Source organism: Planotetraspora phitsanulokensis, assembly GCF_016863295.1.
Taxonomy (GTDB): Bacteria; Actinomycetota; Actinomycetes; order Streptosporangiales; family Streptosporangiaceae; genus Planotetraspora; species Planotetraspora phitsanulokensis.
On record NZ_BOOP01000003.1, the window covers coordinates 227906 to 338635 of the forward strand.

A 110730-nucleotide genomic window follows, 5' to 3' on the forward strand; every position below is an offset into this window, starting at 1 on the left:
TCATCACCGGGTGCGGACGATGGACAAGTTCATTCAGCTCGTCGCCGCCGCCGAAGCCGTCGGCATCGCACCCGCGTGGGTCGAGCGCCACTACAGGGGCAGGCCCGTTCGATTCGTCCCGGTCAGCGATGTGGAGAGCCCCACCGTCGCCCTCGCCTGGCGCGAGGGCGAGGACGCGTTCCCGGCGGTCGTCCGAATGCGGGCCGCCGCACGGGCCGCACTGGGCCCGTCCAACGACCTGCGGCCCGTCGAGCATCAGAGCGCCTAGATGAGTGATTCCAAGGGATAGACACCGGTTGGTGACCAGTCGGCGTGGCCGGTGGCGGAACCAGGGAAGGGGTGTCCAGAGGCAGCGCTGCCAGGGCCCTGTCGCGGTCACCGTCGGGCGTCGGGCCGTAGCTTCCATTTGAGCGGACGGAATCTGCCCTGCGGACTTGACCTTGACGCTGCGTCAACCCTCCATCCTGGCTGTCATGAGCATCCCTCCGGCAACCAATCAGGCCCAGGGACCTGCGATCCACGTGCAGGGCCTGGAGAAGTCGTACAAGGAGCTGCGGGTGCTGCGCGGCGTGGACTTCGACGTGGCGCGCGGCAGCATCTTCGCCCTGCTCGGCTCCAACGGGGCGGGCAAGACCACGGTCGTGAAAATCCTGTCCACACTGCTCAAGGCCGACGCGGGGACCGCCAGCGTCAACGGCTTCGACGTCGCCACGCAACCGGCGGACGTACGGGAGTCCATCAGCCTCACCGGACAGTTCGCCGCCGTCGACGAGATCCTCAGCGGTCGGGAGAACCTCGTGCTGGTCGCCCGGTTACGGCACCTCAAGAATCCGGGCACGATCGCCGACGACCTGCTCGAGCGTTTCTCGCTGACCGAGGCGGGTGCGCGGAAGGTATCGACGTATTCGGGGGGCATGCGCCGCCGCCTCGACATCGCGATGAGCCTCATCGGGAATCCGCCGGTCATCTTCCTCGACGAGCCGACGACCGGGCTCGACCCCCAGGCGCGCATCGAGGTGTGGCAGGCCGTCAAGGAGCTCGCCGAGGGCGGCACGACCGTGCTGCTCACGACTCAGTACCTGGACGAGGCCGAACAGCTCGCCGACCGGATCGCGATCCTGCACGAGGGCCGGATCATCGTGAACGGCACCCTGGCCAAGCTCAAGCAGCTGCTCCCGCCCGCCAAGGTCGAATACGTCGAGAAGCAGCCGACCCTCGAAGACGTCTTCCTCACGCTCGTCGGTGCCGGCGGCAAGGACGGCGACGCCGACAAGGGCAGCCACGACCACAAGACGACGTCGAACAAGAAGTAAGGAACGACAATGGCCACGCATTTCTTGGGCGACACCGCCGTCCTGCTGGGACGATCCCTGCGCCACATCACGCGCAGCGTGGACACCATCATCACGACCACGATCACGCCGATCGCCATGATGCTGCTGTTCGTCTACGTGTTAGGCGGCGCGATCGACACCGGGTCGGTCTCGTATGTGAACTACCTGCTGCCCGGCATTCTGCTCATCACGATCGCCTCGGGCATCGCCTACACCGCGTTGCGGCTGTTCCTGGACATGAAGGGCGGCATCTTCGAGCGGTTCCAGTCCATGCCGATCGCCCGCTCGTCGGTGCTGTGGGCGCACGTGCTGACCTCGCTGGTCGCCAATGCGATCTCGCTCGTGGTCGTCGTGCTCGTCGCTCTGCTCATGGGCTTCCGCTCGGGCGCCGGAGTGCTGGCCTGGCTCGCGGTCGCCGGCATCCTCATCCTGTTCACCCTGGCCTTGACGTGGATCGCCGTGATCCCCGGCCTGACCGCGAAGAGCGTGGACGGGGCGGGCGGGTTCGCCTACCCGCTCATCTTCCTGCCGTTCATCAGCTCGGCCTTCGTGCCCACCGACACCATGCCCGGCCCGGTCCGCGCCTTCGCCGACAACCAGCCGGTCACCTCCATCGTCAACGCCGTCCGCGCCCTGTTCGCCCAGCAGCCGGTCGGCACCGACATCTGGACCGCCCTCGCCTGGTGCGTCGGCATCCTCATCGTCGCCTATATCTTCGCCAACAACGCATACCGTCGAAGGATCTCCTGAGCCGGCGTCAACCGGGTAGGCGAGTCGAGGGCAGGATCAAAGCATGCTGACGATCGGTCAACTGGCGGCGTATGCCGGCGTCACGGTGCGGGCGGTGCGGCACTATCACCAGATCGGACTACTGCCCGAGCCTGAGCGGGATGCCTCGGGTTACCGGCGGTACGGCGCAGCGGCAGTCGTGTCCCTCATCAAGATCCGCACCCTGGCCAACGCCGGCGTGCCGCTGTCTCAGATCGGTCTGATGCTCGAAGCCGACGCGTCGACCTTCGCCGAAGCGGTCCAGAGGATCGACAGCCACCTGCGCGGCGAGATCGAACGGCTTGAGACCAGCCGCAAGCAGATCGCACAGCTCGCTGCCGGGGACAGTCTGGCGCTCCCGCCGGAGGTGATCTTCTATCTCGACCGGCTTCGGGAGATCGGGGCGTCAGAGCGGATGGTGGAGGGTGAGCGGGACGGGTGGATCCTGGTTGCGGCTCGCTGGCCCGATCACATCCGCGATGTCATGCCCTGGAAACTCGCGCAGCTCGATGATCCGCAAGTCGTTCGGCTCTATCGGGTCCTGTCGGAGCTCTTGGAATCGGAGCTCTTGGAAAGCGACGCGGGCGACGACCCGCGGGTGGAGGAAGCCGTCGACATCATGGTGGGCATGGCCGAGCAGGCGTACACCTCCGGCGAGATGGACCGCGGCGAGGTGGTGCGCGACGATCTGGCGTTCGACCTTCTGGACGCACTTACCGTCGAGTCCGACCCGCGGGCGGAGCGGCTGCTGGACATGTTGCGCGAGCGTGGCTGGAGCCGTTGGACCCGGCTGGCGGAACCGACCGACTAACCGCCGGGCGTCGTTTCACACCTGGATACAGGCTGGTCGGGCGCGGTCGGGGCTCATCTCGTCGTTTCGCGGAGCACGAACTTGTTCGCGCCGGTCTGCTCGAGATGCAGGACCGCGACGGAACCACTGCTGGAGACACCGTTATACGAGTCCGCCACACAGTTGACGAACGGAATGAAACTTCGCATGGCGGCGAGGGCTCGCTGCGCGTTCCATACCTTCTTCATTTTCCTGGCGAAGACGGCGACGCCCACGACGTAGGCGTAGGAGGCTGCGGCCGTGCTCCATTTGCTGCGAAGAACCTTGACGTTGCCCGCCGTCTCGGCGAAGTGGTCCACGACGGCCCGTGCCGAGTCGTAACTCGCGGAAAGCCAATGGGATGCGTCGCTCCGCCGTCCGAGAAGGAGGTAGACCACCCCCAGATGCATCTCGACCACCGCGCGATCCTGTATCGACGCGGCGAGGCCGTGCGCGTCGATGAACTTGTCACGAGCCTGCTGAAGATGCCGGTTGTAGTCCGGATCCGACGACGTGATCCGGCCGGCCTCTTTGAGATGGATCTGAGCGGCCCGGAAGGGACCCTCGAGAATGAGCGTCACCTTCCGGTCGATCGAGGCCAGCATCGCGACCTGGGCGCCGCCCGTTCCCAGTAACGCCTCGAGGATGCGCACCCCGGAGGCGGCGCCGGGTACCTGGGCGACCTCGAGCCCGAAGGTGGCCACCGCCCTGCTCAGTGCGAACCATGATTCGAGCTCGGATCCGGTCTCGGATGTGGTGAACGGCAGCCGGGAGGCGTCATCGGGCCCCGACTTCTGCTGAGCCCATTGCGCGAATCTCGCCAGCCGTCCGTCGATCCAGTCTCCGGCGCCCTGACTCGAGGGGCCGTCCGGCGGTTGCGCATTCATGGGCCTCTTCTTTCCGCGCCGGCCCGACGCCGAAGGGCGACCGGAAGTTCTATCCACCGATAAATGGCCAATCAGCATCATCCCGATACAGGTAGATCATGAATACCTATTTCACTGAATGAACATCGGCGATTGACTCATTGTCACCTGTTTCCTTCGCGTAGCCCGCGCGAAGGAAACGGCCGCAGAGCGGAGGGCGAACGGCGCTCGCCCTCCGCGCGGGCCGCTCAGGCGATCGGGAGGGCCAGGCGCTCGTTGACGGGCTCGACCAGGGCCGTCCGGTTGGTGAGGACGACCCAGGTCTGGCCGCCCTGACCGACGCGCCCCGGTCTGATGATCAGGGACGCGGAGAAGCCCGAGCCGGCGCCGGGCTGCCCGGCGACGTCCTTGGGCAGCATGAGCATCCAGCCGAGGCCCGCCTGGCCGCCGAGGCGGTCCCGCTCGGCCTGCGGCCGAAGCGCCTCGCGGACGAGCGCGTCGGGCAGCAGCGAGGACCAGGCGAGCCCGAAGCGGACGAGGTCGGCCGCCGTGGTCCACAGACCGCCCGCAGCCGGCAGGATCGAGACCTGCGTCGGTACCCGCTCGAACATGCCCTCGTCGGTGAGGCGGTGGCCGGTGGCCGCTCCGGTGACCGGACCGCTGCGCGGGAACCACGAATCGCTCATCCCGAGGGGTTCGAGCACCATGCGGGTGGCCGCCTCCTCGTAACGCGATTCGGTGACGTCGGCGATCAGCTGCCCGAGCAGCGCGTACCCGCCGTTGCCGTAGGCGAACGCGCCACGCGGCCCGCCGCACGCCGCGACCGGCCCGGTGACCGAGGCCAGGTCGGGGACGCGGTCGGCGAACATCGACGCGGGACTGTCGACGCCGCCGGTATGGGACAGCAGCTCCCGGACGGTGACGCCGTCGTCGGCGAGCCGGATGGTGCGCAGGTACGCGTTCGCGGGCTCGTCGAGCCGTACGCGCCCGTCCGCGACCAGCCGCAGAACGGCGATCGAGGTGACCAGCTTGGTGACCGAGTACGCGGGAAACCGGTGGTCGGGCAGCAGCACGTCATCGTCGTCCAGGCTCGCCCAGCCGCGTGCGGTCACCCACACCGAGCCGTCATCGGCCGCGCCGGCCACGATGAGGCCGACCAGGCCCAGCTCGGCGAACGAATCCGCGGCCACCGCGGCGGCCTCCTCGGGCACCGGACCGGAGGTGCGCGTCGCCGGTGCCGCCACACGGGGGTCCTTGACCTTCGTCTCCAGCAGATACAACCGCAGACTGCGCAGCCGGTGCGGCGGGCCGGCCTCGGTCGCCGCCTCGATGCGCAGGTCGGCGGCCCTCGCGCGCAGGCTCAGCGGCTCGGCTCGTACGTCGGCGAGGTCCTCGCGCAGCCGCTCGGCCACCGCGCCGAGCAGGCCGGTCAGCGTGTCCGGCGGCACGAGGCTCAGGTAGTGGTCGTCGAAGTGCCGGCGCAGTTCCTCCTCACCGGGTGGCGCCCATTCCGGGGTGCCGGCCGCCGCGAAGCGGGACATGATCCACCGCACCTGCGTGAGGGCGTGACTCGCCGGAGCCGCGGCCTCGATGTGTTCCTTGAGAGCGGCCCAGCTCGGCAGCCCGTGCTCGCGGGCGATGGCCAACTGGGCCTGGTGAAGCGTTGCGAACTCCCCCGCGGAGAGGCGGCGTTTCGCCTCGAGCTTCAGGTACCGGAGACTGGGCCGGTCGGGGAGCGCACGCGACTGATCGGACAAGGCAGTCCTTCCCTCGTCGCCCGCGGGTCCGCGACATCGGGCAGGAAAAGACATGCCGTCGAATTGCTTGGCGAAAACCGGTGAGCTTGCAGCTCTGCCCGCGGACCCAGAGGCGGCCGGGAAACCGCCGCCCACCAACCTACCGCGTCACCCTGGTGACCTGCGAACCCTTTTCTCCCGTTTGGCACCCAGTGGGAAGTCGCGATCCGCGAAGATCACGACTTGCCGCTGGAGTCCTGGCCCGAGTCGTTTCCTCGCCGCCACCTCTCCAGGTCCGCCACGAGGCGGGCCTGATTGCCTTCGTCGATCCTGCCGCCCTGGATCTCCACCGAGACGACACCCTCGAGCTGGAGGAGAGCAGGCCGCACAGTGACCTCGGAGCAGACGGGGCGGTAGGTGCACCCGGTGCACATGCCGGTGTACCTGACCTCGACATTGCCCTGGTCGTCGACGCCGGCGAGCTCGACGCCGCCGCGGTGGACGGACATCATCCGGCCCACGGATCGGACCCGACGCTCGACCGCGTCGCGATCGACGCCTTCGCCGCCCATCAGATCCCGCCGCTCACCCGCGACGCCGGCTCGCCGAGGGCCCTGAGCTCGGCCTTCTTGGCCTCGACGTCGACGTCGAACAGGCGGGCCATGGTGAGGCCGAGGATCTTCTCCTTGTCGGAGCGGGTGATCTGCGGGTATCCGTAGCCCTGACGCAGGTCGTCCGGGATCTCCAGATTGACGAAGTCCTCGAGGAACGGAGCCGGCGCACCCGTCATCGCGGCCTCCGAGCCCCACATCAGCTTGTCGGATCCGACCTCCATGAGAAGGCGCCCCAGCTGCTCCTGCACCCGGCGCGGCGCGACCTTGTAGAAGCTCAGGACACCGGACAGGGCGAGGTAGACGTTCGGGAACCGGGACGCGATCGAGACGACCTCGTCGAAGTACGGCAGCGCGAGGTGGTGGATCACGAACTTCGCGTCGGGGAAGTCCCGGGCCGGCCTCTGGAGGTCGACCGGCCGCAGGACGTCGACGTCCCACATCCCGAACGGGAGGCCCTTGTGGAACTGGAGCACGTCGACGCCCAGGTTCAGCGCCTGCTCGTAGAGCGGGTAGGCGAGCTCTCGGTCGTCACAGCGCCACGACTTGTCGATGTGACCGTTGTAGAACTTGAACGAGCGTGCGCCGAGCTCCTCCTTCTGGCGGATCATCTCGACCTTCGCTCCGTGCAGACCATGGTGGATCGGGTCCACGCCGCCCGAGAGCAACACCCTCTCCGGGTATGCCGAGGCGAAGGCGTGCTGTGCCTCGATGGAGGAGAAGGAGTCCTGGAACCAGTCCCACACCGGGACCGCGCAGGCCATCGCCATGTCGACCGGCGACTGGACGAACTCCATCTCGTACATCTGCTCGGTCGTGAACTTCGTCTCCCAGTCGAAGTCGCCGGCGAACTGCCCCATCTGCGGCTCGTACTTCATGGAGTCCATCGCCACGCGCCAGCCGTACAGCATCGGCTCCATCTCCCGCAGTTCCCTGCGCTGGTTCGCGGGTGAGAAGTCGTATACGTGACAGACGCAGTCGAAGACGAACATGTCGCCGATCATGGGGGACTCCCTTTTCGTGCTGAGGCGAATCGCCTCACGGGACGGGCTGCCTTTCCAACGTAGGAGTCCGGAGATCGGGGCATCCAATAGCGATTCCGCGCGGCCCGACTGACTTTCGTTATGACCGGCTGACTTTCGTTGTGACAGGCCGGATTCAGCCGCGGCCACGTGCGTCAGCCGGCCGGAGAGATCCGCCCTCTGCGCAGGACATGATCCGCGAACGCACGCGCCCTCCGCCGCGTCGTCATCGTCCGGAGTCCCGGACCAGGAGTGCGGCCTGAACGCGGTTCGAGCAGCCGAGCTTGGACAGAATCCGGCTCACGTAGGTCTTGATCGTCGTCTCGCTCATGCGGAGCCGCCGGCCGATCTCGGCGTTGGACATGCCCTCCGCCACCAGGCTCACGACCTCCGATTCGCGGGATGTCAGCGTGGCGAGCCGCTCCGCCGCCTCCCGCCGGACCAGGGCCTGCACGGGCGTGACCATGCCGAGCACCGTCCGGGTCACCCCGGGCGACAGATAGGCGTCACCGGCGTGCGCCGCCCGGACGGCGCGGATCAACTCTTCGGGACCGCAGTTCTTGAGGACGAACCCGGCCGCGCCGTTCTGCAGGGCACGCAGCACGTTCGCCTCCTCACCGAACGCCGTGAGCACGACGGTCCGCGCCGCGGGCAACTGAAGGCGCAACTCCTCCATCGCGTCCAGCCCGTTGAGGATCGGCATGTTGACGTCGATCAACGCCACGTCGACGCGGTGTCTGACCGCCTGGTCCACGGCCGCCCTGCCGTTCGCCGCCTCGGCGACGACCTCGATGTCGTCCGCCGATTCCAGCACGGTGCGGATTCCGGCCGTGATCAGAGGTTCGTCGTCGGCGACGAGCACGCGGATCATCTCATCCCACCCCCAACAGCATGCTCGCGGGCACGGCCACGAACATCAGCACCGCGATGGCGGCGCCGAGTGCGACCGTACGGATTCTCACGCGCGCGGGAAGGGGATCGTCTCCTGCGGGGTCTTCGGGGACGGCCACGGGGACCATTGCGAAGAGCCGGAATCGGCCCTCCGACATGCCGTGATCGAGCAGCCCACCGGCCGATCCGACCCGCTCGGCCAGCCCGGCCAGGCCGTGCCCGCCCCCGGCAGCGCTCTCAGGGATCGCGGGGAGGGGATTGACGAGCGTGAGCAGCAGCGCGTCCGCCTCCCACGCGGCGATCACAGTGACCGGCCGCTCCGGGGCGTGCTTGACCGCGTTGGTCAGTCCCTCCTCCACCACCCGGTAGGCGGCACGCCCGGCCGCCGCCGACAAGGCGTGAGGCTCCCCCTGCCACCGCAGAGTCACCGGCACACCGGCCTCCTGAAACTCCGCGACGAGCGCGTCGATCGCGTCCGCCCCGGGTGAACGTCCGGACGTCTCCGCGTCGCCACGTAACGCGCCGACCAGGTCGTACAGCTCGTCCATAGCGCCGCGTACGGCTCCCGCCAGCTGCCGGACGGCCTGCCGTTGCTCGGTCGGCATCGGCGAGACCTCGAGGGCGGCCGCCTGCACCGACGCCAGGCTCAGCCGGTGGCCGAGAGAATCATGCATGTCGCGGGCGATCCGCAACCGCTCGCCCAGCCGTTCCCGCTCCGCCACGAGCTCCCGCTGAATCTGGAGATGCCTGTTGTGCCGGGCGAGCATCGTCAGCATCCGGTCGTGCTGCGCGAGATAGCGGCCCGCCAGCAACGGCAGCGCGACGAAGACGACGTACGTCGAGACGATACGGGAGAACGACGTCGGGTCCGCCGCCCGCACGGCGAGCTGAACGGCGAGGCCGCCGAGTGCCGCACCGGCGATCACGGCCGTGCCCCGCCGGGAGGCGGAGTGCCGTCCTGCCTGGTAGGCGGCCCAAAGAAGCAGGGCGTACGCTCCCCCTGCCGGCGTGGCCATCGTGATCGCGGCCACGAAGCCGGCGGCCGGCGCCCGATACCGCAGTGCGACCACTGCCGTGGCCGCCGCCGCGTACGCCGGCACACCCCAGATCGGCACGCCGCCCGGGTGCCCGGCCGCCCACAACGCGGTGTCCACCACGACCACGATCGCGGCGAGAAGGTGTCCTCGCACGATGCGCATGCTCACGTCCTCCACCGTCGTGTCCACTTTGGTCGGCGGCAATCGACGACTTTCGAGGACTGCCCGCGACCTGCCCGGTTACTAGCGTGGCCCAGGTGATCGAAGTACGGAACCTCAGCAAGAGGTACGGCGACAAGGTAGCGGTCGACGGCCTGTCCTTCACGGTCCGGCCGGGCCGGGTGACCGGCTTCCTCGGGCCCAACGGCGCCGGCAAGACCACCACCATGCGAATGATGCTGGACCTGGACCGCCCCACCACGGGCCAGGTGCTCATCGACGGCAGCCGCTATCGGCGCCTGGCCGAACCTCTGCGGCGGGTGGGGGCGCTGCTGGATGCGAATGCCGTCCACGGCGGGCGCAGCGCGCACGACCACCTGCTGTGGCTGGCGCAGAGCAACCGCATCCCCAGCACTCGTGTGCGCGAGGTCCTGGAGCTGACCGGGCTGGAGAGCGTGGCCGGGAGACGGGCCGGCGGCTTCTCCCTCGGAATGGCTCAGCGGCTCGGCATCGCGGCGGCCCTGCTCGGGGATCCGCCCGTGCTGCTCCTCGACGAGCCGGTCAACGGGCTCGACCCCGAAGGCGTCCTCTGGATCCGGACTCTGATGAAGGGACTGGCCGCGGAGGGTCGCACCGTGTTCGTGTCCAGTCATCTGATGAGCGAGACGGCGCTCGCGGCGGAGCACCTCATCGTGATCGGACGTGGCCGGCTGCTGGCCGACACCACTGTGCGGGATCTCGTCGAGGCCGACCCGCGCTCGTACGTGCGCATCCGCACGCCCGAGCCGGAACGCATGCACACGGCCCTCACCCACAGCGGAATCCGCGTCCGGGAGGCGCCCGACGGCGCTCTGGAGGTGTACGGGACGGAGACCGGGAAGATCGGCGAACTGGCCGCCGCGGCCGGGCTGGCGGTCCACGAGGCCAGCGCACAACCGGTCTCGCTGGAGGAGGCGTTCATGCGGCTCACCGAGGATGTCGTGGACCATCGTGCGGGAGGGCGGCGGTGATCGTCACGTCCCTGAGACCGGCCTTCGTGTCCGAGCTGACCAAGATCCGGACTGTGCGGTCGACGGCCTGGACGTTGCTGTTGACCCTGCTGGTCTGCGCCGGCCTCGCCTACCTCGTCGGGGCGAGCTTCCGCGGTGCCACGCGCCGGGAGAACTTCGACCCGCTCTTCGCGACCTTCTACAGCCTCACGCTGGGCCAGCTCCCCCTTGTGGTGTTCGGCGTGCTCGTCGTCGGCGCCGAGTACAGCTCGGGAACGATTCGCGCCTCGCTCACCGCGGTGCCCCGGCGCGGCCTGTACTTCGCCGGCAAGGTGCTCGCCTGCGCACTTCCCGCCTTCTGCGTCTCGCTCCTGACCGTGCCGGCCACCTTCTTCTCGGCACAGGCGGGGCTGGGCCCGTACGGGACATCCCTCGACTCGGACGTGGCGGCGGCCGCCGTCGGCGCCTGCCTCAACCTGACGCTGATCTGCGTGTTCGCCATGGGAGTCGCGGCGATGTTGCGCAACACCACACTCACCCTGGCGATCCTGCTGCCCGTGTTCTTCCTCGGGTCGCAGGGGCTCGGCAACATCCCGGGCCTCAGGACGGTCACCCAGTACCTGCCGGACCAGGTCGGCATGGTCGTCATGCATCTCGCCGGACCGCAGGGGGACCCGCGCTGGGCCCGCGACTACGGCCCGTGGACCGGACTCGGCCTCCTCGCACTCTGGGCCTCCATTGCCCTCGTCGGCGGCTTCCTCGTCCTGCGCCGCCGGGACGCCTGACCTCGGCACGCGGCCGGTGCGAGGCCCGGGCGAGGTCGCGGTCGCGCGAACGGCGACCGCGACCTCACCCGGCACAGCGACGGGGACCTCGTGCCGATGACGCCGGCGGTGTCCCGAGACTGTCGTCCCCGAGATCCGGTCAGAAGCCGACAACCTGCCGGATCAGGATGATGTGGATGCGGCCGGGCTGTTCCTGGTGGATCTCGAGGATCTTGCCGATGCTGCTGTGCTGGCCGTAGACGGCCTGCGCCCGGGCGTCCTCCAGCTTCAGGCTGTGCAGGTGGATCCGCTCGTGAGCGGCCTCCAGCGTGGGGACCAGCTTCTGCGCTCCCACGACGAAGATCACGTTGGCGGCGCCCCACGCGTAAGCCGCGAGCTGGCTGCCGGAGAGCGACGCGATGGCGAGCGTTCCGTCACGCGTGACGGCGTGCACACTGCCCAGGGCGTAATCGGCCTGGCCGGCGATCACCTTCATCTCCTGCGCCTGGGTCTGGAAGTCCAGCGCCATCATCTTGTTGCGCGCCGACTCGTACGGACCGTCGGCGTTGACCGCGTCCTCGATGCCGACCTCCTTCAGCGTCACCGAGGTGTTGGTCATCACGGACGAGCCGTGCGGGATGCGTGCCAACGCCGCACGCCGGGCGGCGTCGAGATCGTCGACGACCTCCACGCTGAACCCGTGCTCTTCCAGCGCGACCACCGTCGCCGAGAGCGTCGCATCGTCGGGCAGCGTCGTGAAGCGCTCCGAGGTGTCAATCGTGGTCATGAGTTTCTCCTTGTCAGCGATACCGCGGCCACAGACGGCCGGGATGTCGGCGCCCCTGCTCCACGCAAGAGGCGCCGAGCCGCGAACGGCGTAAGCGGACTTTACCCCGTTTAACTGGCCGACGATAGGGTGGGATGCGTGAAACAGCCCGACGTGTCGTGGGGAGCACCGCGCCCGGAACGCGCCGACGCCGCACGCAACCGGCAGCACCTGATCGCCACCGCCCGCGAGATGCTCGCCGAACTCGGCCCGGACCGGCTCACCATGGACGCCCTCGCCGAACGCTCAGGGCTCGGCAAGGGCACCGTGTTCCGCCGCTTCGGCACCCGCGCCGGAATCTTCGGGGCTCTCCTGGACGACGGCGAACGCGCCTTCCAGGAGCAGGTGCTCTGCGGCCCGCCCCCGCTGGGTCCGAGCGCCCCGCCGCTGGACCGGCTGGTCGCCTACGGTCAGGCCCGGGTGCGCTTCCTCATGGAGCACCAGGTAATCGCCCGGGCCGCTCTCGACGGACGCCAGCCCATCCCCGCCGGATCCCAGTCGCCGCTGTCGCACACCCACATCCGGATGCTTCTCGGTCAGATCGACCTCGGCCCGGCCGACCTGGACCTCCTCGCCATCCAGCTCACCGCCGCCCTCGACGGCCCCCTGCTGCTCTACCTGTCGGCCGCCACCCTCACCCAGTCGCCCCAGCGCTTCGAACAGCAGCTCAGCGACAGCTGGCAAGACCTCGTACGACGCGTCTGCCGGCCCTGACGGCCCCGACGGCGACGGGCATCGGCTCAGCGAGCCCGGTCCAGGGCGCAGTCCCCGCATTTCCGGGCACCGGGCACGCGGTAGTACAGGCAGCAACTGCGGCGCCGGAACCTGAGGTCCGGTCCCGTGACGACGCCGGTGCCGCGCAGATCCCCGGTGTCGAGCAGGCTCCTCGCCAGCGGGCCGGCGTCGCGTCCCCGGACGGGACGGGCACGGAGGATCTCACGTGCCGCCTCCGCCAGGGCGGACGCCGCGTTGCCGTACAGGAGCCTGGGGGCGACCTTGACGCGCAACCCGGCGGCGAGCCGCGCCAGATGCTCGGTCATGACCAGTCGGTAGATCTCCGAGATCGGCGCCTCACCAGGGGGCGCCGTCCATCCGCGAGGTTCCGGCAACCTCAGTCCCGGCCCGTCCGCCTCCTGCTGGAGATCGCCGAGGTCGAGGAGTACGCCGTGCAGGACCAGGCAGCCGAGCACGGGAGACCACAGGCGGGCGGCGTGGCCGAGTTGGACGATGGAGGCGGCGATCCGCGGCTCGCGTGTGCCGTAGCGGGCCGTGCGCTCCGACACCAGATGCGCCAGCCCTTCCGCGTAGGCGTCGGTGACAGGCCGCCACGCGCCACCGGTCTCACCCGCGGCGACCGAGAAGAAGGATCCCAGGGCGGCGATGTCGGTCAGTGCGGCGGCGACGGTCGCGCGGGGCGCGGGCGGCAGTGGCGTCACCTCGGCGTCCCCTCGTCCGCGTCCGGCAGGGCGGACCGGCCGAACGGCATGACGCTGATCTGCGGGATCCCCGTGCGGGGGTCGCTGGTCACGTCCGCGGCCACCCGGTAGACCTCCTCCAGCAGCGCGGGAGTGAGCACCGTCGCGGGCGGGCCGGTCGCGACGACACGGCCGGCGTCCAGCACGCAGATCCGATCGCTGAACGCCGCGGCCAGGTTCAGGTCGTGCAGCGCGATGATCGCCGTCACGCCGAGCCGTCGCACCTGCCGGAGCGCGTCGAGCTGATGGCGCAGATCGAGGTGGTTGGTCGGCTCGTCCAGCACCATGGTTCCGGTCCGCTGCGCCAGGGCACGGGCGATCAGCACACGCTGCTTCTCTCCCCCGGACAGCCGGTCGAACGGGGCCTCGGCGAGATCGGCGACGTCCAGGGACGCCAGGGCGTCCATGATGATGCGCCTGTCCTCGGCGTCGTCGCCCTGGAAGGCCCGCTTGTAGGGAGTCCGGCCCATGGCGGTCACGTCGTACACCGTCAGGTCGAACTCGCCGGGTGTCTCCTGCAGGACGGCGGCCAGCCGCCGCGCCACGTGCCTGCCCGGCATGCGCCAGACGTCCTCGTCGTCGAGCAGCACGCGTCCGGACGTCGGCCGCAGGGCGCGGTAGACGGTGCGCAACAGGGTGGACTTGCCCGCCCCGTTGGGCCCGACGAGTGCGAGGACCTCGCCGGGTTCGACATGGAAGGTGACGTCGTGCACCAGCGCGCGGCCGCCGGCCACGACGCTGACCTTCTCGGCCCGCAGGCGCGCGGGCGCGCCGGCGGTGGTCAACGGGCCGCCCTCCGGCGCATCAGCCAGAGGAAGCAGGGTCCTCCGACCAGGGCGGTCAGGATGCCGATCGGGATCTCCTCGGGTGCGATGACGCTGCGGGCGGCGAGGTCGGCGGCGATCAGGAAGGCGGCGCCCAGCAACGCGACCGCCGGGAGCGCGCGGCGGTGGTCCGCCCCGACCAGGAGGCGCACCACGTGCGGCATCATGAGCCCGACGAACCCGATCGAGCCGCTGACGGCCACGATCGCCCCGATGACGAGGGCGACGAGCACGAACAGCGCCGCGCGGAAGCGGTGGACGTTCAGGCCCAGGGACGCGGCGGCCTCCTCTCCCGCCAGCAGCAGGTTGAGCGGCCGGCTCACGGCGAGCAGCGAGGCCGTCCCCAGCAGGACCGCCCCCGCGGGAATCCACACCAGGTCCCAGGTGGTGCCGGCGAGGCCGCCGAGCATCCATCTGAGCGCCGACTCGGTCTTGCGGGGATCGCCGGAGGTGACGATGAGATAGCTCGCGATCGCCGACAGCACCTCCCCCGTGGCGACTCCGGACAGGACCAGCCTGACCGTGGTCATCCGCCCGCCGGTGCGGGCGAGGAAGTAGACGAGCAGCAGGGCCACGAGAGCCCCCGCGAAGGCGGCGACGGGAAGCGAGAACGCCCCGAACGCCGACAGGCCGAGCACCATGACGAGTACGGCTCCGACCGTCGCCCCCGACGAGACTCCCAGCAACATCGGGTCGGCCAGGGGGTTGCGGACCAGAGCCTGCAGGGCCATCCCGCAGACCGACAACCCCGCGCCGACGACGCCGCCCAGCAGAACCCTGGGCAGGCGCACGTCCATCACGATCGTCTCCCTGACCGGCGGCCACGTCGGATCGACCAGGGACGGCACGAGCCGGTGCAGCAGGATGCCCCAGACCTGGCCGGGCGGCAGCGGGACGGAGCCGAACGCGATCCCGGCCGTGGCCGCTGCCACGACCAGGAGAGCGAGCAGCACCAGAACGGGCACGTACGGCAGCCGCCCGCGCCCGGCGACGGCCGGCGCGGCTTCCGGCCGTACGTCGGTCGTTCCGGTCACGCGAAGCGGTCCGGGTGCAGCTGCTGAGCCAGCGACCGAACGCCTGCCGGCACCCGGACTCCCAGCACCGTCGACGACAGCGGCAGCACCGCGAACCGGCGGTTCCTGATCGCGGGCACGTCCTTGAGCGCCGGGCTGGCCAGCAGGAACGCCTTCTTCTGCTCGACGGACTCGTCGCCGTAGTCGTAGATGACGATCGCGTCGGGTGCGCGCTCCGCCACCTGCTCGAAGGAGACGTCCCCGAACGCCTTGTCGAGGTCGGCGAACACGTTCGTCCCTCCCGCCAGCTTGATCATCTCGTTCCCGATCCCGGCGCCGCCCGCGGTGAAGGCCGTCTTGTCGCCGCTGTCGTAGACGAACACCTTGACCGGCTCGACTAAGTCGATCTTCGCCTTCACCCCGTCCAGGACCTCGTGCATCGCCGCGATCCGGCGTTCGGCGCGGTCGGAGACGCCGAAGATCCTTCCGATGGCCCGGACCTCCTCGTCGACCCGGGCCGTGGTCACCGGGCCCTCGGTGCACCCCTCGATGTTGAGGTAGGTGTTCACGCCGGCCTTCGCGAAAGCGTCCCGGCCGCGTCCCTCCTTCTCATCGAAGGCGCTGGCGAACCCGCCGTACACGAAGTCGGGCTCCGCCGACAGCAGCGACTCGTACGACGGGTACTCCTCGGCCAGCACCTTGACGCCGTCGTACGCCGTCTTGTACTCGGGCAGGATCGAGTCGTCCAGGTAGGCCGTGCCGACCATCGACTTCTCCAGTCCGAGAGCGAGCATGATCTCGGTGGCGTGCTGGTTGAGCGACACCGCACGCCGTGGCGGCTCCTGGTAGGTGGTCGTCACACCGCAGTCGGTCACGGTCACGGGGAAGCCCGCGACCGATCCACTCGCCGGCGAGGGACCGGCCGCTGACGGCGAGCTCTGCCCCGCTCCACAGCCCGCGAGCAGCAGTACGGCCGTCGCGATCAGCGAGAGCGACCGGAGAGGGCGGAACGCCTGGGCGGCGCGGCCGTCGCCGCTCACCCGGTGGGGAAGGTTCATCGATGGTCTCCTGACGACGGGCCGCGGACCACCGTTCCTCGACGGCGACCACGGCGAGCGGGAGACGAACCACCCTGAGAGAGCGGGCACACGCAGCGCGAAGGCGTGCGATCCCTGACGACCGGCACGCGGCCCACCCGTCCTCTCTTGGGGAGATCCGCCCCAATTCCCTGAGGAGGCGACCGCGTGAGTCTCCTGGCTCTCGGGTCGAGGCTCGCCCCGGCCTTCCCACCCGGCAATCCGGGCAGTGGCATCGTCGGGGTCCGCTCGCCGATCACAGTGGCGGGACCGCGCCGGATTCACACCGGCTTCCTCGTTCCGCCGTCGCCTACGCGGATCATTTTCGCATAAGACACATACCTCACAAAGACGTCATGAGTGGCCGTCGCTCGCCTGCCCTGCCTTCGGGTGAGCGAGCGGTGGGCGGAGAGCCGCCCGGCGGCCGTTGCGAAAGGCCGCCGGGGCGTACCCGGCTCAGCTCTCCTGGTCGAGGAAGGCGAGGGTGACCGCTGCGAAGAGCGGGGACAGGAAGAGGTCGTAATGCGTGAGACCGGGCAGGATCGCCAGTGCGTGACCGCCCTTGGGCCGGGCCTCGCCCTGCCAGCCGCCGTCGCGCAGGCCGCCGTCGAGGAGTTTGAAGACCTCGACGTAGTGGCTCGGGGGTGCCATGTCGGCGTCGGCGGCGACCACCAGCGTCGGCATCCTCAGGCCGCGCACCTCCTCGGAGAAGTCGAAGTCCTGCGCCATCGCCTCACCGATCTTGTCGAGCAGCTTCGGGAAGTGCTCGGGATGGGGGGCCACCCGCTGGTAGAGCTCGTACATCGGGGTGTCCTTCATGAACTCGGCGGCCGCCGCGCTCACCTGGCCCTGCTGCTGGAGCATCTCCGGGTAGATGGCGTCACGGCTGACGTTCGCCGACGCCGCGACCAGGCGGCCCACCTTCTCCGGGTGCCTGATCGCCACCTGCAGCGCCACCCCGCCGCCGAGGGAGTAGCCGACCACGGCGGGCTTCTCCAGGCCGAGGTGGTCGATGAGCGCGGCGACGTCATCGCCCATCAGCCGGACGTCGAGCGGCCGGTCGATGTCGGCGGTCCGGCCGTGCCCCTGCAGGTCGACGAGGACGACCTGGTGGTGGTCGGCCAGGGCCGGAATGATCGGCCCGAACATCTCACCCGAGCCGAGGCCTCCGTGCAGCAGGATCAGCGGGGATCCCGCCCCGTGCGTCTCGTAGTACAGGTTGATTCCGTTGACGTCGGCGTACTGACCTGAGCCGGCGCTGTCAGCGGTCCATTCCGTGGACATGATCACTCCTTGCGTACGTCCTGTTCGGTTCGACGCGTCTGTAGACCGGGCGAGTCCCGGAAACTCATCGCTCTCGGCGGAACGACTTTTCCGCACGCTCGTAAGCATCCACGTCACGAGCACCTGGTGCAGTTCGGCCGCCGATGGTGACTGGCGTGGACGCCCCCGGCCCGATGTCGGGGAGGATGCCGCTTCGCCCCCGAAAACGTCGTAGTCGCCCGCTAGGTTCGTCAGTGTGGACGATGTGGCGGCCAATGCACCGATCGAGTCGCGGCTGGAGGCGTACCGGCCTGAGCTGACGGGCTACTGCTACCGGATGCTGGGGTCCGCCTTCGAGGCCGAAGACGCCGTACAGGACACCCTGGTGCGCGCGTGGCGCGGGTTCGACCGGTTCGAAGGACGCTCGACGCTGCGGTCCTGGCTGTACCGGATCGCGACCAACGTCTGCCTGAACATGCTCTCCAGCGCTCAGCTGCGGGTCCGGCCCATGGACCTCGGGCCGGCCGGGTCCGGCCGCGCCGCCGACCCGGGCGAGCCGCGTCCCGACCAGATCTGGGTGGGCCCGGTGCCGGACGGCCGGGTGCTGCCCGAGGTGGCCGACCCGGCGAACGTGGTCGCCGAACGCGAGTCGATCCGGCTGGCGTTCGTCGCCGCGCTGCAGCACCTGCCGCCGCGGCAGCGGGCCGTGCTGATCCTGCGGGAGGTGCTGGCCTGGTCGGCCCAGGAGGTCGCCGACCTGCTCGACACCTCGGTGCCCGGCGTCAACAGCGCCCTCCAGCGGGCCCGGGCCACCATCGCCACCGCCGACACCGCCGCCGACGTCCACAGGCCGTTGGACGACGAGCAGAAGGCACTGCTGACGCGTTATGTGAAGGCGTTCGAGGACTACGACCTCGAGGCGCTGACGACGCTGCTGCATGACGACGCGACGTTGTCGATGCCGCCGTTGCCGCTGTGGCTGCGCGGCCACGACGACATCGTCGCCTGGATGGCCGGTACGGGCAGCGGCTGCCGCGGCTCGCGCCTGGTGCCGGTGACGGCCAACGGCATGCCGGCGTTCGGGCAGTACCGGCCCAGCACCAGTGGCTCCGGTCACGACCCGTGGGGTCTGACCGTGCTGGAGATCTCAGCGGGGCGGATCGCGGCCGTCAACAACTTCCTCGACACCGCCCGCCTCTTCCCGCTGTTCGGGCTGCCGGCCCGCCTGGATTAGCACGTCGGTCAGCCCGAGCAGGCGTACGAGCTCGAGCAGGTCCGGGCAGGCGCCGGTGACCGTCAGATTCCAGCCGTGCCGACGCGCGGTCAGGCGCAACCTGGCCAGCGCCTCGACCGTCACCACGTCGGGACGGACCACGTCGGCCACGTCGCAGACCACGACGCCGCCGCCACTGCGGCCGCGCACCAGTTCGGCGAGGTCGGCGCACAGGACGGGGATGTCCGCGCGCGTGAGCGTCGCGCCGATGGTGAATGAGGTCGCGGAGGCCGTCATATGAATAGGACCGGCGGCATCGCGGAAACTCATCGCCGGCGCCGACGACCTATCGGCCCCAGGACGTGAAAGCGATGCCGCACGTGTGCGGGAGGGTCAGGGAAGGCCGATGACCAGGCGTAGCGAGCCGTGGAACTCGGGCTGGTCGCGGAGGTGGCCGAAGCGGGCGTCCCAAGCTCCGCTCTCGAGGTCGGCGCGCAGGCGGGCGACGCACCCGGCGTGAGTTCGCCGGCTCATTCAGGCTCGTCGCCGGGGACCCGTGACAGGGGCGACCTCGGTCTGGGGACGGGGGCGTCGCCGTCGCGTTCCGCCACGCAGATCGTCACCGCCGTGTCCGCCCAGTGCAAGGCGGTGAACGGCTCGGCGAACGAGGGGTGATGCACACGGTGGTGGGTGACCCGGTAGGGCGCGCCGGCCGCCGGGAGACCGGGTGACGGAGGCGGAACCGGAACGGTGACGAGCCCGATGTCCTGCTCGATGTGAGTGAGCATTCCGTGGCAGGGACCGCCGAGACAGATGGCGTTGTGCTCGGGCGACGAATCCGCTGTCTCGTCGTCTCGCTCGTGGTCTCCCGGTGCCATGGGAGAGGTCATCTCACTCGCGGGATGCCGGGTCGCCCGTGCCTGCGGAGCCGAGAAGCCACTGCCAGATATCTCATCACCAATTCACCATACGCTCGCATATTCCAACATCAAACGGCATATCACATCGCATCAGCGCAGTGATCTAGCCGAATCTCATCGCATCCGAGTGGTCAACCCCTTGCCGTCACGCAAGATCTGTATACAGTATGGACAAGCCGATGAGAGGGGCAGCGATCGTGCTCACCAAGAAGGAAGCAGCTGAGGCCGTCCGCCACGCCAAGGCGGTGACCGGTGTGACCTGGGCACAGCTCTCCGAATCCGTCGGCCGGCCCCTGGCCTGGACGACCGCGGCGCTGCTCGGCCAGCACCCGATGAGCAAGGATGAGGCGGCCTCGGCGGCGGTGCTGCTCGAACTCGGCGAGGACGCGGCGCTCGCCTTCCAGTCGCAGCCGACCCGCGGGGCTCTCGACTCCGCCGTGCCCGTCGACCCGACCGTCTACCGGCTCTACGAGGTCATCCAGGTCTACGGGCCCACCGTCAAAGAGCTCATCCACGAGCAGTGCGGCGACGGCATCATGAGCGCCATCAACTTCCGCCTCGATGTCCAGCGCGTGCCCGATCCGGCCGGGGACAGGGTCGTCATCACCTTGGACGGCAAGTACCTCCCCTACCAGTGGGAATAGGCCGGTGTCATTGCCGGCTCACCCGCCCCTCTCTGACCGGGCCCTGCCGCCGGCGGCCGGAACGACCGGCCGTCAGCGGGGCGCGGCCGCGGGGAGGTCATCGGGTGTGCCGGCGCGCCGGCGTCCGAGGGCCGTGCCGAGTGCCGCGCCGCCGACCGCACCCATGGACCAGAAGATGATCATGACGACGATGAACTCCGGACGCAGCACGTCGAGGACCGCCGCCTGCCACGTCGGCGGGACGGCGTCGCCGGTGCTCAGGTAACCGGCCCGCTCGCGCATCCAGAACACGGCCTCGGGAATGCCGACGGCGATCACCGCCACCAGGGCCGCGATCCCCCCCAGGGCTCCGGCGCGCAACCCCGACCCGAAGGATCGGTCGCGCCAGGCGGTGGCGAGCGCGACGGCGAGCAGCAGTGCGCTCGGCGCGGGGACCCAGAAGCCGAGGATGCCGCCCCGGTCATGCGCGAGCGACCAGCGCGAGGCGGCGAACGACCCGCCCGCCACGAGGAGTGCCACCCCGGCCGCCTGCATCCACGCGCCGTGCGGCCGCCCGGACCGAAGCGCGGCCCACGCCCCTCCGAAGGCGAACCTGCGGCGCTCGGCCGGCGGGTCGATCGCCGCGAGCTCGGACCGCAGCGCGGCACCCCACGCGGACCGGCTCTCGGGCAGGTCGGCGGTGGCCAGGTCGAGCAGGAGCTGCCAGACGTCGCGTACCGCGTGCCGCCGGCCCGCCGTCTCGGCGCGGGCGCCGAGCGCGGCTCCGAGGACGGGCCACGGCAGGGCCCAGATCAGCGCGGCGAGGAACACCTCGAACGGTATGAGCAGGTCGCCTCCGGCGAGATTCACGACGACGGGAAAGTCGCCGGGCGCCGCCAGGTATGCGGCGCGCAGCGGCAGGTGCACGGACGCGGTGCCTGCGGCGACGGCGACGAGGGCGAGCAGCCCGGTGACGGTTCCGGCTCCGAATCCGCGGGCGCGGGCCACCGCGGCGGCGGCCAGGCCGGCGAGCCCGCCGCACCCGGCCGCCGCGAGCAGTCCGAGCACGATGGACAGCAGCACCACGTCGAAGCCCCAGCGCGGGCCGTTCGTGACCGTGGCCAGGTACCCGCGCCCCACGCCGAAGGTGAGCAGCGCCGCACCGGCGGCGACGCCGATCAGTACCGGCCACACGGGGCGTCGGGTGCCGCCTTGCAACGCTGCACGGGTACGCGCGGCGAGCGTCCCCGCACCGCCCCGGCGTACGGCGCCACGCAGCCGGGCCGCGAGCACCACGATCGCGAGCAGGGGCGCGGGTGCGAGCACCCCCAGGAAGAGGAGGAAGTCGAGCATCGAGGGCCTCCGAACGCGGGCGGACCGCGGATCGAGCGGTCGCGGTCAGGTGGTCCTCGGCGCGAGCCGTGCCGCGCCGGGGGCGGGTGCGCCGTCGCCGGCAGGCGCCGGCGCAGCGACGGTGCGCGCGAGCTCGGCGCCCGCGGTGGTGAGCCGGTACAGGTGCCGGGCAGGCCGGCCACGCGGCGGGTCGGTCTCCCAGGAGGTCTCGACCAGCCCGCGCTCGAAGAGGCGGATGAGGATCGGGTAGACCGTGCCTGCCTTCAGGCCGAGAGCACGGCACAGGTCGTAGCCGTGACTCCAGTCCGCGCCCGTCTCGGCGAGGGCGGTGAGCACTGCCGCGGTCTGCGGGGATGGACGTCGTGTGCGAGCCATGACCCCAATATCTACCTAGATAGAGTTAGAGCGCAAGCCTTTCTCCCACAAGGGGTGGAACCAGCGACGCCGGCGGGCCGATCGGCCTCACCGTGCGATCAGAGATGTCCAGGCTGCGCCGCCGCGTGCATCGCGTTGAGATAAGTCACCACGGCCCGGACACGGCGATGATCCTGGCCGGACACCGGTAGACCGAGTTTGCCGAGGATCGACGCGATGTGGCTTTCAACTGTGCGCTCGGCCAGCCAGAGCTGCGCGGCGATGGCGGCGTTGGAACGGCCCTCCGCGTCGACCCAATGCCGCCAGACGACGTCCCGGGTGCGGCCAGCACGCGCTCGAACGAAAAGGTGCGCCCGTCCAATGCGCACGTTGGACTGTCCAGCGAGTCAAAGGAACCGACAATTGTGCTGACGCTCTGGATCATCGACGGATAACAGTTTTTTGAGAATTTAAGGAAAAGTACATCGGACTGACGCGGCAGGTCGGACGCAATGCGGGTGGGTCGAAGTAGACCTAACCATTACCTACCAAAGAGAGGGTCACAGGGCTGTATTGTTCCTCCCCGAGAGAAAGGTGCGCCCCTCGATGAATTGGCAAAACAGCCTAAGTAAACTTCCACCTGCGGCTGCCGTACTGCTGCTCACCGTGGCCCTGACCACCGGTTGCAACAGCCAGGCGGCGCCCCCCGGCGCCTCCGGTTCGTCCCAGTCCACCGGTCTCGAGTCAGCAACCGAGACGGATACCGTCTCGGCCGCGGGGGCCGCGATGTCCACGCCGTCCACGCCGGCCAAGCCGTCCACGTCGGCCAAGCCGCCGACGTCGGCCAAGCCCGCGACGTCGGCCAAGCCGCCCAAGCCGTCGGCACCGTCCTCGCCGACACCGTCGCGCAGCGCGGCGGCCAGCGCCGTTCGCGGCGGCTGGGTGCCGGTGAACCAGGCCGCATGGAAGCAGGCCCTGGACGTCTACCGCAAGGTCGCACCCAAGAGGGTCCCGCGGGAATCGTGCGAGTCCCCGAGTTCCACACCGACTGCTCGATGTCCACCCGGGCGGCGGACGACCCGATCGTGCTGCCCGGTCTGCCTGGCGCCTCCCACATGCACACTTTCTTCGGTCCGAAAGTGAATGCCGCCACCACGCCGGCCAAGCTGCTCGCGAGCCCCACGACCTGCAACGCGCCCGGGGACCACAGCGCCTACTGGGTTCCGCAACTGCTGCGTGACGGCAAGCCGGTCCCAATGAAGAACTTCCGCGTGTACTACGGCTCCCGGCTCAAGGACCCGTCGACGGTCGTGCCGTTCCCCCCGGGTCTGGTCATGGTGACCGGCGACGCCAAGCGACAGGTGGCGACGCCGAAGGGCGCCTCCGGCCAGTTCTGGTGCGCCGGCAGCGCGGAGATCGGACGCAGCGCCGACGGCAACTGGCCGGTCTGCGCGAAGGGCGGCAATCTGATTCGTCAGGTGACGTTCGAGGACTGCTGGGACGGCAAGCACATCGACTCGCCCGACCACAAGTCGCACATGGGGCCGTCCACCAACGGCAAGTGCTCCGGCAAGTACCCGGTCGCGGTCCCCAACATCTCGCTCATGGTCGGCTACAACTCCCTCGGTGGTAACGGCCTGAAGCTGTCGTCGGGCATGGCGTCCTCGATGCACGGGGACTTCATGAACGCATGGAAGCCGGAGAAGCTCGGCGCGCTGGTGAAGATCTGCATCAACGCGGACGCCAAGTGCGGCACCACCCCCGGCTGGAACAGCTGACCGATCCCCACTTCGCACGACCGTGCCGGTGATTCCGCGATTCGCGGGGTCACCGGCACGGTGGACGCAACCATGTTCATCAACGGCATGCGCCGTGCTGCGCGCCAGGTTGGTCCAGTCGCATGGCGCCGACGTGACGCCGCCAGTCTGCTATTCGGCCTCCTGGCAGATATCCGGACGGGACTTCCACCGGCAGGCGACGAGCTTACGGACACAAAGATCCGCCGCGATGTCACGACGTACGCGCCGTCCTGCTGGGCGCACGAAAGATCGCGGCCGGCATATTTCCGCAAGGGAATGCTGTCGCGTTCCCAGGGAGTCCTTGTGGATCGTTCCCCATGTCGTGTGGTTCGTTGCCAATCGAATTCGGCTCGATTTTTCTGTGATTCGGCGAGTCTCCACAGCGTCTCCATAGAGAAAGGACTCTCTGTACGGAGAGCGTTCTCGTCATGGCCTCACGGTCTGAGACCGAGCAGATCCGGTGTCGCCTGCTTGTGAGGAGATCTCATGCGTTCGCTCGCCGTACCCGCCCGTCATCAATCGATCCCGCCACCGATGGGACGGGCGCGCCGACCATGCCTCACTCCGCCCGTGCACGGGTGCCGGGCCGGCCGTCCATGCCGCACGATCTCCTCCGGCGGAACGCACGCCTGCTGACCGGTCTGTTCGATCCGGCCGGAGACGTCGTCCAGAACGGCCTGTCCACAACCCTCTCCCACCAAGGACCTCATCCCTCATGAGTGAGACTGTCCCGCGCGCTGTCGCATCCGGTGGCAAAGCACGTCGAGCCGGCCGGGTCATGGCCGTCGGCGCGCTCGCCGCATTGCTGGGCGCCGGCCTGGTGTCCGTGACCGGCTCGGCCACCGCATCCGGGCCTCGCTTCTTCCGAGATCCGAGCGGCCCTGGCGAGAGGAGCTGACATGCGAGCGGGCACGATCGGTGCGCCGATCCTCGCAGTGGTCACGGTGTTGCTCGTCACGCGGTGCCTCGCCGCCGGGCCGGCCGCCCATTCGAGCCATCTGGCAGCTCAGGCGCAGGCCGTGCAGCCGATTCCGGGCGGCGCACCGGCACCAGCGGTCGCCTCGTCGGACTCCTTCAACGCGACCGACGTCGCGTGGTTACAACTGATGATCCCGATGACCGAGCAGGCCGTGCGGCTCTTCGATCTGGCCCTGGACAAGACCTCCAACCCGGAGATCGTGTCGTTGTCCAAGACCCTAGGCGCCGCGCATCGCGCCGAGCTGGAGCACCTGCACCGCCTGCTCGACCGGTCAGGCATTCCGTACGTGAACGTGCACGAGGGACACAACATGCCGGGCATGGTGACGGCGGCCGATCTCGAAGCGATCAACGCGGCCGACGGCGCGGCGTTCGACCGGCTCTTCGCCCAGCACGCGCGCGACTTCCTCAGGCAGTCCGTGCTGGTGGCGCAGGGAGAGCAGGACCAGGGGGCCGACGCGGACACCAAGGCGTTCGCCGCGACGATGGCCGAGGCTCACGCGGGTGAGCTCACCGGGCTCGAAGGTGTCGGGCAGTGAGGAACGCCGCGGCCGTGCGACCCGTTCACGACGGCAAAGCCGTTCCCACCGCGCCCAGGCGGCGCAGGATGCCTGAACGGGCAGCGGCGCCGCACGCGCATCCGCTGGTCGTGCTCATCCTGATCGCCGGAGGCGCCGTCGCCGCGACCTCCGGATGCTGGTCGGGGATGGGCTCGGTGAACGGGCTGGACGGCTGGCTCGCCTGGGCGGGCCGACTCACCGGCCTGCTCGCCGGATATGCCTGCGCGATTCTCGTGACGCTGGTGTCGCGGACGCCGCTGCTGGACCGGGGGATCGGCTCGGACCGCCTGGCCCGCTGGCACGCGGTGATCGCCCGGTACACGATCGTGCTCTCGCTCGCGCACATGGTTTTCGCGACCGCTGCCCGCGTCGACGGCTCCGGAGCGGGCCTGCTGGGCGGCTCCGTGAGACTGATCGTGGACGGGCCCGAGTTGCCGGAGGCGACGGTCGGTCTGGCGCTCCTCGTCGGCGTCGGGATCGTCTCGGTCCGGAAGGTGCGGCGCCGGCTGCCCTACGAGCTCTGGCATTACCTGCATTTCGTCACCTATGCCGGGATCTTTCTGGCGTACGGGCACCAGTTGCTCGGGCCGGATTTCCTCGGCGACCAACTGGCCACAGCCCTGTGGCTGGCTCTTTACGTGTCTGCCACCATCCTGCTGATCTGGTATCGCTTCCTCACGCCCGTGCGCCGGGGTCTGCGTCACCGTCTCACGGTGGCCGAGATCCGCAGGGAGTCGCCCGGCGTGGTGTCGGTCTATCTGATCGGCGAGCACCTCCGCGAGCTAGGCGCCGAGCCCGGGCAGTTCTTCCGCTGGCGATTCCTGACTCGGGGCTTGTGGTGGACCGCGAATCCCTACTCGTTATCCGCTCCGCCCAACCCCCGCTTCCTGCGGATCACCGTAAAGGCGGTCGGTCACCACAGCCGCGCGCTCGCCGGTCTGCGGCCCGGTGTCCGGGTGTGGGCCGAGGGTCCGTACGGCGCGCTGACCGCGGCTCGCCGGCGGCGTCCCCAGGTGCTGCTGGTGGGCGGTGGCGTGGGCATCAGCCCGCTGCGCGCGCTTTTCGAGACCTTGCCGGGCCAGGTGACGCTGGTCTACCTGGCTCGCCGGGACGAGGACCTGGTCCTGCGCAACGAGCTGGACGCCATCGCGGCAGCGCGGGGCGCCAAGGTCCTTTACACCGTCGACGAGACACCCGGATCACGGCGCGGCCGTGCCGTACCGCTGACCGGACGGTCACTGAGGGCCCTCATTCCCAGCCTGGCCATGCACGACGTGTACCTGTGCGGTCCCGCCGGGATGACGACCGCGGCCCGGCATGCCCTACGTCGCGCCGGTGTGCCTGATCGCCGCATTCATTTGGAGCAGTTCGACTTCTGATCGACCCTGCGGGCGCCTATTGATCATCCGTCCGGATCAAGCCGCATGTCGACGCTCCCTGAGGACGCCACCGAGTCGATCACGCGGGGTGGAGGGCCCGGAGTGCTGGAGCGTTACCAGCGGACGCACACCTACGCTGGTCAGTGGTTGCCGTCCTGGTAGAGGCCGCGCTTGTTGATGTAGCGCGAACACCTGCGACGGCGACGTCCTCAACGGCTACTTCGCCGGCAAGGTCGCCACAGCAGCCCACCTCCATGAAGCGATCACCGCGACTGAAGTCGACGACGACCTGGTTGATCAAGGATCACTTGAGCGGCCTTCGGGTGCGTGCCAGGGTCTGGCTCCATCGATCGGATACGAATCGCAGGCCCACCTCGGCTTCAAGAGTGACGTCCCCGGTGCCCAGGTCAGCAGACCATGTATGGGGCTCTACTACTCCGCGCTCCGATAGGCCATGCCAGCGCTGGAAGGCCTGCACTGCCGCCCTCGTAGACGGGCCGAACACCCCATCGATGCGTCCCGGAGTCGTGATCCATCGCTCGGCGGCGTACTCGGTGAGCGCCGTCTGCAGGCGCACGATGATCTCGCCTCGCGTGCCTTCCGACAGCACCGGCATGGCCCCGCCGGTAGGCAGCTCAGCCCACGTGTTCGGCCCGCAGATGCCATCGGGCGTGAGCCCGCGGTCACTCTGGAACGCACGCAACGCCTGTTCGGTGTCGCGGCCGAACAAGCCATCAATGTGTTGGGGCACGTGATCCGCACGATGCAGGGCCCGTTGCAGATGGCGAACCGCCGGCCCTTGGTCGCCGAATTGCAACACGGGTTGCGCCACCGTCGGGGAAGCCACCCCTGGCGCGGACTGGCCGAGTTTCCCGTGCTGGAGCAGATGAAGCATGCGCAGGTTGAGGACGTACACCTCGGTACTCAGACGATCCAGTCGGTGACCCAGCGGCGGCACTTTGAGATCGTCGACCGGTACGGTTCCCACGTCACGCAGGAACTGATCGAGTCCCCGCCCGACGGCCGCGTAATGGTCGTACACCTCTTCCAGTTGCTCACGTAAGTCACCGCCGAAGTACGCCTCCGTCAACGCGATTCCGCGGTTGAGGTTGTCGTTCCAGTCGAGCAGTACCTCTCGGTAACCGTCGAGAGCAACAGCTAGACCATCGTGGTCGCTCCCTTTGATACGACGCTTGGCGGCCCAATAGACCAGCCGCATGCGGTAGAGCCGCTTGTCGAGCAGGGTGCTGATCTCTTCGAAGATCTTGATGGCCTGCTGGCGTTCCTGTTCTTGAAGCTCAACTACCCGCTGATGCTCGCGTTCCTCGCGCTCGACCTCATGCTGATGCGCCCACGCCCTTCGCTGGAAAACGTAGGTCAGCAAACCACCGGCCACGCTGGTGAGGAAGAATCCCAGCCCAAGCAGAATGAGCTGGTCAACCATTCATCTCCTCCAGGTCTCGCGCCACTTCCAAGAATGCTCCGTGATTGAGTCCCGATCAACAGCGTGCGCCGCTCCGGCTTCGATGGAGGCGCTCGACGAGCGCGAAGACGTCGGAGTCCTCCCGCACGCACAACGCGAGGACGTCGACGGCTGCGGCCATCTCGTTCATGGCCTCGTACGAGGTGAAGGGCCTGCCCTCCAGCACGGCGAGCGACTCGGGGCGACGCGCCCAGACGTGCAGCGGATGACCCGCGTCCGCGCTGGCCTGGGCGATGGGCGCGCCCTGATCGCCGAGGCCGATGAACCCCACGGCCGGACGGCCGGGTTCGGTGGTGTCGGTCATTGTGTGCTCCTTGAAGTGAGGCTCAGGCCCCGATGGCGTCCAGTTCGGCGATCGCGTCGGCGGGCAGCCTCAGTTCGGCGGCCTTGATGTTCTCCTCCAGGTGGGCGACCTTCGAGGTGCCCGGGATCACCACGGAGGTGGCCGAGCGCTGCAGCAGCCAGGCCAGCGCCACCTGCTGGGGCGAGGCGCCCACGCGGGCGGCGACGTCGCTCAGCGTGTCCGACTGGATCGGGCTGAAGCCGCCCAGCGGGAAGAACGAGGCGAACGCGATGTTCTCCCGCGCGCAGCGCTCGAGCAGCGCGTCGTCCTGCCGGTTGACCAGGTTGTAGAGGTTCTGGATCGCCACGACCGGGGCGATCCGCTGCGCCTCGGTGAGCTGCACGTCCGAGGCGCCCGACAGGCCCAGGTGCCTGATCAGGCCCTCCTGGCGCAGCTCGGCGAGCGCGCCGAACTCCTCCGAGATCGGGTCGTCGGTCGTTCCCTCGTGGTTGGGCAGGCGGAGGTAGACGACGTCGAGCACGTCGAGGCCGAGGGTCTTCAGGTTGGCGTGGACCTGCTCCTTCAGCGAGACGGGCGTGATGTTCGGGATCCACGAGCCGTCCTCACCGCGCAGCGCACCGACCTTGGTGAAGATGTGCACGCCCTCGGCGTAGGGCGCCAGCGCTTCCTTGATGATCTCGTTGGTCACATGCGGGCCGTAGAAGTCGGAGGTGTCGATGTAGTCGACACCCCGCTCGACCGCGGTGCGGACCACGCGTACGGCCTCGTCCCGGTCCTTCGGCGGGCCGAAGACCTGCGGGCCGGCCAGTTGCATGGCGCCGTAGCCCATGCGGTTGATGGTCAGGTCGTCGGCGAGAGCGATGCTCCCTGCGGATCTCGCGGTCATGTCTTTGCCTCCGTGTCGGTCGCCCTGTCGAGCAACTAACTAACCAGTTAGCAAAACAGTAGGTCCGGACTAACCGGTTAGTCAACCTGATAGGGTCGCCGCGGGAGGCGAGAAGATGAGCAAGGCGGAAGCGACACGCGAGCGGATCCTCGACGCCGCACTGGAGGAGTTCTCGACCTTCGGGGTCGCCGGCGCACGCGTCGACCGCATCGCGCGCAAGGCCGGGTGCAACAAGAACTTGATCTACATCTACTTCGAGAGCAAGGAGAAGTTGTTCACCACGGTGCTCCGACGCCATCTGGCGGACGTCGACCTGCAGATGCCGTTCATGCCCGACGACCTCCCCGGGTTCGCCGGCAAGGTGTACGACTTCGCCACGGCGCATCCCGAGATCCTGCGGCTCCTCGCGTGGTCGACCCTGGAGCAGAGCGCCCAGTTGCCGGCGACCAGGGAGGAATCGTTCCGTGACATGGCCGCGGCGGTGGCCGACGGTCAGCGGGAGGGCCGGGTCGACCCCGGCTTCGCGCCCGAGTTCCTCGTGACGACGCTGATGGCGATCGCCACGGCGTGGTCACCCGCGCTCCCGTTCGGCACGTCCACCAGGCACCCGGCGCCCGAGGTGCTGCGCGACAACGTCGTCAGGGCGATCACCCTGCTGGTGCGGCCTCATGTCGACGGCGCCGCGAACGACGCCGATCAGTCCTTCGCCGTCACGGGATCAGGACCCGAGCCCGAGACCCCGGGCGCAGGAGAGCGCCTCTAGGCGGCCCCGGACAAGCCCGGGGCTATGTGTGATCGGCCAGTAGGGTGGCGTGCGTGACAGGACCAGTGGTTCAGGCGATTGAGGCGGACGGGGCGTGCTGGGACGACCCGTCCGAGGAACAGCTACACGACTTGCTGGCCGACATGAGCCTTACCTGGCGGTTCGTCATCGTGAGGCGGCTTGATCTGGAACCCGCCGACCAGCACTACATGCAGGTCTATCTCAACGACGACCTGAGTTATCAGGTGGAATATCGCGAGGGAGGGCCGGACACGCACTTCCAGGCATGGGTACCCCGCGAGCACGAACTCTTCGCGGTGGAACCCGTGGCCAAGGTGCTTCAGGCCTGGGCCTACAGGCGACCTGGTTGGCGTGAAGCTCTTGCCTGGGTCCCATGGTCACCTGAGGAGCCGTGCGCACGCCACCACCCACACACCGCCACGCGTTGATGCTGCGACCAGGACGATCGCTTCACAGCGTACGGCGAGCCCGTCATAACGCGTGGCCACAGCGCGGCGCTTCCGATGAGTGGTTCAGTTGCCGGCGATGAGCGTGCGGAGCTTGGCCAGAGTGTCACCGGTCGGGCCGTCCGACGCGGGCTCGCCGACGAAGATGTGCAGACCGGGGGCGCTGCCCGTGCGGATCGTCTCATTCCAGAAGATCATCTCGCCGACTTCCCTGCGGTGCACGCGTACGAATTCGTCCTTTCTGATCCGTACGTCATAGCGAGCCCAGAGACTGCGGAAGTCCTCGCTTTCGCGCGAGAGTTCGTCGACTATTTCGACGACGCGGGGATCATGGCCTGCTCCCGCCACGGCGCGCAGGTGTGCCACGTTGGCGGCGGCCTCCTGACCCCAGTCCAGCCAGAACTCACGTGCCGCGGGGCTGAGGAAGGTCATCCTGATCAGGTTGTCGACGCGCTCGAACCCCTCCAGGAGAACAGAGGCAGCCCGGTTCGTGGCCACGATGTCCAGCCGATGGTTCACCACGATCACTGACGCGTCGTCCCATTTCTCGACGAACCGCAGCACTCGCCGATTGACCTCGTCGTCGGCCTGGTCCGCAGAGGCACCACTCTGCCTGTGTGGCCGCGGCCGCACGAGTTCGTACAGGTGCTCGGTGGCGTCGAGATCGAATCCGAAGGCGTCGGCCAGGGCGGCGAGCACCTGAGGCGAGGGATTGCGCTCCCGCCCCTGCTCCAGCCGGGTGTAGTAGTCGGTGCTCAGGCCGGCCAGCATCGCGATCTCTTCCCGACGCAGTCCCGGAGTCCGGCGACGACCGCCACTGCGCGCCAGCCCCACCTGGTCGACAGTCGTGCGCTGGCGACGGGCGCGTAGAAATTCACCCAGAGAACTGCCCATATCGTGCAGAATAGGAAATATCAGGTCAATAATCGGCAAAAGCGCTGAAACTGCCGTGGTTCTGACCCCTGGGATCTCAGCCCATCTCATCCTTGGACGCCGGCACGCCAGGCGACTGCCCGGAATCCTCGGTCCATGACTCGCGATCCCGCGATCCCGTTTAGCGTGCGGCTCAGGGGTACGCGAGCAGACATGACCGTGACCAGATTCCATGACCTGCCCGTGGCCGACCGCGACCGCGAGTGGGACGGCGACGCCGCGGACAAGAGGGTCCGGGCCTGGGCCGACTCGAAGGATGCCCCCAACGCGGCCTACCGGGACGCCCACGTCTGGTACGACGGTGACGCCGAGGACAACTTCACCGCCTACAAGTTCCTGATCGCCGACGTCATCGGCGGCGCCCTCAAGGTCGTGCCGAGGGCGGTGATGTCGGCCGGCGGGATCGTCGAAGGCGCCCGCGGAGGAGTCGACATCCCCAAGCAGGAGATGCCGCGCGTGAAGGCGCACCTGGCGAAGTACTACGCCAAGTTCGGGGACACCGCCCCCTGGGAACGATGAGCGGTCCGGCCTCGCATTTGCGCTGATCAGGGGGCTTAGGAGGGGACAGGTACAGCGGCCGGTACGGTCGGTTTGCATGGACCTGAACGCAGAGGAACTGTCCGCGCGCCTGTTCCGCAGCACGATCGGCGCCTTGGAGATGAACTCCGTCTACCTGGGCGACCAGTTGGGCTACTACCGGGCGATGGCGGACGGGGAGCCGGTCACCGCGGGCGCGCTGGCGTCGCGTACGGCGACCGACACCCGGTACACGAGCGAATGGCTCCAGCATCAGGCGGTGCTGGGCCTGATCGCGGCGGAGGACACCCGCGCCGACGCGTCGGCACGCAGATACAGGCTGCCCGCCGAGTACGTCGCGGTGCTGGCCGACCCCGACAGCGTCCTGTTCGCGGGGCGGTCCGCGGTGCAGCTCGCGCGGTACGGGCGGCGGCTTCCCGACCTCGTCGACGCGTACCGGACCGGCGCGGCGCCGCCGCCGCTCCCCTGGGAGCCGGAGGGCCGCGTGGACACCAACCGGGCGATCTTCCGGAACCTGCTCGGCAAGCAATGGCTGCCCGCGCTGGCGGAGCTGGACGACCGGCTGCGGTCGGAGCCGCCCGCCCGCATAGCGGACATCGGCTGCGGCACCGGGTGGGCCGGCATCGCGATGGCGCTGGCGTATCCGCTGGTCGAGGTCGACGGCATCGACCTCGACAGTCGCGGCGTCGAGACGGCCCGGGCGAACGCGGAGTCGTCGGGCGTCGCCGAGCGGGTGCGGTTCCGCGTCGGCGACGCGGCCGAGTTGAGCGGACCGGAGCGGTACGACCTCGTGACGATCTTCGAGGCGCTGCACGACATGGCCCGCCCCGTTGACGCGCTCAGGGCCGGCCGCACGATGTTGTCCGACGACGGCTGGCTCCTGATCGCCGATGTCAAGGCGGAGGAGGAGTTCACGGCCCCCGGCCCGGAACGGGAACAGTGCGACTACGGCTGGAGCCTCATCGCATGTCTGCCCGACGCGATGGGGGTCCCCGGTACGGCCGCGACGGGTACCGTCATGCGCCCGGCGACCCTGCGCGGATACGCCGACGAAGCCGGCTTCACGGACGTGCGGATCCTGCCCATCGACACCCCGTACTGGCGTTTCTACCGACTCACCGTCTGACGGGGACGAGGCGCGGCGACCGGGAACCGGCGTCACCGCTTCACCCGCGCAGCCCGCCGTGCACGATGGCGTGGGCGACGCCTCGGACGACATCCCTGCTGATGGTCTCAGGCGGTGCGGTCACCAGGGTGAACAGCGCACCACCGTAAAGCGCGATCAGCACGGGAATCCGCTCGGGGGGAATGGGGAGGCCGAGCTCGGTATGGTGACCGGCGGTGAACCGCATCGAGCCCTCCTGCAGGCCCGCGAGGGCCGAGGCCAGCACCGGCCGTCGTACGGCCTCCAGTTGGAGCTCGAAGATCGCTAGATAGCGGCTACGCAGAGCAGTCGCCGCGCCGAACAACGAGTCGGCGAGCAGATCGACGACGTGTTCCATGACGTCCGCCGGAGCGCTCTCAGTACGCGCTGAAGCGGTGTGCTGACCGGCCTGGTCCATGTCGGCGTGATGCAGCTCGACGATGCGCTCCGCGGTGGCCACCAGTAGCGCTTCGCGGCTCCGGAAGTAGTTCGAGGCCGTTCCATACGGGAGTCCGGCCGCCTTCTCGACCGCACGGTGCGTCACCCCGTGCGCTCCGGAGACCGCCAGAAGATCGATGGCGGCATCGGTCAAGGCTCGGCGACGGGCCGGGTTGGTCGGTGGCACACGGCCATGTTATGACGGTATCCGTACTAGAACGATCGTAGTGGTTCTGCGCAAGGGACCACCGGACAGGAGCGTCATGCGGATCGTGGTGGTGGGTGCCGGGTTAGGCGGGGTGTCGGCCGCGGTGGGGCTGCATCGGCGGGGTCACGAGGTGACGCTGTACGAACGCGGCGCAGAGCTTCGGGAGGCGGGCACCGCCGTCGTGGTCATGCCCAACGGTGTCCGGGCACTGGATGAGCTGGGGTTGAGCGACTACGTTCGCGGCCAGGCCATGCCCGCCGTCAACGGCGGACTGCGGGACTGGCGCGGACGGCCGTTGCTGGTCACCGACGCGGTCCAGGCGCAGCGGACGGTCGGGCCGTCGGTGGCCGTGAGCCGGGCGGAGCTGCACCGGGCGCTGCGTGCCCCGCTGCCGGCCGAGCTGGTGCGCACCGCGGCGCCGGTTCAGCGGCTGGACCCGGACCCGGCCGGGGTGACCGTGATCAGCGATGGTCAGCCCTCGACCAGGGCCGATGCGGTCATCGTGGCCGACGGCATCGGCAGCGCGATACGCAGCCGGCTGTTTCCCCAGCACCCCGGATTGCGGCGGGTGGGCCGGCTGGACCTCCGCGGCATGCTGCCCGCGCCCGCGAGCCCCGACGTGAGGGAGTTGCTGGCCGGCATCCTCGTCGACCGGCGCAGCGGGGCGATGTTCGGTCTCTTCCCGGTCGGCGAGAGTGACCTGTACTGGTTCACCGACTCCGCGCTGCACGGACCGCCGCCCGGGGCCCAGCAGGCGCGCAGGGACGCACTGTCGCTGATGGCCGACTGGCACCCGGCGGTCCCGGCGCTGATCGAGGCCACCCCGCCCGCCGACATCTACGTCGACGCGATCGCCTGCCTGGCCGAACCGCTGCCGTCGTTCGCGGTCGGCAGGGTCGCGCTGCTCGGCGACGCCGCGCACGCCATGACCCCGGATCTCGGGCAGGGCGCCAGCCAGGCGTTCGAGGACGCGGCCGCGGTGACCCGGCACCTGGCCGACGCCGAGCCGGCGGATGTCGAGCAGCGGCTGCTCCGCTACGACGCCGAGCGCCGGCCCCGTACCGACCGCCTGATGCTGGCATCGTCCCGGCAGTCGTGGCTGATGTCGCGAACCGGCGCCACCGCGTGGCTGCGCGACGCGATGCTCCGCGCGACGCCGCGGCGGCTGGCCATGCGACGGCTCGCCTCCATGTGGTACGCGTAGCCGCCCGCACAACACGCTCACAGACGGGTCACTCTCGCCAGCGCGGCTGACCTCGTTGCCAGGAACACCGCCGCGAACGGCTCGTCAGAGCCTGCTCGCGTGTCACCATCTGTGCGACGTCCGGATTCTTTGGGAGATGTTGCAGGCGTGCCGTCCGCTGTTGCAGAGGGCGGACTGGGTGTTGGTCTTCCCGCTGATGCTGATCGACACCTGCTGCTGGCCGTGCATGATGGTCGGGCTTCTGACCGCCGAATAATTCCTGTTCTTGACGCCGTTCCCGTTGCGCACGGGCCCGCGGTCGTCGGCGGAGGCGGCCGACATTCCCGATCTGGGAGCCACCGGGCTCGCGCTCGCCGGCAGCGACGCCGCGGCGACGGCAGCCGACATCGTGAGCAGGGCCAGGGTCAGTCTTCGCATGCCGACGACCACGCCGGCAAGCGGATCCCCTGCGAACCGCAGACTCATCCCCATGCTCACCTGCCCTCTGTTCATGTGGTGACGACATTCGACACAACCGGTCCCGAACTCATACCCGGAGACCCGGTGCCGGCCGCACCTCGAATGATCGAATGCGTAAACGTTTGGTCGTGCCTTGCCGTCATGCCTGCCAGGGCACCGGTTGTCCGGCGATTCCTTACTCGCCGGTGGAGCACAGGCCCTTCCGGAGTCCGCCCGCGTGAGCCTGGTATCACCGCCGCCACGATCACCCGGTCGCGCTGAGGCGTGGACGGAGTCGACCGTCGCCTCGTACGGCAGCAGCCCGTCCAGGGCCCTCCCCCGTGCCTGTATGTGGAATCGGCATAAGAAACGCGTCAACGTCCCTTGCCGGGGAACTTCCCGTGCCTCCATAGTGAATTCTCGAACGAGTCAAGCACCCGGAGGGGAGGGAACCGATGGCACCACGGAGCCTCCGTGAGGACGTTCTCTGCCGCGAATGTGTTCCCTCCTCGTTTGTGCCCGTTCGATGTCGCGTCCCCTAGTCCGGACGCCTATTCGAGGTGACGGGGTTCTGCCGCGTTGAGGCCGACCCGCACCACGCCGTGACCACGACAACGTGATCCGGCGAGACGGCCTCCCGGTGAACGCCGTTGGCCGGCGAATGGGGGACGCGGCCGGGCATGCCGCCCCTCTGTCACCATGCCTCCGGCATTCACGGATGAATCCGGTGACTCCATTTCGGGAGGCCCTTTCCGAGGGCGGGAACAGGTTTCCCGTCCATTAATGGAGAAAGGTCAATGACCACACCTCACTCCCTCGCGCCTTCAGCCGTCTCAACCGCCAAGAGGGAATTGTTCCTACTCGCCGCGCGTGGCCTGGCCGACGGGGACGCGCAGGATCCGGGCGACCGATTCGCCGCCCTGACCGGTCAACTGACGGTCGCCGACGACACGTGGGTGCGCGCCCTCATCGACTGGACACGCCGGCAGCCCGCGCTGCGCTGGTTCGGCATCGCGCTCACCGTGGAGTTCGTCCACGCGCGAACGGCGGCCGGGCTCGGCACTCCCGGCGAGACACGCGAGCTGATCGGCACCCTGCTGACCCGCGCCGACGAGCCGGGCGACCTGCTCGCGCACTGGACCCGCCGTCATGGCCGCTCGATCCCCAAGGCGGTCAAGGCAGGCGTGGCCGACGCCGCCGAGCGGCTGTACGACGAAGTCGCGCTCGCCACCTACGACACCGCGGACGCCGCCATGCGCTTCGCCGAGGTCATCGCCCTCACCCACCCGAAGCCCGTCGGCAAGATCCAGAACGAGATCTTCCAGCACGCGGCGCTTCGCCGGCGCGGCTCCCACCCGGTTCCCGAGTCGCTGACGACGCTGCGGGCGCGGGCCCAGCTGCAGGCCGTGCCCGCCGACAAGCGTCTGCGCATGCTCGACCGGCCCGATGTCGCCGGCCTCTTCGTCCAGGCCGCGATGTCCTGGCGACAGGTGCGCACCTGGCTGGGCGGGACGATGACCGACAAGGCATGGGCGACGGTCGCGGCCCAGATGAGCTACCGGGACCGGCTGGAGCACCTGCGTGACTTCGACCAGACGGACCTGGCCGGCGAGGTCGCCGACTCGATCTCGGCCGACCTCGCGGAGGAGAAGTCGGTGACGCGCGGCCGAGTCCTCCTGGTGGAGATCATGGCCGCGTACCGTTCAGTCCCCTCGTCACGATGGTCATGGGCGCTGGAACAGGCCCTGACCCATGCGCTGACCGAGGTCCCCGCCCTGGCGGGTCGCACGCTGATCCTGGTGGACCGCAGCAAGGCGATGCTCGAACCGGCCTTCGCCGGGTCGGCTCTGACCCGAGCGGACGCGGCGGCCGTCTTCGGCGCCGCCCTCGCACTGCGGTCCTCCTCCGCCGACCTGGTCGAATGCGGGCAGGCCACCGGACCGGTGGCGTTCGAGAGCGCCGACCGCCTGATCGACGCCGTCGGCCGGTTCGGCGAGCCGGGCGGCGACCAGACGGTCGCCAAGGCCCTGCGCGAACACGTGAAGGGACATGACCGCGTCGTCGTCCTCACCCACCCCGGCGCCGCTGTCGAAGCGGCGGAAGCCGTGACCGTGCCCGGCCACGAGCACATCATCACCGACGTCAACGACGGCTGGTTCGCGGCGATCCCGCACATCGAGCTGGCGCGCACAGGCGCCTGGCCCTTCTGAGAGAGATCACATGTCCAAGCGTGCCCGCAAGAAGCGCGCCCGTAGGAAGAAGAACGCCAACCACGGAATGAGACCCGGCAGAGGCTGAGGTTCGGGGGCTCCGGCGCATCGCGCCGGAGCCCCTTCCCCGGTTCTCGCATCCCCGATTCGAGCCGCCGGCGCTCAGCGGCTGACCGCCTTCTTGTAGAGCCGCGTCGCCAGGGGCACGAACACGGCCAGGATCAGCGCCGACCACAGCAGCGACACCTCCACCGCGTGCCGGAGCGGCCATGCGTCGGAGACAGGCAAGGCGGGGCTGGTGTTGCCGAACAGGGTTCGCGCCGCCTGGACGATCGTGGAGACGGGGTTCCACTCGGCGACGGCCTTCAGCGGGCCGGGCAGCCGGGAGCTGTCGACGAAGACGTTCGACAGGAACATCAGCGGCATCGACACGACGGTGGCGACGTTGTTGAACACCTCGGGCGTCCGCAGAGCCAGCGCGACCGTCGCCGTCACCCAGGAGAACGCGTAGGAGAAGAACAACAGCAGCAGGAAGCCCATGACCGCCTCGTATGGCGTCGTGTGGATGCGCCAGCCCACGAGCAGCCCCACCAGGGCCATCACGACGATGCTGGTGAGGTTCATGAGCACGTCGCAGAGGGTCTGGCCGATCAGCACCGCCGACGGCGCCATCGGCAGCGTGCGGAACCGGTCGAAGATGCCCTTCCGCAGGTCCAGGGTCAGGGTGTAGCCGGTGATCTGCGCGCCTGAGACGATCGCCACGACGAACACCCCGGGAACCATGTACTCCCGGTACGAGACGCCGGGCATCTCGATCATGCTGCCGAAGACGTAGGCGAACAGCAGCACGAACACGATCGGGAGGATGACCGCGCCCCCCAGTTGGTCGGGGGCACGCTTGATCTTCAGTGCGTTGCGCCTGGTGATCGTCACGCCGTCGGCTATCGCCGTCTGCAGGGCGTTCATCGGCTGTGCTCCTTCGCGTTCGTCGCGTTCTCCCGCGCGGTCGCCTCGTGCCCGGTGAGCGTGAGGAAGACGTCGTCCAGCGTCGGCCGCCGCAGGCCGACATCGCGTACGGTGACCCGCTCGGCCGCCAGCATGCCGAGGGCGTCGGTGAGCGATGCCGCGCCATGGGCCACCGGGACCGTCACCTGGAGTGCGGTGGCATCGGTCTGCGTGTCTCCGACGGCGAGGGGGGCCAGCGCCCGCCGTATGGTCTCGAGGTCGGCCTCGTTCGTCACCGTCAGCTCGATCCGGTCACCGCCGACCTGATCCTTGAGTTCGTCGGCCGTGCCCCGCGCGATCACCCGGCCGTGGTCGACGACCGCGATCTCGTCGGCGAGCCGATCGGCCTCCTCCATGTACTGAGTGGTGAGCAACAGCGTCGTGCCGCCGGCGACAAGCTCGGATATGACGTCCCACAGCCCCACCCGCGCTCGGGGGTCGAGGCCGGTCGTGGGCTCGTCGAGGAACAGGACGGGCGGGTTGGCGACCAGCGCCCCGGCGAGATCGAGCCGGCGCCGCATGCCTCCGGAGTAGCCCTGCACCGGGCGGCTTCCCGCCTCCACCAGGTCGAAGCGTTCCAGCAGTTCTCGGGCGCGCTCTTTGCTCTGTTTGGTGCCCAGGTGATAGAGGCGTCCCACCATCTCGAGGTTCTCCGCGCCGGTGAGGTGGTCGTCGACCGCGGCGTACTGTCCGGACGCTCCGATGTGGGATCGCAGCCGCCGGGCGTCGCCGACGACGTCGAATCCGGCGACGGTGGCACGGCCGGCGTCCGGCTTCAGCAAGGTGGTCAGGATCCGCACGGCCGTCGTCTTACCGGCGCCGTTCGGGCCGAGCAGCCCGAACACCGTCCCTTCGGGGACCGACAGATCCATCCCGTCCAGGGCGGTCACGTGGCCGTACTTCTTGACCAGGCCTTCGGCCATGATCGCGGGGGGCATGGGGTTTCTCCTCTGCTCGTTTCGGGGGCCTGCCTGTTCCTGGGCATGGCGGCATGGCGGACGGTCGGTTTCCGGCCGTCCGGCTCGCGGTGTTGCCGTTGTCGACGACTGGGGATCAGCCGTCGGAAGAGTCGATCGGCGACCGTGTGACGGGCATGCACAGGACGCCTGCGTGCCGCCACCCGGGTATGCCCGATCGATCAGCGCGGGGAATGCCGCCGCCGGGCGAGCGGCGCACGCTCATCGTTCAGCGGGGGGTTCCGAACCATCTGCGCCGGTGGCGGACCTTCAGGGAACCGTAGGTCAGCTCCCCGATGATCCGTACGTGAAGCCTCCCCGGACGCCTTCGCCCCGGCACCTTGCAGGTCACGCTGCCCCACTCGGAGAGTGCCTCATTCGCGTCCGCGGTCGCGCCGGGCGGAAGGAGGATCGTCGCGGAGCCGTGCCTGACGTGGAGCTGGATCTCGATCTCCGGATGCTCGATGACGGCCTCGGACAGGTCGAGCTTCACGCCGCCGTACGTGGAGTCGACCCGCAGCAGGCGCGGAACCCGCCATTCGCCAGCTCGTTTGACGCTCCCGCCAGTGGACCTCAACTCGACCACGTCGTCCATGAGCTCGTCGGGCAGGCCGTCGACCGCCGCCATCAGATCGCCATGAGACGCGGCCGTGAGAGCCGACTCGAGCCGCTCGTCCATCTCCTCGGACGTCAGTCGTCCCTCGGTGAACGCCCGCTGAAGGCGCTGGACGACCCTGTCACGATCAGCGTCGGAGGCACGCACCCCCGGTTCCGACATGTCCCTCAGCCTGGCCTCGGTCATGCCCTTCTCCTTCTGCTCGATCTTGTACGGGCGGTCCGGCGGACCACGCCGCGGCGAATCAGATGTCGAGATCCTCGACGGCGGGACGCTCGGCCAGGTCGGCGATCAACTCGTAGAACTCGTCGGGCACCTTTCCACGCAGGTCCTGGAAGGAGTCGACGACGTCCAGCGTGGACTCACCCTGGACGAAGCCCCAGCTCGAATCGGCGAGGCCGAGGAGGCTCCGCCACGACAGCCAGTTCTCGGAATCCGCCCCGTTCGTCCAGTCGGGCGAGCGGTCCACGTGCAGGACGAACTTGCCCTTGCGGGACCGATAGACCCGGAACATCTCGACCCGGCTGCCGGTGGTGCGCCCCCACTCGCCGAGGAGCACCCCGGAGAATCGCTGCTTGCGCCCGACGCCCTGCAGGCCGACCTGCACGATGATCTCGTCGTAGCCCTCCTGGCGCCCCTCCTCCATCTCGATGTAGCGCCGCAGAGCCGCCGTGATCGCCTGAGACAGGTTCCCGCCGGCGAGCTCCTGCGCCCGGCGGAAAAGCATCAGGTCGTCGTCGGACACGTAGATCGTCTTGTTCGGCAACGTCAACCCTCCCTCTTATACGTATGAGTCTACGTATAAGAGGGAGAGTGCGGCAATGCCCTTCACATCGCCTGGGGGTTCAGGTCGCCTTCACCGAGTCCGGCTTCGGTCGTCGTACACAAGAAGACGTGGTCACAGGGGCATCGGATCGGGGCGCGCCGACGAGGCCATGGGCAGGGAAAGGACCATGGTCAGGCCTCCCCCTGGCGTCTCCTCGGGCATGAGCGTCCCGCCCATCGCCTCGGACAGCCCTCGAGACAGGGCGAGGCCCAGGCCCACCCCCGAATGGTTGTCGCGGTCGCCGAGACGCTGGAACGGGAGAAACACCCGGTCGTAGGCTTCGCGCGGAATCCCGGGCCCGCGGTCGATGACCCGGATTTCGAGCTGATCGCCGTACCAACTGGCGGTGACCAGCACCTTCCGGCCCTCGGGGGTGTAGCGGACCGCGTTGGACGTCAGGTTGACCAGCACCCTTTCGAGCAGGGCGGGGTCGGCGACCACCTCAGGCACGTCGGCGCCGATGTCGGTCTCGATGGTCGCGCCGAGCGGCCCGAGATCGTCGATCGCCCTCGGCACGACCTCATCGAGCGCCACCGGCTGCAGGGACAGGCCGAGCACTCCGGCCTGCAGACGGCTCATGTCGAGCAGGTTGGTGACCAGACGATCCAGCTTGACCAGGGACTCGTCGGCGGTCGCGAGCAGCTCCTCGCGATCGTCAGGGGACCATTCGACGTCGGCGCTGCGCAGGCTGTCCACGGCGGCCTTCGCCGAGGCGAGGGGTGTGCGCAGGTCATGGCTGACGGCGGCGAGCAGTGCCGTGCGCATCCGGTCGGCCGCGGCGAGCGGCCTCGCCTGCTCGGCCTCCTCCCTCAGCCGTTCCTGCCGCAGCGCCACGGCGGTCTCGGCGGCGAACGCCTCCAGCATGCGGCGGTCGGAGGCCTCCAGGAGCCTGCCGCGCGCGGCCAGCACCAGGTTGTCGTCGATGGCGACATCGGTGTCGGCGAGGGCCGGGTACGTGCAGGGAACCCCGCCGGAGGTGGCGACGATGCGCCAGGTGTCCGGGTCGGAGCGGTCGTCCGGCGTCTGTCCAGCCTCCGGCCGGCGTTCCAGCAGTGCGACCGAGGTCAGGCCGAACGTCTCGCGCATCCGCGCGAGCAGGGAGGGCACGGCCGAGTCGCCGCGCAGCACGTGGCCGGCGAGGGTCGAGAGGATCTCGGCCTCCGCTCTGGCTCGCGCGGACTCCCTGGTACGGCGGGCCGCGACGTCCACGATGGTGCTGACCGCGGCCGCGACGAGAACGAAGACGACCAGGGCGAACAGGTTCTCCGGATCCGAGATCGTGAACTCGTCGACCGGTGGCGTGAAGAAGTAGTTGAGCAGCAGAGAGCCGCCGATCGCGGCCACGATCGCCGGCCACATGCCTCCGATGAGCGCGACGCCGACGACCATGAGCAGGAAGAACAGGATCTCGCTCGGCAGCGACAGATCCTCCCTGAACGGGATGAGCGCGGCGGTCAGCCCCGGCACGCCTGCGACGGCGACGGCCCACCCGACCAGTCGTCTCGTCCGGGTGAGCGCGGCGGAGGACCCGGCCCGCCTGCGCCCCTTCCTGACCTCGTCGTGCGTGACCATGTGGACGTCGATGGATCCGGAATGCGCGGTGGTCTCCACCCCCACGCCACGGGAGAAGATCTGGGCGAACCTGCCGCGCCGGGACGCACCGAGGACGAGCTGGGTGGCGTTGACGCCTCGGGCGAAGTCGAGCAGCGCGCGCGGGACGTCTTCACCCACGACCTGGTGGTACGTGCCACCCAGGCTCTCCACCAGGGTTCGCTGACGGGCCAGGTTGGCCGGGTCGCCGCCCGCCAGGCCGTCGGCCTTGGTGACGTGGACGGCGAGCAGGTCGGCGCCCTTGGTGCGCGCGGCGATGCGGGTGGCCCTGCGCACCAGGGTGTCGCCCTCGGGACCGCCCGTCAGCGCGACGACGACCCGTTCGCGTGCCTCCCACGTCGCGGCGATGCCGTGTTCCGCCCGGTAGCGGTCGAGCTGGTCGTCCACCTTGTCCGCGACCCAGAGCAGGGCGAGCTCGCGCAGCGCGGTCAGGTTGCCCACCCTGAAGTAGTTCGACAGTGCCGCGTCGACCTTCTCGGGGGCGTACACGTTGCCGTGGGCCATCCGGCGGCGGAGCGCCTCCGGCGACATGTCGACCAGTTCGACCTGGTCGGCTCGGCGGACGACCTCGTCGGGCACCGTCTCCTGCTGTGCCACCCCGGTGATCTGCTCGACGACGTCGTTCACCGACTCCAGATGCTGGACGTTGACCGTCGAGACGACGTCGATGCCCGCGTCGAGGATCTCCTCGATGTCCTGCCACCGCTTGACGTTGCGCGAGCCGGGCACGTTCGTGTGGGCCAGCTCGTCGATCAGCGCGATGGAGGGGGCGCGCTCGATGACGGCCTCGACGTCGAGCTCGCTGAAGGTCGTCCCCCGGTACTCCATCGTCTTGCGAGGGATGATCTCCATGCCGTCGAGGAGTTCGACGGTGTGCGGGCGACCGTGGGTCTCCACGAGACCGACGACCACGTCCCGGCCACGCTCTGTCGCCCGGCGTCCCCCTGCGAGCATCGCGAACGTCTTCCCGACACCGGGAGCCGCCCCGAGATAGACCCGTAACCGCCCGCGTGGCACCTGCGATCACTACTCCTCGTCAAAGGGGCAGGGTCGGCTCCAGAGCGTCCACCACAGGCTCGCCCGTCGAGCCGAGGGCCCTGCCGGTGGTGTTGTGTTCGATGAGCGACGGCACCTTGCGATGTCGTGGCCCATCTGCCCGAGAACCACGGACGCCGCGAGCGTCAGGGGACGTCGGCTGCCCGCTCAGGCAGCCCAAGGAAAAGCAAAGTGCACAAATCTGGGCCTTCTTCCCGCTTTGACGCGCTACATACGGATTTGGCGTGAATATTGACGCGGTCCGTACGCGGGAACAGCGCAGGCGAGACGGACGTGAAGCCTGCGGCGAGCGAGACGGCCAGGAGCCGTCACGGGCGCGGCCGCGGCGTCGGGAGCGGCGACGACGGTCAGCGGGTATGGGGTCACAAGGACCGCGCGACTCAAGCCGTGAGCCCGGCCGAGATCTTCGGGGCGGCCACTGACACGCGGACGCCGGCGCCCGCACCGACCATCCATTGGAGGGACGACCATGACGAGTCCGGTCGAGTCGAGCGGGGCCGTCGCCGGAGAGGTGGTCGACCTGATGGACCCCGCGTTGATGAGCGACCCGTTCGGCGGGTTCTCACGGTTGCGCGAAAGGGCCGCGATGGTGCGCGGCTCCTTCCCCGGTGTCGACACACCGATCTGGCTCGTCACCCGGTACGACGACGTCAAGCTGGTGCTGAGCGACCGGCGTTTCGTCAACGACCCCGCGAACGTGCCCGGGATGGACGTGCGGAACATCCGCGAGAAGGCGATACAGGCGCGTGGAATCCCCCCGGAGTGCGCGCGGTATCTGATGGACGGGATCCTGGACGTCGACGGCGCCGACCACATCCGCCTGCGCAGGCTCGTGTCGCGCACGTTCACCGCCCGCCGGGTCTCCGAACTGCGGCCACGGGTGGAGGACATCACGGAGGCCCTTCTCGACGGGCTCGCCGCGACACCCGCGAACGACGTCGTCGACCTGATCGACCGCTTCGCCTACCCTCTGCCGATCACCGTCATCTGCGAACTGGTCGGCATTCCCGAGGAGAGCCGCCCGCAGTGGCGGGAGTGGGGAAAGGCCCTGGTCTCACTGGAACCCGGGCACTTCGGCGACGTCATCGTCGCCATGGTCGCTCATATCCGGGAACTGATCGAAAGGCGCCGGGCGGAGCCCTCCGGAGATCTGCTCACGGGACTGATCCGCGCCCACGACGAGGACGGCGATCACCTCAGCGACACCGAGATGATCACAATGGTCCTGACGTTGGTCCTCGCGGGGCACGAGACCACCGCGCACCTGATCGGCAACGGGGTCGCGGCGCTGCTCACGCATCCCGAGCAACTCGCCCTGCTCCGAGACGAACCCGGACTGATGCCCCGCGCCGTCCATGAGCTGATGCGCTGGTGCGGCCCCGTCCACGCGACCCGGATGCGTTACGCCACGGAGGACCTGGAGATCGGCGGCATGCCCGTACGGCGGGGCGAGGCGGTGATGGCCATGCTCGTGGGGGCCAACTACGACCCCCGCGAGTTCGATGAGCCGGATCGGCTCGACATCACCCGCGAGCCGGACGAACGCCGGGAGAACCACGTCGGATTCGGGCACGGTCTGCACTACTGCCTGGGCGCGGCGCTGGCTCGTCAGGAGGGCGAGGTGGCGATCGCGGCGTTGTCGCGCCGCTTCCCCGATCTCGCCCTGGCCGTCGATCCGAAGGACCTGCAGCGCCAGCTGCTCCCGGGGTCGTGGCGCCTGGCGCGACTGCCGGTGAGGCTCTCGAGGCAGGCGTCTTCTGATCTGCCGCGCTGAGACGTTCCGGTGCATGGCCCCCGGAACACCCGGCCGCACCGCAGCCGGGTTCGCGCCGTGCTCCGCTCGCCCGGCGCGCAGGCCCTCAGGCCCTCAGGCCCTCAGGCCCTCAGGCCCTCAGGCCCTCAGGCCCTCAGACACGGTGTCAGCCGAACAGGGAGTGCCCGTCACCGCGCCTGACACGGCGCCGGATCACCACGGCGAGGTCGACGACGGCGATGAGAGCGAGTACGGCCAGGCAGACCCCGAGCGTGGTCAGCCCCGCCGCGAACGCCACCGCCGCGAGGACGCCGCAGACGACCAGGCCGAAGGAGGCCAGCACGATCCGCAGGTTGAGCGCGCTCTGCGGCCGTTCCCCGGTCGGAGAGAACACCGACCAGAACTTGTCACGGACACCCTCACGGGACTCCTGCCGTCCGTCACCGGTGCCGGATCGACTGCTGTGAGGCGGCTTCATCATGTCGCTCGTCCTCCTTCCTCTCCCCCGGCCCCTACCCACGCTCCGGGCACCCTCCCCGCGCCCTTCGATGGATCACTCGTGCATCCGGCGGCGGGACCCTCGAACAGGACGGCCCGGTGAAGACGGCCGCCGGACGCTGACTTCAGGCCGACCACGATGGCTGAGAGAGGGCCGGTACGGCTCCGCGTCCGCCGTACCGGCCTCCCTCCTCCTCCGTTACGTGACGGAGAAGCCGCTGAACAGCAGTGCCGCGAGGCCCAGCGCCAGCACCACGTTCACCACCGTCGCGGCGGCGAAGACGCCGACGGGCCGCCAGCCCGCCTCCTTCAGCGACGCCACCCGGAACTCGAGGCCGATGCTGACGAAGGCGAGGATCAGGAACCACACCCGCAGGTCATTGGCCACCCCGATGGTCGCCTTCCCGGCGTCCGCGGTCACCGTGGACAACCACCAGGTGGCGATCACGGACGCGGCGACGAACCCGAGCACGAACTTCGGGAACCGCGCCCAGAGGTCTCCCAGACCGGGACGCCGGGCCTCCGGACGACGCTCGACCTTGAAGGCGAAGTAGGCGGTGAGCGCGACGGCCACCACGCCCATCAGGGCGTTCTGGGTGACCTTGACGATGGTCGCCACCTGGAGCGCCTGTTCACCGACGATCGTCCCCGCCGCCGTGACGGCCGCCGTGGTGTCGATGTTGCCGCCGATCCACGCCCCGGCCACCTCGGGGCTCAACCCCAGCAGGGTGGCCGCCCAGGGCAGGATGAAGATCGACGGGAGCCGCCGCGATGGCGGCGCTCACCCCGCAGATCGACACGGCCGCCGACAACAACGCGCGCAGTTTGTCGTCGAGGCCCAGCCTGCCGCCGAGCCACCACGTGAACAGGAAGACCCCGCTGATCAGCACGATCGCCTGAAGGATGGCGGGGCCGGCGGCCGTGGCGATCACCTTGAGGTTGATCGAGGCGCCCAGCAGGACCAGGCCCGTCTTGATGAAGAACTCCGTACGGAATCCGCCCGCGAGCCGATCGCGCAGGCCGGTGGCCGTGAGCACGGCGTTGCCGAGCAGGCCCAGGACTATCGCGTACACCGGATACTCGACGGCGGCGCCGAGGTCCTCGAGCGCCGTGCCCTCGAGCAGGCCGGCACGTTCTTGTCCAGCAGACGGGTGACCGCCGCCAGAGCGAGCACCACGACGAGACCCGCGAGCGTCAGGGGCCAGGCAACCCCCGCCGGTCGGCCCTCCACCGCGCCCGCCGTGGATTCCAGGGCCGATCCCGCCGCGGGTTCCCGGTCGCGCGGGGTGACGCCCGCTCCCCCGGCGCCCATCAGGGCACCAGCCCGGTCGGGATCACACCGGTGATCACCAATACGAGCAGCAGGAGCCCGACGATCGTGGCCGCCCAGTCCTCATTGATCGCCCGTTTCCAGCCCCTGGGCTGCTGGGGTGGCTCCTCGCGGCGGACCGCTCTCGCTCATCTCCGACCTCTCTCGTATGGGTCCGACCCCCGAGCGATTTCATAGTAAACGAGTCGGAATATGGGGTAAGGAGCTGATCGAAGCGGAGTGTCGGTGCGCCCACGCGGACGAGTGCGGTGCGGTTTTACTCGGCTCCTCCGTCATCGACGGGTCCTTGCCGGCTCAGCAGAGGCAGCCGGAGAACGAACCGGGCGCCTCGTGGAGAGTCCTCGATGCACAGGGTTCCGCGGTGGGCCCGGGCGATGTCGAGAGAGATCGCAAGGCCCAGCCCGCTGCCGCCGGCGTCGCGGCGACGCCCGTCTTCCAGGCGAGTGAACCGTTCGAAGACCCGCCGGCGATCGGTCGGCGCGATGCCCGCGCCGTCGTCGACCACGGCCACGACCGCCTGCCCGTCCGCGGCTTCGACCGAGACCTCGACGCCGGTGTCCGCGTGCCGCCGCGCGTTGCTCAGGAGGTTGCCCACGACGCGGATCAGCTGGATCCGGGAGCCGAGGACCCACACCTCGGACGGCGCGTTGACCACCACCGGCACGCCGCCGGCTCGTGCCGCCTCCTCCTTCACCAGCGCGCCGAGTTCGACCGCCTCGGGCGGCGACGGGTCGGCTGCGCGCAGACGGGCCATCAGCAGCAGGTCGTTGACGATCGCCTCGAGCCGGTCGCCGGCCGCCAGCGCGTCCCCGACCGCCTCGCGCAGATCGACGTCGTCCGGGTAGAGCAACGCCTCCTCCAGTCGTGCGCGCAGAGCGGTGATCGGCGTTCTGAGCTCATGGGACGTCGTGGAGGCGAACTCCCGCTGTTGCTCCACCGCCTCTTCCAGCCGGGCCAGCGTCTCATTGGCGGTGCGGGCGAGAAGCGCGATCTCGTCGCCGCCGTGACGCGCGGGCACCCGAAGACTCAGGTCGCTCACCGTGATCTCGGCCATCCTCGCGCGGATGGCCTCCACCGGCCGGAGCGTCCTGCCCACCGCACACCACGTGGTCCACGCCGCCAGAACCACGATCAGGAACGCCCCGGCGGCGATGACGTACTCCAGCCGGTGAGTCACCAGAATGGACGGCTCCGCCGTACCGGCGTAGACCACGGAGGAGTTCGCCGCGGGAGTGACGCGGTTGGCCATGAGGATGAGACATCCGCCCTGCGAGCACTCGATCTGCTGTTGGAGCCGGTCGTCGGCCGGAGGGCGGTGCATGCTCACCGGCGGCCTGTGTGCGGCCTCCGGACTCGAGTCCACGACCTTGCCGTGGACGTCCACCAACTGGATGAGGTCGACATCGGCGGAGGCGGGGATCGGGTGCGGCAGGACACCGTTGCGCTCCGCCGCGCTCCACCGCGCGGCAGCTCGCTCGGCCTGGAAGAAGAGCTCGTTCTGGACCTTGTACCGGATCGCGAGGTCAAGGCTCATACCGATCGTCACGAGAAGCAGCAGCGACAACGTCGTCGCGGTGATCGTGTAGCGCGCTCGTATCGAGTGCAGGGGGGACACTGGCGTCCCTTCTTACTTCGGCATCGCCATCTTCCCGGGCGGTCCCCGATCTCCGGAGGGAATGCGGCGGCAGCCGTACCGATCCGGGGTCGTGAGCACACCATGGGGCACAGAGTCACCGGGGAACTCCGTCCATCGCATCACGGTACGACGCGAAACGCCTCGGAATGGTGGCCCTGTCGCTCCCAGGATCCAGGCCTCACACTCGAAGAACTCCCTGGTCAGCGCCTGAGTGCTCGTTTTCATGCACTGCCGTACGTGGACGCCGTTGCCACATGACTCGAGGCGTCCGATCACTCGCGGGCGATGACGCTCGGGTGATCGGACGCCCTGGCGCGCTACGGAGGATCAGGCGGTGACGGGCCGGTTCGCCATTCATCGGGCCGCCGACGCTTGCGAGAACACAGCGGAGCGCAGCCAGTACGCCGCCCATCTGCTGTCCCGACCCCCTCGATGCGGCTCGGCCAGGTGGCCGCCGAACGCGGTGCGGACTCAACCCGGCGGCCTGCGGATGGGACGGCCTGGCGAACTACATCGACGACACCGGAAAGATCGCGGCCGTCGTGCGCACATGGGAGGACCGCTACGGCGCACGGGTCGTCGAACTCAGCCGATCCGAACTGCTCCTGAGCGTCGCGGCACCGCCGACGGCCCTGGACGAGGCGCCCCACGGTGCCGCCGAACACTTCGCACTGTGCCCGGACTTGGAGCGTTCTGGACGTTGGAGTGGGCCATCTCCGAAGTGACCTGGCCTCCAGCCGAATTCCGGAGGCATCACCAGGGCCGGTGACCGAATCGGCCCGCCTTCACACGGTCATAAATCGCGCGCAGCCACGGCTGACGAACCTCTGGCATCCGCGCCAGCGTGTGGAGGAACACATCCCGGTCAGTTCGGAATGGATAGAACGGCAACAACGGTGGGGGGTCATCCCGGTGAACGCCGTCGGGTAGCCCGCCCGTCGCGGGAATGAGCCGCCGATCGCGGTTGAAGGCCAGATGCATCCACACATCGGCCGCCAGCGGCACCGCTGCCTGAGCCTCAGACGGCCATGCCTCACCGGTCTGCGGATGCAGCGGCACCAGGGCGATGTCCGTGCTCGCCGCGGACAACCCCGGCCCCACCGGGGCGAGGGTCTTCGCCGGCGGGCCTGGCGGCAGCAGAGAGTCGATCGCCGGGCGGAACATGTCGGCGATCGGGCCGTCGGGGACGACCACCCGCACACCGCCCGACACGGCCACGAGATGGGCCAGCGCCACCGCGATCACCGCTTCCCATACCGGGCTCCACGCCCCGATCGGCTCCACCGGCGGCGTCTCCGGACACTCCTCCCGCAGCGCCTCCCAGCTGAGCACCCGACGAGTGGACGCCTTGACGACACGACGTACTGCGCACGGGTCCAGCCACACCACCTGCCAAAACGAACAGTCGTCGATGCGGGTGCCGACGGCGTCCCCGCACTGCGCGCACGCCAAGTTCGGACCATCGCGGCCGTCCAGGCCCAGGCAGTAGCCGTCGCATCGCTCTGGAATCAGAACGGTTCCGCGGACGTCTCCCGGCGCGACCGCGATCGCTCCCGGCGGCCCGTACGACAGGGAGTACACCGGCGCGTACACGCCGCGTGCCTCCGCCTCCTCCGCACCGACCTCCTCCCACCGCCGCCGCGGCGGCCCGGAAGGTTCGGGGTCCACCGCATAGGTCCCAGACTCCAGCAGCACGGGAAGCAGCTCATGGCCGTAGGTCTGATGGGCGTGAGCGGGAAGCGCGACCTGCGACACCGGCGCGGTCAGAACGGCCCCACAGTTCGCACACACGAACACAGTCATGTGCCCTCCTGTGCCAAGGGTGCCCGGACCGCAACTGCACAGTAGGCCTTTCTTCCGCACCCCGTCATTTCGTTATTTGTGCCGCTATATCGATGCGTGGATGGCCGACACTCCGCACTGCGGATCACGAGAGGACGCGCGGCGATACGTAAGGCGGGGTGCGCGGTCACGCCGTTCAGGGCGTGGGCGGCCGCCACCCGATCCCACTCGCCGGCGGTGTTCAGGAGTGTGCGCAGCAGGTCATCGTGACGGGCCTCAGTGGTGATCGTCGCGCGCACCTCGATCCCGGACACCGGTCACGAGTCGATCACCTCGGTGTTCTGACACGCCACGAGAAGCCATCGGCCGTCTTCCTTGGCCATGACGAACAGCGGGCTCCCCTCATTCAGCCCCTCGATCGGCCGGCGGTCGAGCGTCACCACCCGCTGCCGCACCTTGACGGCCGCGACATCCGGCCGGATGAACAGCACGTGCACCACCTCGTACGTGGCCGTCGACTCCCTCATCGCACCCGGCAGCACCTGGTGCGTGAACGCCGAGATCTCGTCACGACCGGTCAGTCGCCTTCCATGACCTGTCGTCCAGATCGCTTCGGCTCTGAACAGGGCGACGAAATCGTCGGGAAGCTCGTTCTGCTGGGCGTGTTCCAGCGCGGCCACCACCTGCTCGATCTCCTCGATCTCCGCGTGGTGCGCCCGTGTGTCGATGTCGTACATGTCGATCACCGTCGCACTTGAACCAAAGTTCAAGTCAAGCGGTGAAGGCCCCGACGCGTCGCCTCGGGAGACGACGGGCGCCCGCACCACGCGGGTGCGGGCGCCCGACCGAATCAGCTCGCCGAGTCCGCCGGCTTGTGCGCGTGCGCGGCGCGCGTGGCGCTCTTCGCGGCGACCGGGGCGCCGTCGCCGATCGTCCCGGTGTCGAAGGCGTACGTCGCGGCCAGGGTAGCGATGGCGTCGGAGTTCACGTCCAGAGCCTTGTCGCTGATGTTCGCGATCGTGTCACAGGCGCTGTGGTAGCAGGGGTCGAGCGGGATGCCGGCCGTGCCACCGAAGATCTGGGCCTCCTCCTCGGTCTTGAGGACCTCAGCCCCGGTGAACAGTCCGCCCGCCGGGATTCCGGCCGCGATGAACGGCCCGTAGTCCGAGCGTCCGGTGAACGCCGTCGCCGTGAACGGCAGCCCACGCCCGGCGAAGAACTTCTCGAAGTCCTCTTCGATCACGTCGGATCCGGAAGGACCGGCGGTGCCGAACGCGTCACCGTCGCCGTCGTAGATCCCGTACGTGTAGTTCGGCGAGGCGATCATGTCGAAGTTGAGGTAGAGGGCGATCTTGGCCCGCTCCTCGGCTGTCAGCGAGGCGACGTAATGCTCGGAGCCGAGCAGGCCGAACTCCTCAGCCCCCCAGAAGGCGAAGCGCATCTGGTTCTTCGGCTTGGTCTTGGCGAACTGCAGCGCCACCTCGAGGGTGCCGGCGCTGCCCGAGCCGTTGTCGTTGATGCCGGGCCCCTCCTGGACGCTGTCCAGATGCGCGCCGAGCATGACGACGTTGTCCGGGTCGCCCTTCCTGCTCTGGGCGATGACGTTGTAGGTGGTCCGGGTCTCGACGATCGGGTCCCAGTTCATCGTGACCGCGGTGCCCGCGGCGGCCAACTCCTGTCCGACCTCGAAGCTGGTGAAGAACGACGGGATCGTCACGCCGGGGCCGCCGAGCGTCGGGTTGAGGTCGACCTCCGTACGGCCCGGCTGCCCCTCGTTGAACACGATCGCCGCCGAAGCGCCCGCCGCGACGGCGTTGTCCACCTTCACGCGGAAGTTGCACGTGCCGCGCTGCATCAGCGCGATGTTGCCGGCGACGAACCCGGCGAAGTCGCTCGCCTCACACCCCGAACTCGAGGAGTTGGCCGCGGGGCCCGGCGGCAGCACAAGGTCCACGCCCTGGACGGCGCCACTGGCGGCCCCCGAAGGCGACTCGCCCATCGCCACGTAGTCGCCGAAGAATCCGTAGGTGTACGTCTTCGCCGCCGGGCTGGTCCGCTTCAGCACGGGCGGCGTCTTGTAGCCGTCGAAGGTGAACTCGAACGGCTGGATCGTCACGTCGTACCCGGCGGAACGCAGCTTGTGGGCCACATAATCGCGGGAGGCGTCGAAGCCGGACGTGCCGGACACACGGGTGCCGCCGTTGCGGTCGGCGATGGCCTGGAACGCCTGGAGATGCTTCTTGACGTTCTTGCCGGAGACCGCCTTGACGAGCTTGCGAACGGAGTTGTTGTTGGAGTGGGCACCGGCCGTGCCTGATAACGCGAGCGGTGACAGGGTCACGGCGACGGCGGTGATTGCGCCGAGCATGCCCCTACGCAGGCGGGAACGCATACTTGCTCCTCGGGACGTCGAAGGTGAACCGCGGAAATGCACACGTAGCCCGCAACGTATTCACTAATACGGCTATCAGGGAAGATCACGGCATATATCTGTTGCATCACAGATCTTGAACATGCTGCATCTCAGACTCGTCAGGAATTACGGATGCCCGTATCGCGCCGACTTTCGGACTCGCCGGCATCGGCATCGGGCAACAATCACTCGAGAAGTGAGCATCGATGCGATTCCGTCGATTTGATTCAGATCAGCTGATCGATTTGGGCGCGGCAAACGCAGAACTGCGCCGAAACATCCTCTGCGACAACGTGGCGCCCATCACTCCTCCTCGGCGAACACGATCTCGCGGCGCTTGCGGATGGTCGGGAGGACGGTGACGACGAGCGCCGCCACGGCCAGGGCCAGGAGCACCGCGGAGATCGGCCGGGTCAGGAAGACCGACGCGTCGCCGCGGGAGATGATGAGCGCCCGCCGCAGGTTCTCCTCCAGCAACGGCCCGAGGACGAAGCCGAGCAGCAGCGGCGCCGGCTCGCAGCCGCACTTGATCAGGATGTAGCCCAGGATTCCGAAGAACACGATCGCGTACACGTCGTACCCGTTGAACCCCAGGGAGAAGGTGCCGATCGCGGCGAACAGGATGATCATCGGGAACAGCACCTGGTACGGGATGCGCAGCATGCGCACCCATAAGCCGATCAGCGGCAGGTTCAGCAGCACGAGCAGGACGTTGCCGATCCACATCGACGCGATCAGGCCCCAGAACAGCGCCGGTTCGTCGGTGAGGACGTTCGGGCCGGGCGTTATGCCGTGGACGATGAACGCGCCGACCATCAGAGCCATCACCGGATGCGCGGGCAGGCCCAGGGTGAGCAGCGGGATGAACGACGTCTGCGCGGCGGCGTTGTTCGCCGACTCGGGACCGGCGACGCCCTCGATCGCGCCGCGCCCGAACTCCTGCCGACGCTTCGAGACCCGCTTCTCAACGGCGTACGAGGCGAACGAGGCCAGCACGTGGCCACCGCCGGGCAGGACGCCGAGCGCCGCGCCGAGACCGGTGCCCCGCAGGATCGGGCCGACGATCCGGCGCCGGTCCTCGCGGGTCGGCCAGAGGTTCTTCACCCTGCTGACGATCGCCGTGCGGGTCTGCTCGTTCTCCAGGTTGCGCAGGATCTCGGCCACCCCGAACATTCCGACGGCGACCGACACGAAGTCGATGCCGCCGTACAGCTCGCGCTGGTCGAACACGAACCGGGGCGTGCCGGTGTAGATGTCCTGGCCGATCGTGCCGAGCAGGACGCCGAGCGCGATCATCGCCAGCGCCTTGAGGGCCGTGCCGCGCGCCAGGGCGATCGACACGATCAGGCCGAGCAGCACCAGTGAGAAGTATTCGGCCGGGCCGAACTTCAACGCGACGCGGGCCAGCGGCGGGGCCGCGACGGCCAGCGCGACGGTGGCCACCGTACCCGCGATGAAGGACCCGATCGCGGCCGCGGCCAGCGCAGGGCCGGCCCTCCCCTGGCGGGCCATCTCGTGCCCGTCCAGCGCGGTGACCGCCGCCGACGACTCACCGGGCAGGTTGATCAGGATGGCGGTCGTCGAGCCGCCGTACTGTGCGCCGTAATAGATGCCGGCCAGCATGATCAGCGCCGTCACCGGCTCGAAACTGAACGTGATCGGCAGCAGCATCGCCACCGTCGCCGTCGGCCCGATGCCGGGCAGCACGCCGACGGCCGTCCCGAGCAGCACTCCCACGAAGCAGTAGACGACGTTCTGGACCAGGAGGGCGGTCGAGAAGCCCAGCGCGAGGTTGTCGAGAAGTTCCATGCCTCAATCCGGATGCCGCGTCAGAACCCCAGCCATGGGCCCCACAACGGGATCCGCAGCTGAAGTCCGACGACGAAGATGAGCGTGGCGGCCACGGTCAGCCCGGCTGCGACTGCCACGGCCGTGAGCGGCCGTACGCGGGAGCTGGCCAGTGTGGTGAGCAGGGCGGTCACCGCCGACGTCGGCACGAATCCGAGGCCCCGGACGGTGAATCCGAAGAACAGGACGGCGACCACGATGACGGCGACCGCGCGCCAGGGGATCGGCCCGAACGACACCACCTCGCCGGCCACGAGCCCCTTGACGACGATCGCCAGGCCCAGGGCGACCACGGTCGCGCCCACCAGCAGCGGGAAGGCGCCGGGGCCCATCCGCAGCGGGGTGCCCAGCTCGTAGCCGAGCGACCCCACCACGAATGCGCCACCGATCAGGACGAAGACTCCCCCGGCGAGGACGTCCGGGAAGGACCGGCGGCGTTCCACCTCAGGAGGCCTTGACGCCGGCGTCGGCGATGACCTTCGCCCAGGTGCCGAGCTGCTCTTCGAGCTTGGCCCGGTGCGCCTGCGGAGTCGCGTCCTCGGCCGGTACCGGCGCGGTGCCGAGCTTGGCCATCTGGTCGATGACGGCCTGGTCGGCCAGTGCCGTCTTCAGCGCCTCGGACAGCTTCTGGACGACGTCCTGCGGTGTGCCCTTCGGGACGTAGAGGCCGTGCCACACGCTGACCTCGAGCTGGGGCAGCCCGGCCTCGGCCGTGGTGGGCAGGTCGGGCAGGCTCTTGACCCGCTCCGGCGTGGTGACCGCGTACGCCTTCACCTCGCCCGCGGAGATCTGGCCGCTGGTGTTGGTCGTCTGGTCGCACATGAAGTCGACCTGGCCGCCGACGAGGTCGGTCAGCGCGGGGCCGGTGCCCTCGTACGGGACCTCCTGGAGCTTGACACCGGCGGCGGTCTGGAACAGCAGGCCGCACAGGTGGGACGCGGCGCCGATGCCGGCGTTCGCCAGCGTGACCTTGTCGGCGTTCGCCTTCACGTAGGTCACGAGGTCCTGCAGCGTCGCGGGCGCGAAGTCCTTGCGGGCGACGACCGTCATCGGCACCTCGGTGACGAGCCCGACCATCTCGAAGTCCTCGAGCGGCTTGTAGCCCAGGTCCTGGTACAGGGCGGGCGCCGTCGACATGCCGATGTGGTGCATGAGCACGGTGTAACCGTCCGGCTGGGCCCGCGCGACCTCGCCGGCGCCGACCGTGCCGCCCGCGCCCTCGACGTTCTGGACGACGATCTTGCCGCCGAGTTTGGCGGCCATCGGCTCGGCGATCATGCGGGTGACGGTGTCCGTCGGGCCGCCCGCGCTGAACGGCACGACGAACGTGATGTTCTGGTCCGGATAGCCTCCGGCACCGGCTCCGCCGGTGCCGCCTCCACCGGTGGTGCCCCCGTTGCCGGAGCAGGCGGCGACGAGCGAAACCACGCCGATCGCGGCGATCATCCGCGCGGCGGCCCGGTACCTGCTGATCCTTCTCATATCGCGGCCTCCTCGTCAGCGCATGCGCATTCGTCGGTGAGTGCGCGGCCTCAGTCTCGGCTGGGAGGGACGCGGATGGTGTCAGAGGAATCCCAAGGAATGCGCTGGACGTCAGAGAAATCCCAAGAACTGAAGGTCTAACAAGTGCGTCAATTCCGGCTTACAATCCGCCGATATGCGGATCACCATCATCGAGGATGACGACCGCGTGGCGCGGGGTCTGGTGACCGTCCTGGCCCAGGCGGGCTTCGAGGTCCACCGCATCGCCACCGCCGCGGAGGCCGTGCGCGCCGACCCGGCCGACGTGGTCCTCGTCGACCTGGGTCTGCCCGACGGCGACGGACTCGACGTGATCCGCAGGCTGCGTGACCGCCCGGAGACCGCCGTCATCGCCGTGACGGCGCGATCGGAGGAGCACGAACGGGTCCGCGGCCTGCGCGCCGGCGCCGACGACTACATCGTGAAGCCGTTCGGCATCCCGGAACTGCTGGCCCGGATCGACGCCGTACTGCGGCGCACCCGTGTGGCTCGTTCGCTGAGCCACCCGGACGAGCCGCTCGTCCTCGGCCCGATGCGGATCTGCGTCGGCACCCGCGAGGTAACCGTGGACGGCACACCCGTGACGCTGACCCGCAAGGAGTTCGAGCTGCTCCTGCTGCTGGCCCGGCGGGCGCCGAACGTGGTGAGCCGCGACGTCATCCTCGACCAGATCTGGGGCGCGACCTGGGAGTCCTCGAGCCGCACCCTGGACACCCACATCGCGGCGTTACGGAACAAGCTCGGGCCGGCCGTGCTCATCCGCACGATCCACGGGGTCGGTTACCGGCTCCTGGCCGACCGGCCGGGCTGATCGGCTGACGCGCCGTGCACCGCCGCCTGCTCGCCGTCCTGGTGCCCCTCGCGGTGCTGCTCGTCGCGGCACTCGGCGTGCCGCTCAGCGTCACCGTGGCCGAGCGGGAGATGCAGGAGACATACGTCGACCGGCTGGGCGACGTCGGCCGGTTCGCGTCGCTGGCCGAGACCGCGCTGTCAGCCGGGCGGACCGAGGCCCTCCACCAGGAGCTCGCGCGCTACCACGAGCTGTACGGCACCCCGGTCGCGCTGATCGACACGTCGGGCGCGGTGCTGCTCGGACCGGCCGGCGCGTACCAGGAGGCGGCGAGGCACGAGCCGGAGTTGCCCAGGATCGTGACCGCGGCGCTGGCCGGGGCGAGGTCCGAACCGTCCGGGGAATGGGCGCCGTGGGACGACTCCGCACTCGTGGTCGCGGAGCCGGTGGGCCGGGACAGCGAGGTCGTCGGCGCCGTCGTGACGATTTCCGACCTGTCGAAGACGCACGATCGCATCCTCGTGCGATGGGCCAGGCTCGCCGGGCTCGGGCTGCTGCCGTTGATCGCGCTGGTGGCCGTCGCCTGGCCCGTGTCGGCGTGGGTGTTGCGGCCGGTGCGTGAGCTGGACGCGGCGAGCTCGCGGATCTCACAGGGCGACCTCACCATCCGGGCGGACGCCGAGGCCGGCCCGGTCGAGCTAAGGCGGCTGGCGGAGTCGTTCAACACCATGATGGACGCGGTCGAGAACGCGGTGCAGCGGCAGCGGGCGTTCGTGTCCGACGCGTCGCATCAGTTGCGCAATCCGCTGACCAGCCTCCGGCTCGCGGTGGAAAGTCTGGAACCCCATCTGCGCACGGACGGCGACGGGCGGCAGGTGTACGACGTCGCCGTCGACGAGCTGAAGGCGATGCAGCGGATGCTGAACTCGCTGCAGGCCAGTGCGCGGATGGAGAGCATGCGGACGGCGTCGCCGGTGGATCTCGACGCGGTGCTGGCGACCCGGGTGGACCGGTGGCGGGCGTTGACGGCGACGGCGGGACAGACCCTGGCGGTCGAGGTGCCGCCGGGGTTGCGGTTGCTGGAGCCGCCGGGCGGACTGGGCAGCGTCCTGGACGAGCTGATCAGCAACGCGTTACGGCTGTCGGACGCGCGGGTGGTGGAGGTGACCGCCCGGGTCGTCCCCGGTGGTGCGCGCGCCGGACACGGCAAGGCCTACGCGCCCCGGGAGGTGGTCACGATCGCCGTCCGCGACGACGGCCAGGGGATCGACGCGTCCGAGCGGGCCCAGGCGCTTCGGCGGTTCTGGCGGTCGCCGCGGCACCAGAACGTGTCCGGGACCGGCCTGGGCCTGGCGATCTGCGCCGACCTGGTCGGGGCCGCCGGGGGCGAACTGCGGCTGGAGGAGGGCCTGCCGCGTCCGGACGGGTCCGGGCACGGATTCGCCGCGGTGGTCGCGTTGCCGGCCGTTCCGCGGGAGGCGTCGTCCGGCGCCCCGGCTCCGCAGCAGGGCTGAGGACCCGCGCTCCGCCGCCTCCGGTCAGCGCTTGCGGTCGCGGAACCAGACGGCCGCGCCCGGATGGAGCGGGATCGACGCGGTGGAGATCCCGGTGCGCACGTTGATCTGCCACGCTTCGGGAACCGCCTCGGCGTCGTCGCGGCCGGCGGAGGTGATCGTGCCGGTGTGCGTGAAGATCGTGTCGGTGATGGCGTAGACCAGGTCGTCGGGCAGGTCGTTGCGCGCGAGAAGCACGTTCGGCACGGCGACGGTACGGGTGGCCCGGACGCCGGCGTACGCGGTCGCGGGGATCATGGCCGGGGTGTACGGACCTGGGAACGCCGTGAAGAGCGCGTCCGCCTGTGCGTCCAACGGGATCAGCCGGATCGAGTGCCGCCGCGCCAGCTCCGTGATGGCGGGTGTCGGGACGCCGGTCAGGGAGAACATCGCGTCGATCTCGCCGTCGCGCAGTGCCGCCGCCGACTCGGCCTGGCTGAGGTAGCGGCCGTCGGCGTCGACCCGGCCAAGTTCCAGAACCCGCAGCGACGTGAACTCCGTGCCCGAGTCGCGGGCACCGAGGGATATGCGCCTGCCCTCGAGGTCCCGGAACTCGTCGATCGCCGAACCGGCCAGGACCACGAGATGCAGGTGACTGTCGTAGAGCCGGCATATCGCCGAGAGCCCCTCCGGCGCCCTGCCGTCGCTCGTGATCAGCGCGTCCAGGCTCGTCAGCCCAAGATGCACCTCACCGGCCCGCAACATCCGGATGTTGTCGGTGGACGCCCCGCTCGGCACGGTGGTCACCGTGGCACCCGGCACCTGCTCGGTGATGTGTTCGGCCAGCGCACCGCCGATGCGGCGGTAGACCGCCCCCGCCGGTCCGGTGGCCAGTCGCAGGTGGACCTTGTCGACCTCGGGCCGCCGGGAGCAACCGACGAGCAGCCCGCCGGCGGCCAGGAGCACCGCCCGCCGGCTGAGCCGTGGCTCCAGGTTCGGCACCATGCCGAGATGATACGGACGGACCCTCCAGTCGGGCCACGGCCGTGAACCACCGGGCCGAGCCCGCGCTCCCCTCCCCCGCGTCGCGCTCAGACCGGCGGGCCCGCATCACTCGCCGCCCGCCGGGTGCTCATCACGTTCCACACGTGCCAGGCGAGCACGTAACAGGCGAACGCCGCAGCGGCCCCGTCTGCGCCGCCCAAGATCACGCTCCGCACCAGGTCGTAGTCGCTCACCGCGGCGCGGTCCGTCATCGCCCCGGCGGCGGCGCCGGCGAACGCGGCCGCTGCGGCCGCGGCGAGCACCCCGCCGCTCACCCGTCGCGCCACACCGGGCAGCCGTCCCGGCCGGACCGGGGCCCGCCGGTACCAGAGCGCGAACCATCCGGCCAGGGCCGCCAGTCCGCCTGCCGAACTGATGTACATGAGCACGTTGAACACCCGATGCGGGCCGATGACCGACAGCCGCAGCGGTTGCCAGTGCGCCACCGCGAACCCGCCGATCTGCGTGAACCCGTCCCAGATCAGGTGCGTGGCCATCCCGGCGAGGAGTGCGGCCACCACCGCCGCGGGCGCGGGCCGCGCCGCGTCCGGCAGCCTCGCGCGCAGCCCGGCGGGGGCCAGCGCGGCCAGCGGCGCCCGGACCACCACGTGGAACAGCACCAGCAGCACCGCGCCCGCCGGAACCCCCAGCAGCGGCGGCCCCCACCACGCGTGCGTGCTCGCCGACGAGAACGGCAACGGCAGGTAGTACGGCAGATCGGGCACCATCGCCCCGACCGCCAGCGCCGACGGCGGCAACCACCGCCGTACCGGAAGGATCGCCGCGACATGGCTCAGCGTGAACGGCACACGCCATTATCGGCACCCGCCGCCTGGATGACGATCTTTATCCGGGTGGTCTGGACATCGTGCGCGCGAGGGACGGTCTTCAGACGGATTCGAGCTCCTGCCTCTGTCCGGGTGGGGGGACGGCGGCGCCGTCGTCAGGCGGGGACGCTGATTTCTTGCGGAAGCTCAGCTTGATCGCGACGTAGTACAGGTAGGAGCCGAGGAGGACCATGACGACGGCACTGGGCCACTGGAGTGGACCGGCGAGGTACAACGGCAGGAACCACGACTTCACGTCGAGCCCGACCAGCAGGAAGATCATCGGAACGATTCCCTGCGGGAAGAGCGCGATCGAGCCGAGTGTCCAGCCGACGAGGGCGATCCACGCCTCACGCTTCGGCATCTCGATCTTGATCGACTTGCTGTTGCGCCCGGTGCGCATGAGGAAGAGCATCTCCGGGCCGCGCACCCGCAGGCTGCGGATCGCCACCCGCCCGAGCCACCAGGCGAGGAAGACGCCCGTGGCCACACCCACCGGGACGGCCGTCCACAGCAGGAACGCGTTGTCGTAGACGGTGCCGAGCGTGAGGAACGTGGCCGGCGGGATACCCGTCAGCAGCCCGCCCCAGAACAGAAGGTTGGCCTGGCCGGTCGTGTCGCCGTGCTCCAGCGGATTGTCGGGGCGCTTGTGGGCGTCGGGACCGGCCGCGAGTGCCACCACGGAGATGAGCGCGCCGAGGCCGGCCTGCCCGCCGAGCATCGCCGGCGTCAGGGCCAGGACCCAGGGCCAGGCCCAGGTGAGTCCGCTCCACGCGGTGAAGGCCACCGCGATGACGAGGGTGATCGGGCCGAAGATGAGCAGGTAGGCCAGCTGTCTGCCGCGCAGGTCCGCACGCTCGCTGCCGGTGAGCAGGGTCATCCACAGCGCGGTGCCGTCCAGGCCGTAGAGATTGCACATGGCGGCGCCGGCCATGACGGCGAGTGCCGGTGCGGCCCAGGGCAGCAGCAGCTTCTCGCCGAAGGTGAGTGGCAGCAGGGTCGTGCCCAGAGCCCAGACCAGCGGGACGAACACCGTCTGGGTGCGCAGCGGGTCGCGCCACCAGGTGCGCAGTTCCTTGCGCACGACCGTGCCGTAACGCCCGGCGAACAGCCCCCTGCTGGAGACGTCGGCGTTGCGCGAGCCGCGGATGGTGATCCGGGCCCGCCGTGGGGTACCGAGGCTGCGGCTCCAGGCGAGCAGCAGCAACACGATGAGCAGTGCCAGCCCGGCGAGCGCAGCGACCGTCAGCGCCCACTCTCCCCGGGCGGCCGACTCGACGGCGACGAGACCCCACCCGGACGGGATGGCCCGCACCGTGGTGGAGAAGCCGTTCCCGAAGCCGTCGGTGAGCACGCCGGAGACCTGGATCGCGACTGCGACCATCCAGCCCGACTGGGCGAGGACCATCATCGCGGCGATGAGGACTCCGGTGAACGCGGCACCGATCCGGGACTTCGCCACGACGCCGAGGACGACCATGGCGACTCGCGACAGCAGGACGACGAAGGCCAGTTGCAGGACGACGGCCGGCACCGCGACGAGCGCGGGCACGACGCCGAGGCGGGCGCCGTAGACGATCAGGCTCACGAACGCCAGGAACGTCACGACCGTGGTGACTGCGACGAAGCCCGCGCAGAGCAGCCCGACGGCGAGCTTGCGGTGCGGCACGGACAGCAGCGCGAAATGGTCGACCCGCAGCACCGTGGAGCCGCCCCAGACCGGTCCGACGATCCAGCCGAGCATCCACATGACGTAGATCGCGGCGAGCAGGTCGGGCACCACGGTCGGATGGACGCTCTCCAGCAGGCTCAACCAGATCGTGGCGACCGCGAAGACGATCCCGAACAGGCCACCGATGATCATCCATGCGGCCTTGCCCCCCGTCATGGAGTGCCGGATGATCGCCAGCTTCATCCGGATCAGGACGCCAGCCACGACAGTTCCTCCCGGTCGCCGGCCTCGACGCCCACCAGGCGGACGAACGCCTCCTCCAGGGTGCCGTCGCCGCGTACCTCGTCGAGTGGGCCTGCGGCGACGAGCTCGCCCTTGGCCATCACCGCCACGGTGTCGCACAGCTGCTCGACCAGGGCCATGACGTGACTGGAGAGGACCACCGAACCGCCCGAGGCGACGAACCGCACCAGGATCGCCTTGAGCGCGGCCGCCGAGACCGGGTCGACGGCTTCGAAGGGCTCGTCGAGGACGAGCAGTCTCGGGCCGTGCAACAGCGCTGTCGCGAGACCGATCTTCTTGCGCATGCCCGTGGAGTAGTCCACGACCAATGTGCGCTCGGCGTCGTTGAGCTCCATGACGTTGAGCAGTTCCCGGGTCCGCTGAGCCAGCACGTCGTCCGCGATGCCCCGCAGTTGGCCGATGAACGTCAGCAGCTCCCGGCCGGTCAGCCGTTCGGGCATCGCGAGCCCGTCCGGCAGGACGCCCATGAGCGACTTCGCCGTGACCGGGTCGGACCAGACATCCACGCCGAACACCTCGGACCGGCCCTCGTCGGGTCGCAGCAGACCCACCGCCATCGACAGCACCGTGGTCTTGCCGGCGCCGTTGGGTCCGACGAGGCCGAAGAACGAGCCTCGGGGGACGACCAGGTCGACGTGGTCGACCGCGACATTGTCGGCGAAGGCCTTGTGCAGGCCTTTCAATCGCAGCGCCGGAGCAGGTCCTTCGTCGCCCCCGGGTAACTCCTCGGAATCCTGGCTGGTCACGTTATCCATCGCCGCCCCCTTGGCTGCTCGCGGATTCACACATGCGTCGTACGACTGAGGCAAAGGGTAGATTCAGGAATCTTCAGGGAGAACCCCCTTTTCCTTCGACTCGAAGGCGGAAACGATTTCCCTTCAGTGGAGGACGGCCCGGACGCGCCGGGTTTCCCGTTTTCATGGTCGGGCCGGATAATGCACATTGAGCCCTTTTCATTCTGAGTAGCGGTCGCCTTTGAGGGGGGCAGGCCCCGTGTCTGTCGTGTTCGGAGCCTCACCCATCCCCTGACGTGGGCGAAATGTACTCGCTCGTTCCACCGGGGGCCCGGCTAGTGTCGCGCGGATGAGCAACGTTTCTCTGCCTCTGCTCTGGCTGTCGGGGCCTTCGGGTGTCGGGAAGTCCACGGTTGGCTGGGAGGTGTTTGCGCAGCTGAGTCGTGCCGGTGTCAGGACGGCGTTTGTCGACGCTGACCAGATCAGCCTGTGCTACCCCATGTCAGAGGGCGTGACGCATCGCCTCCGCGCGCGGAATCTGGCTGCGATGTGGCCGAATTTCCTGCAGGAAGGGGTGCAGTGTCTGGTCCTTGCGGGCTTCGTTGACACTCCCGAGGAGGTGCGTGAGTACACCGCCCTTCTTCCTGAGGCCACGTTCACCGTGTGCCGACTGCGCGTCGATGGCGCTGAACTCAAGGAACGGTTCCTCGCGCGGGGATGGCGTCCGGATCTGGTGGAGGAGGCGGTCGTTGAAGCGGAAGCCCTGGAACGCAGTGACTACGCCGACGTGTGCGTGGATACGGGCGGCTTAGTGGTGTCCGAGGCTGCCCGGCTGGTCTGTGAGCGTGTGGGGGGATGGCCGGGCATCCTCCCCGCCGCGACGTTCCACAGTGTCGCTGACCGGCAGAACCACCCGACCTCGGTGGATACCGCACCCGTTTCCGTGCCGGTGCCCGTGCTGTGGCTGTGCGGTGCTACGGCGGTTGGGAAGTCGACGGTCGGCTACGAGATCTTCATGCAGGTCTACCGGACCGGCGTGCGTGCCGCCTATGTCGATGTGAAGCAGATCGGTGCGCTGCGTCCCGTCGCGGACGACGACGTGGACAGCCATCGCCTCAAGGCCCGCAACCTCGCGGCCATCTGGGCAGGGCACCGCGCGGCGGGTGCCCGGTGCCTGGTCGTCTCCGGGGGGCCCGACTCCGACGACATTGTCCGCGGCTACGCCGAGTTGCTGTCTGGAACGGCCTTGACCGTGTGCCGCTTGCATGCGGGGCCGGAAACGCTGGCCGAGCGCGTCGCGCAGCGTGGCCGGGGAGGCGGGCCGGCCCTACCGGGTGATGGGCTGAAAGGGCTGAACTCGGACACCCTGCACCGTATCGCCGAACGAGCGGCGTTCGAGGCCAAGGCGCTCGACAGCGCCGGGGCAGGTGATCTGCGCGTTGACACCGACGGTCGGTCGGTGAAAGAGGTGGCCGCGGACGTACGGGCTCGCGGCGGCAACTGGCCGAATCTCTTCCCCTGAACGCAGTCCTCTCGAGCAGGGTCAGCCGCCACTGGACAGCGAAATCCCCAGTCTGACGGCTGAGGAAAGCCCCATACCGTGTCCGTATCAACCGGAGATCTGGACATGCTGTGCGGCCGAGGGTGCGCTGACGGTCTGGCCGTCTCCCCTGTCGGCCACCTGGGCGACCAGGAGAGCGAGAAAGGCCAGCGTCGCCATCGCCGTCCGGACCGCGTGCAGCGTCCACCATTGCAGGCGGACGTCCGCCCAGTCGGCGGGCGGCTCATCGGCGTTCCAGGAGTTCGCGAGCTGATTGAGCGGATCCAGTTTGGTCAGGGTGAGCACGATCGTGGCCGCCAGTAGCAACAAGGCGGCGATGCCGAGCCAGAAGACGAGCCAGCCGCGCTGGTAGGACACCACGCACGTCGTCAGGAGCAGGGCGAGGCAGGTGACCAGCAACACCGGCATGGCGCGGCCGTAATCCACGTTGAGCGCCTGCCAATACCGTACGTAGGCGGGTCCGGGCAACGACCGCAGCGACGGAGCCAGCACTGTGAAGACGAGGCCCCCGGCGAAGAGGCCGAGCAGCAACGCCGCCCCCGTCCGGGCGACGTTCAACAGCACGAGATACATGCCGCACCTCCGGTGCCTCATGATTGACTAGATGCACAAAATTTCATTTGAACCGATTAAAGTCAATATGCGGGCATGGTGATCACTCATGGAGCGGAAACCCAAGCGCCGGTACGTCAGCGAGGTACGACGCGAGAACGCGGAGGCGACCCGGCTGCGAATCGCCGAGGCCGCACGTGCGCTCATGCTGGAGCACGGCTACGCCTCCACGACGATGGCCGACGTCGCACGGGCCGCGGGCGTCGTCGTGCAGACCCTGTACACGTCCTGCCCTGGCGGCAAGCCCGGCTTGGCGAAGCTCGTATGGGACGTGACCTTGGCCGGTGATGCACAGGCCGTCCCGCAGAGTGCCCGGCCGCAGGTGCAGGCGATCGTCGACGAGCCCGATCCCACGCGGAAGCTGGTCGCCTTCGCGGAGATGGCGCTGTCGATATATCAACGTGTCGGTCCGGTGCATCGCGTGCTCCGCGCGGCCGCGGCGACCGATGCCGGCCTGGCCGACCTGCTGGCCGACACGGAACGCCAGCGATTGGCGGGCAGCCGGGGACCTGCCGAACACCTGGCGGCCGTCGGTGTGCTGCGCACCGGCCTGGGCGTCGAGCGAGCCGCCGATCAGATCTACGCGCTGACCTCGATCGAGTTGTTCGAGCGGCTGACCGAGGTCTGCGGCTGGACCATGCGCGACTGCCAGGACTGGCTGGCACAAATCCTCAGCGAGACCCTTCTCGAACCGACCGACCATGAAGGCCTCTGAACTCAAGGAACGGCCCGGCTCACGAATTCGATTCGTGCGTGTTTCAGCGGCTTTCCTGGAAGACGATCAGATCTTCCTTTGGTGGCTACAATGCAGCCATGAAGGCCGCGTTCCGCACCAGGTACGGCCCGCCGGAAGTGGTCACGGTCGCAGAAGTGGAGAAGCCTGCGCCCAAGGACGGCGAACTTCTCGTCAAAGTCCACGCGACGACGGTTAATCGCACCGACTGTGCGGTGAGGGCGGCCAAGCCGTTCATCTGGCGATTCTTCACCGGCCTGATCAGGCCGAAAGTGACGATTCTCGGAACCGAGTTCGCCGGAGAGGTCGAGGCGGTGGGCGCCGGTGTCACGTCCTTCACCGTCGGCGACAGGGTGTTCGGCTACAGCGACGCCGGATTCGGGGCCCACGCCGAATACATGACGGTCGCGCATGACGGAACCCTCGCGACGATGCCGGAAGGACTGACCTTCGAGGAGGCCGCCCCGAGCACGGAGGGGTCGCACTACGCCCTCTCGGCGATCAGGGCGGCGAAGATCGAGCGCGGCCACGACGTCCTGGTCTACGGCGCGACCGGGGCCATCGGCTCGGCGGCGGTCCAGATCCTGAAGAGCGTCGGCGCCGGCGTCACCGCGGTCTGCGGCACGAAGGACGTGGAACTCGTCAGGAGCCTGGGCGCCGACAAGGTCGTCGACTACATGACCGAAGACTTCACGAGGGACGAGAGGAAATACGACTTCGTCATCGACGCCGTCGGCAAGAGCACGTTCTGGCGATGCAGGCGGCTGCTGAAACCGCGTGGAGTCTTTGTCGTGGGTGACCTGGGCCCATGGTCCCAGAATCCGATCCTGGCGCTCGCCACTCCGCTGCTCGGCGGAAAGAAGGTCAAGTTCCCTCTGCCGAAACACGATTCGGCGACCGCACGGTATTTCAAGGACCTGATCGAGTCCGGGCGGTTCAAGCCGGTCATCGACAGGCGTTACCCATTGGACGAGATCCTCGAAGCCCACCGGTACGTCGAAACAGGCCGGAAAACGGGAAACGTCGTGATCAGCATCGAGCATTCGAGCTGATCCCTTTCCAAGGAGGACCGTCCCTCCAGGGTGCGGCCGGAAAGCGGCCGTGGGGGGTCATGACGACGTCCGGCACTCCGAGCGTCAAAGGACCTCTCGGGACGGATCCGCCAAGCGTGTGGCGGGCCTGACCCGCCTACTGGGCAGGGGTTCGTCGGCCGCCGTCTCGGCTGGTCATTGAGCGACGCCCGGCAATGCAATTTTGGCCTTTATGGGCATTTTTACGGAATCGCGAAGCCGTGACCCCGTGCGCTACTCTCGTGTGCCTGATCAACTCGGATGAGGACCGGTCAATGCTGCGACGAATCGCCCCCGCGGCCGTCATCGGTATCGCACTGCTCCTGGCGGGATGCGCCGGCGAGGACGCGCCGACGTCGGCTGCCGCCGCGGACACGATCCAGGTCCACTACGACCCGGCACGGGATCCGGCCGCGGACCTGAACGCCGCCCTCGCGCTGGCCGTCTCCGACGGCAAAGAGGTCCTGATCGATTTCGGTGCCGACTGGTGTCCCGACTGCAGGGTGCTCGACAATCTGTTCCAGTCGAAGGAATCGAAGCCTCTGCTTCAGCGCAACTACCACGTGGTGGCAGTGGATGTCGGCGAGTTCGACCACAACCTCGACTTCGCCGCGAAGTACGTGCAGTTGGAGACGAGCGGCATCCCGGCGCTGGCGGTGCTGGCACCCGACGGCGAGGTCCTCGTGGACACGAGTGACGGCTCGTTCGCCAATGCACGCACTATGAACAGCGATCAGGTCAACGCGTTCCTGACCCGCTGGGCACCCAAGAGTTGAGGGCGCACCGCGCACTGCCGGCCGTGCTGGTCGTCGCGTCACTCGCCCAAGGATGCACCGGAGCGGGCGCGAGCAGTCCGTCCGCCGAACTGTCAGGTCGTCTGGAGGACAGCGGCGTCACCGTCGTGGCGGCGCTGACCACCGGACCGGACGGAACCCGGCAGCTACAAGCGACATTCACCCCGCAGAGGACCGGCTATCACCTGTACAGCGTGGATCTGCCACCGGGAGGCGTGGACGGCCTCGGTGTGCCCACCACGGTGAGGGTGGGCGGCAACCTGCGCGCGGCCGGCAGCCCGGCCGCGAACGTGCCCGTGAGGACCTTGCGCATCGAGGCACTGGACGTGAACCTGCCTGTCTACCCGGACGGCCCGGTGACCATCGCGGTGCCTGTGCGCCGAACCGGGAACGGACGTGCTGAGGTGACCGTCACCTATGCGGCATGCAGCACATCCAACTGTCTGGCTCCCGTACGTGACCGCGTCATCGCCCTCGCCCCGGTCGGGACCTGATCAACTCAGCGGATATCCGAGAGATCAGCTTGCCGAGTCCGCCGGCTTGTGCGAAGGCGCGGTGCGCGCGGCGGTTGTCGAACGCGGCGCCGAAAGCGGCGCCGTCACCACTCCTTCAGACGGCTGCCTCACAGCATGGTGACCCCGCCCTCTAGCATCGAGTACATCTGTGACCAGCAAGGCAAGGCACTATATGGCTGTACTACCTCCGCAGTCAGTGAGCAAAAATCATCGCGACCGCTTCAGACCCCACCTCGGTCTTGATCATGAGAACGTCCGCGTCCTGCTCCTCCTACTGCTGACTTCAGTCACCGGCTCAGTCGATGCCGCCAGTTATCTCGGCCTAGGTCAGGTATTCACCGCGAACATGACCGGCAACGTCGCGATCATCGGATTCGCCGCCGGCGGAGCCGCCCTGCCGTTGCTGGGTTCCGCAATCGCGCTCGGGGCATTCATCGTCGGGACCATCATCGCGGGACGGATCGTGCGCCGTTCTGACCTCAGCTCTACCTGGCCCCTGCAACTGGCGATCTGCGTAGGCGTCAGCTTCGCCATGCTCCTGTCGGTGTTCCTCGTGTGGGTGACACAGCCGAGAGCGCCGTCTCCACATGTGATCGCGCCTCTCCTGGCATTCGCGATGGGCATCCAGGGTGCCGCCACCAGGCGGCTGTCGGTCGCCGACCTGCCCACGACAGTCGTCACCAGCACCCTTACCAGCCTCGGTGCGGACTCACGACTCGCGGGCGGAACCAGCGTCCGCTGGCGCCGCCGCGCGGCGGCGGTGGCGGCCCTGTTGCTCGGTGCACTGGCCGGCGCTGGGCTCTTTCACATTCGCGAAGCCTTCGCGCTGGTCCCTGGACTGGCGGCGCTGGCAATCGTGATCATCGTGTCGCGACTCCTCCCCGATCGGAAACTCGGTCCGGCTCAGGACTTCCGATCAGGGAGGAGCTGACCCCCCGAGACCAGGGTTCTCGCCGGGGCGCAGCTCTGGCAGCAGTACGACGCGAGCGCGAACGGCAGCATGTGGTACGCCACCGGAGCGACGGGCTCGACCATGTGGCGGGGCCCGCTCTCCCAGGAGTCGGGAGAGCGAGGGCGCTCGAGGCCATCCAGTCGCCCTGAGCTGCCCCCGCGGTCCCCCGCCCATCTCCGGAGCTCGAGAGCGCGACATAGGGTTGCTGATGAGGGGACATGACCTGCCGCTTTACACGACGATGGGGGTGAGCCGCATGGATGTCTTCGAAGCCTCGACCGAACAGCGCCCTCCATTCACGATCATCAGGGCGCGTGGAGAACTCGACATTGCCGCCGAACCTGCATTTCACCAACAGGTCGAGGCGGTCCTCGCGCAGAAGCCGCGGCGCCTCGTCTTCGACCTCAGCGAGCTCCGCTTCATGGACAGCTCCGGCCTACGCGTGATCCTGGACGTCTACCGGCGCCTCGGGATGGGCGAGCGGGTCGTCGTATGCGGACTCTCCCCACGCCTGCGGCGGATCTTCGACGTGACCGGGATCACCGGCCGGGTCGGGGGCATCACCGCCTACGGATCGTTGGAGGACGCGCTCAAATCCGGCACCAGCGGGTAGCCGGCTTCGATTCCACGCCGGGCGACCGCCCTGAGCGATTGAGATCTGAGCGGCCCCGTCGAACTCGGGCGAGGCCGTGACCTCGCAGGCCGCGCGCACCGCATTCCGGCAGGATCGGAGACTACGTGGCCTGGCTGTTCGCGGACGCCTCCGTCCTCGCCCTCGTCCTCGCGCCGGCCGCCCGTTGATCCGGACCCCGTACTTCTCGCAGCTCACGGAGGTCATGGGTCCACCACAGCCGACCACAATAACGGCCAATGTCAGGTCAAATCGGGCACAGATAAATGGCGATCAATGAATCGGACGTTCGACGATGCTTAAGTGGAAAGTTATTCAGTCACAGCGGAGGTAGATCTCGACCAAGCGGGCCGCCCCGAGAGCTTCAGGGCCTGGTGCCGTACATACACGGTTTCCGTGGTCGGCCACAGCTGGGAGGCGCTCTTGCCGTTGTGGGTGGAAGAGAACCTCGGCAAGCCGATCGAAGAACTGCGGGTCCGGCACTACACGGTGTTGGCCTCGGATTCGCAGCGTTCAGCGGTGGTCGAACTGGTGGCGCGGGGCCGCCAGTGGTTCGTCAAGGGGTTCGCTGACTAGCCGGCGAGCCACGCGAACGACGGAGAGGCCCACGACCTTCCACGTGTTGTCACCGGACACCTTCGCGATCGTGGTCACTCCCCTGCCCCTCTCTCAATCCACCGCCTTTACGATGTAGATCAGGATCCGATGCACATCCGTGGGCCTCGACCGGGTTGTGAGCGTGGGCGGCGGCGGCCATCCGCGCTGCGGTTAGGCTTCCCGCGTGAGCTTGATCGCCCTGCGGCGTGCCCTGACCGAACCCGCGGCCCCCGGGATCGGTCCGCTGCCGGCGGACGCCGCCTGCCTTCTCCTCGACCTGGAGGCGCCGCCGCGACTGGCCGCGCACCTGCGGGCCGTCCACGACACCGCGCTCAGGCTCGTCGACGCGATCGGCGACGCACTCCCCCGGCTGCGGTTCGACCACGAGGAGGTCCTGTTCGGCGCCGCCACTCACGACATCGGCAAGGTGATCCACACCGGCGAGTTGTCCGGACCGGGCCACGCGCACGAGCGGGCCGGATACGAACTGCTCCTCGCTCACGGTGTGGACGCCCGCCTCGCGCGCTTCGCCAGGAACCACGCGACGTGGACGGCCGCCGACATCAGCACCGAGGACCTCCTGGTCAGCCTCGCGGACAAGATCTGGAAGGCGAAACGGGTCCGCGACCTCGAAGACCGCGTCGTCGAGGTCGCGGACCCGCCATGACAGCGGGGGCAGTCCCTGGGAGGCGTTCCTGGCCCTCGACGACGTCCTGGACGCACTCGCGCAGGACGCCGACGACCGGCTCGCCTTCCAGGCCCGGCATCCGATCACGGTCGCTCCCGAACCCTGAGCGCGCGGGACTCGTCATGTCGCGCGACGCCGACCAGTGGGGCCTGTGTCCAGCAGGATGATCACATGACGGCGAAGAACGGCAAGCGGTGGAACCACAACATCCATTACCACCCCCGCGTCCTCCGCGCGGTCCCCGATGACGCCCGGCGAGCCCTCGACGTCGGCTGCGGCGAGGGCACGCTCGCCCGCGAACTCCGTCAGGCCGTGCCGCACGTCACCGGCATCGACCTCCACGCACCCAGCATCGTCCAGGCCCGCGAACATCCGGACGACGTCGAGTACGTCCTCGGCGACTTCCTCACCCACCCCTTCGAGCCCGCCTCGTTCGACGTCATCGCGTCGGTGGCCACCCTGCACCACATGGACGCCGCCACCGGGTTGGCCCGCATGCGCGACCTGCTGCGCCCCGGCGGGGTCCTGGCCATCGTCGGCCTGGCCCGTAGCACCATGCCCGACGACCTGCCGCGCGACCTGGCCGGCATCGTCGTCGGCACCTTCCACCGCGCCATGAAGGGCCACTGGGACCATCCGTCCCCCACGGTGTGGCCGCCTCCGGTGACGTATCCGCAGATGCGAGCGTTGGCGGCCGAGGTCCTGCCCGGCTCCCGGTATCGCCGTCACCTTCTGCTGCGTTACAGCATCACCTGGCGCAAACCGCAGGACTGAGCGGTGGCCGCCCCCGGCGGGTCTTGAGCCGGCCAGGGGACCACTCCTCTCAGTAGGACTGCAACTCGATCAGCGTGCCTTCGGGGTCGCGCACGTGGGCGGTCCGGAGACCCGGGCCCCATTCGGGCCGGTCGGCGGCGGCCGCGACCTGTGCCGCTCCGTGGCGCAGGCACGTCGCCAGCGCGGCGTCCACGTCGACGACCCGGCAGACGAACATGACCTGGTCCTGCGCGGGCGAACCCTCGGCGGGCAGATCGGCCGTTCCCGCGACGGCGGCCATCGCGGCGCGGTCGAACAGGACCAGGACGCCCTGACCGTCGACGTCCCAGCCGGCATAGGGACCGGCCGCGTCACCCCTCGCGAGCTCGGCGCCGAGCATCTCGGGGAGGACGGCGTCGTAGAAGGCGAAGCCCGCGGCGAAGCGGGTCACGAGCAGGCGAGGGTGCAGTGCGTCCATGAGGTCCTCCACAACGAGAAATAGTGGGTGCTGGCCCACTATAGGTGCTTCCCTACAATTGCTTGCATGGACCTCCCCGCGGCCCGCCCGCCCAGCCTGCTCGGCCTCAGCACCTACCTGCTGTCGCAGACCGGAAAGACGGCACGGGCTCGACTCGCGCAGCGGCTCGCAGACAGGGGGCTCAAGCTCTGGCACATGGCGACACTGGCCGCTCTGGCCGACTTCGGCCCTCATGTCCAGCGTGAGCTGGCGGCCAGGCTCGCGATGGACCCGAGCGACGTGGCCAAGGTGGTGGACGAACTGGCCGCCGCCGGTTACGTCGACCGCTCGCGCGACCCCGGGGACCGTCGTCGCGTCGCCGTCACGTTGACCGGCGCGGGCCGTGCGACGCTCGCCGAGCTCGACACCGAGGCCAGACAGGTGCAGGACGACATCCTCGCTCCGCTCAGCCTGGCGGAGCGCGCCCAGATCCACGTCCTGCTGGAGAAGGTGTACGGCGGGCTCCGACGTACGAGCGATCCGGCCTGAAGCGCGAGCCCCCCGAGCGGCCGGGCGGCAGCGAGACGCTCACCCCCAACCCGGTGTCCACCCGTACCGACATCGTCGACACCTCACAGGGCACCGTGCACATGGTGCTGGGCGGTGGCGGCGTGTCCGGCACCACCAACGGGTCGTTCTTCAAGGACGGCACCGGGAAGGTCATCACCGCGGTCGCCCCGAACCCCGGCGGTGGGCACACCTCGACCTACGTCAAGGAGCAGGCCGTCTGGATCGGCGTCCGCGACCTTGACCACCCGTACGGCTTCGCCGCGTTCGACGTCGACCCGGGCCGCCACCGGGGCGACACCACGACCATGACGGTGACGTACTACAACGTCAACAAGCCGCACGGCGACCTGTCGGTCTTCGAGCGGTTCACCCTGCACCGCAGGCGGTCCGACGGCTGACGCCGCATCGAGGCTGTCACTTCACGACGTTCGCCGGGTCGCGTTGCGCGGCCCGGCGAACGTCGTCGTCGTGTGTCCGCTGTTGCGGGGTTGCCAGGAGTTCGCATAGGCAGACGGCCCGCCGGGATTCCCGGCGGGCCGTCTTATGAGTTGCGCTGAGGTCAGCCGTCGTTCTCCGACGACGGGATGTAGGCGCCCGGCACCTGCTCCGGCGTGACGATCTTGGACTCACCCGGGTAGGGCTTCTTCCAGTCGTGCGCCTCGTACCACGCGAAGTGGTTCATCTGCTCGGGGTTGGCGGAGTCAGCCCTGGCGCTGGGCCCGGTGAACGCCTGCTTCGACTTCCAGGCCCCCCACTTCGCCGCGACCTCCTTCTCGGCCGTCGGCACCGTCGCCGTGGGCGCGGCCGCGGCGGCCGGGTCCTGCGGAGCCGGGACGTCCGCGCCGCAGGACGGCAGCTTCGTGCCCGACAGACCCAGGGTCAGCGAGGTGCGGTTCGGGAGGAAGGTGAACGGCGTGTAGTCGGGCGTGTTGGTGAAGGCCGCAGTCATCGGGGTGGCGGCGGTGTCCTTCTGGTTCATCGGGTGGATCCCGAGGATCTGCTCGATGGTCCGCATCATGGTGATCTGCGTGTAGTAGTGGCTGTCGACCTTGCCGTGCTGGGCCCAGGGGCTGATGATCTGGACCGGGGCGCGGTGTCCGTCGACGTGGTCGGTGCCCGCCTGGGAGTCGTCCTCGACGACGAAGATCGCCGAGTCCTTCCAGTACTTGCTGTGCGAGATCTCGTCAACGATCTTGCCGACGGCCAGGTCGTTGTCGGCGACCTGGGCGGCGCCGTTCACCGGGCCACCGGTGTGGTCGCTGGAGAGCCAGAACATGTTCAGGTTCGCCGGCCCGTTGGCCTCGAAGTCCTGCTTCCAGATCTGGTACCGGTAGATGTCCGGGACGCTGGTGTCGAACTTCGGGAAGCCGTGCACCGACACGTCGTTGAGCGACGGGATCGGCGAGGACGAGTTCAGGGTGTAGGCGGTGCCCTGCCCGGTCGCGTCCATGTTCTTGGTGTCGCAGTACAGGTTCTGCCAGGTGGCGGCCGCCGGCTTGGACAGGAACTGGTGGAACTCGCCGAAGTCGCGCACGCTCTTGCCCGCCGCCTGCGCACCGGACCAGATGAAGCCGGTCCGCTGGTGGCCGAGAGCGTCGTCCTCGGTGTCGTAGCTGCGCAGGTACTCGCCGGCCGAGGACTCGGTGTACTCCGGGTTGTCGGCCTGCATCAGCCAGTTGTGACCCTCGGCGGAGTTGGTGCCGATGTCGTAGGTGTTGTCGTACAGACCGAACTGCTCGGCCAGCGCGTGCTGGTTCGGCGTCACGTTCTCGCCGTACTGGGCCAGCGTCGGCTCGCCGTTGCCCTGCGGGATGTCACCGAAGACCTGGTCGTAGGTCCGGTTCTCCTTGACCAGCAGGAAGACGTGCTTGATGGTCGACGGGTCGCCGAGCCGCTTCGGGACCGCTTCGGCCTTCTGCTTGTTGCCGTGGGCCAGCTTGAGGTCGTTCTTGCCCCAGCCGTTCTGCTCGAAGACCGTGTCCGTGTACCTGCCGATCTCCTTGTCGGACGGCAGCTTGAACCGCGTCAGGCTCGACGTCGTGTCGTGGGTACCGTGCCCGGCCGCGGTCGTGGGACGGCGGGCGTCGATGCCACGGGTGTTGGAGACGACCACGTCGTCGCCCACGGTGGTGATCTCCGCGGGGAAGTAGTCCGTCGGGAGCAGGCCGACGTAGCTGACCGGCTCCTGCGGCTTGGTGTAGCGGTAGACGGCGACCGCGTTGGCGCGGCCGAGCGTCACCAGCAGGTGACCGTCGTCGGTGAGCGTCACCGCGTCGGGCTCGTAACCCACCGAGGCCTCCGGCCACGGCTGGGTGGCGATGGTCTGGACGACCTTGTCGCGCTTGGAGTCGATGACCGACACGTCGTTGGTGGCGGTGTTGGTGACGAACACCACCCCGTCCTTGGCGTACACGGCGGTCGGGTGCAGACCGACCTCGATGCTCGCCGGGGCGGCAGCCGGGTTGGACAGGTCGATGACGCTGACCGTGCCGGTGGTGGTGGCACCGGTCTTCGGGTCGGCCGGAACCTGGGTGCCGTACGAGTTGATCGTGGTCTCGCCGGGCTTCGCCGGACGCCCGCCCTCGTTGCTCACGTACAGCTTGTTGCCGACCTGGACCATGCCACGCGGGGCGTTGCCCACGGCCCAGGTCTGCTTGACGGCCCCGGTCACCGCGTCGAGCGCGACCACGCGGTTCTGGCCGTTGACCGCCGCGTACACGGTGGAGCCGTCGGCCGAGAAGACCGCCGCGGCCATCAGCGCGTGCTTGGAGCCGTCCGCCGGGATCTTGAGGTCGACCGGGTTGGTGACGCTGCCGTCCGCGTTCACGTCGAGCCGGGTGTAGCCGTCGGTCCGGCCCAGCCACAGGTGCTTACCGTCGGGCGAGTACGTGGGGCCTTCCTGGCCGACGTCGGTGCCGCTGAGGCGCGGGGTCGACGACGCGGAGTTGCTGACGACCTGCTGCACCTGCCAGGTCTTCAGGTCGACGATCGCGAGCGCCGCCCCACCGTCGGTGACCGCGGCCGCGAGGTGGGTGCCGTCCGGGCTGACCGTGGACGACATGATCTTGCCGTTGTTGATGACGAGGCGGTCACCGATCGGCTTGATGTACTGGTCGCCGGAGACGACCAGGCCCTTGTCGGTGGTCTGGCCGACCTGGTCGTTGCCGAACACCCCGGTGTTGGCGTAGGCGATGCCCCCGCCGGCGACGACCAGAGCGGCGGTGGCGGCTGCCAGGAGGTTGACCCGGCGGCCGGTGGGTCGGAGTCCGAAACGGTCCTTCGTGACGCGCTGACGCGTGACGTGCATGAAACTATTCCTTTGTCGTGCTCGTGAGCAGGTCGACGTTCCCGTCGAACTGCCACAGGGGGTTGGGCGCGTCCCCGTTCGGGGTGCGCACCTGGAAGTAGCCGTTCACCTCCTTCGGTCCGTCTCCGTCGGCGACGTACCGCCCGTCTGCGGTGACGTCGAGCTGGTAGATGGCGTTGCCCACGGCGGTCGCGTCGGGGAGGCGCCAGGTCACGACACACCGCCAGTCGTTGCCCGGTCCCTCGTCGTCGACCCGGGAGTCTCCCTTGTCGCAGGACGCGGTGGCCTGCATCTGGGCCTCGGTGACGTCGGGCCGGTGGAGCTCCTGCGTCTGCAGCCGGTAGAGGTGGGCGTACACCGTGGCGAGCGAGTCCTGGAGCTTCCCCTTCTCGATCCCCGAGCCCGTGGCCGGGGTCGCGACCGCGATCACGCCGATGGTGACGGCGACCAGCGCGGCCAGCGGGAGCGCTCCCGCCACGACGACGCGCCGGCCCGACCCGTCGTATGACAGGTCGGTGAAGTCGCGGCGCAGGAACAGGCGGTAGGCCAGCGCGGTGGCGACGGCCGCCCACGCCAGGCTCACCACGAGGCCGATGAGGAGGGGGCCCGCCTGCGCCGGGTCGGTGAAGAGCCCGCGCCAGGCGAGGAAGGCGTGGCTCGGCAGGCCCAGCTGTACGGCCACCGGCAGCGGGAGCAACTGCACGAGCTGCAGCGCCAGGGCGAGGATCGCGGGCAGCAGCAGCCCCATCGGGGAGCGGCCCAGGGTCACCGAGCCGAGGAGACCGACCGCGGCGAACGCCAGCGTCGGCGCCAACGCGCAGGCCCATGCGAGCAGCACCTTGCCGGCCGCGTCCGCGGGGGCGAGGAGATGGCCGTCCAGGCCGACGAGCGGCCGGTTGCCGACCGCGGCCAGGCCACCGGCGATGCCCGACGCGGTCAGTCCGGCCACCAGCAGCAGGATCACGGTGAGGCTGGCGAGGGTCTTCGCCATGAAGATCCGCTGCGGGGAGCGGACCGCCACGAGGAGGTGGCGCCAGGTGCCCAGCCGGTCCTCGACGGCGAAGACGTCGCCGGCGACCAGCGCCGTCAGCAGCGGGAGCGCCCAGGTGCACGAGAAGTCCAGCACCACCAGCGACCCCGCCCAGCCGGTCGAGTTCATCAGGCGGCCGAAGACCGTGTCGGCGGGCAGCGAGCTCTGCAGGCTCACCGCGGCCACGAAGCCCGCGGGGCCGATCCAGCAGGCGAGCAGCAGCAGGCGGATCCGCCACTGGGAGAGGAGCTTGACCAGCTCGAACCGGTAGCCGTGCAGCACGGGCGCCGGCCGGGCGGCCGCCCGGGGCTGGGTGGCGGTCGCGGTCATCACAGGTCCTCCTGGTCGGTCTGCGCGTTCACGGTCCCGGTGCCGGTCCCGGTCAAGGCCAGGAACGCGGCCTCGAGCGGTGTCACCACGGGCCCGAGCTCTCGGAGCGCCACACCGGCGTGCACGAGCCGTACGACCAGTTCGTCGAGGGCCTGCACCGGCCCGCGGACGACGACGTCGGTGTCCAGCCGCTGACCGGGCTCGGAGCCGGCCACGACGTGCAGCCCAGGGGTCTCCGACGCCAGGCGGCGGGCGGCCTCCGGGTCGGAGGTGAGCAGGCGGTAGTCGAGTTCGCCGCTCTCGGTGGCGAGCTTGCTCAGCGGCCCGGAGAAGACGACCCGTCCGGTGGCGAGGAGGGTGACCTCGGAGCACAGCGCGGCGAGGTCGTCCATCCGGTGACTGGAGAGGACCACCGCGGTCCCCTCCGCGGCGAGTCCGGTGAGAACGCGGTGCACGTGGTGCTTGCCGGCGGGGTCCAGGCCGTTGGCCGGCTCGTCCAGGACGAGCAGCCGCGGCTTGGTGAGCAGCGCGGCGGCCAGCCCGAGCCGCTGGCGCATCCCCAGTGAGAAGCCCCGGACACGGTCGTCGGCGACGTCGGTGAGCCCGACCTGCTCCAGCACGTCGTCGACGCCGGCGGCGCCCCCGGCGTCGTACCGGCGCAGCGAGGCCAGGGCCGAAAGGTTCTGCCGCGCGGTGAGCGAGGGATAGAGCCCAGGTCCGTCCACGAAGCCCGCGACGCCGTCGGGGACGGCGAGCGTCCGCCCGACCGGCGTGCCCAGGATCTCGAGGCTGCCGCCGTCCGCGACCGCCAGGCCCAGCAGCAGACCGAGGAGCGTGGTCTTGCCGGCGCCGTTCGGGCCGACCAGGCCGTGGATCTGCCCGCTCGCCACGTCGAGGTCGACGCCGTCGAGTGCGACCACATCACCGAACGACTTCGTGATCCCGCGAGCCCGGGCTGCGGGGGTCCTGTCCATGTCGGTCTCCCTTGGCTTGATCTACAGCAAGGGAGAACCTAAAGATCGCGGCTTGCGTCAGTAAGGCGCGCGGTCAAACGTTGGGGAAATCTCACTTAACGGTCGATATGCCTCTTAACCTGGCGCTAACTGTCCTAACCTGGCGCTAACCTACGGAGGCACCGGGCGGGCCATCGGTGGCGGACGAACCCGCATGGACCCCTGGGAGACGACACCGGGCCGGCGCCGCACCGGCCGGCCGTGAACGGTGTCGGGCCGGGCAGAATGGCCCGCCGCCTCTTCACAATCGGTGCGCCTACCTCGTCGTACAGGTATGACCGTCATCTTGCGTCGCCTGGTGCTCGTGGCGTTGACCGCGGCGAACGCGGTCACGGGTGGCTGGGCCTACGGCGCTCCGCGGCACTGGTACGAGAATTTCCCTGGGATGGGCCGAAGTTGGCTGCCCCAGCTGGGCCCCTTCAACGAGCACATGGCCAAGGACGCCGGGGCGATGTTCCTGGCACTCGCGGTCCTGGGCCTGATCGCGCTGTGGCGGGTGGAGAGCACCGTGTTCGTGCAGGCGATCGGGCTGGTCCTGCTGACTTTCAACGTGCTGCACCTGATCTACCACATGCGGCATCTGCACGTGTACGGCGATCTCGACAAGGCGCTCAACGTCATCGTGCTGGTCCTGCTCGTCGCACTGTCCGCCGCGCTGCTCGCTCCCGAGCGGACCCGCAGGGCGGTCGCCGCACACCGGTGACGGTCGCCCGCCGCCGAAATGGACGGCGGCCCCCGACCTCGCGCAACGCTGGTCGGGGGCCGCCTTTCCGCCAGGTGGCAGCGGTCGGCCTGTCGTCGTCAGCAGGCCGAGAGCATGCTGCTCAGGGCGCTCTTCTCGGCGCTGTCCACCGAGAGGCCATAGGTGTACTTCACCTGGACCCAGGCCCTGGCGTAGGTGCAGCGGAACGATGTCAGAGAAGGTTTCCAGGTGGCCGGGTCCTGGTCGCCCTTGCTCTGGTTGACGTTGTCGGTGACGGCCCACAGCTGCGGCCTGCTCAGGTCGTTGGCGAACGCCTGGCGTCGCGAGGTGGTCCAGTTCCAGGCGCCCGACTGCCAGGCCTCGGCGAGCGGGACCATGTGGTCGATGTCGACGTCGGAGGCGGCGGTCCAGGTGGCCCCGTCATACGGGCTGTACCAGCGGCCCGAGGTCGCGGCGCAGGACGAGTTGGTGACCACGGACGTGCCGTCCCGCTTGAGCACCGTTTCCCGCGTGTCGCACGCGCCCGAGATGGTGATCCAGTGGGGGAACAGGCTCCGGTCGTAGGTGGAGGCGTGTGATTCGGCGGCGACGGTGAGCCCGGCAAGTTCCGACTTCGCGGTGCTCGCCGACGGAATTCCGGGCGGGGTGGCGGAGGCGGGGCCCGCGGTCAATCCCAGGACGACAAGAGCCGCCAGGGCTGCTGACACCACAGAGACAACTCGGCGCATGGCGAGTCGGTCCCTTTCTGGCCGGCGTCCTCGGCCAGGTGAGGGGTGCCTGGTCGGGGGCGAGGATGCGGCCAAAGGGGACGTTTACATGCATTCCTGGCAATTCAGTAAAGATCGCGTTAACTGTCGTGAGCGACCTGATTGCCGATTCCTGCGGGGAAGCCAGGGCCGGCCGATCATCGCTTCTGCCCTCGGCGGAGCAGTCGTCGGGTGCACGCCAGGCGGTGGGAACCGGGCTTGGCGCGCCTTCTGTTTCGTCACCGGCGAGGGGTTGCCCCACCTCCGCCGCCGGAGCGGGCGAACAGGCCTCCCCCACGGTTCAGGTAACCATCGACGACGTCAGGTGACGGGCAACGCCCACCACCGGGAGCCGGGAACGTAGTAGTAATTGCTTCGTGAAGCAAGTAAAATGTGTTCATGCCTTCAGCGCAGCCGTTGCAGCCACTGAGTCCTGACGAGGAAGCGCTGCTCCGCGCGCTGCCTCGTCTGATGTACGCACTCCCCCGCGCGATCGACGCCGACATGGTGCGCGAACAACAGCTGACACTCATCGAGTGGTCGGCCATGACGCGGTTGTGCGAGGTCCCGCAGCGGCGGATGCGGATGGGCGAACTCGCGGCCGCCTGCGAACTCTCCCTGAGCGGGATGACCCGCATCGTCACCCGCCTGGAAAGTCAGGGCATGATCGAACGGGTCAGGTGCGATGACGACGCCCGCGGGTGGAACGCCGTCCTCACCGACGCCGGCCTGGCCCGCCTGGAACGGGCATGGCCGACCAACTTGGCCAGCGTGCGCCGGCACTTCCTCGACCACCTCGAAGGCGTCGATCTCGCCCGGCTCGCCCGTGCGATTCAGCACGTCCCGATCAACGACTGACGCCGGCGCCGAGCCGCCTCATGCCGCTCGGTCTCTCGGCATCCGGCGAAGCCGTGGTACGCCGGGCGCGGTCGGCTGAGCGGTCATCGCCTGGGCCGGCGCGCCTGTCGTACTTGGCGGTCGATCGCCCAGGCGTCCGCCACCGGGCCCACATGCCCGAGCTTGTCGGGGTTGATCACCGAGCGGATCGTCTGGATCCGTCCGTCGAGTACATCGAGCGCCAGGGCGTAGAGCACCTTGCCGTCCGGGTCGTGGAAGATCGCGCCCGGCTGGCCGTTGACCTCGTGCGGCTCGAACGTCACGCCGATCCGGGCCATCGGGAGGAAGAAGGCGGCAATCAGCCGGGCCACGTTCTCGGCGCCGATGACGGCCCTGGCCAGCTGCGGGGCCTTGCCGCCGCCGTCGCCGACCATCGAAACGTCGGCGGCGAGCAGTTCTCGCAGGCCGGCGACGTCGCCTTCGCGAAGGGCCTCGAAGAACCGCGACGCCAGTTCCTCCCGCTCTTCGCGGACCGCTTCGAAGCGCGGCCGCCCGGCCTCCATATGCCGCCGCGCCCGCACCAGCAGTTGCCGGCACGCCGCCTCCGACCGCTCCACCGCCGCGGCGACCTCGTCGAACCCGAAGCCGAACACCTCCCGCAGCACGAACACCGCCCGCTCCAGCGGGCTGAGCCGCTCCAGCAGCAGCAGCGCCGCAATCGACACCGAGTCGGCCAGTTCCATTGACCGCGCCGGATCCTGATACGGATCGCTCAGCAGCGGCTCGGGGAACCACGGGCCTACGTACGCCTCCCGCCGCACCCTCGCGGAGCGCAGCACATCGATCGAGATCCGCGTCACCGCGGCCGACAGAAAGGCCTTGGTCGACGTGGGCCGGGTCGCCGAGCCGTCAAAACGCAGCCATGTCTCCTGCACCGCGTCCTCGGCCTCAGTCACACTGCCGAGAATCCGATAGGCGATCGAAAACAGCATCGGCCGCAGTTCCTCGAACTCTTCGACCTTGCTCACGCCGAATCCCCTCCTTTGATGCCCTCCCACCCGGCCGTACGCGCCGGCGCAGGCATCTTCTGGTGATCATCCGAACCACCGGCAGGCCACAGTAAGGCCCCCCGAGCCCGGGGTCCCGCATCAGGGCCCCGAGCCGGTTGCTGACGCCGTTCAGTGGAACTGCCCGGGCTCGTAGTCGCCGGCCGGCTGCCGGGTGATGATGTTCAGCCGGTTCGCCGTGTTCATGAACGAGATCAGGATCACCAGGGCGGTGAGCTGCTCCTGGTCGTAGTGCTTGGCGGTGTACGCCCACACCTCGTCGCTGACCCCACCGGCCCCGTCCGCGACCCGGGTCCCCTCCTCCGCCAGCTCCAGCGCGGCACGCTCGGCCGGGGTGAAGACCGTGGCCTCCCGCCACGCCGCGACCAGGTTCAGCCGCACCGAGGTCTCGCCGGCAGCGGCGGCCTCTTTGGTGTGCATGTCGACGCACACGGCGCAGCCGTTGATCTGACTTACGCGAAGCGCCACCAGCTCCTGCGTGGCCGTCGGCAACGACGAATCCTTGAGCGCCTTGCCCGCCGACATGAAGTACTTGAGGGCCTTGCCGGCCGTCGGGTCGGCGAAGTAGTTCAGTCGCGCGTCCATGCTGTGCTCCTCTGTGGTCGCCAGTGGCTACACCCCCTGAGACGGGGTAGCGCGCCCCCCTGTGACATGGACGAATGTGACCTGCGTCTCCCGGCTGCCGAGCCAGGCCGGCTGGTCGCCGGTCAGACCGCGCTCTGCGCAGTGGCGCCGCTGTCGTCGAGCACGGTGACCGCGTGCCGTTGACTGCCCCAGTCCCGGCATCTCTTAATGAGCGATCGCCCAAACCCCGTGCGACGGCGCCGAAGTGGGCAGTTGTCACGGTCTTTCCGTCTGCGGAGTCATGAATTACAGAAACGCCAATGGCTTCTCGCGACCTGACCGAAAAGGCGCTCGGGGTCGCTGCCGCACGAGGACGACTTCGTCCGGCCAAGGGGACGACGGTAGGTGGCGTAGCAGCAAGAAGTGGGCAAGTATCGCCTCTTATTCCTTTTCATTCGAACTTGACTTATTTGTGTTTAGTAGGCAAATATCCCAGTGAAGATCGGTCTCACGCACCGCCGCCTACGCTAAAGTCGCCGACGGTTAAGTCACCCATGGCGGCCCACCTCCCCCCATACATTTCTCTCGAAGGAGCGTTCATGAAGTTCGCTCGTCTACGCCGCGCCTCACTCGGAGGGGCACTGGCCATCGCGCTCGCCCTCGCGAGTGCGGCCTGTGGCGGCAGCGACTCGGAGAAGTCCCCCAACGGGCTGGAGAAGACCAACCTCAACGTCGGCGTCATGCCCATCATCGAGGGCGCCGCGGTCCAGATCGCGATCACCAAGGGGTACTTCAAGGCCGAGGGGCTGACCGTCAACCTCAAGCAGATAGCCGGTGGCGCCGCGGCCATCCCGCAGCTGAAGAGCGGGCAGCTCGACATCAGCCAGGGCGGGCACGTGGGCTGGCTGCTGGCGGCGGACAGCGGCACACTGAAGCCGAAGATCATCGCCGAGGCGTCCTCGATGACGAAGAACCTCAACGCGATCCTCGTCGCCAAGGACTCCACGATCAGCAGCCCGAAGGACCTGGTCGGCAAGAAGATCGCCACCAACGCCAAGCACGACCAGATCGCCCTGCTTGTCCGCTCTGCCCTCGCGCCCTACGGGGTCCAGATTGACGAGGACAAGGACTTCCAGCTCATCCCGTTCCCCAATCAGGAGGCGGCGCTCAAGGAGAAGAAGGTCGACGCCGTCGTCGTCCCCGAGCCCTTCGTCACGCAGATACAGCAGAACATCGGCGCGCGGCTGCTGACCGACTTCTCGACCGGTGTCACCAAGGACATCCCGATCACCGGCTACGCGGCCTCCGAGGACTTCGTGAAGGAGAACCCCAAGACGGTGGCGGCCTTCCAGCGCGCGATCGTCAAGGCCCAGGCCGACGCCGCCGACCGCGCCGTTCTCCAGGAGGTCGTGCCCAAGTACACGAAGCTCCCGCCGGCCGTCATCAGCGTCGTCGCGCTGAACGACTTCCCCACGTCGACGAGCGCCTCCCGGATCCAGCGGGTCGCGGACGTGATGAAGCAGTTCGGCTACCTGAAGCACGACATCGACGTGAACTCGATCGTCGTGCAGAACGGATGACGAACCGGGCGCAAGTCGTCCGTGGCGCGATCGGGGTCGCGGGAGTGGTCGCGGTCGCCGAGCTGGTCTCCAGGGCCGGGCTCGCCGACCGCACCACCCTGCCGCCCGCGTCCACCGTGCTGCTGCGGGCCGCGGAATTCTTCGGCGACACCGAGTTCCTCACCGCCGTGGGGAGCACGCTTGAGGCATGGGTCCTCGGGCTGCTGCTCGCCACCGTGGTGGCGGTGGCGGTCGGGGTCGCTCTCAGCACCACGCCCTGGCTGAACCGGGCCACCCGCGTGCTGGTCGAGTTCATGCGACCGATCCCGTCGGTGGCGTTGATCCCGCTGGCCATCGTGAGCTTCAGCTCGATCACCGAGTCGAAGGTCTCGTTGGTGTTCTACTCGGCCTGCTGGCCGATCCTGATCAACACGCTCTACGCGCTGCGCGACGTCGACCCCTTGGCCAAGGAGACGCTGCGCAGCTTCGGCTTCGGCAAGGCGGCCGTTCTGCTGCGGGTCAGCCTGCCGAGCGCCGCGCCGTTCGTGGCCACCGGCGTCCGGATCTCGGCCGCGGTGGGCCTGGTCGTGGTGGTCAGCTTCGAGCTCGTCGCGGGCAATGGCGAAGGGATCGGCGGCTACCTGTCGCAGACCCAGTCCGGGGGCGGCCGCCCCGACCTGATGCTGGCCGGCGCGATCTGGGCAGGCGTGCTGGGCGCGCTCATCAACGTCGGGCTCGTCGCGCTGGAACGGCGGGCGTTCCGGTGGCACACGGTCCGGACCGAGGCGTCGGCATGACCGGGCGGGAGAGCGCGACATGACCGCCATCACCGGCGACCACCAGGCCGAACGGCCCACCAGGCCTGCCGGCCGGCGACGCCGCCCCACCAGCGTGCCGGGCCTGCGGATCCTCACCGGCGGCGTGGCCCGGCTGTGGCTGGTCGCACTGCTGGTCGGCTGCTGGGAGATCATCACCCGGATCAAGCAGGATGCCTACTTCCCCCCGCCGTCCACGATCGTGCGGGTATTCCACGAGTTGTGGTTCTCCGGACCGGCCACGCACCTGTTCCTCACCGACAAGGCGCTCGACGACTTCCCGCCGAGCTTCGTCAATCTGTTCTGCGGCTGGGCGCTCGCCGCAGTCGTCGGCCTCGCGCTCGGCGTCCTGCTCGGCAGCTCACGCGTGGCGCGCGAGATCCTGGACCCGGTGCTCCAGTTCGGCCGGTCCGTCCCGCCGCCCACCCTGATCCCGTTCTTCATCGTCGTGTTCGACTTCGGCGCCCAGATGCAGATCTCGACGATCGCCTTCGGCGTGATCTGGCCGGTGCTGCTCAACACCGCCGACGGGGTGCGCACCGTGGAAAAGCTGCAACTCGAGACGGCCGAAGTGTTCGGCGTCACCGGCGCCGCCCGGCTGTTCCGGATCATCCTGCCCGCCGCCGCCCCGAAGATCTTCGCGGGCCTGCGGGTCAGCCTGGGGTTCGCCCTGATCCTGATGGTCATCTCCGAGCTCATCGGCAGCACGACCGGGATCGGCGCGCATCTGATCAGCTCGCAACAGGGTATGGAGCTGCCGGAGATGTGGGCGGGCATCGTGCTGCTCGGCATCCTCGGGTGCCTGTTCAACGCGGTGTTCGTCCTGGTGGAGCGCCGCTTTCTGTCCTGGCACAGCAGTGCCCGCGGACTCGACTCGTGATGGTGGTTCGAGTGCTCGAAGTAGAAGACCTGACCCACGCCTACGGCGATGCTCCTCCCGTCCTCTCCAGCATCGACCTGGAGGTCAAGCCGGGCGAGCTGGTCAGCATCGTGGGCCCCTCCGGCTGCGGGAAGTCGACCCTCTTGCGTTGCATCGCCGGGCTGCAGGCACCCACTGAGGGCCGGGTCCGGCTGGACGGGAAGCCCGTCGAGCGGGTCCCGGACAACCTCGCCGTGGTCTTTCAGGACTACAGCCGTTCGCTGTTCCCATGGATGTCGGTGCGCGACAACGTCGCGCTGCCGCTCCGCCGCCGCGGCATGAACCGGGCCCAGCGCCACGAGAACGCCCTGAAGGCGCTCGAGTCGGTCGGGCTGCCCGACGCCGCGGCGAAGTATCCCTGGCAGCTGTCCGGCGGTATGCAGCAACGCGTGTCGATCGCCCGCGCCCTGGCCTACGGGCCGGAGTTCCTAATCATGGACGAGCCGTTCGGCTCCGTTGACGCGCAGACCCGCGAGGACCTCGAGGACCTGCTGCTGCGGGTGCGAGGCAACAGCGGCATGACGATCCTGCTGGTCACCCACGACATCGACGAGAGCGTCTATGTCGGCGACCGGGTCGTCGTACTGAGCAAGGGGCCCGCGCGCGTCCGCGCGGACCTCTCCGTCGGCCTACCCACGGTGCGCGACCAGATCACCACCCGTGAGCTGCCCGAATTCGTCCACCTGCGCGCCGAGGTCGGCCGGCTGGTACGCGGCCGCGAGGCGGCTGACGAGCCGAAGTCCTGACACTGCGCCGCCATACCGCCCGCCTCTGGGCCGCTCCCCGGCCGTCCTGCCGGCCGCGGCCGTCCGATCGATGAGAGGTCCACCATGCGAGTACTGATCGTGGGCGCCGGGATCGGAGGGCTCACCACCGCCCTCAGCCTGCACGCCGCCGGAGTCGACGTCGAGGTGGTGGACTCCGTACGGAAGTTGCGCCCGCTCGGCGTGGGCATCAACCTGCTCCCGCACGCCACCCGGGAGCTCCTCGAGCTCGGCCTAGGCGACGCGCTCGCCGAGTCGGGCCTGCCCGTGGAGTCGTTCGCGCACTTCGACCGGCACGGGAACCGGGTCTGGGGCGAGCCGCGCGGGCTCGCCCTCGGCTACCGGTGGCCGCAGTACAGCATCCATCGCGGCGGGCTCCAGATGCTCCTGCTGGCGACGGTGCGGGAGCGGCTGGGCGCGGACGCGGTGCGGACCGGCATCGCGTTCGTCCGGTTCGTCGACGGACCCGACCAGGTCTCCGCCACGCTGCGGGACCAGGCGACCGGTGAGGAGTTCGTCGAGACGGCCGACGCGCTCGTCGGCGCGGACGGGTTGTACTCCGCGGTGCGCGCCCAGTTGCATCCCGTCGAGGGCCTTCCGCTGTGGAACGGTGTCCGGTTATGGCGCGGCGTCACCGAGGCCGACGCGTTCCTCGACGGCCGCACGATGGCCGTCCTCGGCACCAGATTCCTGGAAAAGTTCGTCGTGTATCCGATCTCCCGGCCGGACGAGCGAGGCCGGGCCTCGCTGAACTGGCTGGCCGAGGTCCAGTCGGCCACCGGGCGGCTCACCGAGATGCCCGACTGGAACCGGGCCGGTCGGATCGAGGACGTGCTCCCGCACTTCGCGGACTGGAACGTCGGCTGGCTCGATGTGCCCGGACTGATCAGCGGCGCCGAAGAGATCCTCGAGTACCCGATGGTGGACCGGGACCCGCTGCCGTTCTGGAGCCGGGGCCGGGTCACCCTGCTGGGCGACGCCGCGCACCCGATGTACCCGGTCGGCTCCAACGGCGGATCCCAGGCGATCCTCGACGCCCGGGCGCTCGCCTACGAGCTCACCCGGGCGGACTCCCCGGCCGCCGGGCTCGCGGTCTACGAGGCGGTACGGCGCGAGACGGTGAACGCGATCGTGCTGGCCAACCGCACCAACCGCGGGGACACCATCATGGAGACCGTCGCGCGGCGGGCGCCCGACGGGTTCGACCGTGTGGATGAGGTGCTGTCGGAGCAGGAGCTCGCCGCGCTGGCGAACGGCTACCTGTCGATCTCGCACACCGACGGCCTGAACCTGCCCTCGCCGTGGACGCCGGTGCCTCGCACCCGGTAGCTCACGTGGCGCCGGCGTAGCAGGCGACGACCGTGAGATCCTGCGCCCCGTCCAGCTGCGACTCGCAAGCTGAATCAACCTATGAGGACGTTGCCGTCAGTGGTGCCGTCGACGGTGCCCGGCGTGTGCCTGTGGTGGCCGACATCGCCGTCAAGCCCCGGCGACGGGCTGGGTCTCGTGGACGCTGATGTCGGTGCTCGGGTGATCGGGGAGGTCCCGGTCGGCGTGGTCGGCGTGGAACAGCGCTTCGTCCAGTAGCCGGCGTACGTGGACGTCCGCGGCGGAGTAGTAGACGAAGGTGCCTTCGCGGCGGCCCTTGACCAGCCCGGCCAGTCGCAGCTTGGCGAGGTGCTGGCTGACCGTGGTGGGCGTGGCGCCGACGAGTTCGGCGAGGCAGGCCACGGATGATTCGCCCTGCAGCAGCGCCCACAAGATCTTCATCCGGGTGGGGTCGGACAGCAGCCGCAGCGACTCGGCCGCCAAGTGCACCTGCTCCTCGTTCGGCATCTGGAAGTCCGATATGGACGTGTGCATTTCCTCAGAGTACGCCATAGTCGACTACTTGAATACCTGCGTGACTACGCATATATGATGATGCGGTGATAGCCAGTAAGGGCGCTGACGTGCTCGAACGTACCGATACGCCGAGAGATCCTTTGTCAGCACAGCCACGCCGCACCCGCTTACTGCGCTTGGCGGAGGTCAGGTGGGCACTGGCGGCGACTCTGCTGTTCGCGGGCGGCGGCATCGGGCAGCTGGCCGGAGCGCCCACCTGGCTGTGGTGGGCCCTGTACCTGGCCTGTTACGCCGCAGGCGGATGGGATCCGACGCTGTCCGGGCTGCGGGCGCTCGCGGAACGCCGGCTGGACGTCGACCTGCTGATGGTGGCCGCGGCCATCGGAGCCGCGGCGATCGGGCAGATCACCGACGGCGCCCTGCTGATCGTCATCTTCGCCACGTCAGGAGCGCTGGAGTCGTACGCCACGCAACGGACCGAAGACTCCGTGCGCGGGCTCCTCGACCTGACGCCGGATACGGCGACCGTCATCCGCGGCGATGGGACCGAACAGGTCGTGCCCGCCTCGGACCTGGCGGTCGGGGACGTGATTCTCGTCCGCCCGGGAGAACGTGTCGGCGCGGACGGCCAGGTCCTCGCCGGGGCGAGTGACGTCGACCAGGCCACCATCACCGGAGAGCCGCTCCCCGCACCCAAACAGGTCGGGGACGAGGTGTTCGCCGGCACCGTGAACGGCACGGGAGCCCTCCGCGTGCGGGTCGAACGACCCGCGGGTGACACCGTCCTCGCCCGGATCGTCGCCATGGTTCAAGAAGCCAGTACGACCAAAGCCCGCACTCAACTGTTCATCGAGAAGGTCGAGCAGCGCTACTCGGTCGGCATGGTCGTCGCCACCCTGCTGCTGTTCGCCGTCCCGCCGGCCTTCGGCGCGGACTTCCAGCCGACCCTGTTGCGGGCGATGACCTTCATGATCGTCGCATCGCCCTGTGCGGTCGTCCTGGCGACCATGCCGCCGCTCCTGTCGGCGATCGCCAACGCCGGACGGCACGGCGTCCTCGTCAAATCCGCCGTCGTCCTCGAACAACTTGGCACCAGCACTGTGGTCGCGTTCGACAAGACCGGCACCCTGACCGAGGGCACTCCCCGTGTAACGGAAGTCCGGATCATGCCGGACGTCGTCGGCGGTGAAAGCGAGTTGCTGGCTCTGGCCGCCGCCGCCGAGAACCCGTCAGAGCATCCCCTCGCACGCGCGGTGGTGGCCGCGGCTCACAAGGCCGGTCTTCCTCTGGAGCACGCGGAGGAGTTCTCCGCCCTGCCGGGCCGCGGTGTCCGTGCCCGTGTCGCCGGTCGAGTGGTCGAGGCCGGCAGCCCGGCACATCTGCTCGGCACGGTCGGGCAGGACGACGTCGTCGTCACAGACGTCGCGACTCTGGAAATGGACGGCCAGACCGCGGTGGTCGTACGCGTGGACGGACGTGTCGCCGGTGTCGTCGGTCTGGCCGATCACCTCAGGCCCGGGGCCGCGCAAGCCGTCCAGCAGATCACCACACTCACCGGAACCGGCCCGATCGTGCTGACCGGCGACAACCCACGCGCGGCGCGCCGGATCGCATCCGAACTCGGCATCACCGATGTCCACGCCGGACTGCTCCCCCACGAAAAGGTCGACGCCGTACGCGCGCTGGAAGCCGACGGGCACAAGGTCATGCTGGTCGGAGACGGCATCAACGACGCCCCGGCACTCGCCGCGGCGCACACCGGACTCGCCATGGGACGGGCCGGGTCCGACCTCGCCCTGCAGACAGCCGACGCGGTCATCGTCCGGGACGACCTGGCGACGATTCCCGCCATCATCGCCCTGTCCCGCCGAGCCCGGCGGCTCGTCACCGCGAACCTGATCATCGCAGCGGCGTTCATCACGGTCCTGGTGGCGTGGGACCTGCTGGGAGACCTGCCGCTTCCCCTCGGCGTCGCCGGGCACGAAGGGTCCACCATCATCGTCGGGCTCAACGGGCTACGCCTCCTGCGAGCGGCGGCCTGGCCTACTGCCACGAACGGAAAGGGCGCCTGAGTTCACCACGCATCGACTCCCCGGCCCACGTCCGATCGGAGGACGCGGCGTCCGCCTTCTTATTGCGGCCCACCCGCGAGGCCCTCGCTGCGCGTCGCCCAGGGTCAACGGTAGCGGTCCAGCTCCCACGGATCGTGAGCACTGATGACCGAAACCTCATCGCCGTGGTCGCGAACGAGTTCGCGCAGCCGGGCCTGGGTGCCGAGCCGGAGTTCGTGGTGGACTTCCGAGCTGGTCTGCACGATATCAAGGATGGGGTGCGGATGCGGATCTTGGTCGAGTTCCCGGTGGTAGTAGTAGGCGTCACCGCAGTGCAGGAGCCAGCGATCGCCTTCGCGCACGGCGACTCCGGTATGGCCGGCGGTATGACCGCCGAGCGGGACCAGCCGGATCTCCGCCGGCAGGCCCTTCGGCTGGACGGAGGTGAACCCGAACCACTCCTCGCTCGGCTCGGGGGTGTAGGGAACCCACTTCGGGCCATGTGCCCAGTGGGCCGGGCGGTAGCGGAAGCTGGGCGCCTCGGTGGTCGCTGCTTCGAGTTCGGCGGCAAGGACATGGACCTGGGCATCTGGAAAGTCGGGCAGGCCACCGCAATGGTCGACGTCGAGGTGGGTCACGATGATGTGGCGTACATCGTCGAGTGAGTACCCCAACCGGGCGACCTGGCGAACGGCGGTCTCCTCCTCGGCCAGTACGGGCTGGGCCATCTCGACCCAGTCGGAGCCGAGGGTGTCGCCTGGGTTGCGGACGTCGTCGAGGCCGAGGCCGGTCTCGACGAGGACCAGGCCGTCAGAGTCGGTCTCGACCAGCAGACAGTGATTGACGGCGTGCGCGGGAGACGGGCCGTCGTAGGTGGCCTCGATCTGCCGTACGGACCCGCAGTTGAGGTGATGGATCTTCATGGCGGCTAGTCTGTGACTTGAAGCGCGCTTCAAGTCAAGGGGGACGTGGTGGCCGAATCGCTGCTGGACATCGCCGAAGTGGCCGAGCGTTCCGGGCTGGCGCCTTCGGCGCTGCGGTTCTATGAGAACAGAGGCCTCATCGCCTCGGCGGGTCGCAACGGCCTGCGCCGCACCTACCGGCCCGACGTTCTCGAGCGCCTCGCACTCATCGCCTGCGCCCGCGGCGCCGGGTTCACGATCGCCGAGATCGCCAGGTTCCTCCTGGCCACACCCGACGACACCAAGCTGCGTGCACACATGGCGAAGAAGGCGCGGGAACTGGAGGAAGACATCGCCCGGCTCACTCGGATGCGCGACGGTCTCCACCATGCCTCGATGTGCATGCACGAACCACTCGTAGAGTGCCCCGACTTCAAGCGCACATTCGAAAGCTCCGCGACTCTCACGCCATCCCCTGGCCGCTGAAGCCTGTCCGGCGATCCCCCGTTTAGTAGGAGTCATCCCTCTCGTGAACTTGGGCATCATCGGGCAGGCGACAGGCCTGTTCGCCGTGACGAACGTCGACGACATCCTGATTCTGGCCTTGTTCTTCGCACAGGGGACCGGACGGCATGGCGCGACTGCTCGAATCGTGGCCGGTCAGTATCTCGGCTTCTCGGGCATCCTCGCTGCCGCCGTTGCCGCGGGCTTCGGCGCGGCCTTCCTGCCTGAGGGGATCATCCCCTATCTCGGTCTGCTGCCGCTCGCGCTGGGCCTCAGGGCCGCATGGCAGGCATGGAGGAACCACCGCAGCGACCCTGGCCGAGAGACCGCCGTAGCGACCGAAGGCGGGCCGAAGACATTGGAGGTGGCTGCGGTCACCTTCGCCAACGGCGGCGACAACATCGGCGTCTACGTGCCGGTCTTCGCCACTGCAGGCATCGGTTCCACGACTGTCTACGTCGTGGTCTTCCTGGTTCTGGTCGCCGTCTGGTGCCTGGCCGGCCGATTCTTCGCCACCCGTCCCATCGTCGCCGGAGCCCTCAGCCGATGGGGGCACATCCTGTTGCCCGTCGTCCTGATCGGCATCGGCGTGCTCATCCTCATCGAAGGCGGCGCCTTCGGGCTCTAGTCACGCCGTAGTGCGCTCGCGTGACGGGTCACCCTCGATCTACAGGATCGGCCAGGTAGGCCCCGGCCATGAAAGTGGAATACGCCAGGAAGAGTGCATAACTGACCAATGCACCGTCGACAGCCATCACCGCGATGCGCTTGAGGACGGAACAGCGACCGCTGATGCGGGGCACGATCACGAATGCATCATGAAGCTTCTCGGTGGTGCGCTCGGGAATGATCAGCAGGGCCAGGCCCACGCCGAGAAGTCCGATGATGACCATCGCGAAGTAGACCAAAGTGCCTGCTCCACCACGCATAGCGGTCATCTTCACGCGTGAAGCCATAGGCCGACCAGTCTCCTGACTCAGCTCTGGCGGCTTCTTGATGCCGTTCCTACGGCACCGCGTCCTGCTCGTTCTGTGCCTTCAGTTGGTTGAAGACCTCGGCGTTCGCCGTGTCCTTCCGTGCTTGTGCTCAAGGACGTCTCAGCCTCACCGCGAGGAAGCATGGCGCTTGGTGAAGCTTGTCGTAGGCGGCTTCGTCGATGTCCCGCAGGCCGGCCGTGGGGCGAGGCTCGATCAGTTGCTCCAGCACGAACCCGGCGGTCAGGAGCTCGCCCAAGAACGTCTCCAATGGCATCCGCTGGTAGTGGATCGAGAACTCGCCGGCCGCGACAGACAGGTCGCTCCACTCGTGGCTGAAGTACGAGCCTCCGAAGTGGCGCCAGTCGGCTGTGGGATGGGTGGTCGATAACAGCAGCCATCCCCCTGGCCGCAGGACGCGGCGCAGTTCGCCCAACAGTTGCGCACGGTTCTTGACGTGATGGAGTACTAGGGCGCACACCGCTCCGTCGAACGATGCGTCAGCGGCGAAATCGAGTGGCTCTTCCAGATCATGAAGAAGTAATTCTGCATGCCCGTTAACGCGTTCTCGCGCATGGCGCAGCAGCGTGGCGCTGCCCTCGATTCCGACCACCTGGGCGCCGCGGGCGAAAAGTTCGGCCGCATAGTGTCCTGCTCCACAGCCGACGTCCAGGATTCTGAGCCCGGAGACATCGCCCGCCAGTCGCAACATGGCGGGTCTGTCGGTGTAGGCGTTGTAGGGGCTCGTATCGGCATTCTTGGCGAAGAAGTCGCCGAGTGCGTCGTGGTAAGCGGTCGCCCTGCGCATCGGGCCATCATGGCGTAGCCACAAGTTTCGTCGCCATTGAGTTCTAGCCGAGACGGTGAATGGCCGTCCGGGACATGGTGCGAGCCCCCCTGAACTGCCCGAATACGCTGCCGACCTGCGTTGAGCGTCCACAATCTTCCGTCACTGTCCGGCGTCGTCAGTTGGCGTCATCACGCAGTCGGTCACGCAGCGATCGCCCGCTGCGGCGGTTAACGGCTCGAGGGAACGTGGCTGTTTGCGTATGGTCGGTCGCGTGGCCAGTGATCACGAGCGAGACCAGCTCGCCGCGCAGCTCATGACGTTGCCGGTCAATGAACTCGTCGACGTCCTGCGGCGCGTCCTGCCGCAGTACACCGAAGAGGGGAACGGGCTTCGAACGAGTCTGGTCCTGGCTACTGCGACCGAGTATGAGGACGAACCCGACGGCATCGACGTCACTCTGGTTGCTTGGCCTGATCGCGACTACTACGACGGTGGCCTGGGACCTGACCAAGGTCTGTGGGAGGACGGCGACTGTGGGAAGTGCGGCACGGAGGTGTCTTCGAACGCCAAACGTGCGTTCTGCCCGGTTTGCGGTTCTGGGTGCGGACTGACCTGACCTTGTCCTGATCTCCCGGCCGCTGTCGACCTGCCGCGCCTTTCCGGACTGACGATATGGCAGGTTTCCTGCAGGTTTGAGCCCGCCCCGGGGTGTACCTAGGCACACCCTCGAACGGTAGCCAACCGGCTTCTTGCGGATCGCCCCGCTCCGTAGCGTCGTCGTCATGAAGACGACAGAAACAGGCCACTCCACGACGTCCCCCACCCTGTCGCCTACGAATGCCCAGCCCGCCCCGGGCCTGTACCGCATCGACCCCGGGGCCACGGAGATCAGGTTCCTCACACGGCATGTCTTCGGCCTGCTGCCCGTCACCGGGTCGTTCGCGCTGGATCACGGCGAGTTGCGGATCGCCGAGTCCGCCGCGGACTCCACGATCGACGCGGTCGTGCGCGCGGGCAGCTTCGCCAGCGGCATCGCGGCGCGCGACCACAAGGTCAAGTCGGACGTGTACCTCGACGCCGCCGCCCATCCGGAGATCGTCTACCGCGGGCTGCGCGTCGAGCTGTCGCCGGACGGGGCGCGAGTACACGGCACGCTGACAGTCCGCGGCGTGACCCGTCCGGCCGTCCTGACCCTGACCTCCCTGGTCGTCGAGGACGGCGTGCTGCGGGCACGGGCCGAGACCACTGTCGACCGCTACGCTTTCGGCCTGACCCGGGAGAAGGGCATGACCGGGCGTCACCTCCACCTCTTCCTCACGGTCACCGCCACCGCGGATTGAGGGCACCAGCGCGCCGAGCAGAGCATGGGGTCAGCGGCGCCCCGCTCGGGTCAGGGCGTCCTGGGCCTGGGTGGCCATGGCGGTGACCAGATCCTCCGCCGAGGGCAGGTCGGTGATGAGGTCTACGGCCTCGCCCGCCCAGACCGGCAGCGGGGGCACCGCGCCACGTGCCACGTCGTCCTGGTAGGCCTGACGGGCTTGGGGATCGGCGGCGAGCTCGGCCTCTCGGCCGCGCCAGCGGTCGAGGTAGGGATGGCCGAGGGTGCGGGCGGGGTACTTCGACGGCCACCGGGATCCGCGCGCGATGTCCAGCACCGTGCTGCGCTCGGTGTCCTGCCCCCGCCCCTCGAGGATCGCCTTGGTGATCGAGGGATCGACCAGGGCCTCGGTGGTGGCCTGGAAGCGGGTGCCGATAAGCGCTCCGGCGGCACCCAGCACGAGAGCCGCCGCCACACCGCGTCCATCGGCGATCCCGCCCGCTGCCAGTACCGGCACCGGAGCTACGAGATCCACCACCGCGGGCACGAACGGCAACGTGGACCGCCCGCGCGCGGCTCCGTGCCCACCGCTCTCGGCTCCCTGCGCCACGATCACATCCGCTCCCAGGTCCACCGCCTGCTTGGCCTCCTCCAGATCGGTGACCTGGAGGATCAAGAGAGCCCCGGCCTGGCGGACGTGCTCCGCGTATGGACTCGGATCGCCGAAGGACAACATCACGGCGCTGGGGCGGTAGCTCAGCGCCAACTCCACCGCGGCGAGATCGATCCCCCAGGTCAGGAATCCGACACCCCATGGCCCTTCGGTGCCCGCGACGATCGGCACCTCACGTGCCAGCCACTCCGGGTCCCCGTACGCGCCGCCCAGAATCCCGAACCCGCCACCCCGGGAGACGGCTGCGGCCAGCGCACCCCCGGCCGACCCGCCCATCGGCGCCAGTGCGATCGGGTGCCGCACGCCGAGCATCTCCGTGAACGCCGTCGACAACGCCATGCCCACATCATGCCTCCTCATCCGACGGGCGTGATCACCAAGGCCGTTCCGGCCCGACGACATGGCGGACGGCGGGACGCCAGGCCCCCCGAGGAGGAACCTCAGCCGCGTACCGATGCGAGAGACAGCAGGGCCGTGTCCACGGCGGAGACGAGGCGGCGTGGGTCGGAGTCGGCTTTCACGATCACCTGCAGTCCTTCGAGGAGCATGGTGAGCATGGCGGCGGCGGCGGGAAGGTCGAGTTCGGAGGAGATCTCTCCCTGCCGGGCGGCGGCTCGCAGACCTTGCAGGAAGCCGTCCTCCACAGCGGACAGGACGCCGCGCACGCTGCGGGCGACCTCTTCGTCTCCGGGGAGGCATTCGCCCGCGGTGTTGGCGATCAGGCATCCGCGGGGCTGGTCCTGCTGTACGGCCAGGTCGATCCAACCGATCAGTACGGCCCGGATCCGCGGCAGGACCGGGCCTCCCTCCAGCAGCGTGGGAGCGAAGCCGTCGACCAGGCGTTCGTTGTAGTGGGCGAGTGCGCGCAGGAACAGCGCGTGCTTGTCGCCGAAGACGCGGTAGAGCGTGCCCGGATGTACGCCGAGCGCCTCGGTCAGGTCGGTGATCGACGTCGTCTCGTAGCCCCGCGTCCAGAACAGTTGCATGGCGCGGTCGATGACGTCCTGCTCGTCGAAGGTTCGGGGTCGGGCCACGAGCGAACGATACCTCAATTTGAACGCTCACTCTCAAACCTGCTACCGTCCCATTTGAGAACGCTCACTCCTAAACTCATTTGAGAGCGATCGTTCAACTACTGGCGGCCGGCTGCCGGCATGCCGGGAAGCGATCACTTCGCCGATTCAGCGTCAACTACCTGAGGAGCACGTGCACATGAGCATCGGAATCATCGGCGCCGGCGCCATCGGTTCGGCGATAGCCGAGATCCTGTCCCGGGCGGGCATCGACGTCACCGTTTCCAACAGCCGTGGGCCGGACACGCTCGCCGATCTCGCGAAGCGTCTGGGACCCCACGTCCACGCGGGGACTCGGGAGCAGGCGGCTGAACAGGACATCGTGTTCGTCGCGGTGAACTGGTCGAAACTGCCTCGCGCCATGGCGGGCCTGCCCGACTGGAACGGCCGGATCGTCATCGACACGAACAACTCCATCGAGGCGCCGTTGTTCCAGCCGTTCGAACTGCACGGCAAGACGTCGAGCGAGGTCTTCGCGGGCATGGTCCCCGGCGCCCGTGTCGTGAAGGCCTTCAGCCACCTGAGCCCCGACCTGCTCACCGCCGATCCCGCCGCGCGCGGAGGTCGCCGGGTCCTCTTCCTGTCGGGAGACGACCGTGAGGCGCGGCAGACGGTGCGAGCGCTGATCGACCGCCTCGGCTTCTTCAGCCTGGACCTCGGTCCGCTCGCCGTCGGATCCCGTCTCCTCCAGTTCCCCGGCGGCACGCTTCCCGCACACCACCTGGTGAAGGTCGATTGACGTGCGGCCCGGGCGACCGGCGCCGCGCTGCCCGTCGACGGCGGCTTCCTGCTCGCCTGACCTGCGCGAACGCCGGGCGGCAGCCCAAGAGGTGACAGAAACGGACGGCCTTGGCTTGGTTGGGGCTCGTCCCAACGGCCTGCGCTCGGTGAGTCAGCGCAGGTCAGCGACCACATCGTCGGGTTCACGGCTGTTGCCGACGGAACCCTGCGGCCGTTGCCGCGGACCTCGCGCGAGAACGTAGACGAACAGGACCGCCATGACTGCCGCGCCCGCCCACATGGCCTGCTGCCAGCCGTCGACGAAGGCCTCCTGGGCGGCTCGGGTCAGCGCCTGCGCCTGAGGACCGACCCCGTCGGCGGCCGCGAGGGCGTTGGCGACGCCCTCGCGGGCGGTGACGGCGGTGCCGTCCGGCATTCCGGCGAGCCGCGAGTCGACGGCCCTGCGGTAGCCGGCGGTCAGGACCGCTCCGAGCAGCGCGACACCGAGCGCGGTGCCGAACTCCCGGGTGACGTCGTTGAGCGCGGACGCGACCCCTTGACGCTCACGCGGCAAGGCGGTGGTGATGGCCTCGGTGGAGGGCGTCATCGTCAAGCCCATGCCGAGTCCCATGGAGAGCATGCCGGGGAGGATCGAGAGGTAGCCGCCGTCGACGGAGACGAGGGTGGCCATGATGACCAGCCCCGCGCCGCCCAGGAAGATCCCTGAGGCCATCGTGGAGCGGCTGCCGACGCGCGCGGCCACCCGCGGGGCCAGGCCGGAGGCGAGCATCATCAGCAGCGCCATCGGCATGAGCGCCAGGGTGGAGCGAAGGCCGGACCAGCCGAGCACGGCCTGGAAGTACGGAAAGAGGACGACGAAGATCCCCGCCTGCACGCCGAAGACCGTCAAGAGCGACACGGAACCGCTCGCGAGACCTCGCTCGCGGAACAGGCGGACGTCGAGGAGTGGAGCCTGCCGGCGCAGCTCCCAGGCCACGAATCCGGCAGCGGCGATGACACCGACGATGAGGCTCAGTAGCGTCGCGGGCGCGGTCCAGCCCCGTTCGGGGCCCTCGTGGAGAAAGAAGACGAGCCCGACCACCGCGACCACGGACGACAGCGAACCGACGGCGTCGAACCCGCGCCCTGACGCCTCGCGCGAGTTCGGGATGGATCGCAGCGCCATGACGATGGCGACGACGACGAGCACGACCGGCAGGACGAAGAGCCACCGCCAGCTCGCCAGGTCGACCAGGACGGCCGACAGGTACATCCCCAGGATGCCTCCGCCGCCGGCGATGCCGGTCCACGCGCCGATAGCCTTGGAGCGCTCCTCGTCCGGGAAGGTCGAGGTGATGACGGCGAGGGTGACCGGCATGATCATCGCTGCGCCCACGCCGCTCAGGAAACGCGCGGCGAGCATGATCTCGGACGACGTGGCGAGGCCGGCCGCCGCACTCGCCGTTCCGAAGACGAGCAGGCCTGCGAGCAGCACCGGCCTGCGGCCCCACCGGTCGCCCATCGCGCCGAGCGGCAGGAGCAACGCGGCCAGACTGATGGTGTAGATGTTGATGAACCACAGGACCTCGGTTTGCGAGGCGTCGAACGCGACGGTGAGCTGCGACTGGGCGACGTTCAACCCGGACACCGACGCGATGACCGCCATGAGCGCGACGCAGACCCCGGCCAAGATCGCACGTCGTCGTCGGGGGTCTTGGATGGTTTCACCGGGGGCTCCCGCGTCCGAGGACCGGTTCGTACTCATGAGGTTCCTTTCGAAGAAGGCAGGGGGAATCGGCGCCGGAGCAGCAGGCCCCGGCGCTGTTCGGATGGTGTGATTACCGGCGTCGGGTGGCGCGCACGACGACATCGTGGAGGGGGACCGCTCGGCCCCCGTCGCCGGTGAGCGTGCGGAGATGCTCTTCGGCGGTGACGATGTCCCACTCCATGCCGTCCATGCGCGCGGTGATGGCCGCGGAGGTGGCCGACGCTTCGGCAGGAGGGTGGTGCCCGTGGCCGGTAGAGCCCGGGGTGTGCAGGTGCCCCACGATGAGCAGCGTGCCGCCGGGAGCCACCCAGCCGCCGATGCGGTCGTAGAACTCCAGTTGGGGCATCGCCGGATGGGCGTAGTGGGTCATGACCAGGTCGAACCGCACACCCGGGCTCCAGGCGCTCAGATCCGCCTCGACCCACTGCACACGCTCGGAGGCCTCGCTCGTGGCCGCGCGCTCGGCAGCGTGGGCGAGGGCCTCGGACGAGATGTCTGCTGCGGTGACGTGCCAGCCGTGGGAGGCGAGCCAGATCGCCTCGGCGCCGCCGCCGCACCCCGCGTCCAGTGCCGTGCCCGGTGTCAGGTCGCCGGTCTCACGAGCGAGGTACGGGTTCGGCGGATTGCCGCCCATGGATCCGGGACCCCCGGCTCGCCAGTGCCGCTCCCAGTAGTCCTTGTCGAATCCGTGCGTCATCGATCGTCCTCCTCGAGTCGCGATGATCTCTCCGCCGTAGCCGGTGACTCGTGCGGTCACGTGCCGAGAGCTCCGCCGGGCTCACCCGCGCCGGCAGATCGTGCACCCCTCTGCGGGTGCGTTCCTCGGTTCGTTCTTCATGGTGCTGACAGAGAACGCGGATGCGCAAACGTTGTTGCCGAATGGCAAAATGGAGGGGTGGACGAAGCCATTGACCGCACTCTCGACGCCGTCGGACCGAGGTTGAAACGCCTTCGGCTGCATCGAGACGTCACGCTCGCCGACCTCGCGGAGGAGACCGGCATCTCCACCAGCACCTTGTCCCGGCTCGAGGCGGGCCTGCGACGTCCCACGCTCGAGCAGTTGCTTCCGCTGGCTCGCGCCTACGGGGTCACACTCGACGAGCTCGTCGACGCGCCGCCGACCGGCGACCCCCGCATCAATCTGCGTCCCATCCCCTGCGGCGACGGCTCGGTCATCCTGCCGTTGACCCGTAGGCCCGGAGGAATCCAGGCCTACAAGTTCGTCCTCCCGACCGGAAGCGACGACGCCGAACCCGACCTGCGCACCCACGAGGGCTACGACTGGGTCTATGTCCTCAACGGAACGCTCCGCCTTGTGCTCGGGGAACACGACCTCATCCTCAGGCCCGGGGAGGCCGCGGAATTCGACACGCGCACCCCGCACTGGTTCGGGGCCACCGGGGCCGGCCCCGTCGAGTACCTGAGTCTCATCGGGAAACAAGGCGAACGGGCACACGTCCGCGCGGCACCGAGACAGGGCCCGGCCGAGTAAGTAGCGCCGACCCCGAGATCCGCGCCGCCCGACACCGCCGCGGCAGTGCCGGACGCCGTGGGCAGGCCTGATCAGATCCCCGCTCGACTGGACCGGCGACACCACCGCCCTGGTGCTGCCCGCCCACTTCAGCGGCCGATCAGCCCTGGAGATCGCGCGTCACGCCGAGCCCTACGCCGTCAAGCAATGGGCCCTTTCAGCCGGTACTGACCGCTCCCCCTCCGGCGCCTCGTCATTCCGCCGCTCTTCCGCGCCTCGGGCAGTCTCACGCCCGGCCTGGGCGGCGGCGGGGTGCGGAGCGGCGGCGCGTGGTCCGCGGGACGAAGGGCAGGAGGAGCGAGGACGGCCGGGCCCGATCCGACACGAGCGTGGTCGTGCCGCCGAACCGGTCCTCCGGACGATCATGCGGATCGGTGTGCAGGAACATCCCGTGCCCCTTCATCGGCACGCCGTACGTGGCGGGCCAGGGGCCGTCACCGGGGAACTCGAAGTCCCGGCCCCGCACCGTGCAGGCGAGCCGGTGGCCGGCCGGGATGACCACGGAGGTGGGCCAGATCTCGACGTCGAGCTGGACGACCTCGCCCGGCGTCAGCGGATCGGCGTGGTCGTGCGGGTGCCAAGGCCGATGGGGCAGGCTGCGTTCTGGATCGACGGCGCGGTGTGACGCGCGCAGCCACCCGGCGGCCACGACACCCGCCGGGTCAAGCCCGCTGACGAACGTCACGTCCGTGCCGGCCGGGTCGAGGACGCGCAGGGTGAGGAAGATGTCCGCGTCGGCGGTCGTGGAGGACACGAACAGGCGGGCGGCGGCGGGCCCGGTGATCTCGACCTCCTCCGCGAACGGCTCGGTGGTGAAGGTGACGCCGTCGCCCAGCGCCGCGAAGTCCAGGCGCCCGCCGTCGGCCGGGGCCCGCTCTGCCAGGGCGAGACCGTCCGGGTGCAGGTGAAGCGTCGTCCACGTGGTGTCGGGCAGGGGCCAGGCCTGCTCGGACCGCAGTTCGAACGAGCCGTCGACATGGCGGGCGTTGAGCTGCACCGGCGGTTGACGGTCCCAGCCTGTGTCCGCGCCTTTGAGGAAGTGCCCGAAGAACCGTTTCTGCAGGCCGACGCCGTAGTCGGTGTAGAACTCGGCGAAGTGCTCGAGTCCGTGGACCTCCAGCCACTTCTGCTCCGAGCTCACCCGGGAGTAGGCCTCGAAGTTGCCGCGGGTGTGCAGGGCGTGGGCCCAGTTCGCCGCGGACAGCACCGGCACGGTGATCTGCTCGAGCGCCGCGGAGCGCTGTCGGTAGTACGTGTCGTCGAAGGGGTGTGCGCGGAGTTGCGCGGGCGGGTCGCCGCGCAGCGCGACCAGGTCCTCCGCCGGAACCGTCTCGGGCCCGGCGACCGGCTCGCCGGTGTTGGGGTTGCGGGCCCCGCGCTCACCGACGCCGTGCTGGACGGCGCCGACCTGCACCGGATACCAGACAGAGGTGAAGATGTTCAGGATGCCGCCGTGGTGGGTGAACTCCCGGTAGTGGTCGGCCGCCCCTTCCCACGGGCAGATGGCGGCGAGGTGGGGCGGTCGCAGCGCGGCGACCTGCCACTGGTTCATGGCGTAGTACGAGATGCCCAGCAGGCCGACCTTCCCGTTGCTCCACGGCTGGACGCCGGCCCATTCGACGCAGGTGTAGTAGTCGTGCGTCTCCTGCACGGAGAAGATGTCCAGATATCCCGGGGAGCGTCCGGAGCCACGTGAGTCGACCCGGATGCAGACGTAGCCGTCAGGCACCCATTTCTCCGGGTCGACGGTCTCCCAGTTCTGGTACTTGTTCGAGGACCCGGCCACCGCGTCGGGGTACTTCGTGGACAGGGGTTTCCACATGCCCGCGTAGCCCTGCTGGAAGGCGAGGCCCTTCGCGTACGGCCCATGGGTCATGATGACCGGGTAGCGGCCCTCGGCGACCGGGCGGAACACGTCGGCCCGCAGCACGGTGCCGTCCGGCATCGGGATCGGCACGTCCCACTCCACGCGCATGCCGTCGCGGATTTCCGAGATGTGTCGGTGCATCGCGTCTTCCCTTCTGCGTCGCCGGGCGCCGGGCTACGGACGCCATGCGCGCGGTGTCGATGCGCCGGGTGCCTCTCGGATCATCACGCTGTGGAGTCCCCGCACGGCGCCACTACCTGTGGCAACGAGCCTGGCCCACCCGTCGATGCCGGCTCTGCCGGACCTGATGGAGATGTGTTCCATCTCCGATGGAGATATTCGGCGGACGCCCCGGCAACGAGGCTGATCATCGGCGCCGACGACGAGGCCCCTGCGGCGGCACGGCGCCACGGGCGATGCCGGAGCCTCACGCCATGACCATCTCTGTCGGAGATGGAATGCATCTCTTCCAGGCGCGGCAGAGCTGACATGGGTGAGCGGCTCCAGCTGGTTGCCGCCGGTAGTGGCGCTGTGGAGGTCGTCATCATCCGGAGCCGCCCGGCTCCGGCCCCGCGCGGCAGAGACGGCCCACGATGACGCAGGAACCCACGACGGGAGAATCCCATGAACGAAACCCCAGCTCACACCGCCGGCACGGTCCGGATCCTCGGCCATGAGGTCGACGTGACCCGGGCCACCCCCGATGTGGTCCGCTTCTTCGAGTCCTACTTCGAGGCGAAGTCGGGCGACGACGTCGACGCCCTGATGGCGCACTTCTCGCGAGAATCGGTCACCTACGGCGACGCCACGGTCGGCTGGGTCTTCCGCGACTGGAAGGTTCTGTACGACCAGTTCGCCGACCTGCTGGACAGCTGGCCCGAGGCGGCCGTCGCGTATCCGACCCGGATCATCGGCGACTTCACCAGCGCCGTGGTCTTCTTCGTCGACTCGCCGGAGATGTTCGGCCGTGAGGTCCGCGCCGTGGGCACCGTGGACTTCCAAGGCGGCAGGGCCGTGCGCTGGGTCGACCACTGGGACGGGCGCTCGCTCACCGTGGCGGGCGTCGAGAAGTTGCGCGTCCCAGTCGACCGGTTCCCCGCCGACTTCGGGGAGCAGGCGGTCGGCGAGACGGCGGCACCGGCCCTCCTGCCGGCCGTCCAGAAGCTCGCCGCCGCGCTGACCGCAGGAGACGCGGCGCAGGTCGCCTCCCTCTTCGACACCGACGTGATCCTCGAGGACACCGCGCTGCACACCCTCGTGACGGGGCAGCTCGCGGTCCAGTCCTTCCTCAGCCGCACCCTGCCGGAACTTCCCTACGGACAAGGGGTCTCCGTACGGCATGTCGTGGGCGGTGCCCTGGGCGGTGCCTTCGAGTGGAGCAGCCGTTCGGCGGTGCCGCTGGGGACCACCGCACTCGAACTCGGCCACAACGGCCTGATCACCCGGGTGACGTCGACCTGGGACGGCTCGTTGTGGCGGGAAGAGGCGATCACCGAGGCCCAGCTCGCCACGCTCCCGGGCTGACGCACGGTCCACGCCGACCCACCACATGCGGGACGGGGTCGCCTTGTTACCTTGGCGTTCGTGGACCGTCTGGAAACGCGCGAGGTGGAGTACTTCGTCACTCTTGCCGAGGAACTGCACTTCGGGCGGGCGGCCGAGAGGCTCGGGATCGCGCAGCCACCCCTGTCGCGGGCCATCGGACGGCTTGAACGGCGGCTCGGTGTGCGGTTGTTCGAGCGGACCAGCCGCCGGGTGGAGCTGACCGCCGCGGGCGGCGTCTTCCTGGCCGAGAGCCGCCGGGTGCTCGACGCGATGGACTCCGCCGTACGGCGGACCCAGCGGGCCGCGCAGCGGCAACGCCTGGTCGTCGCCACCAGGCCGGGGACCGGGCCCGGGCTGATGGCGAGGACGGTCCGGGCGTACGAGCGGCTGGCCGGGGCGGTGCCGGTCGAGCTCGTCTTCACCAATGACCAGGTGGGCGCGCTCCACAGCGGCGCGGCGGACATCGGCCTGATGTGCGGTCGCGGTGACCTGGACGGGATGGCGAGCGTCGAAGTGGCCCAAGAGTCCGCGGTCGCGCTGCTGCCGCCCGAGCACCGCCTGGCCGGGCGATCCGCGGTGACGTTCGCCGAGTTGGCCGGGGAGGACACCTACCGTGAGCTGTGCCCGGCCGACACCCTGGACCAGATCGTCGAGCTGGTCTCCCTCGGCCAGTTGATCGTGGTGGCCGGTGCGAGCGTCGTCCAGCGCATCGGCACCACGGTCGTGGCGGTGCCCGTCACGGACATCCCGGCCACCCGGCTGGTGCTGGCCTGGCCGGGTGGCACCCGGAACGCGGCGCGCGCACTCTTCGTCCGTACGGCGAAGGCCGCCGCGGCCGATGACGGCAGCCTGGACCGGGCGTCCTAGACGAGCCCGAAGCCGAGCTGGGTCGCTCCCCCGTCGGCCGCCAGCTCGACTCCCGTGATGTAGCTGCTCTCCGGAGAGGCGAGGAAGAGCGCGGCCGCGGCCTGCTCCTCGGGGCGGGCCAGCCGGCGCAGCGGGATCGCCGCCGAGTGCTCCACCCGCCACTGGTCGCGTGCCGCCGCGTCCAGGCCGGACGCCTCCAGGGCGGAGTCCACCGCGGGCGTGAGCGTGCCGCCGGGTGCGAGCGCGTTGACGCGGATGTTGCGCCCGCTGAGCTCGTTGGCCCACGAGCGGGCGAAAGATCGGACGGCGGCCTTGGACGCGGAGTAGACGCTCAGGCCCGTCTGGCCGCTGGTGGAGGCCATCGAGGTGACCAGGACGATCGATCCGCCATCGTTGAGCAGCGGCAGCGCCTTCTGCACCGTGTACAGGGTGCCTTTCACGTTGATGTCGAGGATCTTGTCGATGTGCTCCTCGGTGACATCGGCAAGCCCGGCGAACTCTCCGAAGCCGACGTTGGCGACCACGGCGTCGATCCGGTGGCCGTGCTCGGACACCGTGGCGTACAGGCGATCCACCTCTTCCGGCCGGGTGACGTCGCCCCGTACGCCGACCGCGCCGTGACCGATCTTCGCGACCGCGGCGTCCAAATCCTGCTGTCTGCGGCCGGTGATGTAGACGAGCGCGCCCTCCTCGGCGAACCGTTGGGCCGTGGCGAGCCCGATCCCCGCGCTGCCGCCGGTGACGACGGCGACCTTGCCGGCAAGCTTTCCCATGTGAAACTCCTGGTGGTGATGCCAAAGCGAACAGGTCGAGTCCACCACCGGGATCGCCGGGGACCAATGAGCACTCAGGTATCGGGCGATGCGGTCGGAGGTATGGATCGCGACCCGCCAGCGCCCGGGCCGCCAACCCGGATGAGCGCCGGCGGTTGAGGAAACTGGTGTTTCGTCACGCCGTAGCGCGGCGCGCAGCCGTTTGACCGGCCGTCAGCGCGATGACCAGACCGACGATGGCGAGGCATGCGCCGACCAGGGCGCAGGACGTCCATCCCCATCCCGAGGCGATCGCCACGCCCCCCAGCCAGACCCCTCCGGCGTTGGCGAGGTTGAAGGCCGAGTGGTTGGAGGCCGCGGCGAGTGTGGGCGCGTCGGAGGCGAAACGGATGACCATGGTTTGAAGCGGCGCGGTCATGAGGAAGCCGACGGCGCCGAGCAGGACGACCATGACCATGGCCACCCATGTGATGTGGGCGGTGAAGGCGAAGGCGATCAGGACCGCGGCGAGGCCGCCGAGACCGGCGTACGCGGTGGGGAGGGCCGCGCGGTCGGTCAGCGGTCCGGCCGCCGCCACACCGATGGTCATGCCGACGCCGCACAGGGCGAGCACCCACACGACCGAGGACTCCTCCAGTCCCATCACGTGCGTGGCGATCGAGGCGAGGTAGGCGTAGGTCGCGAACACTCCGGCGAAGCCGAAGACCGCGGTGGCCAGCACCAGCAGGACCCGCCGGTCGCGGAAGGCCCGCAGCTCACGGCCCAGACTCTGTTGCGGCCGCGCGGGTTCGTACGGCACGAGCGCCGCGAGGGCCGAGACGGCGACGACGCCGATGCCGGTGACCACCAGGAAGGTGGCGCGCCAGCCGACGTCCTGCCCGAGCAGGGTGGCTGCGGGGACGCCGACGATGTTGGCGAAGGTCAACCCGAGCAGGACGGTGGCCACTGCCCGCCCCTCGCGGCCCTCGCGTGCGAGACTGGCGGCCACGACTGATCCGGCGCCGAAGAACGCGCCGTGCGGCAGGCCCGCGATGACGCGCCCGGCCACCAGCCAGCCGAAGTCCGGCGCGAGCGCGGAGAGCAGGTTCCCCGCGACGAAGACGCCCATCACCACGATCAACAGGTGTTTGCGGGACATGCGCACGCCGACCACCGCGAGCAGCGGGGCGCCGACGACTACGCCGATCGCGTACGCGGAGACGAGGTTGCCCGCGGTGAGCACCGAGGTGTGCAGGTCCGCCGCGACGTCGGGCAGCAGGCCCATGATGACGAACTCGGTGGTGCCGATCCCGAAGGCGCTGATCGCGAGCGCGAGAAGTGCCAGGGGCATGGGGAGCCTTTCGACGAGCAGGGTTGTGCGGAGACGGGGGCCGCGGTCATGACGGGGTCTGTCACGTGCCCGTGCCCGTTGGAGGCCCGGGCCGGCCGCGTGGCGTGTGTCGTCTGGTCAGCCCATGCCGAGGTGTCCGCCGTCGACTTCGAGGACCACTCCGGTGATGTAGCTGGCGCGTTCTGAGGCGAGGAACACGACCGCTTCAGCGACCTCCTTCGGCTCGGCGACGCGCCCCATGGCGGTGGTCTCCGCGATCGTCTTGAGCTTGGTGGGGTCCATGTCATCGGTTCCCGGCGTGCGCGTGGGGCCGGGCGCCACGGCGTTGACGCGCACGCCCCTGCGCGCGTATTCGGTGGCCCAGACCTCGGTCAACTGCTCCAGGGCGGCCTTGGACGCGGAGTACATGCCGGTCCCCTTGGTGACCACCGAGGCGGCCAGGGTGCTGATGTTGACGATGGACCCGTGACCGCGCTGGGCCATGCCGGGAGCGAGTTCGCGCACCAACAGATAGGGGGCCTTGGTGTTGAGGTCCATGTGCAGGTCGAACAGCTCGTCCGTCATCTCCGACGTGGGCAGGAACTTGTAGACGCCCGCGTTGTTGATCAAAATGTCGACCTCGCCCGCCTCTTCGGCCAGGCGAAGCACGTCGCCGGTGTCGGCGAGGTCGGCCTGGACGAAGCGTGCCGACCCGCCGTCGGCCTCGATCGCGGCGACGACCTCTTTTCCACGGCGGGCATCGCGACCGTGGACGACGACCTCGGCGCCCTCGTGTGCCAGCTGGACGGCCACGGCGCGGCCGATGCCCGCTGTGGCGCCCGTGACGAGGGCGGTGAGCCCGGACAGTTCCATGTCTTTCTCCCATCGAGGTGAGTCCATTAATCGATGCAGGATCCTTCATCGATTGACGGATCTGAACCATTGATGGAAGCATCAGACCATCGTCGTTGGAATGTCAATTCCAGTCGTTGACCTGCTCGGATGCCCCTGCCTCCGGAGCATTGCCGCCAAGGCTCACGCGTGGCGCACGTCGGCGCGTCAGGCGCTGAAACTGCGGATGTAGGCGAGGACGGCGTCCAATGCCGAGGCGAGATGCTCGGGATCGCGGTGGATCTGCGTCAGCAGGACGCCGCCCTGCAGCGCCGCGAGCAGCGCCGCCGCCAGCCGGTCCGGGTCGGCGTCCGGGCGGAGTTCGCCCCGCTCGCGCATGGTGTGCAGGCCGGAGCGGATCGGCTCCAGCCACCGCGTGAAGGCCGCCGCCAGGTACTCCCTGGCCTCAGGGCTGGACTCGACCAGCTCACTGGCCAGCGCGCCCAGCTCGCAGCCCCCTGCGCAGCCGTGCTGGATCTGCAGGGCGACCCGCTGGTCGCGCCAGCTCTGCAGGGCGGCGAAGCCGTCCAGGTGATCCAGGTAGGGCTGCTGGCGCTCGAGGGTGGCGTCGGTCTGGTACGTGATGACAGCGCGGACGAGGCCCCGTTTGTCGCCGAAGTAGTGGTAGACCTGCGAGGCGCTGACGCCCGCGGTCTCCATGACGTCCTCCATGGTGGTGCGCGCGGCGCCGTGCTCGGCCATCAAGTCGGCGGCGACCTGGAGGATGCGGTCCTTCGTGGCCCGTCCCTGCGCGGTCAGGCGGGGTGCCGGCGCCGGCTTCCGGGCGATCTGGGCCATGGAGCTCAGGCTACGCCCCGTGCTCCGGAGCACCTCCGCCGTGCGGAGGCGCCCGTCACGCATGCCTTCATAATTGAAGGACCCTGCATCCGTACAGCGTAGGGTGACCGGCAGGAAGCCATGCGAGGCAGTGAGGAAGCGGCCATGACAGAGACCTCCGCCACCCGGACGCCGCGCTCGGCGCAGCCCGCCCGACGGCGGGAGACGGTACAGAGCGGCCCGCCGGAAACGCTCGGCTTCCACCTCAAGCGCGCCGAGCAGGCGCTGATCGCCCGCAAGGCCGGTGCGGTGCGCGCCCTCGACCTGACCGAGCCTCAGTGCAAGGTCCTCGGCTACCTCGCCGACGGCTCCGCCAAGTCCTGCACCCAGCTCTCGCGGGAGGCGCTCGTCACCTCCCAGACCATGACCGGCATCGTCAAGAACCTCGAGAGCAAGGGCCTGGTCGAGCGCCACGCCTCCCCCGACCACAGCCGCGTGATGCTGGTCTCCCTCACCGACGCCGGCGCCGAGCGCGCCGCCGCCGCCTCAGACCTGTCGCGAAGAGTCGAAACCAGGCTGCGCCAGGCGATGACCGACGAGGACTACACCCGACTCATCCGGCTGCTCGGCCGCGTCGCCGAGGTCACGTCCGATCTCGCCCTCGACGACTGACGCCTCATCCTCCCCGGCCGGCCGTACGTCCGTGACATGGCGCTGCCGTGATGATGAGTTCGGACCCACGGGCGAGGGGGGCGACGAGGACAGCGCAGGGCGACAAAACGTGAACCACCGAGATGACCTTCAAGGGCCGTCTCGATGGTTCTCACAGCCCTGATCCTCCAGCGCGGCCCAGCCGTACCAGCCCTCGACTGCCGCGGTCGCGCTGCAGGTCAGACCTGCGCGACTCCACCGTCGACGAACAGTTCAGTGCCCGCGACGAAGCTGGAGTCCGACGAGGCGAGAAACAGTACGGCCCGGGCGATCTCATCAGGAGTGCCGTAGCGTCCCAACGGCACCATCGAGGCGATGAGGTCCTTCGTCGCCTCAGGGAGGTCCTCGACCCCCGGGGTGTCGATCGGTCCGGGGCTGATCACGTTCACGCGGATGTCACGATCCTTCAGTTCCGCGGTCCACGTGCGCGCAAATGATCGCAGCGCGGCCTTGCTCGCCAAGTAGACCGTGCTGCCCGGCACGCCCTTGCTGGCGCCCGCGCTGCTGTTGAGCACGATCGACGCGCCATCGGACAGCAGTGGCAGCAACTTCTGCACGGTGAACAGGGTGCCGCGCACGTTGATATCGAAGACGTGGTCGAACGACTCCTCGGTGACCGCGTTCAGCGGTTCGTTCAGCAGGCCGTTGCCTGCGCTGGCGAACAGGATGTCGACCCGGCCCCTCTCTTCGCGGATGGTCCCTGCGAGGCGGTCGAGATCGGCGAGGTCGCCCGAGTCGGCCTGCACTCCGGTGACGTTGGGACCGAGTTGTGCGACAGCGGCGTCCAACTTGTCCTTCCGGCGTCCGGTGATGAAGACATGGGCGCCTTCGGCGACGAACGCCCTGGCAGTGGCCAGGGCCAT

General features: G+C 69.1%; 116 protein-coding genes, 1 pseudogene and 1 riboswitch (2 of these 118 only partly in view). Of the genes and pseudogenes, 52 read left to right on the forward strand and 65 right to left on the reverse strand.

Annotated features, from left to right (window positions below; genetic code table 11):
* The 4 genes from Pph01_RS03900 to Pph01_RS03915 all read left to right on the forward strand — a co-directional run.
* On the forward strand, window positions 1-268 hold the 3' portion of the coding sequence (locus tag Pph01_RS03900; protein WP_204071517.1) for a LysR family transcriptional regulator. It extends 656 nt beyond the left edge of the window; the window shows 268 of its 924 coding nt (coding positions 657-924); the start codon falls outside the window, past its left edge; the stop codon is at window positions 266-268.
* A 205-nt stretch (window positions 269-473) separates the two neighbouring features.
* Window positions 474-1313, forward strand: a complete 840-nt coding sequence (locus Pph01_RS03905; RefSeq protein WP_204071518.1) for an ABC transporter ATP-binding protein — start codon at window positions 474-476, stop codon at window positions 1311-1313.
* 9 nt (window positions 1314-1322) lie between these two features.
* A complete protein-coding gene (locus Pph01_RS03910) occupies window positions 1323-2084 on the forward strand; it encodes an ABC transporter permease (protein ID WP_204071519.1) in 762 nt (253 codons plus the stop codon).
* A 43-nt stretch (window positions 2085-2127) separates the two neighbouring features.
* Window positions 2128-2913 (forward strand): MerR family transcriptional regulator, encoded by a 786-nt coding sequence (locus tag Pph01_RS03915; RefSeq protein ID WP_204071520.1) that lies wholly within the window; start codon window positions 2128-2130, stop codon window positions 2911-2913.
* A gap of 53 nt (window positions 2914-2966) precedes the next feature.
* Here the strand turns inward: Pph01_RS03915 and Pph01_RS03920 are convergent, their stop codons facing one another.
* From Pph01_RS03920 to Pph01_RS03945, 6 genes are all read right to left on the reverse strand, one after another.
* Window positions 2967-3818, reverse strand: coding sequence for a hypothetical protein (locus Pph01_RS03920; RefSeq protein ID WP_204071521.1), 852 nt, complete (start codon window positions 3816-3818; stop codon window positions 2967-2969).
* A gap of 227 nt (window positions 3819-4045) precedes the next feature.
* On the reverse strand, window positions 4046-5554 hold the full coding sequence (locus Pph01_RS03925; RefSeq protein WP_204071522.1) for a serine hydrolase domain-containing protein: 1509 nt from the start codon (window positions 5552-5554) through the stop codon (window positions 4046-4048).
* A gap of 215 nt (window positions 5555-5769) precedes the next feature.
* Entirely contained in the window at window positions 5770-6054 is a 285-nt protein-coding gene (locus tag Pph01_RS03930; protein WP_204071523.1) for a NifU family protein, read from the reverse strand.
* Between the two features lie 50 nt (window positions 6055-6104).
* A complete protein-coding gene (locus Pph01_RS03935) occupies window positions 6105-7148 on the reverse strand; it encodes an amidohydrolase family protein (protein WP_204071524.1) in 1044 nt (347 codons plus the stop codon).
* 244 nt (window positions 7149-7392) lie between these two features.
* Window positions 7393-8037, reverse strand: coding sequence for a response regulator (locus Pph01_RS03940; RefSeq protein ID WP_204071525.1), 645 nt, complete (start codon window positions 8035-8037; stop codon window positions 7393-7395).
* A 1-nt stretch (window position 8038) separates the two neighbouring features.
* On the reverse strand, window positions 8039-9256 hold the full coding sequence (locus Pph01_RS03945; protein ID WP_204071526.1) for a sensor histidine kinase: 1218 nt from the start codon (window positions 9254-9256) through the stop codon (window positions 8039-8041).
* A gap of 95 nt (window positions 9257-9351) precedes the next feature.
* Here Pph01_RS03945 and Pph01_RS03950 point away from each other — a divergent pair, with 95 nt between their 5' ends.
* Both Pph01_RS03950 and Pph01_RS03955 read left to right on the forward strand, forming a co-directional pair.
* Window positions 9352-10263 carry an ABC transporter ATP-binding protein gene (locus tag Pph01_RS03950; RefSeq protein ID WP_204071527.1) on the forward strand — a complete coding sequence of 304 codons (912 nt, stop codon included), beginning with the start codon at window positions 9352-9354 and terminating at the stop codon, window positions 10261-10263.
* Window positions 10260-11027 (forward strand): ABC-2 transporter permease, encoded by a 768-nt coding sequence (locus Pph01_RS03955; RefSeq protein ID WP_204071528.1) that lies wholly within the window; start codon window positions 10260-10262, stop codon window positions 11025-11027. The genes Pph01_RS03950 and Pph01_RS03955 overlap by 4 nt, the downstream gene beginning before the upstream one ends.
* A gap of 139 nt (window positions 11028-11166) precedes the next feature.
* Here the strand turns inward: Pph01_RS03955 and Pph01_RS03960 are convergent, their stop codons facing one another.
* On the reverse strand, window positions 11167-11793 hold the full coding sequence (locus Pph01_RS03960; RefSeq protein ID WP_204071529.1) for an LUD domain-containing protein: 627 nt from the start codon (window positions 11791-11793) through the stop codon (window positions 11167-11169).
* A 138-nt stretch (window positions 11794-11931) separates the two neighbouring features.
* On the opposite strand from Pph01_RS03960, the gene Pph01_RS43240 reads away from it, so the two are divergent.
* Window positions 11932-12546: a TetR/AcrR family transcriptional regulator gene (locus tag Pph01_RS43240; protein WP_204071530.1), complete on the forward strand. Its 615-nt coding sequence runs from the start codon at window positions 11932-11934 to the stop codon at window positions 12544-12546.
* A 26-nt stretch (window positions 12547-12572) separates the two neighbouring features.
* On the opposite strand, the gene Pph01_RS03970 is transcribed toward Pph01_RS43240, so the two are convergent.
* The 5 genes from Pph01_RS03970 to Pph01_RS03990 form a co-directional block, all read right to left on the reverse strand.
* Window positions 12573-13268 (reverse strand): (2Fe-2S)-binding protein, encoded by a 696-nt coding sequence (locus Pph01_RS03970; protein ID WP_204071531.1) that lies wholly within the window; start codon window positions 13266-13268, stop codon window positions 12573-12575.
* The gene (locus Pph01_RS03975) at window positions 13265-14092 is read right to left on the reverse strand and encodes an ABC transporter ATP-binding protein (protein ID WP_204071532.1); all 828 of its coding nucleotides are present in this window, start codon (window positions 14090-14092) and stop codon (window positions 13265-13267) included. Before Pph01_RS03975 ends, Pph01_RS03970 begins: the two co-directional genes overlap by 4 nt.
* Window positions 14089-15165, reverse strand: a complete 1077-nt coding sequence (locus Pph01_RS03980; protein WP_204071533.1) for a FecCD family ABC transporter permease — start codon at window positions 15163-15165, stop codon at window positions 14089-14091. The genes Pph01_RS03975 and Pph01_RS03980 overlap by 4 nt, the downstream gene beginning before the upstream one ends.
* Window positions 15162-16202 carry an ABC transporter substrate-binding protein gene (locus tag Pph01_RS03985; RefSeq protein ID WP_204071534.1) on the reverse strand — a complete coding sequence of 347 codons (1041 nt, stop codon included), beginning with the start codon at window positions 16200-16202 and terminating at the stop codon, window positions 15162-15164. Before Pph01_RS03985 ends, Pph01_RS03980 begins: the two co-directional genes overlap by 4 nt.
* A 168-nt stretch (window positions 16203-16370) precedes the next feature.
* Window positions 16371-16553: riboswitch (cobalamin riboswitch) on the reverse strand.
* Window positions 16554-16676: 123 nt separating this feature from the next.
* Window positions 16677-17504, reverse strand: coding sequence for an alpha/beta fold hydrolase (locus Pph01_RS03990; protein ID WP_204071535.1), 828 nt, complete (start codon window positions 17502-17504; stop codon window positions 16677-16679).
* Between the two features lie 235 nt (window positions 17505-17739).
* Between Pph01_RS03990 and Pph01_RS03995 the strand changes: the two genes are divergently transcribed.
* Complete coding sequence (locus Pph01_RS03995; protein WP_239116420.1) at window positions 17740-18717, forward strand: sigma-70 family RNA polymerase sigma factor; 978 nt, start codon at window positions 17740-17742, stop codon at window positions 18715-18717.
* Here Pph01_RS03995 and Pph01_RS04000 read toward each other — a convergent pair.
* The 3 genes from Pph01_RS04000 to Pph01_RS04010 form a co-directional block, all read right to left on the reverse strand.
* Window positions 18631-18993 carry an STAS domain-containing protein gene (locus Pph01_RS04000; protein ID WP_204071536.1) on the reverse strand — a complete coding sequence of 121 codons (363 nt, stop codon included), beginning with the start codon at window positions 18991-18993 and terminating at the stop codon, window positions 18631-18633. The genes Pph01_RS03995 and Pph01_RS04000 overlap by 87 nt on opposite strands.
* 96 nt (window positions 18994-19089) lie before the next feature.
* Entirely contained in the window at window positions 19090-19230 is a 141-nt protein-coding gene (locus Pph01_RS04005; protein WP_204071537.1) for a hypothetical protein, read from the reverse strand.
* The gene (locus tag Pph01_RS04010) at window positions 19227-19574 is read right to left on the reverse strand and encodes a hypothetical protein (RefSeq protein ID WP_204071538.1); all 348 of its coding nucleotides are present in this window, start codon (window positions 19572-19574) and stop codon (window positions 19227-19229) included. The genes Pph01_RS04005 and Pph01_RS04010 overlap by 4 nt, the downstream gene beginning before the upstream one ends.
* A gap of 221 nt (window positions 19575-19795) precedes the next feature.
* Here Pph01_RS04010 and cynS point away from each other — a divergent pair, with 221 nt between their 5' ends.
* Complete coding sequence (gene cynS / locus Pph01_RS04015) at window positions 19796-20260, forward strand: cyanase (protein WP_204071539.1); 465 nt, start codon at window positions 19796-19798, stop codon at window positions 20258-20260.
* A gap of 72 nt (window positions 20261-20332) precedes the next feature.
* Here the strand turns inward: cynS and Pph01_RS04020 are convergent, their stop codons facing one another.
* The 3 genes from Pph01_RS04020 to Pph01_RS04030 form a co-directional block, all read right to left on the reverse strand.
* Window positions 20333-21592: a hypothetical protein gene (locus tag Pph01_RS04020; protein WP_204071540.1), complete on the reverse strand. Its 1260-nt coding sequence runs from the start codon at window positions 21590-21592 to the stop codon at window positions 20333-20335.
* A gap of 45 nt (window positions 21593-21637) precedes the next feature.
* Complete coding sequence (locus tag Pph01_RS04025) at window positions 21638-21967, reverse strand: PadR family transcriptional regulator (RefSeq protein WP_204071541.1); 330 nt, start codon at window positions 21965-21967, stop codon at window positions 21638-21640.
* 98 nt (window positions 21968-22065) lie between these two features.
* Window positions 22066-22335, reverse strand: a complete 270-nt coding sequence (locus Pph01_RS04030; RefSeq protein WP_204071542.1) for a LuxR C-terminal-related transcriptional regulator — start codon at window positions 22333-22335, stop codon at window positions 22066-22068.
* A 633-nt stretch (window positions 22336-22968) separates the two neighbouring features.
* Here Pph01_RS04030 and Pph01_RS04035 point away from each other — a divergent pair.
* From Pph01_RS04035 to Pph01_RS04045, 3 genes are all read left to right on the forward strand, one after another.
* A complete protein-coding gene (locus Pph01_RS04035) occupies window positions 22969-23724 on the forward strand; it encodes a DUF1996 domain-containing protein (protein ID WP_204071543.1) in 756 nt (251 codons plus the stop codon).
* A 920-nt stretch (window positions 23725-24644) separates the two neighbouring features.
* Window positions 24645-25262: a DUF305 domain-containing protein gene (locus tag Pph01_RS04040; RefSeq protein ID WP_204071544.1), complete on the forward strand. Its 618-nt coding sequence runs from the start codon at window positions 24645-24647 to the stop codon at window positions 25260-25262.
* A 68-nt stretch (window positions 25263-25330) separates the two neighbouring features.
* Window positions 25331-26662 carry a ferredoxin reductase family protein gene (locus Pph01_RS04045; RefSeq protein WP_204071545.1) on the forward strand — a complete coding sequence of 444 codons (1332 nt, stop codon included), beginning with the start codon at window positions 25331-25333 and terminating at the stop codon, window positions 26660-26662.
* A 304-nt stretch (window positions 26663-26966) separates the two neighbouring features.
* Here the strand turns inward: Pph01_RS04045 and Pph01_RS04050 are convergent, their stop codons facing one another.
* The 3 genes from Pph01_RS04050 to Pph01_RS04060 are packed head-to-tail and all read right to left on the reverse strand — an operon-like array spanning window position 26967 to window position 29335.
* A complete protein-coding gene (locus Pph01_RS04050) occupies window positions 26967-28106 on the reverse strand; it encodes a peptidoglycan-binding domain-containing protein (protein ID WP_204071546.1) in 1140 nt (379 codons plus the stop codon).
* Window positions 28107-28161: 55 nt separating this feature from the next.
* Window positions 28162-28449, reverse strand: coding sequence for an NAD(P)-binding domain-containing protein (locus Pph01_RS04055; RefSeq protein WP_204071547.1), 288 nt, complete (start codon window positions 28447-28449; stop codon window positions 28162-28164).
* 22 nt (window positions 28450-28471) lie between these two features.
* Window positions 28472-29335: an oxidoreductase gene (locus tag Pph01_RS04060; protein ID WP_204071548.1), complete on the reverse strand. Its 864-nt coding sequence runs from the start codon at window positions 29333-29335 to the stop codon at window positions 28472-28474.
* 115 nt (window positions 29336-29450) lie between these two features.
* Here Pph01_RS04060 and Pph01_RS04065 point away from each other — a divergent pair, with 115 nt between their 5' ends.
* Together Pph01_RS04065 and Pph01_RS04070 are read left to right on the forward strand one after the other, a co-directional pair.
* Entirely contained in the window at window positions 29451-30098 is a 648-nt protein-coding gene (locus tag Pph01_RS04065; protein ID WP_204071549.1) for a TetR family transcriptional regulator, read from the forward strand.
* A gap of 53 nt (window positions 30099-30151) precedes the next feature.
* Window positions 30152-30547, forward strand: a complete 396-nt coding sequence (locus tag Pph01_RS04070) for a hypothetical protein (protein WP_204071550.1) — start codon at window positions 30152-30154, stop codon at window positions 30545-30547.
* Between the two features lie 84 nt (window positions 30548-30631).
* Here Pph01_RS04070 and Pph01_RS04075 read toward each other — a convergent pair whose 3' ends face one another.
* The gene (locus Pph01_RS04075; RefSeq protein WP_204071551.1) at window positions 30632-31459 is read right to left on the reverse strand and encodes a helix-turn-helix transcriptional regulator; all 828 of its coding nucleotides are present in this window, start codon (window positions 31457-31459) and stop codon (window positions 30632-30634) included.
* A 192-nt stretch (window positions 31460-31651) separates the two neighbouring features.
* Between Pph01_RS04075 and Pph01_RS04080 the strand changes: the two genes are divergently transcribed.
* Together Pph01_RS04080 and Pph01_RS04085 are read left to right on the forward strand one after the other, a co-directional pair.
* Window positions 31652-32017, forward strand: a complete 366-nt coding sequence (locus Pph01_RS04080; protein ID WP_204071552.1) for a hypothetical protein — start codon at window positions 31652-31654, stop codon at window positions 32015-32017.
* 76 nt (window positions 32018-32093) lie between these two features.
* Window positions 32094-33161 carry a class I SAM-dependent methyltransferase gene (locus Pph01_RS04085; RefSeq protein ID WP_204071553.1) on the forward strand — a complete coding sequence of 356 codons (1068 nt, stop codon included), beginning with the start codon at window positions 32094-32096 and terminating at the stop codon, window positions 33159-33161.
* A gap of 40 nt (window positions 33162-33201) precedes the next feature.
* Here the strand turns inward: Pph01_RS04085 and Pph01_RS04090 are convergent, their stop codons facing one another.
* Entirely contained in the window at window positions 33202-33804 is a 603-nt protein-coding gene (locus Pph01_RS04090; RefSeq protein WP_204071554.1) for a TetR/AcrR family transcriptional regulator, read from the reverse strand.
* 76 nt (window positions 33805-33880) lie between these two features.
* On the opposite strand from Pph01_RS04090, the gene Pph01_RS04095 reads away from it, so the two are divergent.
* Window positions 33881-35029 (forward strand): FAD-dependent monooxygenase, encoded by a 1149-nt coding sequence (locus Pph01_RS04095; RefSeq protein ID WP_204071555.1) that lies wholly within the window; start codon window positions 33881-33883, stop codon window positions 35027-35029.
* A gap of 102 nt (window positions 35030-35131) precedes the next feature.
* On the opposite strand, the gene Pph01_RS04100 is transcribed toward Pph01_RS04095, so the two are convergent.
* Window positions 35132-35494 carry a hypothetical protein gene (locus Pph01_RS04100; RefSeq protein WP_204071556.1) on the reverse strand — a complete coding sequence of 121 codons (363 nt, stop codon included), beginning with the start codon at window positions 35492-35494 and terminating at the stop codon, window positions 35132-35134.
* A 770-nt stretch (window positions 35495-36264) separates the two neighbouring features.
* Here Pph01_RS04100 and Pph01_RS04105 point away from each other — a divergent pair.
* Together Pph01_RS04105 and Pph01_RS43625 are read left to right on the forward strand one after the other, a co-directional pair.
* Window positions 36265-37677, forward strand: coding sequence for a hypothetical protein (locus tag Pph01_RS04105; RefSeq protein WP_204071557.1), 1413 nt, complete (start codon window positions 36265-36267; stop codon window positions 37675-37677).
* Between the two features lie 10 nt (window positions 37678-37687).
* A complete protein-coding gene (locus Pph01_RS43625) occupies window positions 37688-37765 on the forward strand; it encodes a 50S ribosomal protein bL37 (protein ID WP_373315631.1) in 78 nt (25 codons plus the stop codon).
* A gap of 74 nt (window positions 37766-37839) precedes the next feature.
* Here the strand turns inward: Pph01_RS43625 and Pph01_RS04110 are convergent, their stop codons facing one another.
* From Pph01_RS04110 to Pph01_RS04130, 5 genes are all read right to left on the reverse strand, one after another.
* Window positions 37840-38643, reverse strand: coding sequence for an ABC transporter permease (locus Pph01_RS04110; RefSeq protein WP_204071558.1), 804 nt, complete (start codon window positions 38641-38643; stop codon window positions 37840-37842).
* A complete protein-coding gene (locus tag Pph01_RS04115) occupies window positions 38640-39620 on the reverse strand; it encodes an ATP-binding cassette domain-containing protein (protein WP_204071559.1) in 981 nt (326 codons plus the stop codon). The genes Pph01_RS04110 and Pph01_RS04115 overlap by 4 nt, the downstream gene beginning before the upstream one ends.
* Before the next feature lie 247 nt (window positions 39621-39867).
* Entirely contained in the window at window positions 39868-40440 is a 573-nt protein-coding gene (locus Pph01_RS04120; RefSeq protein ID WP_204071560.1) for a DUF1707 SHOCT-like domain-containing protein, read from the reverse strand.
* Window positions 40441-40498: 58 nt separating this feature from the next.
* Window positions 40499-41020 (reverse strand): EXLDI protein, encoded by a 522-nt coding sequence (locus Pph01_RS04125; RefSeq protein WP_204071561.1) that lies wholly within the window; start codon window positions 41018-41020, stop codon window positions 40499-40501.
* Window positions 41021-41152: 132 nt separating this feature from the next.
* Window positions 41153-43708: a DUF4118 domain-containing protein gene (locus Pph01_RS04130; protein ID WP_204071562.1), complete on the reverse strand. Its 2556-nt coding sequence runs from the start codon at window positions 43706-43708 to the stop codon at window positions 41153-41155.
* 508 nt (window positions 43709-44216) lie between these two features.
* Between Pph01_RS04130 and Pph01_RS04135 the strand changes: the two genes are divergently transcribed.
* Window positions 44217-45521 carry a cytochrome P450 family protein gene (locus Pph01_RS04135; RefSeq protein WP_204071563.1) on the forward strand — a complete coding sequence of 435 codons (1305 nt, stop codon included), beginning with the start codon at window positions 44217-44219 and terminating at the stop codon, window positions 45519-45521.
* 145 nt (window positions 45522-45666) lie between these two features.
* Here the strand turns inward: Pph01_RS04135 and Pph01_RS04140 are convergent, their stop codons facing one another.
* The 4 genes and pseudogenes from Pph01_RS04140 to Pph01_RS04150 all read right to left on the reverse strand — a co-directional run bounded on the left by Pph01_RS04140 (window position 45667) and on the right by Pph01_RS04150 (window position 48943).
* Window positions 45667-45981, reverse strand: a complete 315-nt coding sequence (locus Pph01_RS04140) for a DUF6343 family protein (protein WP_204071564.1) — start codon at window positions 45979-45981, stop codon at window positions 45667-45669.
* 216 nt (window positions 45982-46197) lie between these two features.
* A pseudogene (locus Pph01_RS04145) lies at window positions 46198-47071 on the reverse strand (YeiH family protein).
* Complete coding sequence (locus tag Pph01_RS42630) at window positions 47059-47310, reverse strand: hypothetical protein (RefSeq protein WP_239116421.1); 252 nt, start codon at window positions 47308-47310, stop codon at window positions 47059-47061. The pseudogene Pph01_RS04145 and the gene Pph01_RS42630 overlap by 13 nt, the downstream one beginning before the upstream one ends.
* A 274-nt stretch (window positions 47311-47584) precedes the next feature.
* A complete protein-coding gene (locus Pph01_RS04150) occupies window positions 47585-48943 on the reverse strand; it encodes a sensor histidine kinase (RefSeq protein ID WP_239116422.1) in 1359 nt (452 codons plus the stop codon).
* A gap of 431 nt (window positions 48944-49374) precedes the next feature.
* Between Pph01_RS04150 and Pph01_RS43630 the strand changes: the two genes are divergently transcribed.
* Window positions 49375-49689: a DUF4253 domain-containing protein gene (locus Pph01_RS43630; protein ID WP_373315632.1), complete on the forward strand. Its 315-nt coding sequence runs from the start codon at window positions 49375-49377 to the stop codon at window positions 49687-49689.
* A 28-nt stretch (window positions 49690-49717) separates the two neighbouring features.
* Here the strand turns inward: Pph01_RS43630 and Pph01_RS04160 are convergent, their stop codons facing one another.
* The 6 genes from Pph01_RS04160 to Pph01_RS04185 all read right to left on the reverse strand — a co-directional run bounded on the left by Pph01_RS04160 (window position 49718) and on the right by Pph01_RS04185 (window position 56489).
* Window positions 49718-50767, reverse strand: a complete 1050-nt coding sequence (locus Pph01_RS04160; protein WP_204071565.1) for a hypothetical protein — start codon at window positions 50765-50767, stop codon at window positions 49718-49720.
* 296 nt (window positions 50768-51063) lie between these two features.
* The gene (locus Pph01_RS04165) at window positions 51064-51483 is read right to left on the reverse strand and encodes an SgcJ/EcaC family oxidoreductase (protein WP_204071566.1); all 420 of its coding nucleotides are present in this window, start codon (window positions 51481-51483) and stop codon (window positions 51064-51066) included.
* A gap of 113 nt (window positions 51484-51596) precedes the next feature.
* Entirely contained in the window at window positions 51597-53138 is a 1542-nt protein-coding gene (locus Pph01_RS04170; protein WP_204071567.1) for a M28 family metallopeptidase, read from the reverse strand.
* Window positions 53139-53462: 324 nt separating this feature from the next.
* The gene (locus Pph01_RS04175) at window positions 53463-54968 is read right to left on the reverse strand and encodes a tripartite tricarboxylate transporter permease (RefSeq protein ID WP_204071568.1); all 1506 of its coding nucleotides are present in this window, start codon (window positions 54966-54968) and stop codon (window positions 53463-53465) included.
* Window positions 54969-54988: 20 nt separating this feature from the next.
* A complete protein-coding gene (locus Pph01_RS04180) occupies window positions 54989-55450 on the reverse strand; it encodes a tripartite tricarboxylate transporter TctB family protein (protein WP_204071569.1) in 462 nt (153 codons plus the stop codon).
* 1 nt (window position 55451) lies between these two features.
* Entirely contained in the window at window positions 55452-56489 is a 1038-nt protein-coding gene (locus Pph01_RS04185; protein WP_204071570.1) for a tripartite tricarboxylate transporter substrate-binding protein, read from the reverse strand.
* A gap of 175 nt (window positions 56490-56664) precedes the next feature.
* Here Pph01_RS04185 and Pph01_RS04190 point away from each other — a divergent pair, with 175 nt between their 5' ends.
* Window positions 56665-57339: a response regulator transcription factor gene (locus tag Pph01_RS04190; protein WP_204071571.1), complete on the forward strand. Its 675-nt coding sequence runs from the start codon at window positions 56665-56667 to the stop codon at window positions 57337-57339.
* 14 nt (window positions 57340-57353) lie between these two features.
* The gene (locus tag Pph01_RS04195; RefSeq protein WP_204071572.1) at window positions 57354-58832 is read left to right on the forward strand and encodes a sensor histidine kinase; all 1479 of its coding nucleotides are present in this window, start codon (window positions 57354-57356) and stop codon (window positions 58830-58832) included.
* 24 nt (window positions 58833-58856) lie between these two features.
* On the opposite strand, the gene Pph01_RS04200 is transcribed toward Pph01_RS04195, so the two are convergent.
* The 4 genes from Pph01_RS04200 to Pph01_RS04215 all read right to left on the reverse strand — a co-directional run bounded on the left by Pph01_RS04200 (window position 58857) and on the right by Pph01_RS04215 (window position 63412).
* Window positions 58857-59816: a TAXI family TRAP transporter solute-binding subunit gene (locus tag Pph01_RS04200; RefSeq protein ID WP_204071573.1), complete on the reverse strand. Its 960-nt coding sequence runs from the start codon at window positions 59814-59816 to the stop codon at window positions 58857-58859.
* Between the two features lie 86 nt (window positions 59817-59902).
* The gene (locus tag Pph01_RS04205; RefSeq protein ID WP_204071574.1) at window positions 59903-60664 is read right to left on the reverse strand and encodes a DUF4184 family protein; all 762 of its coding nucleotides are present in this window, start codon (window positions 60662-60664) and stop codon (window positions 59903-59905) included.
* A gap of 79 nt (window positions 60665-60743) precedes the next feature.
* Window positions 60744-62618: a hypothetical protein gene (locus Pph01_RS04210; RefSeq protein ID WP_204071575.1), complete on the reverse strand. Its 1875-nt coding sequence runs from the start codon at window positions 62616-62618 to the stop codon at window positions 60744-60746.
* Window positions 62603-63412, reverse strand: a complete 810-nt coding sequence (locus Pph01_RS04215) for an ABC transporter ATP-binding protein (RefSeq protein ID WP_204071576.1) — start codon at window positions 63410-63412, stop codon at window positions 62603-62605. Before Pph01_RS04215 ends, Pph01_RS04210 begins: the two co-directional genes overlap by 16 nt.
* Before the next feature lie 328 nt (window positions 63413-63740).
* On the opposite strand from Pph01_RS04215, the gene Pph01_RS04220 reads away from it, so the two are divergent.
* A complete protein-coding gene (locus tag Pph01_RS04220; protein WP_204071577.1) occupies window positions 63741-64913 on the forward strand; it encodes an ATP-binding protein in 1173 nt (390 codons plus the stop codon).
* An 87-nt stretch (window positions 64914-65000) separates the two neighbouring features.
* Here the strand turns inward: Pph01_RS04220 and Pph01_RS04225 are convergent, their stop codons facing one another.
* Entirely contained in the window at window positions 65001-65525 is a 525-nt protein-coding gene (locus tag Pph01_RS04225) for an anthrone oxygenase family protein (RefSeq protein ID WP_204071578.1), read from the reverse strand.
* A gap of 88 nt (window positions 65526-65613) precedes the next feature.
* Between Pph01_RS04225 and Pph01_RS04230 the strand changes: the two genes are divergently transcribed.
* From Pph01_RS04230 to Pph01_RS04270, 9 genes are all read left to right on the forward strand, one after another.
* Window positions 65614-66279 carry a TetR/AcrR family transcriptional regulator gene (locus Pph01_RS04230; protein ID WP_204071579.1) on the forward strand — a complete coding sequence of 222 codons (666 nt, stop codon included), beginning with the start codon at window positions 65614-65616 and terminating at the stop codon, window positions 66277-66279.
* A 98-nt stretch (window positions 66280-66377) separates the two neighbouring features.
* Window positions 66378-67349: an NAD(P)-dependent alcohol dehydrogenase gene (locus Pph01_RS04235; RefSeq protein WP_204071580.1), complete on the forward strand. Its 972-nt coding sequence runs from the start codon at window positions 66378-66380 to the stop codon at window positions 67347-67349.
* A 293-nt stretch (window positions 67350-67642) separates the two neighbouring features.
* Window positions 67643-68143 carry a thioredoxin family protein gene (locus Pph01_RS04240; protein ID WP_204071581.1) on the forward strand — a complete coding sequence of 167 codons (501 nt, stop codon included), beginning with the start codon at window positions 67643-67645 and terminating at the stop codon, window positions 68141-68143.
* Window positions 68144-68166: 23 nt separating this feature from the next.
* The gene (locus Pph01_RS04245; protein ID WP_204071582.1) at window positions 68167-68655 is read left to right on the forward strand and encodes a protein-disulfide reductase DsbD domain-containing protein; all 489 of its coding nucleotides are present in this window, start codon (window positions 68167-68169) and stop codon (window positions 68653-68655) included.
* 169 nt (window positions 68656-68824) lie between these two features.
* Window positions 68825-69607, forward strand: coding sequence for a YoaK family protein (locus Pph01_RS04250; protein WP_204071583.1), 783 nt, complete (start codon window positions 68825-68827; stop codon window positions 69605-69607).
* Between the two features lie 277 nt (window positions 69608-69884).
* Window positions 69885-70241 (forward strand): STAS domain-containing protein, encoded by a 357-nt coding sequence (locus Pph01_RS04255; RefSeq protein ID WP_204071584.1) that lies wholly within the window; start codon window positions 69885-69887, stop codon window positions 70239-70241.
* 321 nt (window positions 70242-70562) lie between these two features.
* On the forward strand, window positions 70563-70835 hold the full coding sequence (locus Pph01_RS04260) for a hypothetical protein (RefSeq protein ID WP_204071585.1): 273 nt from the start codon (window positions 70563-70565) through the stop codon (window positions 70833-70835).
* A 205-nt stretch (window positions 70836-71040) separates the two neighbouring features.
* A complete protein-coding gene (locus tag Pph01_RS04265) occupies window positions 71041-71523 on the forward strand; it encodes an HD domain-containing protein (protein ID WP_239116423.1) in 483 nt (160 codons plus the stop codon).
* A gap of 192 nt (window positions 71524-71715) precedes the next feature.
* Entirely contained in the window at window positions 71716-72318 is a 603-nt protein-coding gene (locus Pph01_RS04270; protein ID WP_204071586.1) for a class I SAM-dependent methyltransferase, read from the forward strand.
* Between the two features lie 49 nt (window positions 72319-72367).
* Here the strand turns inward: Pph01_RS04270 and Pph01_RS04275 are convergent, their stop codons facing one another.
* The gene (locus Pph01_RS04275; RefSeq protein WP_239116424.1) at window positions 72368-72775 is read right to left on the reverse strand and encodes a VOC family protein; all 408 of its coding nucleotides are present in this window, start codon (window positions 72773-72775) and stop codon (window positions 72368-72370) included.
* A 66-nt stretch (window positions 72776-72841) separates the two neighbouring features.
* Between Pph01_RS04275 and Pph01_RS04280 the strand changes: the two genes are divergently transcribed.
* Complete coding sequence (locus Pph01_RS04280; protein ID WP_204071587.1) at window positions 72842-73303, forward strand: MarR family winged helix-turn-helix transcriptional regulator; 462 nt, start codon at window positions 72842-72844, stop codon at window positions 73301-73303.
* A gap of 53 nt (window positions 73304-73356) precedes the next feature.
* Window positions 73357-73722, forward strand: coding sequence for a hypothetical protein (locus Pph01_RS04285; protein ID WP_204071588.1), 366 nt, complete (start codon window positions 73357-73359; stop codon window positions 73720-73722).
* Between the two features lie 161 nt (window positions 73723-73883).
* Here Pph01_RS04285 and Pph01_RS04290 read toward each other — a convergent pair whose 3' ends face one another.
* Genes Pph01_RS04290 through Pph01_RS04300 form a run of 3 tightly spaced genes read right to left on the reverse strand, consistent with a single transcriptional unit; the run spans window position 73884 to window position 78965 of the window.
* Window positions 73884-76631 (reverse strand): alkaline phosphatase family protein, encoded by a 2748-nt coding sequence (locus Pph01_RS04290; protein ID WP_204071589.1) that lies wholly within the window; start codon window positions 76629-76631, stop codon window positions 73884-73886.
* A gap of 4 nt (window positions 76632-76635) precedes the next feature.
* Window positions 76636-77991 (reverse strand): ABC transporter permease, encoded by a 1356-nt coding sequence (locus Pph01_RS04295; RefSeq protein ID WP_204071590.1) that lies wholly within the window; start codon window positions 77989-77991, stop codon window positions 76636-76638.
* Complete coding sequence (locus tag Pph01_RS04300) at window positions 77991-78965, reverse strand: ABC transporter ATP-binding protein (protein ID WP_204071591.1); 975 nt, start codon at window positions 78963-78965, stop codon at window positions 77991-77993. The genes Pph01_RS04295 and Pph01_RS04300 overlap by 1 nt, the downstream gene beginning before the upstream one ends.
* Window positions 78966-79278: 313 nt before the next feature.
* Here Pph01_RS04300 and Pph01_RS04305 point away from each other — a divergent pair, with 313 nt between their 5' ends.
* The gene (locus Pph01_RS04305; protein ID WP_204071592.1) at window positions 79279-79707 is read left to right on the forward strand and encodes a hypothetical protein; all 429 of its coding nucleotides are present in this window, start codon (window positions 79279-79281) and stop codon (window positions 79705-79707) included.
* Window positions 79708-79805: 98 nt separating this feature from the next.
* Here the strand turns inward: Pph01_RS04305 and Pph01_RS04310 are convergent, their stop codons facing one another.
* Window positions 79806-80417 carry an HNH endonuclease family protein gene (locus Pph01_RS04310; protein WP_308441869.1) on the reverse strand — a complete coding sequence of 204 codons (612 nt, stop codon included), beginning with the start codon at window positions 80415-80417 and terminating at the stop codon, window positions 79806-79808.
* A gap of 435 nt (window positions 80418-80852) precedes the next feature.
* Here Pph01_RS04310 and Pph01_RS04315 point away from each other — a divergent pair, with 435 nt between their 5' ends.
* Window positions 80853-81311: a MarR family winged helix-turn-helix transcriptional regulator gene (locus Pph01_RS04315; protein WP_204071594.1), complete on the forward strand. Its 459-nt coding sequence runs from the start codon at window positions 80853-80855 to the stop codon at window positions 81309-81311.
* A gap of 83 nt (window positions 81312-81394) precedes the next feature.
* Here Pph01_RS04315 and Pph01_RS04320 read toward each other — a convergent pair whose 3' ends face one another.
* A complete protein-coding gene (locus Pph01_RS04320; protein WP_204071595.1) occupies window positions 81395-82318 on the reverse strand; it encodes an RNA polymerase sigma-70 factor in 924 nt (307 codons plus the stop codon).
* Window positions 82319-82468: 150 nt separating this feature from the next.
* Window positions 82469-82942, reverse strand: coding sequence for a carboxymuconolactone decarboxylase family protein (locus tag Pph01_RS04325; RefSeq protein WP_204071596.1), 474 nt, complete (start codon window positions 82940-82942; stop codon window positions 82469-82471).
* A gap of 578 nt (window positions 82943-83520) precedes the next feature.
* Here Pph01_RS04325 and Pph01_RS04330 point away from each other — a divergent pair.
* The 5 genes from Pph01_RS04330 to Pph01_RS04350 all read left to right on the forward strand — a co-directional run bounded on the left by Pph01_RS04330 (window position 83521) and on the right by Pph01_RS04350 (window position 88307).
* A complete protein-coding gene (locus tag Pph01_RS04330) occupies window positions 83521-84501 on the forward strand; it encodes an ABC transporter substrate-binding protein (protein ID WP_204071597.1) in 981 nt (326 codons plus the stop codon).
* Window positions 84498-85277 carry an ABC transporter permease gene (locus Pph01_RS04335; protein WP_204071598.1) on the forward strand — a complete coding sequence of 260 codons (780 nt, stop codon included), beginning with the start codon at window positions 84498-84500 and terminating at the stop codon, window positions 85275-85277. The genes Pph01_RS04330 and Pph01_RS04335 overlap by 4 nt, the downstream gene beginning before the upstream one ends.
* Before the next feature lie 19 nt (window positions 85278-85296).
* Window positions 85297-86175, forward strand: coding sequence for an ABC transporter permease (locus Pph01_RS04340; RefSeq protein WP_204071599.1), 879 nt, complete (start codon window positions 85297-85299; stop codon window positions 86173-86175).
* Window positions 86175-86960 carry an ABC transporter ATP-binding protein gene (locus Pph01_RS04345; protein WP_204071876.1) on the forward strand — a complete coding sequence of 262 codons (786 nt, stop codon included), beginning with the start codon at window positions 86175-86177 and terminating at the stop codon, window positions 86958-86960. Before Pph01_RS04340 ends, Pph01_RS04345 begins: the two co-directional genes overlap by 1 nt.
* A gap of 84 nt (window positions 86961-87044) precedes the next feature.
* The gene (locus Pph01_RS04350) at window positions 87045-88307 is read left to right on the forward strand and encodes a flavin-dependent oxidoreductase (protein WP_204071600.1); all 1263 of its coding nucleotides are present in this window, start codon (window positions 87045-87047) and stop codon (window positions 88305-88307) included.
* Between the two features lie 150 nt (window positions 88308-88457).
* Here Pph01_RS04350 and Pph01_RS04355 read toward each other — a convergent pair whose 3' ends face one another.
* A complete protein-coding gene (locus tag Pph01_RS04355; RefSeq protein WP_204071601.1) occupies window positions 88458-88841 on the reverse strand; it encodes an ArsR/SmtB family transcription factor in 384 nt (127 codons plus the stop codon).
* A gap of 158 nt (window positions 88842-88999) precedes the next feature.
* On the opposite strand from Pph01_RS04355, the gene Pph01_RS04360 reads away from it, so the two are divergent.
* Window positions 89000-90895, forward strand: a complete 1896-nt coding sequence (locus Pph01_RS04360; protein WP_308441870.1) for a heavy metal translocating P-type ATPase — start codon at window positions 89000-89002, stop codon at window positions 90893-90895.
* A 104-nt stretch (window positions 90896-90999) separates the two neighbouring features.
* Here the strand turns inward: Pph01_RS04360 and Pph01_RS04365 are convergent, their stop codons facing one another.
* Window positions 91000-91797, reverse strand: coding sequence for an MBL fold metallo-hydrolase (locus Pph01_RS04365; RefSeq protein ID WP_204071602.1), 798 nt, complete (start codon window positions 91795-91797; stop codon window positions 91000-91002).
* A gap of 48 nt (window positions 91798-91845) precedes the next feature.
* Here Pph01_RS04365 and Pph01_RS04370 point away from each other — a divergent pair, with 48 nt between their 5' ends.
* Window positions 91846-92262, forward strand: a complete 417-nt coding sequence (locus Pph01_RS04370) for a MerR family transcriptional regulator (RefSeq protein ID WP_204071603.1) — start codon at window positions 91846-91848, stop codon at window positions 92260-92262.
* Window positions 92263-92305: 43 nt separating this feature from the next.
* Window positions 92306-92908: a cadmium resistance transporter gene (locus tag Pph01_RS04375; RefSeq protein WP_204071604.1), complete on the forward strand. Its 603-nt coding sequence runs from the start codon at window positions 92306-92308 to the stop codon at window positions 92906-92908.
* 28 nt (window positions 92909-92936) lie between these two features.
* Here the strand turns inward: Pph01_RS04375 and Pph01_RS04380 are convergent, their stop codons facing one another.
* Complete coding sequence (locus tag Pph01_RS04380) at window positions 92937-93224, reverse strand: hypothetical protein (RefSeq protein WP_204071605.1); 288 nt, start codon at window positions 93222-93224, stop codon at window positions 92937-92939.
* 142 nt (window positions 93225-93366) lie between these two features.
* Window positions 93367-94062: a class I SAM-dependent methyltransferase gene (locus Pph01_RS04385; RefSeq protein WP_204071606.1), complete on the reverse strand. Its 696-nt coding sequence runs from the start codon at window positions 94060-94062 to the stop codon at window positions 93367-93369.
* Window positions 94063-94315: 253 nt separating this feature from the next.
* Between Pph01_RS04385 and Pph01_RS04390 the strand changes: the two genes are divergently transcribed.
* A complete protein-coding gene (locus tag Pph01_RS04390) occupies window positions 94316-94660 on the forward strand; it encodes a zinc ribbon domain-containing protein (RefSeq protein ID WP_204071607.1) in 345 nt (114 codons plus the stop codon).
* Between the two features lie 166 nt (window positions 94661-94826).
* Window positions 94827-95384, forward strand: a complete 558-nt coding sequence (locus tag Pph01_RS04395; RefSeq protein WP_204071608.1) for a YceI family protein — start codon at window positions 94827-94829, stop codon at window positions 95382-95384.
* Between the two features lie 30 nt (window positions 95385-95414).
* On the opposite strand, the gene Pph01_RS04400 is transcribed toward Pph01_RS04395, so the two are convergent.
* On the reverse strand, window positions 95415-96374 hold the full coding sequence (locus Pph01_RS04400; RefSeq protein ID WP_204071609.1) for an NAD(P)H-dependent flavin oxidoreductase: 960 nt from the start codon (window positions 96372-96374) through the stop codon (window positions 95415-95417).
* Between the two features lie 101 nt (window positions 96375-96475).
* Window positions 96476-97069, reverse strand: coding sequence for a TetR/AcrR family transcriptional regulator (locus Pph01_RS04405; RefSeq protein WP_204071610.1), 594 nt, complete (start codon window positions 97067-97069; stop codon window positions 96476-96478).
* A gap of 172 nt (window positions 97070-97241) precedes the next feature.
* On the opposite strand from Pph01_RS04405, the gene Pph01_RS04410 reads away from it, so the two are divergent.
* The gene (locus Pph01_RS04410; RefSeq protein WP_275412793.1) at window positions 97242-97847 is read left to right on the forward strand and encodes an NADPH-dependent F420 reductase; all 606 of its coding nucleotides are present in this window, start codon (window positions 97242-97244) and stop codon (window positions 97845-97847) included.
* Window positions 97848-98000: 153 nt separating this feature from the next.
* Here the strand turns inward: Pph01_RS04410 and Pph01_RS04415 are convergent, their stop codons facing one another.
* Together Pph01_RS04415 and Pph01_RS04420 are read right to left on the reverse strand one after the other, a co-directional pair.
* A complete protein-coding gene (locus Pph01_RS04415) occupies window positions 98001-99518 on the reverse strand; it encodes an MFS transporter (RefSeq protein ID WP_204071612.1) in 1518 nt (505 codons plus the stop codon).
* A 148-nt stretch (window positions 99519-99666) separates the two neighbouring features.
* Window positions 99667-100293 carry a class I SAM-dependent methyltransferase gene (locus tag Pph01_RS04420; RefSeq protein WP_204071613.1) on the reverse strand — a complete coding sequence of 209 codons (627 nt, stop codon included), beginning with the start codon at window positions 100291-100293 and terminating at the stop codon, window positions 99667-99669.
* A 198-nt stretch (window positions 100294-100491) separates the two neighbouring features.
* On the opposite strand from Pph01_RS04420, the gene Pph01_RS04425 reads away from it, so the two are divergent.
* A complete protein-coding gene (locus Pph01_RS04425) occupies window positions 100492-101088 on the forward strand; it encodes a helix-turn-helix domain-containing protein (RefSeq protein ID WP_204071614.1) in 597 nt (198 codons plus the stop codon).
* A 265-nt stretch (window positions 101089-101353) separates the two neighbouring features.
* On the opposite strand, the gene Pph01_RS04430 is transcribed toward Pph01_RS04425, so the two are convergent.
* The gene (locus Pph01_RS04430; RefSeq protein WP_204071615.1) at window positions 101354-103135 is read right to left on the reverse strand and encodes a CocE/NonD family hydrolase; all 1782 of its coding nucleotides are present in this window, start codon (window positions 103133-103135) and stop codon (window positions 101354-101356) included.
* Window positions 103136-103618: 483 nt separating this feature from the next.
* Here Pph01_RS04430 and Pph01_RS04435 point away from each other — a divergent pair, with 483 nt between their 5' ends.
* Together Pph01_RS04435 and Pph01_RS04440 are read left to right on the forward strand one after the other, a co-directional pair.
* On the forward strand, window positions 103619-104518 hold the full coding sequence (locus tag Pph01_RS04435) for a hypothetical protein (protein ID WP_204071616.1): 900 nt from the start codon (window positions 103619-103621) through the stop codon (window positions 104516-104518).
* Window positions 104519-104578: 60 nt separating this feature from the next.
* A complete protein-coding gene (locus tag Pph01_RS04440; protein WP_204071617.1) occupies window positions 104579-105406 on the forward strand; it encodes a LysR family transcriptional regulator in 828 nt (275 codons plus the stop codon).
* Here the strand turns inward: Pph01_RS04440 and Pph01_RS04445 are convergent.
* From Pph01_RS04445 to Pph01_RS04460, 4 genes are all read right to left on the reverse strand, one after another.
* A complete protein-coding gene (locus tag Pph01_RS04445) occupies window positions 105403-106179 on the reverse strand; it encodes an SDR family NAD(P)-dependent oxidoreductase (protein WP_204071618.1) in 777 nt (258 codons plus the stop codon). The genes Pph01_RS04440 and Pph01_RS04445 overlap by 4 nt on opposite strands.
* Before the next feature lie 175 nt (window positions 106180-106354).
* Entirely contained in the window at window positions 106355-107509 is a 1155-nt protein-coding gene (locus Pph01_RS04450; protein WP_204071619.1) for an MFS transporter, read from the reverse strand.
* 117 nt (window positions 107510-107626) lie between these two features.
* Window positions 107627-108361: an SDR family NAD(P)-dependent oxidoreductase gene (locus Pph01_RS04455; RefSeq protein ID WP_204071620.1), complete on the reverse strand. Its 735-nt coding sequence runs from the start codon at window positions 108359-108361 to the stop codon at window positions 107627-107629.
* A gap of 186 nt (window positions 108362-108547) precedes the next feature.
* Window positions 108548-109177: a TetR/AcrR family transcriptional regulator gene (locus Pph01_RS04460; RefSeq protein ID WP_204071621.1), complete on the reverse strand. Its 630-nt coding sequence runs from the start codon at window positions 109175-109177 to the stop codon at window positions 108548-108550.
* A 144-nt stretch (window positions 109178-109321) separates the two neighbouring features.
* Here Pph01_RS04460 and Pph01_RS04465 point away from each other — a divergent pair, with 144 nt between their 5' ends.
* A complete protein-coding gene (locus tag Pph01_RS04465; protein WP_204071622.1) occupies window positions 109322-109828 on the forward strand; it encodes a MarR family winged helix-turn-helix transcriptional regulator in 507 nt (168 codons plus the stop codon).
* 218 nt (window positions 109829-110046) lie between these two features.
* Here the strand turns inward: Pph01_RS04465 and Pph01_RS04470 are convergent, their stop codons facing one another.
* Window positions 110047-110730, reverse strand: partial view of an SDR family oxidoreductase gene (locus Pph01_RS04470; RefSeq protein WP_204071623.1) — the 3' portion only. 51 nt of this gene lie beyond the right edge of the window; 684 of the gene's 735 nt are visible here — the last part of the coding sequence; its start codon lies beyond the right edge, outside the window — the gene reads right to left on this strand; the stop codon is at window positions 110047-110049.

Excerpts from the sequence above, each read along its gene's own strand:
- Pph01_RS03905 (WP_204071518.1), top strand. The coding sequence starts at position 474 with ATGAGCATCCCTCCGGCAACCAATCAGGCCCAGGGACCTGCGATCCAC.
- Pph01_RS03910 (WP_204071519.1), top strand. The coding sequence starts at position 1,323 with ATGGCCACGCATTTCTTGGGCGACACCGCCGTCCTGCTGGGACGATCC.
- Pph01_RS03915 (WP_204071520.1), top strand. The coding sequence starts at position 2,128 with ATGCTGACGATCGGTCAACTGGCGGCGTATGCCGGCGTCACGGTGCGG.
- Pph01_RS03920 (WP_204071521.1), bottom strand. The coding sequence starts at position 3,818 with ATGAATGCGCAACCGCCGGACGGCCCCTCGAGTCAGGGCGCCGGAGAC.
- Pph01_RS03935 (WP_204071524.1), bottom strand. The coding sequence starts at position 7,148 with ATGATCGGCGACATGTTCGTCTTCGACTGCGTCTGTCACGTATACGAC.
- Pph01_RS03940 (WP_204071525.1), bottom strand. The coding sequence starts at position 8,037 with ATGATCCGCGTGCTCGTCGCCGACGACGAACCTCTGATCACGGCCGGA.
- Pph01_RS03945 (WP_204071526.1), bottom strand. The coding sequence starts at position 9,256 with ATGCGCATCGTGCGAGGACACCTTCTCGCCGCGATCGTGGTCGTGGTG.
- Pph01_RS03960 (WP_204071529.1), bottom strand. The coding sequence starts at position 11,793 with ATGACCACGATTGACACCTCGGAGCGCTTCACGACGCTGCCCGACGAT.
- Pph01_RS03985 (WP_204071534.1), bottom strand. The coding sequence starts at position 16,202 with ATGAACCTTCCCCACCGGGTGAGCGGCGACGGCCGCGCCGCCCAGGCG.
- Pph01_RS03990 (WP_204071535.1), bottom strand. The coding sequence starts at position 17,504 with ATGTCCACGGAATGGACCGCTGACAGCGCCGGCTCAGGTCAGTACGCC.
- Pph01_RS04000 (WP_204071536.1), bottom strand. The coding sequence starts at position 18,993 with ATGACGGCCTCCGCGACCTCATTCACCATCGGCGCGACGCTCACGCGC.
- Pph01_RS04005 (WP_204071537.1), bottom strand. The coding sequence starts at position 19,230 with ATGAGCCGGCGAACTCACGCCGGGTGCGTCGCCCGCCTGCGCGCCGAC.
- Pph01_RS04010 (WP_204071538.1), bottom strand. The coding sequence starts at position 19,574 with ATGGCACCGGGAGACCACGAGCGAGACGACGAGACAGCGGATTCGTCG.
- cynS (WP_204071539.1), top strand. The coding sequence starts at position 19,796 with ATGAGAGGGGCAGCGATCGTGCTCACCAAGAAGGAAGCAGCTGAGGCC.
- Pph01_RS04020 (WP_204071540.1), bottom strand. The coding sequence starts at position 21,592 with ATGCTCGACTTCCTCCTCTTCCTGGGGGTGCTCGCACCCGCGCCCCTG.
- Pph01_RS04025 (WP_204071541.1), bottom strand. The coding sequence starts at position 21,967 with ATGGCTCGCACACGACGTCCATCCCCGCAGACCGCGGCAGTGCTCACC.
- Pph01_RS04040 (WP_204071544.1), top strand. The coding sequence starts at position 24,645 with ATGCGAGCGGGCACGATCGGTGCGCCGATCCTCGCAGTGGTCACGGTG.
- Pph01_RS04045 (WP_204071545.1), top strand. The coding sequence starts at position 25,331 with ATGCCTGAACGGGCAGCGGCGCCGCACGCGCATCCGCTGGTCGTGCTC.
- Pph01_RS04050 (WP_204071546.1), bottom strand. The coding sequence starts at position 28,106 with ATGGTTGACCAGCTCATTCTGCTTGGGCTGGGATTCTTCCTCACCAGC.
- Pph01_RS04055 (WP_204071547.1), bottom strand. The coding sequence starts at position 28,449 with ATGACCGACACCACCGAACCCGGCCGTCCGGCCGTGGGGTTCATCGGC.
- Pph01_RS04060 (WP_204071548.1), bottom strand. The coding sequence starts at position 29,335 with ATGACCGCGAGATCCGCAGGGAGCATCGCTCTCGCCGACGACCTGACC.
- Pph01_RS04065 (WP_204071549.1), top strand. The coding sequence starts at position 29,451 with ATGAGCAAGGCGGAAGCGACACGCGAGCGGATCCTCGACGCCGCACTG.
- Pph01_RS04075 (WP_204071551.1), bottom strand. The coding sequence starts at position 31,459 with ATGGGCAGTTCTCTGGGTGAATTTCTACGCGCCCGTCGCCAGCGCACG.
- Pph01_RS04080 (WP_204071552.1), top strand. The coding sequence starts at position 31,652 with ATGACCGTGACCAGATTCCATGACCTGCCCGTGGCCGACCGCGACCGC.
- Pph01_RS04085 (WP_204071553.1), top strand. The coding sequence starts at position 32,094 with ATGGACCTGAACGCAGAGGAACTGTCCGCGCGCCTGTTCCGCAGCACG.
- Pph01_RS04095 (WP_204071555.1), top strand. The coding sequence starts at position 33,881 with ATGCGGATCGTGGTGGTGGGTGCCGGGTTAGGCGGGGTGTCGGCCGCG.
- Pph01_RS04100 (WP_204071556.1), bottom strand. The coding sequence starts at position 35,494 with ATGAGTCTGCGGTTCGCAGGGGATCCGCTTGCCGGCGTGGTCGTCGGC.
- Pph01_RS04105 (WP_204071557.1), top strand. The coding sequence starts at position 36,265 with ATGACCACACCTCACTCCCTCGCGCCTTCAGCCGTCTCAACCGCCAAG.
- Pph01_RS43625 (WP_373315631.1), top strand. The coding sequence starts at position 37,688 with ATGTCCAAGCGTGCCCGCAAGAAGCGCGCCCGTAGGAAGAAGAACGCC.
- Pph01_RS04110 (WP_204071558.1), bottom strand. The coding sequence starts at position 38,643 with ATGAACGCCCTGCAGACGGCGATAGCCGACGGCGTGACGATCACCAGG.
- Pph01_RS04115 (WP_204071559.1), bottom strand. The coding sequence starts at position 39,620 with ATGCCCCCCGCGATCATGGCCGAAGGCCTGGTCAAGAAGTACGGCCAC.
- Pph01_RS04120 (WP_204071560.1), bottom strand. The coding sequence starts at position 40,440 with ATGACCGAGGCCAGGCTGAGGGACATGTCGGAACCGGGGGTGCGTGCC.
- Pph01_RS04135 (WP_204071563.1), top strand. The coding sequence starts at position 44,217 with ATGACGAGTCCGGTCGAGTCGAGCGGGGCCGTCGCCGGAGAGGTGGTC.
- Pph01_RS04140 (WP_204071564.1), bottom strand. The coding sequence starts at position 45,981 with ATGATGAAGCCGCCTCACAGCAGTCGATCCGGCACCGGTGACGGACGG.
- Pph01_RS42630 (WP_239116421.1), bottom strand. The coding sequence starts at position 47,310 with ATGGGCGCCGGGGGAGCGGGCGTCACCCCGCGCGACCGGGAACCCGCG.
- Pph01_RS04160 (WP_204071565.1), bottom strand. The coding sequence starts at position 50,767 with ATGACTGTGTTCGTGTGTGCGAACTGTGGGGCCGTTCTGACCGCGCCG.
- Pph01_RS04165 (WP_204071566.1), bottom strand. The coding sequence starts at position 51,483 with ATGTACGACATCGACACACGGGCGCACCACGCGGAGATCGAGGAGATC.
- Pph01_RS04170 (WP_204071567.1), bottom strand. The coding sequence starts at position 53,138 with ATGCGTTCCCGCCTGCGTAGGGGCATGCTCGGCGCAATCACCGCCGTC.
- Pph01_RS04175 (WP_204071568.1), bottom strand. The coding sequence starts at position 54,968 with ATGGAACTTCTCGACAACCTCGCGCTGGGCTTCTCGACCGCCCTCCTG.
- Pph01_RS04185 (WP_204071570.1), bottom strand. The coding sequence starts at position 56,489 with ATGAGAAGGATCAGCAGGTACCGGGCCGCCGCGCGGATGATCGCCGCG.
- Pph01_RS04190 (WP_204071571.1), top strand. The coding sequence starts at position 56,665 with ATGCGGATCACCATCATCGAGGATGACGACCGCGTGGCGCGGGGTCTG.
- Pph01_RS04200 (WP_204071573.1), bottom strand. The coding sequence starts at position 59,816 with ATGGTGCCGAACCTGGAGCCACGGCTCAGCCGGCGGGCGGTGCTCCTG.
- Pph01_RS04215 (WP_204071576.1), bottom strand. The coding sequence starts at position 63,412 with ATGGATAACGTGACCAGCCAGGATTCCGAGGAGTTACCCGGGGGCGAC.
- Pph01_RS04220 (WP_204071577.1), top strand. The coding sequence starts at position 63,741 with ATGAGCAACGTTTCTCTGCCTCTGCTCTGGCTGTCGGGGCCTTCGGGT.
- Pph01_RS04225 (WP_204071578.1), bottom strand. The coding sequence starts at position 65,525 with ATGTATCTCGTGCTGTTGAACGTCGCCCGGACGGGGGCGGCGTTGCTG.
- Pph01_RS04230 (WP_204071579.1), top strand. The coding sequence starts at position 65,614 with ATGGAGCGGAAACCCAAGCGCCGGTACGTCAGCGAGGTACGACGCGAG.
- Pph01_RS04235 (WP_204071580.1), top strand. The coding sequence starts at position 66,378 with ATGAAGGCCGCGTTCCGCACCAGGTACGGCCCGCCGGAAGTGGTCACG.
- Pph01_RS04240 (WP_204071581.1), top strand. The coding sequence starts at position 67,643 with ATGCTGCGACGAATCGCCCCCGCGGCCGTCATCGGTATCGCACTGCTC.
- Pph01_RS04255 (WP_204071584.1), top strand. The coding sequence starts at position 69,885 with ATGGATGTCTTCGAAGCCTCGACCGAACAGCGCCCTCCATTCACGATC.
- Pph01_RS04270 (WP_204071586.1), top strand. The coding sequence starts at position 71,716 with ATGACGGCGAAGAACGGCAAGCGGTGGAACCACAACATCCATTACCAC.
- Pph01_RS04275 (WP_239116424.1), bottom strand. The coding sequence starts at position 72,775 with ATGGACGCACTGCACCCTCGCCTGCTCGTGACCCGCTTCGCCGCGGGC.
- Pph01_RS04280 (WP_204071587.1), top strand. The coding sequence starts at position 72,842 with ATGGACCTCCCCGCGGCCCGCCCGCCCAGCCTGCTCGGCCTCAGCACC.
- Pph01_RS04290 (WP_204071589.1), bottom strand. The coding sequence starts at position 76,631 with ATGCACGTCACGCGTCAGCGCGTCACGAAGGACCGTTTCGGACTCCGA.
- Pph01_RS04295 (WP_204071590.1), bottom strand. The coding sequence starts at position 77,991 with ATGACCGCGACCGCCACCCAGCCCCGGGCGGCCGCCCGGCCGGCGCCC.
- Pph01_RS04300 (WP_204071591.1), bottom strand. The coding sequence starts at position 78,965 with ATGGACAGGACCCCCGCAGCCCGGGCTCGCGGGATCACGAAGTCGTTC.
- Pph01_RS04305 (WP_204071592.1), top strand. The coding sequence starts at position 79,279 with ATGACCGTCATCTTGCGTCGCCTGGTGCTCGTGGCGTTGACCGCGGCG.
- Pph01_RS04315 (WP_204071594.1), top strand. The coding sequence starts at position 80,853 with ATGCCTTCAGCGCAGCCGTTGCAGCCACTGAGTCCTGACGAGGAAGCG.
- Pph01_RS04325 (WP_204071596.1), bottom strand. The coding sequence starts at position 82,942 with ATGGACGCGCGACTGAACTACTTCGCCGACCCGACGGCCGGCAAGGCC.
- Pph01_RS04330 (WP_204071597.1), top strand. The coding sequence starts at position 83,521 with ATGAAGTTCGCTCGTCTACGCCGCGCCTCACTCGGAGGGGCACTGGCC.
- Pph01_RS04335 (WP_204071598.1), top strand. The coding sequence starts at position 84,498 with ATGACGAACCGGGCGCAAGTCGTCCGTGGCGCGATCGGGGTCGCGGGA.
- Pph01_RS04340 (WP_204071599.1), top strand. The coding sequence starts at position 85,297 with ATGACCGCCATCACCGGCGACCACCAGGCCGAACGGCCCACCAGGCCT.
- Pph01_RS04345 (WP_204071876.1), top strand. The coding sequence starts at position 86,175 with ATGGTGGTTCGAGTGCTCGAAGTAGAAGACCTGACCCACGCCTACGGC.
- Pph01_RS04350 (WP_204071600.1), top strand. The coding sequence starts at position 87,045 with ATGCGAGTACTGATCGTGGGCGCCGGGATCGGAGGGCTCACCACCGCC.
- Pph01_RS04355 (WP_204071601.1), bottom strand. The coding sequence starts at position 88,841 with ATGCACACGTCCATATCGGACTTCCAGATGCCGAACGAGGAGCAGGTG.
- Pph01_RS04365 (WP_204071602.1), bottom strand. The coding sequence starts at position 91,797 with ATGAAGATCCATCACCTCAACTGCGGGTCCGTACGGCAGATCGAGGCC.
- Pph01_RS04385 (WP_204071606.1), bottom strand. The coding sequence starts at position 94,062 with ATGCGCAGGGCGACCGCTTACCACGACGCACTCGGCGACTTCTTCGCC.
- Pph01_RS04395 (WP_204071608.1), top strand. The coding sequence starts at position 94,827 with ATGAAGACGACAGAAACAGGCCACTCCACGACGTCCCCCACCCTGTCG.
- Pph01_RS04400 (WP_204071609.1), bottom strand. The coding sequence starts at position 96,374 with ATGGCGTTGTCGACGGCGTTCACGGAGATGCTCGGCGTGCGGCACCCG.
- Pph01_RS04420 (WP_204071613.1), bottom strand. The coding sequence starts at position 100,293 with ATGACGCACGGATTCGACAAGGACTACTGGGAGCGGCACTGGCGAGCC.
- Pph01_RS04430 (WP_204071615.1), bottom strand. The coding sequence starts at position 103,135 with ATGCACCGACACATCTCGGAAATCCGCGACGGCATGCGCGTGGAGTGG.
- Pph01_RS04435 (WP_204071616.1), top strand. The coding sequence starts at position 103,619 with ATGAACGAAACCCCAGCTCACACCGCCGGCACGGTCCGGATCCTCGGC.
- Pph01_RS04445 (WP_204071618.1), bottom strand. The coding sequence starts at position 106,179 with ATGGGAAAGCTTGCCGGCAAGGTCGCCGTCGTCACCGGCGGCAGCGCG.
- Pph01_RS04450 (WP_204071619.1), bottom strand. The coding sequence starts at position 107,509 with ATGCCCCTGGCACTTCTCGCGCTCGCGATCAGCGCCTTCGGGATCGGC.
- Pph01_RS04455 (WP_204071620.1), bottom strand. The coding sequence starts at position 108,361 with ATGGAACTGTCCGGGCTCACCGCCCTCGTCACGGGCGCCACAGCGGGC.
- Pph01_RS04460 (WP_204071621.1), bottom strand. The coding sequence starts at position 109,177 with ATGGCCCAGATCGCCCGGAAGCCGGCGCCGGCACCCCGCCTGACCGCG.
- Pph01_RS04465 (WP_204071622.1), top strand. The coding sequence starts at position 109,322 with ATGACAGAGACCTCCGCCACCCGGACGCCGCGCTCGGCGCAGCCCGCC.